Source organism: Streptomyces sp. NBC_01012, assembly GCF_045162755.1.
GTDB lineage: Bacteria > Actinomycetota > Actinomycetes > Streptomycetales > Streptomycetaceae > Streptomyces.
On the sequence record NZ_CP108688.1, the window covers coordinates 2,292,027 to 2,405,634 of the forward strand.

The window sequence follows — 113,608 nt, forward strand, 5'->3', positions numbered from 1 at the left end:
TAGCGGTTGCCCGCCCGCTGACCGAGGGCGTGCAGAAGGCCACGGGCCGTCCGCCTGCCCGCGGGCGCGCCGCCCGAGTGGAGCGGCGGGCCGACGACGAAGGCGATGTCCGGATCGCGGAAGTAGCCCGTCGTCCGCTCCAGGAAGCCCGGCCGGGGGATCCCGCCGGTGTCCACGCGGGCGACGAGGTCGTAGGCGTCACCGTGCTTGGCGAGCCAGGCGTTGTGGTTGCCGTGCCTCGTCCCGGCCTCGTGCGGGCCCTCGTCCCGGTTCCACTCGGGCACCCCGAGGCGGGTGAAGTGGTGCACGCCCAGCTCGGCGCAGAGCATCCTGGCCTCCGGGTCGTCTGCCTCGTCGAGCAGCCAGACGTCCAGCGGTCCGGGGTGCCGCACCCGTGCGGCACCTTCCAATGCGGCCCGCACCGCGGTGAGGGGTTCCGCGCCCGGCACGTACGTGAGCAGGAAGGCGAGTGCCGTGCCGGGCTCGGGCGTCACCGGCACCGGGTCCCTGGCCACGCACACGGCGTGGGCGACGGCGGCCACACCGACGAGCACGAACAGTTCGATCACGCCGACGGAGACCAGCGCCAGGGAGTCGGCGAGCACCAGCCAACGCCGGCCGTCACCGCGCACGGGCCAGTGGCTGGGCCACAGCACATGGAGCAGCAGCAGTCCGGCGACCGCGGGGGCGAGTGCCATCAGGAGGACCGCTCGTATTCGGTACCTCTCGGTGCGCCGGGGGCGGCGGAACCGCACCCGGTACCGCGTCGCCGGCGGCTTCGCGAGCGGACCCGCGAGACGGCTGCGGCTGTCGTGACCCTCCGACGGCATCACGCCTCCCATGGTCGGATATGCCGGTGTTCCCGCATGTCCCCACAGAAGGGGAGGCGGGACCACCTGTCGACCCGGCAGGTCCGACCGAGGGGCGTTCTTCGCCCGAACGGCAAGAGCCCCCGCGGGCGGGGGCTCTTCGGGCGGGGCTCTTCACGGGTGTGGGCGGTCAGCCCGCCAGGTGACGCTCCACCGTCTCGACCTTGGAGGTCAGACCGTCGGTGACGCCGGGCCTGATGTCGGCCTTCAGCACCAGGGAGACCCGGCCCGCGCGGGCCTCGACAGCGGCGACGGCGCGCTTCACGACGTCCATGACCTCGTCCCACTCCCCCTCGACGGAGGTGAACATCGCGTCGGTGCGGTTGGGCAGCCCGGACTCACGGACGACACGGACGGCGTCGGCGACGTACTCACCGACGTCCTCGCCGACGCCCAGGGGGCTGACGGAGAAGGCGACGATCATGCGCTGACCGTCCCCTCGGCGCGGGCACGGGCGGCGATGACGCCGTCGCTCTCGTACCTCTTGAGCAGCTTCTCGCCGTAGAGACCGCCGAAGGGCAGGACCGCCAGGAGGAAGAACAGCGCGACGCGCTTGAACGGCCACTTGGCCTTGGACCACACGTCCAGCAGGAACACCAGGTAGATCGTGAAGAGGATGCCGTGCAGCATGCCGAGCGGCATCATCAGGAAGTCGATGTCCGAGACCCGGCTGAGCACCGAGCCGAACAGGATCAGCGCCGGGAAGGACAGCGCCTCGGGAAGCGAGATGAGGCGCAGCCGGTGCAGGGCGGAAGCGGTCTTGATGTCCACGAGGGCACCTTCGGTGGGAGGGGGCGTAACGGCTTGTGAACGCGGGCACAAGCACTGCCATTGTGGCATCGCTCCGGGGTCCCCCGGGCAGGGGGTCGGGCCGCCGGGCCCTGTGCGCGGGACGCGTCTGCGGCTAACGTCGCACCGTGGCGATGTTCCGACTCCAAGGCAGCAAGATGCTCTCCGTCGACCTGACGGGTGACGCCGTCAAGGCGAAGAACGGCTCGATGGTCGCGTACGAGGGCCGGATGACGTTCAAGAAGATGACCGGCGGCGGTGAGGGTCTGCGCGGCATCGTGACCCGCCGGCTGGCCGGCGAACGGATGGTGATGATGGAGGTGAAGGGGCAGGGCACCTGCTATTTCGCCGACCGGGCGAGCGAGATCAACCTCGTCTCGCTGCACGGCGACAAGCTGTACGTCGAGGCGAGCAATCTGCTGGCCACCGACGCCGGGCTGCGCACCGGCACCACCTTCACGGGGCTCCGCGGCGGGGCGAGCGGCAACGGGCTGTTCACCACGACCGTCGAGGGCACCGGGCAGGCGGCGATCATGTCGGACGGCTCCGCCGTGGTGCTGCGCGTGTCTCCGCAGTACCCGTTGAACGTCGACCCCGGCGCCTACATCGCCCATCAGGGCAGACTCCAGCAGCACTTCCAGTCCGGGGTGAACTTCCGCACGTTCATGGGTGAGGGCGCGGGCGAGTCCTTCCAGATCCGCTTCGAGGGCGACGGCCTGGTCTATGTGCAGCCCAGCGAGCGGAACACCATCGGGGGCGATGTCTGATGCCGTTCCGCGAGATCAACTCCCGGATGGTCGAGGCGGTGGTGGAGCCCGGCCGGACGATGTACAGCCAGCGGGGCGCGATGCTCGCGTACCGCGGTGATGTCTCGTTCACCCCGAACATCCAGGGCGGACAGGGCGGCCTGGGGTCGATGATCGGCCGGCGGGTGACGAACGAGGCGACCCCGCTGATGACGGTCGAGGGGAACGGCACCGTGATGTTCGGCCACGGTGGCCATCACATCCAGGTGATCAATCTGTCCGGCGACACCCTCTACGTGGAGGCCGACCGGCTGCTGGCCTTCGACGGGACCCTCCAGCAGGGCACCATGTTCATGGGCTCGCAGGGCGGGGTGATGGGCATGGTGCGCGGCCAGGTGACCGGGCAGGGGCTGTTCACGACGACGCTCAAGGGGCACGGCGCGGTCGCCGTGATGGCGCACGGCGGGGTGATCGAGCTCCCGATCGCGCCGGGCCGGCCGGTGCACGTGGACCCGCAGGCCTACGTCGCCCACCACGGGGACGTGACCAACAAGCTCTCCACCGCGCTCGGCTGGCGCGAGATGGTGGGCCGCGGTTCGGGTGAGGCGTTCCAGCTGGAGCTCAGCGGCAACGGAGCGGTGTACGTCCAGGCGTCGGAGGAGAAGCTGTGAGCACACCGGTGATCTACGACCCGATGACGCTGCCGTCCGACGACAGCGTCGATTCGTACACCTTCTGCGTGGAGCTCAAGGGGAGCCAGTGGTTCCTGCAGAAGGGCAAGATGATCGCCTACTACGGGCAGATCGCGTTCAACGGCATCGGGCACGGCCACTTCGAGGGGCTGATCCGTTCGAGCTTCCACTCACCGCTGCACGCGAGCGACTGGGTGGTGGCCGAGGGCAGCGGCAAGATGCTGCTGGCCGACCGGGCCTTCGATGTGAACTCCTTCGACCTGGACGACGGCAATCTGACGATCCGCTCCGGCAATCTGCTGGCCTTCCAGCCGACGCTGGCGCTGAAGCAGTCGATCGTGCCGGGCTTCCTGACGCTGATCGGGACGGGGAAGTTCGTCGCCGCGTCCAACGGTCCCGTGGTCTTCATGGAGCCGCCGCTGCGGGTGGACCCACAGGCGCTGGTGGGGTGGGCCGACTGCCCGTCGCCGTGCCACCACTACGACCACGGCTACATGAGGGGCGTGCTCGGCGGGCTGCGCTCGCTGACCGGGATCGGCGGCACCTCCGGGGAGGAGCACCAGTTCGAGTTCGTCGGGGCGGGGACGGTGCTGCTCCAGTCGACCGAGACGCTGCTGCCCGACCAGGCCACGGGCGCGGTCCCGCACGAGGCGGGTGTGCCCGGCGGCGGTCAACACCGTCCGCCCCGGTAGCCGGGGACCTGCGGCGCCGCTCCGGGCTGTGAACGGTAGTCTGCGGAGTGTGACGTCCGGCAGGCGCGTGCGCGGGGTCACATCGGCAGAATTCGTCCGGCTTTCAACATCTTAGGTAGAATCCATACATGGAGACCGAGACGGCCACCCGCTGGCTTACCGATGCGGAGCAGTGCGCCTGGCGCACCCACCTGGACGTCAGCAGGCTGCTGACGCATCAGTTGGAGAAGGACCTTCAGCCGTTCGGCCTGACCATGAACGACTACGAGATCCTGGTCAACCTCTCGGAGTCGGAGGACCAGCGCATGCGGATGAGCGACCTGGCCGCCGCCACCCTGCAGTCCAAGAGCCGGCTCTCGCACCAGATCACCCGCATGGAGAACGCCGGCCTGGTCCGCCGCGAGAACTGCGAGTCCGACCGGCGCGGGCTGTTCGCGGTCCTCACCGACGTGGGCGGCGAGACGATGCGCAAGGTCGCTCCGCACCATGTCGAGTCGGTGCGCAGGCACTTCATGGATCTGCTCTCCCCCGAGGAGCTCGGACAGCTGCACGCGGCGCTCACCCCGATCGCGGAGCATCTGCGCGGCCGGCGCGGCAAGCCGTAGGGCCTGCGTGCTTCACCCTGCGGCCGCCGCTCCCGGCAGCCGCAGGGTGAACCGCGCGCCGCCGCCCGGCCCTTCGCCGACCGTGAGTGTGCCGCCGTGCCGGGAGGCCACATCACGGGCGATGGCCAGGCCGAGCCCGGCCCCGCCGTCGTCCCGGCTGCGGGCGTCGTCCAGGCGTACGAAGCGCTCGAAGATCCGGTCCTGTTCGGCCTCGGGCACGCCCGCCCCGTCGTCGGTGACCTCCACCAGTACGTCGCCGCGGTCGGCCCGCACCGAGACGGCGACCGAACACTCCGCGTGGCGCTGGGCGTTGTCCAGCAGATTGCCGACGACCCGGGCCAGCTGACCGCGCGAGCCCATGACGTCGAGCGCCCCGGTGTCCGCCACCGACACCTCGGGACCGATCCGGTCCGCCGCTCGCTTGGAGACCGCCTCCCGGACCAGCGCTCCCAGGTCGACCGCCGTACGCCCCGCCCGCTCTCCCGCGTCGAGCCGGGCGAGCAGCAGCAGGTCGGCGGCCAGCGCCTGCAACCGTACGGTGTCGGCGACCGCGCCCGGCACGTCCAGCAGCTCCGGGTGGGCGTCCCCCACCTCCAGCTGGATACGGAGCGAGGCGATGGGGCTGCGCAGCTCGTGCGAGGCGTCGGCGACGAAGCGCCGCTGCCGGTCGACGGAGGCCTCCAGGACGGTGAGGGTCTCGTTGGTCGTGCGGGCCAGCCACGCGATCTCGTCCCGTGAGTCGGGCTCGGGCACCCGCCGCCCCAGATCCTCGGACGCGGTGATCGCGGCCAGCTCCCGTCTGATGCCCTCGACCGGGCGCAGCGCGCGCCGGGTCACCAGCCAGGTGACCCCCGCGACGACGAACAGCAGGAAGGGCAGCCCGGTCAGCATGGTGGTGCGTACGGAGCCCACGGCCTCCTGTTCGGCGGCGAGCGGGGCGCCCGCATGGACGATCACCGGGAGGCCGGCCCGGGTGACTGCCTCGACGGCGGCGAAGCGGAAGTCGGCCGTATCGCCCTCGACGGTGGCGCTGCCGTTGCTGAAGTCGGGTTCGTCGGAGGAGACTTCGCCGCGGTCCGTGTCGTCGCCGTCACCGCCGTCACCGCCGTCACCGCCGTCGCCGCCGTGGCCGCCGCGGTCCGCGTCGTCGTCGGGGCTCCCGGCCGGCTCCGACCCCGAGGACCCCGGGGCGACGTCCGACGTGGCGGTCCCCGAAATGGCCTCAAGGCCCTCCGAGACGAACAGCACGTGCTCTTCCTCGTCGGTCACCTGGACCGGATGGACGTCCTCGTCGCTCAGGTCGAGATCCTCGTACGGCACATCCAGGGCGACCTGCCCGGCCACCTCGCGCGCCACGACCTCCGCCTCGAGACCGGCCCGGTCCGTCAGGTTGTCACGCAGCACCTGGAGCACGACGAGCCCGGCGGCCACCAGGGCCACGGTGACGACCAGGGCCGCGCCCAGGGCGGCTCGGGCCCGTACCGACCTCACGACGACTCCAGGCGGTAGCCGGCGCCGCGCACCGTGCTGATGGAGTCCGCGCCGAGTTTCCGGCGCAGGGCGCTGATGTAGACCTCGACGATGTTCGGGTCGCCGTCGTAGGCGAAGTCCCAGACGTGCTCCAGGATGTCGGCCTTGCTGACCACCTCACCCGCCCGCAGCGCGAGCTGTTCGAGTACGGCGAACTCCTTGTTCGTGAGGGTGACTTCGTCGTCCTCACGGTGGACCCGACGGGCGGCGGTCTCGACCCGCAGGGTGCCCACGGTGAGCACCGGCGACGGGGCGCTGCTGCCCCGGCGACGCAGTAACGCCCGCACCCGGGCGACGAGTACGACGTACGAGAACGGCTTGGTCAGATAGTCGTCGGCGCCGGTGTCGAGGCCCTCGGCCTCGTCGTACTCCCCGTCCTTGGCGGTCAGCATCAGGATCGGCACGTCGTGGCCCGCGGCGCGCAGCTCGGCACAGACCCGGTAGCCGTTCATGCCGGGCAGCATGATGTCCAGGACCACAAGATCGTGGACGCCCTCGCGGGCCCGGTACAGCCCTTCGAGGCCGTCGTGCACGACATCCACGGCGAAGCCCTCGGCGGTGAGTCCCCTGGCCAGGGACACCGCAAGACGCTTCTCGTCCTCCACGATCAACAGGCGCATGGGGACAGCCTCCCAAAGACAACCTGAAGACGACTTCAGTTGACTTCAGGCTGCGTTCAGCATCGGTGGGGCAGTGTGTACCCCATCGGACCGCAGATCCTCGGGGAGCTCCTCATGCAGCGCAACATCGCCGTCGTCGCCCTCACCGCAGCCGTACTCATCGGCGGCCTGGCCGGGTGCAACGACGGGAACGGCGGCGACAACGACAACGACAGCGGCCGCGGCGACTCGGCCCCCGTCCCGGTGACGAGCGACTCGGTGACCGTCGACGACGCCGTGGCCGCCGCGCTGAAGGCCGTCCCGGGCCGGGTGACCGAGGCGGAGCTGGAGAACGACGCGAACACGCTGGTCTGGAAGCTCGATGTGTACGGCTCCGACAAGGTCTGGCACGACGTGAAGATCGACGCGGACGACGCGAAGGTACTGTCCGACCGCGGCGACGCCAACAACCGCCGCCCGGTGCCCGGTTCGAGCTCCGTCTCGGTGATCGACGCGGTGGAGGCCGCACGCAAGGCCCAGCCCGGCACGGTGACGTCCGTGGACCTCGACGCCGACGAGAACACGCTGGTCTGGGACGTCGTCGTCAAGGGCAAGGACGGCGGCAACCACGAGCTGGACGTGGACGCCCAGACGGCCGAGGTGTCCGGGAACCACGGCGGCGGAGACGACAACTGACGGCTCCCGCACAGCGCGCGGGCATGCCCGGCGGCCCCGGGCGGCCCGCACGCCGCCCGGGAGCCGTCAGCTTCCGCCGGTGAGTCCCGCGACCAGCTCGTCCGCCGCCGCGTACGGGTCGAGACCCCCGGCCACGATCCGTTCCGCCAGCGCCTCCAGCCTGCGGTCGCCGTGCAGATCGGCGATCTTCTCGCGGAGCGCGGTGACGGCGATCGTCTCGACCTCGCGGGCCGCACGCGCCGTACGCCGCTGGGCCAGCACGCCGTGCTCCTCCATCCACGCCCGGTGCTTCTCCAGGGCCTCGACGACCTCGTCGAGGCCCTGCCCACGGGCGGCGACCGTCTTGACGATCGGTGGCCGCCAGTCGCCGGGCCCCCGGGACTCCCCGAGGCCCAGCATGTGGTTGAGCTCGCGCGCGGTGGCGTCGGCGCCGTCCCGGTCCGCCTTGTTCACCACGTACACATCGCCGATCTCCAGGATCCCGGCCTTCGCCGCCTGGATACCATCGCCCATGCCGGGGGCGAGGAGGACGACGGAGGTGTCGGCCTGGGAGGCGATCTCCACCTCCGACTGGCCGACCCCCACCGTCTCCACGAGGATCACGTCGCAGCCCGCCGCGTCCAGCACCCGGATCGCCTGGGGCGCCGACCAGGCGAGGCCGCCCAGGTGGCCTCGGGTGGCCATCGAGCGGATGTAGACGCCCGGGTCGGACGCGTGGTCCGACATCCGGACCCGGTCGCCGAGGAGCGCGCCCCCGGAGAACGGCGACGACGGGTCGACGGCCAGCACCCCGACACGCTTGCCGGCCTTGCGGTAGGCGGAGACCAGCGCCGAGGTCGAGGTGGACTTGCCGACACCCGGCGATCCGGTCAGGCCGACGACATAGGCGTGGCCGGCCAGCGGTGCCAGGGCGGCCATCACCTCACGCAACTGCGGCGAGGCGCCCTCCACCAGGGAGATGAGCCGGGCCACCGCACGCGGCCTGCCCTCACGCGCCTGCTCGACCAGGGTGGGGACGTCCACCTTCACGCTCGGCCTCCTCGCTCACTCGCTCGTACGACGTACTACTTGCCCGGTACGCGGATGATCAACGCATCGCCCTGACCACCGCCGCCGCACAGCGCCGCCGCCCCGGTGCCGCCGCCGCGCCGCTTCAGCTCCAGCGCCAGGTGCAGCACCACCCGGGCGCCCGACATCCCGATGGGGTGGCCGAGCGCGATGGCACCGCCGTTCACGTTCACCTTGTCGGAGGTGACGCCGAGGTCCTTCATCGACTGGACCGCGACGGCCGCGAAGGCCTCGTTGATCTCGATGAGGTCGAGGTCCTCCACGCCGATGCCCTCCTTCTTCAGGGCGTGCCGGATGGCGTTGGACGGCTGCGACTGGAGCGAGTTGTCCGGGCCCGCCACATTGCCGTGGGAGCCGATCTCGGCGATCCACTCCAGGCCGAGCTCCTCGGCCCTGGCCTTGCTCATGACGACGACGGCCGCGGCACCGTCGGAGATCTGCGAGGAGGTACCCGCGGTGATCGTGCCGTCCTTGGTGAAGGCGGGGCGCAGCTTGCCCAGGGACTCGGCGGTCGTCTCGGCACGGATGCCCTCGTCCTGGGAGAAGAGGACCGGGTCGCCCTTGCGCTGCGGGATCTCCACCGGGGTGATCTCGGCCTCGAAGATGCCGTTCTTCCGGGCGGCGGCGGCGCGCTGGTGGGACAGGGCCCCGATCTCGTCCTGCTCGGCGCGGGCCAGGCCCAGACGGGTGTTGTGCTTCTCGGTGGACTCACCCATCGGGATGTTCTCGTAGGCGTCGGTCAGGCCGTCGTGCGCCATGGAGTCGAGCAGCTCGATCGCGCCGTACTTGTATCCCTCGCGGGACTTCGGGAGCAGATGCGGGGCGTTGGTCATGGACTCCTGGCCGCCGGCCACCACGACGTCGAACTCGCCCGCGCGGATGAGCTGGTCGGCCAGCGCGATGGCGTCGAGTCCCGAGAGACAGACCTTGTTGACGGTGAGCGCGGGGACGTTCAGCGGGATGCCGGCCTTGACCGCGGCCTGGCGTGCCGGGATCTGCCCTGCCCCGGCCTGGAGCACCTGGCCCATGATCACGTACTCGACCTGGTCCCCGCCGATCCCGGCCCGGTCCAGCGCCGCCTTGATGGCGACACCTCCGAGGTCGGCTCCGGAGAAGCTCTTCAGCGAGCCGAGAAGACGGCCCATGGGCGTCCGCGCGCCCGCGACGATCACTGAGGTGGTTCCGGTCGTTCCTGGCATGAGGCGCAGCCCCTTGGATTGGAAGTGAACGAGGGTTTACTTGAATGTACTGAGCAGTACGTCCCCAGTCATCCGGCAGTCGGTGTGATCGCGCGCACGTTGCGTAACCATCCCGGGGGCGCTGCACTGGTTCCATGCTGACGCGAATCGACCACATCGGAATCGCCTGCTTCGACCTCGACAGGACGGTGGAGTTCTACCGCGCGACGTACGGCTTCGAGGTGCACCACACCGAGATCAACGAGGAGCAGGGTGTACGGGAAGCCATGCTGAAGATCAACGGCACCTCGGACGGCGGGGCTTCGTACCTCCAGCTGCTGGAGCCGACCCGGGAGGACTCCGCGGTCGGCAAGTGGCTGGAAAAGAACGGTGAGGGCGTGCACCACATCGCGTTCGGGACGGCGGACGTCGACGGGGACGCCGCGGACATCCGTGAAAAGGGCGTACGGGTGCTGTACGACGAGCCCAGGACCGGTTCGATGGGCTCCCGGATCACCTTCCTCCACCCCAAGGACTGCCACGGCGTGCTGACCGAACTGGTCACCTCGGCGACGGAGCACTGACCTGACGCATACCCGGCCCGGTAGAGTGGGCGGTTCCGGGCCGGGGCCGGGTCGGGGCCGTGCCGCGTCCCCACCTTTGATCTGTCACCATTCCCCGGGGGACCGCTCGCCGGCGGGCGGTCCTCGTATGGAGAATTGCGACCAGGTTTGGGGTCTCTCCGCTCGAACAGAGTGGAGAGCTTGGGTTGGGGTATCCCCCGCTCGAACAGAGTTGAGAGCTTGGGGAAGGATGGGACCGCGCAGTGCGGGGCTACGAGAGCCAGCAGAGCCACCGAGCTGACGACGACCATCTCTCGCGGTTCGAAGCCGAGATGGACCGGCTGACGACCGACCGGGAGAAGGCAGTCCAGCACGCCGAGGACCTCGGTTACCAGGTCGAGGTCTTGCGCGCCAAGCTGCACGAGGCACGGCGCAGTCTGGCCACCCGTCCCGCCCACGACAGCGCGGACATCGGCTACCAGGCCGAACAGATGCTGCGTAACGCCCAGGTCCAGGCCGACCAGCTGCGCACGGACGCCGAGCGCGAGCTGCGCGAGGCCAGGGCGCAGACGCAGCGGATCCTTCAGGAGCACGCGGAGCACCAGGCCAGGCTCCAGGCCGAGTTGCACACCGAGGCCGTGCAACGGCGCCAGCAGCTCGACCAGGAGCTGGCGGAGCGCCGTCAGACCGTCGAGTCCCACGTCAACGAGAACGTCGCCTGGGCCGAGCAGCTGCGGGCCAGGACCGAGTCCCAGGCGCGCCGGCTCCTGGACGAGTCACGCACCGAGGCGGAGCAGTCGCTGGCCGACGCGCGCGCCGAGGCCGCCCGGCTCGCCGACGAGACCCGCCGGCGCGTCAACTCCGAGGCCGAGTCGGCCCGTGCGGAGGCCGAGGCCGCGCTGCTGCGCGCCCGCAGGGACGCCGAGCGGCTGCTCGACGCCGCGTCCACGCAGGCCCAGGAGGCGACCAGCCACGCCGAGCAACTGCGCTCGGCGGCCACATCGGAGACCGAGGAGACCCGGCAGCGGACCGCGGAGCTGAACCGCACCGCCGAGCAGCGCGTGCAGGAGGCCGAGACCCGCCTGCGCGAGGCCCGTCTCGAGGCCGAGAAGGTACTCGCCGACGCGAAGGAGGCCGCGGTCAAGCGGCTGGCCGGCGCCGAGTCGCAGAACGAGCAGCGCACCCGTACGGCCAAGTCCGAGATCGCCCGTCTGGTCGGCGAGGCCACGAAGCAGGCCGAGACGCTCAAGGAAGAGGCCGAGCAGGCGCTCGTCGACGCCCGGGCCGAGGCCGAGCGTGTCGTCGCCGAGGCGGCCGAGAAGGCCCGCACCGTGGCCGCCGAGGACGCCGCGGCCCAGCTCGCGAAGGCGGCCAGGAGCGCCGAGGAGGTCCTGACCAAGGCGTCGGAGGACGCCAGGTCGACCACCAGGGCCGCCGGTGAGGAGGCCGACCGGATCCGCCGTGAGGCCGAGGCCGAGGCGGAGAAGCTGCGCGGCGAGGCCGCCGAGCAGGCCGACCAGCTCAAGGGCGCGGCCAAGGACGACACCAAGGAGTACCGGGCCAAGACCGTCGAGCTGCAGGAGGAGGCCCGCCGGCTCCGCGGCGAGGCCGAGCAGCTGCGCTCCGAGGCCGTGGCCGAGGGCGAGCGGATCCGCGGCGAGGCCCGCAGGGAGGCCGTCCAGCAGCTGGAGGAGGGCGCCCGCACCGCCGAGGAGCTGCTCACCGAGGCCAAGTCCGACGCCGAGGAGCTGCGGACCTCCGCCGCCGCCGAGAGTGAGCGCGTCAGGACGGAGGCGGCCGAGCGTGCCGCCACCCTGCGCAAGCAGGCCGAGGAGGCGCTGGAGCGCAGCCGTGCCGAGGCGGAGAAGCTGCGCGCCGACGCCGAGGAGCAGGCCGCGGCGCTGACCTCGGCAGCCGAGAAGGCGGCCGAGGAGCTGCGCGAGGAGAACGAGCGCGGGATAGAGGAGCGCAAGGCCGAGGCGGCCGACGAGCTGACCCGGCTGCACACCGAGGCGGAGACCCGGGTCACCGCGGCGGAGGAGGCGCTCGGCGAGGCGCGTACGGAGGCGGAGCGGATCCGCCGCGAGACGAGCGAGGAGTCCGAGCGGCTGCGCTCGGAGGCGGCCGAGCGGATCCGGGCGCTCCAGGAGCAGGCCACGACGGAGGCCGAGAGCCTGCGCACCGAGGCCGCGGCGGACGCCGCGCAGTCCCGCGCCGAGGGCGAGACCGTGGCCGTCAGGCTGCGCACCGAGGCCGCGGCCGAGGCGGAGCGGCTGAAGAACGAGGCGCAGGAGAGCGCCGACCGGGTCCGTTCGGAGGCGGCGGCAGCCGCGGAGCGGGTCGGCACCGAGGCGGCCGAGGCACTGGCCGCCGCCCAGGAGGAGGCCAACCGCCGGCGCCGTACCGCCGAGGAGACGCTCGGCTCGGCGCGCGCCGAGGCGGAGCAGGAGCGCGAGCGCGCCCGCGAGCAGAGCGAGGAGCTCCTCGCCTCGGCCCGCAAGCGGGTCGAGGGTGCCCAGGCCGAGGCCGAGCGGCTGGTCGAGGAGGCGGAGACACGGGCCGCCGAGCTGGTGTCGGCGGCCGAGCAGACCGCCCAGCAGGTGCGCGACTCCGTCTCCGGGCTCCAGGAGCAGGCCGAGGAGGAGATCACCGGCCTGCGGTCCGCCGCCGAGCACGCGGCGGAGCGGACGAGGACCGAGGCGCAGGAGGAGGCGGACCGGGTCAGGGCCGACGCCTACGCCGAGCGCGAGCGGGCCACCGAGGACGCCAACCGTGTCCGTCAGGTCGCGCACGAGGAGGCGGAGGCCGCCAAGACCCTGGCCGAGCGGACCGTGTCCGAGGCCATCACCGAGTCGGAGAAGCTGCGCTCGGACACCTCGGAGTACAGCCAGCGCGTCCGTACGGAGGCGTCGGACGCCCTCGCGTCGGCGGAGCAGGACGCCTCGCGTGCCCGTGGCGAGGCCCGTGAGGACGCCAACCGGATCCGTTCCGAGGCCGCCGCGCAGGCCGACCGGCTCATGGCCGAGGCGACCACCGAGAGCGAGCGGATCCGCGCCGAGGCCACCGAGCAGTCGGAGCGCTTCGTGTCGGAGGCGACCGACGAGGCGGAGCGGCTGCGCGCCGAGGCGGCACAGACCGTCGGCTCGGCCCAGGAGCACGCGGCCCGCACCCGCGAGGAGTCGGAGAAGGTACGCGCCGACGCGGAGGCCGCGGCCGAGCAGTTGCGCGCCGAGGCGCGCCAGGAGGCGGACCGGCTGCTCGACGAGGCGCGCGAGTCCGCGGCGAAACGCCGCGCCGACGCCGCCGAGCAGGCCGACCAGCTCATCAACAAGGCCCAGGAGGAGGCGCTGCGCGCCGCCACCGAGGCCGAGCAGCAGTCCGACAGCATGGTCGGCGCCGCGCGCAACGAGGCCGTCCGGATCACCTCGGAGGCCACGGTCGAGGGCAACTCCCTGGTGGAGCGGGCCCGTACGGACGCGGACGAGCTGCTCGTCGGCGCCCGCCGGGACGCCACCGCGACCCGGGAGCGTGCGGAGGAGCTCAGGGTGCGGATCGAGAGCGAGATCGAGGCGCTGCACGAGCGCGCCAGGAGCGAGACCTCCGAGCAGATGAAGACGGCGGGCGAGCGCGTCGACAAGCTGATGAAGGCGGCCACCGAGCAGCGGGCCGAGGCGGAGGCCAAGGCCAAGGAGCTGCTGGCGGAAGCGAATTCGGAGGCGAGCAAGGTCCGTATCGCCGCCGTGAAGCGCGCCGAGTCGCTCCTCAAGGAGGCCGAGACCAAGAAGGCCGAGCTGACCCGGGTGGCCGAGAAGCTGCGTGCCGATGCCGAGGCCGAGGCGGAGCAGATGGTCGACGAGGGCCGTCGGGAGCTGGATCTGCTGGTCCGCAGACGCGAGGACATCAATACGGAGATCTCCCGTGTCCAGGATGTTCTGGAGGCGTTGGAGTCCTTCGAGACCCCGGGCGGAGCGGGCAAGGCCGCCGGTGGGGGTGCGGGCAAGGCCGCCGGTGGCGGTGCGGGGGGCGTCAAGGCGGGCGCGTCAGCCGGTACCCGGTCGGGCGGCAAGGCGTCGGACGGATAGCCGTACACAGACCTCGCCATGAACATTCAAACCTCCGAGTCGCAAGCACTTCCGGGGGTCAGCCACTCAAAAGGGGTGTCATTCTCCATACCAAAGCGGCATCTTCACGCTGACACGCCGCTTCGGCCCCTAGGATTCCCTCTAACACCTCACCGGTCTCATTCGACAGGAACCCCATGAGCGACCCTTCCTCCCCCTTCGGCTTCGAGCTCGTGCGACGTGGATACGACCGCGGTCAGGTGGACGACCGCATTACCAAACTCGTCGCCGACCGTGACAGCGCCCTCGCCCGTATCACCTCTCTGGAAAAGCGCATCGAGGAACTCCACCTCGAAACGCAGAACGCCCAGGCCCAGGTCAACGACGCCGAGCCGTCGTACGCCGGCCTCGGCGCCCGCGTGGAGAAGATCCTCCGCCTCGCCGAGGAGGAGGCGAAGGACCTGCGTGAGGAGGCCCGCCGCGCGGCCGAGCAGCACCGTGAGCTGGCCGAGTCGGCCGCCCAGCAGGTGCGCAACGACGCGGAGACGTTCGCCGCCGAGCGCAAGGCGAAGGCCGAGGACGACGGTGTCCGTATCGTCGAGAAGGCCAAGGGCGAAGCGAGCGCGCTGCGCTCGGACGCCCAGAAGGACGCCCAGCAGAAGCGCGAGGAGGCGGACGCGCTCTTCGAGGAGACCCGGGCCAAGGCCGCCCAGGCCGCCACGGACTTCGAGACGAACCTCGCCAAGCGCCGTGAGCAGTCCGAGCGTGACCTCGCGTCCCGTCAGGCGAAGGCCGAGAAGCGTCTCGCCGAGATCGAGCACCGGGCGGAGCAGCTCCGCCTGGAGGCCGAGAAGCTGCGTACGGACGCCGAGCGCCGGGCCCGTCAGACGGTGGAGACGGCCCAGCGTCAGGCCGAGGACATCGTGGCGGACGCCAACGCCAAGGCCGACCGGATCCGCAGCGAGTCGGAGCGCGAGCTGGCGGCGCTCACCAACCGCCGCGACTCGATCAACGCCCAGCTGACCAACGTCCGCGAGATGCTGGCGACGCTGACGGGTGCCGCGGTCGCCGCCGCCGGTTCCCCGGCGGAGGAGGACTCCGCAGCCCCCGGCGTCCCCGCCCAGCAGACCCGCTGAGCCACGGTACGTACATCGTCCGTACCCCTTCGCGCGCCCGGTTCCGCCTTTGTGGTGGCGCCGGGCGCGCGAGCGTTCTAGCGTAAGCGCATGATCGAGCTCGACGGCCTCACCAAACGCTTCGGTAACAAGGTTGCCGTCGACCATTTGTCATGCCGGGTCAGGCCGGGCATGGTGACGGGTTTCCTCGGCCCGAACGGGGCGGGCAAGTCCACGACGATGCGGATGATGCTCGACCTCGACAACCCGACCAGCGGCTCGGTGCGGATCGACGGCCGCCACTACCGCGACCTCCAGGAGCCGCTCAAGCACATCGGGGCGCTGCTGGACGCCAAGTCCATGCACGGCGGGCGCAGCGCGTACAACAACCTCCTGTGTCTCGCCCAGAGCAACCGCATCCCGGCGAGCCGCGTCTCCCACGTCCTGGACACCGTCGGTCTGAGCGCGGTGGCGAAGCGGAAGTCCAAGGGCTTCTCGCTCGGCATGGGGCAGCGGCTGGGGATCGCGGCGGCGCTGCTCGGCGACCCCGAGATCCTGATGTTCGACGAACCGGTCAACGGTCTCGACCCGGAGGGCATCCACTGGATCAGGAATCTGATGAAGACCCTCGCCTCGGAGGGCCGGACGATCTTCGTCTCCTCGCACCTGATGAGCGAGATGGCCCTGACCGCCGATCATCTGATCGTCATCGGACAGGGCAGGCTGCTCGCCGACACCTCGATGGCCGACTTCATCCACGAGAACTCCCGCAGCTTCGTGCGGATGCGCTCCCCCGAGCAGGAGCGTCTGCGCGACCTGCTGCACGCGGAGGGCATCGTCGCGGTGGAGTCGGGTAACGGCACCCTGGAGATCGACGGCCAGGCCCCGGAGCGGCTCGGTGAGCTCGCCGGCCGGGACGGGATCGTGCTGCACGAGCTCAGTGCCCAGCGGGCCTCCCTGGAGGAGGCCTTCATGCAGATGACGGCGGGCTCCGTGGAGTACCACGCGCACTCCGACACCGGTGGCGCACCGCCACCACCGGTGGGACCGCACTGGGGCGACCAGTGGAACCAGCAACAGACCGGCGGCGGCGCGGCCGGCGACCGCACGAACGGGGTGTGACGGCGATGACATCGGTACCCGCGGTCCTGAATTCCGAATGGACCAAGATCCGTACGGTCTCGTCGACCACCTGGACGCTGATCTCGGCGTTCGTCGTCACCGTCGCCATGGGCGCGGCGCTGAGCGCGCTGCTGAAGAGCCAGTTCGACGATCTCTCCACCGCCGAGCGGGCCACCTTCGACCCGACGTACGTGAGCTTCTCCGGAATGATCCTCGGGCAGCTCGCGATGGTCGTCTTCGGTGTCCTGGTGGTGGGCACGGAGTACAGCTCCGGCATGATCAGGGCCTCGCTCTCGGCCGTGCCGAAGCGCGGGGCGTTCCTCTTCAGCAAGATCGCGGTGGCGGGGGTCCTGGCACTGGTGGTGGGCCTGGCCACCAGCTTCGTGACCTTCTTCCTCGGCCAGGCGCTCCTCGGCGACCACGGCACCGACATCGGCGCGGAGAACGTGCTGCGCGCGGTCTTCGGCGGCGGCCTCTACATGGGCCTGATCGCGGTCTTCTCCATGGGCGTCGCCACGATGCTGCGCAGCTCCATGCTGTCGCTCGGCATCCTGATGCCGTTCTTCTTCCTGGTCTCGCAGATCCTGACGGCGGTCCCGGGCGCCAAGAGCGTGGCACGCTACTTCCCCGACCAGGCCGGCTCCAAGATCATGCAGGTGGTCCCCGACGCGATGAACAGCGACCCGGGACCGTACGGGCCGTGGGCCGGGATGGGGATCATGGCACTGTGGGTGGTGGCATCCCTGCTCGGCGCCTACCTCGTGCTGAAGAAGCGGGACGCCTGAGAGGGCGGGAAGGCGCCGACGCTCCGTACGACGGCTTGGCCGGAACCATGCACGGCTGGTTATCCTCCTTACTCTTACGGGGGCGTGCGGCCGCGGCCCGGGCCCCGACAGGAATGACGTCGATGGGGCTGGAGAATGATCGAGGCAGTCGGCCTGACCAAGCGCTTCGGCGCGAGGACGGCCGTGCACAACCTTTCCTTCCAGGTGCGGCCCGGCGCCGTCACGGGATTCCTCGGTCCCAACGGATCGGGCAAGTCCACCACCATGCGTATGATGCTCGGCCTCGACCGGCCCACCTCCGGGCATGTCACGATCGGCGGTCATGCCTTCCGGAGCCTGCCCAACGCCCCGCGCCAGGTCGGGGCGCTGCTCGACGCCAAGGCCGTGCACGGCGGGCGCAGCGCCCGTAACCACCTGCTGTCCCTGGCCCAGCTGGCGGGCATCCCGGCGGCCCGGGTGGACGAGGTCCTCGGTGTCGTCGGGCTCCAGGACGTCGCCAAGAAGCGCTCCAGCGGCTACTCCCTGGGGATGGGGCAGCGGCTCGGGATCGCGGCGGCACTGCTCGGCGACCCTCAGGTGCTGCTCTTCGACGAGCCGGTCAACGGGCTCGACCCCGAGGGCATCCTCTGGGTGCGCAATCTGATGAAGCAGCTCGCGTCCGAGGGCCGCACTGTCTTCGTCTCCAGCCATCTGATGAGTGAGATGGCACTCACCGCCGACCATCTGATCGTGATCGGGCGTGGGCAGCTGCTCTCCGACATGAGCGTCAAGGAGTTCATCTCCGCGAACTCCGCCGACTTCGCACGGGTGCGGGTGCCCGCGGACCGGCCGGAGGACCGGGAGAAGCTGACGGCCTCACTGACGGAGGCGGGCGGCGGGGTCATGACGGAGCCCGGCGGCGCCCTGCGCGTCACGGGGCTGCCGCTCCCCCGCATCAGCGATCTGGCCCATGCCGCCGACGTACGGCTGTGGGAGCTCTCCCCGCACCAGGCTTCGCTGGAGGAGGCGTACATGCGGATGACGCAGAGCGCCGTGGACTACCGCTCGACGGCGGACGCCAAGGAAGGGCTCCAGCCGCCGCCACCGCCCTTCGAACTGCCAGGTGACGGGCAGTACGGTGAAGCGGCCGGGCCCCCTCCCCCGGTCCCGCAGCAGGGCTGGTACGCCCCGCCGCCCCCGGGGCACGGGCCGCGGGCCGGCGCGCCGGAAGCCGGGCAGGCGCCCGCGCCCACCACGGACCGCACCGAGCGCAGGAGCAGTGAGGACACCCGATGACGATGCCGCCGTCCCAGGCGCACCGGACTCCCCCGGAGCCTCGGCAGGACCAGGACGTCCTGCCCGGCCTGTACGCCTCGCCCATCCCCGTGCGCACCCCCGGCCTCGGTGACGCGATCGCCTCGGAGTGGACGAAGATCCGCTCCGTGCGCTCCACGATGTGGACGCTCGGTGTGATGATCGTGCTCCTGGTCGGCATCGGACTGCTGGTCGCGCTGGCCGTGGACGCGTCGGACGCGCCCCTGGAAGACACCCCGGTGCTCAGCATCGGCTTCTTCGGCGTGCTGCCCGCGACGATCTGCGTGATCACCCTCGGTGTGCTGACGATCTCGTCCGAGTACGGCACGGGAATGATCCGTACGACGCTGACCGCGTGCCCGAGCCGGTCACGGGTGCTGGCCGCGAAGTCGGTCGTCTTCTTCCTGCTCACCTTCACGATCACCACCGTGACCACCGGGATCGTCGGCGTCCTGCAGACGGCCATCCTGGACGGGGGCACACCCGAGACCGGGTACTGGGTGCGCTCCACGGTGGGCATCGGCCTCTACCTCGCGACGCTGGGGCTGCTGTCGCTGGCGCTCGGCACCCTCGTCCGGCACTCGGCGGGCGCCATCACGGTCATGATCGCGGTGGTGCTGCTGCCCCTCGTGCTGGCGATGTTCATGTCCACGCGATCGCTGGCCGGGGCGCAGCAGGCTCTGTTCGAGTACTCGATCCCCAACCAGATCGGCGCGCTGTACGGGGTGGCGATGACCACGTCGGGCCCGACCGGCTGGCAGCCGCTGTTCATCATCGCCGGTGTGACCGTGGTGGTCATGGCCGGCGCCCTGCTGTCGCTGGACCGGCGGGACGTCTGAGCCGTCGCGACGGCCTCGCGGCTCAGTAGCGTGGGGCGTTCCTGGACCGCTGCACCCGTGTGGTGCGGCGGTCCTTCGCGTTCCAGCAGGCCTTGTGCCAGTGCCTGCGGTCGTCGACCCCGCCGAACTCGGGCCAGGCGACGAGATGCGGAACCCCGGAGGGGATCTCCTGGTCGCAGCCGGGGCAGCGGTAGCGCTTGCCCGCCGCGCTCGCGCCGCTCACCGGGCGCACCGACCACTCCTCGCCCTGCCAGCTCTCGGTGGCCCCTCCCCCGCCGTACCGCTCCGCCGCCTCTCGTGCGTTGCCGGTAGGACTCTCGCCGCCTCGGGGGCGGTTGCGGCGCGGGGACACGGGACACCTCACGGGGCGGGCACGGGCAGACTGTTCCGACCAGCCTAGAGGCACCCGCGTACGGCCTGTGTCGGGAGTGACGGATGAGCACTTGCGTGGCGGGTGGGTTACCGGAAAATCGCAACAACTTCGCCGTGGACCGTGCCTTTGGCACGTGTCAGACGTTGTTGCCGGTGGAGGGAAAGCCGCGTCGGCCGTAAGGAGGCACAAGGCGATGCGCGTAGGAACGTTCGTTCTGGCAGCTCAGTTCCCGGGCCAGGGACAGGGTGAGGCCCTGCACCGGGCCGTCCGCTCCGCCGAGGTCGCGGAGGGGTCCGGGCTCGACTCCGTCTGGCTGGCGGAGCACCATTTCGTGCCGTACGGGGTGTGCCCGTCCGCCACGACGCTGGCCGCCCTGCTGCTCGGCCGCACCCGCAGGATCCGCGTCGGCACGGCGGTGAGCGTCCTGCCGAACCAGCACCCGGTGATGCTCGGTGAGCAGGCAGCCCTGCTGCATCTGACCAGCGGCGGGCGCTTCTCCCTCGGGGTGGGGCGCGGCGGTCCCTGGGTCGACCTGGAGGTGTTCGGCGGCGGGCTCGGGGCGTACGAGCGGGGCTTTCCCGAGGCTCTGGAGCTGCTGCTGGACTGGCTGGACAAGCCCCGGGTGGCGGGGTGCGGGGAGCGGTTCGGCTTCCGTGAGGTGGCCGTGGTGCCCCGCACCGACGAGCTCATCGGGGACGGTCCGAAGAGCCCCGAGGTGATCGTCGCCTGCACGTCGCCGAAAAGCGTGAAACTCGCCGGTGAAAAGGGTTTGCCGATGCTCCTCGGCATGCACTGCGGCGACGAGGAGAAGGCCGGCATGGTCGCTCTGTGGCGCTCGGCCGCCCGCGAGGCCGGTCAGCCGACGGAGATCGCCGAGCGGGTAGCACATGTGTCCGCAGGGGTGGCCCAGATCGCCGACGGGACGGCGGACGCCGTGGAGACACTGGTGAAGACGATGCCGGGGTGGCTGCGGCAGGGGCTCGACGCCCATGTGACGGTCGACGGCCGGCACCGGGTGATGCGCGACCCCGTCGCGTACACGGAGTTCCTCTGCGGCCTGCATCCGGTGGGCACGCCTCGCTTCGCCGCCGACCGGCTGGCGGCCACGGCGGAGCGCACGGGCATCACCCGCTTCGCCCTCATGGTCGAGGGGTCGGGCGATCTCGCGGCGACGGAGACGAATGTCGAGCGGCTGGGCAGGGAAGTGCTGCCGCTCCTGGAGTGACCGGTTCACCCTGGTGTTCCCTGGTGGGGGGAGCTGCCGCCCCGGGGCCAGTTGCACCTCCCGCGGCCCGAAGCGGCAGCAGAGACGTTCAGCAGTCCCGCAGTTCGGGCGACTGGTTGAGCAGTTGCCCCCTCACCGAGGTGAATCGGGCCAGCCGGTCGTCGACCGAGGCATCCAGCGGGAACACCGCGACGCGGTGGCAGTTCTGGAATGCCAGACGCACTCCGAAGTGCCGCTGCAGCGCGCCGCGTATCGCATCACTCGCGAGCGCACGCAGCAGCTGACCACGTGCCTGCTCGTCCGGCGGGGGCGTCTGGTTGTCGGCGAATTCTCCGCCGTCCACCTTCAACTGGGCCACCAGGGAGCTGATCATCTCCCATGCGTAGGGCAGGGAGGTCCGGACGCAGTCGACGAAGTCGGCTTCGTCGACCTCGCCTCGCTCGGCCTGTTCCAACAGCGCCGGTGAGACGTCGAGCGACATGGGTTCTCCTCTCGCGACCCCGACAGGTGGCCGGGGCCTTACGGGCAGGGCAGGATGGCGACGCTGCGTACACAGACGGCGACCTCCTGCTTCCACGGTAAGCGCGCAGTCCGGGCCGCACCAGGAGATTGGGACCACAACCGGCCAAAATCGAACGGTCGCAAAGAGGGGCAAGCCAGCTCGCCGTCCTGCGCGGGTCAACAGGACCGGGGGCGGGAATCGCGTGGACCACGGATCGTCGAGTAGCGTTGCCGACCATGCGTCTCGTCATCGCCCGTTGCTCCGTCGACTACGCGGGCCGGCTCACTGCCCACCTGCCCTCCGCCCCCCGTCTGATCCTGGTGAAGGCGGACGGCAGCGTCTCGATCCACGCCGACGACCGGGCGTACAAACCCCTCAACTGGATGTCCCCGCCGTGCACCCTGAAGGAGGGCGCCGACGACAGCGAGGGCGTCTGGACCGTGGTGAACAAAGCGGGCGAGAAACTGATCATCACCATGGAGGAGATCCTTCACGACTCCTCCCATGAGCTGGGTGTCGATCCCGGACTCATCAAGGACGGTGTGGAGGCGCACCTCCAGGAGCTGCTCGCCGACCGCATCGAGACGATGGGCGAGGGCTACACCCTGATCCGTCGCGAGTACCCGACCGCGATCGGCCCGGTCGACATCCTGTGCCGGGACGCGGACGGTGCGACGGTGGCCGTGGAGTTGAAGCGGCGGGGTGACATCGACGGTGTGGAGCAGCTGACCCGCTATCTGGAGCTGCTCAACCGTGACCCGCATCTGGCGCCGGTGCGGGGCGTGTTCGCGGCGCAGGAGATCAAGCCGCAGGCCCGAGTGCTGGCGACGGATCGTGGCATCGGGTGTCTGGTGCTCGACTACGACGCGATGCGCGGCATCGAGGACGACAAACTCCGGCTGTTCTGACCCGGGGCGCCGTTCCGCCCCGATCGCCGTACGGACCCGCTTTCCGGGACCGTACGGCGTTTTCGTCCGGGACAGCCCTCAGGCCACCGTCGGCGCTTCGGCGGGGCTCTCCGTCGCCGAAGCGCCGACGGTCTCCACCGGGCCGCTCGCCGAGTTGGAGGTGTCCGGCTCCGTGGTGGTCTCCGTCGGGTCGGGCGACGTGGTGGGCGTGTCGCTCGGGGTCTCGCTCGGCGAGTCGGACTCGGTGGGTCCGGTGGTGGGCGTCTTCGTCGGCTTCTTCGTCGGCGACGGGCTGTGCGTCGGCGGGTCGTCGCTGCTGGGGCCCTCGCTGGACGGCGTGTTCGTCCCCGGCTTCGTACCCGGGTCCGAGGTCTCGGGGGACGGGCTGTCGCTCGTGGACGGCGAACCGCTGGAGGACGCCGACGGCGTTCCCGAACGGTCGTCCTCGCTCGCACCGGTGGCCGGGTCGTCGGCCGGCTCGTCCGCGGGCAGGCCGTTGTCGTTGTCGTCCTCGTCCGCCGACTGTTCGGTCGTGACGTTCTGCCCGTCCGGGTCCTCGCTGCCCGAGGTGGCCCCCAGGGTCACCACGGTGCCGAGGACGGCCGCGAGCAGCGCGCCCGCGCCCACCGCGACGAGATTGCGTCTGGCGCCCCTGAGCACCCCCAGGCGCCCCTCGGACGCGGACGCGGGTGACGGGGACTGACGGGTGACCAGGGTCGCGGAGGCCTCGGTCCGGGGGAAGAGGGGCTTGGCCGCCGGGGTGCCGCCGGGCGGTGAGACCGCCGCGTCGTGCCGCAGGCCGGGCTCCTCGCCCGCCATGGCGCTGTGCACGGGTTCGCCGGAGAGGTCGGCGACCAGGGCGAGCGCCCGGCGTCCGGCCACCGCGCCCGGCTTGTCGGCGAGCGCCCCGCGCATGCCGATGGACGCCTCCAGTTCGGCCCTGGCCCGGTCCAGATGACCGGTGCACAGGGCGAGGACGCCCAACTCGTGGTGGAAGTACGCCTCTTCCGCCACCTCACCGGCGATCCGCGCGGCCTCCTGGCCGGCCCTGAGGGTCTTCTCCCAGGCGCCCCACTGCATCCCCGCCGCGAAGCCGGGAGCGGCGCTACGGGCCAGCAGGACGGCCACGCTGGCCTGTCCAGCGGTCTCGCCGGGGATGAGCCGGGTCATCGAGGCCAGAAGGGCGTCCGCCTCGGCGACCGCGCGCTCCGGGGTGACGGAGGGATGCCCCGCCCACCAGGCGTAGTGCTGGGCGGCGCTGCGGGCGTGCGCCTCCGCGCTCTCGTCGTATCCGCTCGCCTCCAGCTGGGCCAGCGCCCCGGCGGCCAGCCGGTAGCGGGAGCCCGCCGGGGAGAGCAGGCCGCTGAGGGCCAGCTCGCCCAGGGCGGCGTCGGCGTGGGTGTCCCCCACGAGCGCCGGCAGATGCGCCTGGTGCGGCACCTCGCCGCCGAGCGCGACGGCGAAGCGCAGGGTCTCACGGGCGGACTCGCTGAGCCGGGAGGCGAGCAGGGCTGCGGGCGCCGCGCCCTCGCCGAGGCTGGGCAGCGGGGTGCCGGCGGGCTCGGCCGGGCCGAAGGGGGCGTCGGCGGGATCGTCCTCGTTGCCGTCGAACTCCTCCTGGCCGGCGCGCAGGTCGTCGCGCTGGCGCAGCAGGGCGCCCGCCTGGACGAAGCGCAGCGGCAGCCCTTCGGACTCGAACCAGAGGTCTCCGGCCCAGTTCGCCTCCTCGTCGGTGAGCGTGCGCTCCACGACGTGTTCCATCAGCTCGATGGAGGCGCCCCGGCCGAGACCGGTGAGGAAGACCTCTTCGAGGTTGGCCTCGGCACCCGGCGCGGACACCTCGGGGGTCACGGCCAGCAGGAACGCGCACTCGGGGGTGGCGTCGAGCAGCTCCTGGAGCGCGGCGCCGCCGAGTTCCAGGTCGTCGACGACGACGACCGCGCCGATGCCCCGGACGAGCGCGAGGAGCCCTTCACGGTCGGGGCGGTGCAGCGGGGCGCTGCAGACGGCCTCGAAGAGTCCGTACAGCAGCTCGGTCGCGGTCCGCTTGTAGCCCGAGAGCCGTACGACTCCGTCCGGGGCGAGGGTGGCGCAGTCGGCTGCGACGGCGTCCAGAAGAGCCGTACGGCCGGAGCCCCCCGGCCCGGTGAGGCACACCGAGCGCCCCCGGGCCAGCAGCCGCACCAGCCGCTCGCGCTCCTCGCCGCGCTCCAGCAGGGGCATCTGCGGCGCGGGGGGACCCGGAGGGACGGGCGGCGCGGCGGCACGCTCGCGCTCCACGCGCTGGGCGGCGGTGCGCCGTACGGGCGCGGCGGGCCGCTCCCCCGGCCGGCAGGGCTCGATCTCGCTGCCGTCGACCGGATTGACGGTGAGCAGGAAGTCGCCCGATATCAGCTGCACCGTGCGTGCCTGCGGCGTCTGATGCCCGAGGTCGGGCATCAGCGGGTCACGCGACTGCCGCCGCCTTCCGGCGTCCTCGCCGGGACGGCCGGTGCCATGGCCGTAGTCTTCCGGTCCCCGATTGGTCGGGTCCATCGTCACAGTCCCCCAGACGCGCAGTGCGCTGTTGCCCCCTCCGGCCGCGCACGCCGCGCTGTCGCTCCCGGTCCGGTGTCCGCCAGTGGGTCCAGTCGTCGATCGGCAGACGGCCGAACCCTAAACCTTCGCACAGTATCTACGACTCGGCGGGGGGCCGTGCGGCCCTCGACATCACATTCTCGTGAGGATCGGGGAGGGCGCTCAGACGCGTGGCAGGGAGTCCGCGGCGATTCCGCCCTCGATGGCCAGGATCCTGTGCAGTCTCGTCGCCACCAGCAGGCGCTGCATCTGCGGCGGTACGCCGCGCAGCACGAGCCGCCGGCCCGCCCGGCCGGCTCTTCGGTGCGCGCCCATGATGACGCCGAGTCCCGTGGCGTCCCACGAGTCGAGTTCGGTCAGGTTCAGCACGAGGTCGCCGGCTCCGTCGTCGACGGCCGAGTGCAGAACCGTACGGGCGTCCGCCGCGCTTCGGACGTCGAGGCGGCCCCCGACGACCAGCTCGGCGTGGTCGCCCCTGATGTGCATATGCGCTCCCCGGATGTACTCCGCAGCAAGGTCTGTCTGTCCGTGTTTCTCTTTCTGTCCCTGCCACAACTGACTGCCGCAGCGACAGGGAAGTTGCCGTCTGTAAGCGAACCGATACCGAATTCACCCCGAGGGGTGAAGCAGGTCCGGCGGTACCCGCTGGATCCGCGCGCCGGACGGCGTCGGATCCCGGGGCCCCGGCCTCGACCGACGGCACATCGGACAGCCGGGGACCCGGAAATGATCAGTAGGTGTAGAAGCCCTGCCCGCTCTTGCGCCCGATGTCACCTGCGTCGACCATCCGGCGCATCAGTTCAGGAGCGGCGAACTTCTCGTCCTGGGACTCGGTGTAGATGTTGCCCGTCGCGTGCAGGAGGATGTCCACCCCGGTCATGTCGGCCGTGGCGAGCGGGCCCATAGCGTGTCCGAAGCCCAGCTTGCACGCGGTGTCGATGTCCTCGGCCGAGGCGACACCCGACTCGTAGAGCTTGGCCGCCTCGACGACCAGGGCCGAGATCAGACGGGTGGTGACGAAGCCCGCGACGTCGCGGTTGACGACGATACAGGTCTTGCCCACCGACTCGGCGAACTCCCGTGCGGTGGCCAGCGTTTCGTCGCTGGTCTTGTAACCGCGCACCAGCTCGACCAGTTGCATCATCGGCACCGGCGAGAAGAAGTGCACCCCGACGACCCGCTCCGGGTGCTCCGTCACGGCCGCGATCTTGGTGATCGGGATGGCGGAGGTGTTGGAGGCGAGGACGGCGTCCGGGCGTACGAGCTTGTCGAGGGTCCGGAAGATCTCGTGCTTGATGTCGAGCTTCTCGAAGACCGCCTCGACGACGACGTCCGCGTCGGCCACGGCGTCGAGGTCGGTGGTCGTGGTGATCCGGGCGAGCGCGGCTTCGGCGTCGGCCGCCTCCAGCTTGCCCTTGGCGACGAACTTGCCGTAGCTGGCCTCGATACCACCGCGTCCACGGGCCAGGGCCTCGTCGGTGACGTCACGCAGCACGACGTCCCAGCCCGCCTGGGCGGAGACCTGCGCGATACCGGACCCCATGAGTCCGGCGCCGATGACGGCGAGCTTCCTGGCCACGTTCGCACCCCAATGCTTCTCGGTTGTTCGCATGCTCTCCGGCGGAGGTTAGTACCCGTGAGGGCCGTTACGGCCCTGAAGAGATGCGCGTCACGTCTCACATGACGGACATCACATCGCCCGGCGTCACGCGGCGGCGCGTCGGGCGTAGTTGAGGACCTTCCCGCCGAGGAGGTCCTCCATGTCGTCGAGCAGGACGAGCGCGTCGCGCGAGACCTCGTCCGTCCCGCGGCCGGCGACCATCTCGCCGCCGACGTACGCCATGAGCGTGCTGTGCACCCAGGAGAGCTGACCGGCCACCAGCACCGGAGCCCAGTCGTCCGGACCCGCCCCCGCCTCCTCGCGCAAGGTCGCCTCCAGACGGAGCTGGGCCTCCTGCCCGATGTGCCAGAGACGGGCCTTGAGGGTGTCGGCTCCTTCGATGACCCGCATGAAGCTCGCGTACCCGGCGATGAGTCCGACGGTCGGCGAGACACCCTCCACCTGGATCCGCAGTTCACGCAGGACGGCGTCGGCGGCGGACTCCCCCGCGTCGCGGCCCCGTACGTAACGCGAGAGCCGGTCGATGACGCCACTGCTGCGGTCCAGGAAGAGGTCCTCCTTGGCCGGGAAGTAGTTGTACACCGTGTTCACCGAAACATCGGCGGCCTCGGCGATCTCGGCGATCGTGACCGCGTCGAAGCCCCGCTCCACGAAGAGCCCGGTGGCCACGTCCGACAGATGCTGCCGCGTCCGGCGCTTCTTCCGCTCCCTCAGTCCCTCTGCCATGCGCCCATCGTACGACTCCGCTGGTGTCGCTGAATTTTTGGAGGGATTGCAATTTTTAAGTCGCTCTGTTTTTGTGGTCACCATGCCAATCATCAGTACGTCCGGGCTCGCCCGGACCTTCATGACCAAGGCCGGACCGGTCCACGCGGTGCGCTCGGTCGATCTGGCCGTCATGCCCGGCGAGATCGTCGGACTCCTCGGACCGAACGGCGCGGGCAAGACCACCACCCTGCGGATGCTGACCACGCTGCTCGTCCCCACCGGCGGCGCGGCCACCGTCGCAGGACACGACCTGACCGCCGACCCGGCGGGGGTCCGCGAGAAGTGCGGTTACGTCGCCCAGTCCGGCGGGGTGGACCCGCACATCACCGTGCGGGAGGAGCTGGTCACCCAGGGGCGGCTGTACCGGCTGAGCAAGGCGGACGCCGTCGCGCGGGCCGCCGAACTGGCCTCGCACCTGGGCCTGGGCGACCTGCTCGACCGCAGGACGGCCGCTCTCTCCGGCGGCCAGCGCCGCCGGCTCGACATCGCGATGGGCCTGACGCACCGCCCCGCCGTGCTCTTCCTCGACGAGCCGACCACCGGGCTCGACCCGGGCAGCAGGGAGGACCTGTGGGACCTGGTCCGGGGGCTGCGGGACGACTTCGGCACCACGGTCGTGCTCACCACCCACTACCTCGACGAGGCCGACTCCCTGGCGGACCGGCTGGTCATCATCGACGGCGGCCTGGTCGTCGCCGAAGGCACGCCCGCCGCGCTGAAGACCGGGCACGCCGGCTCGCCCGACGCCTCGCTCCACGAGACCTTCCTCGCGATCACCGGGCGGACCCCGGCCGCCGCCGAGGCCGCACCCGCCACCGTTTAGGACGTCCCATGCTTCTCCACGACACCTCGCTGGTCTTCGGCCGGTATGTCCGCCAGACCCTGCGCTCCCGGTTCCAGATCTTCTTCGGGATCCTGATGCCGCTGCTCTATCTGCTCTTCTTCGGCCCGCTCCTCACCAGCCTCCCGCTCGGCTCCTCCGGTGACTCCTGGCAGGTCCTGGTGCCCGGACTGCTGCTGCAACTCGCCTTGTTCGGTGCCTCGTTCGCGGGTTTCTCGATCATCATCGAGAAGGGCACCGGGGTGGTCGAGCGGATGCGCGTCACCCCCGTCAGCCGGCTGGCGCTCCTGCTGGGCCGGGTGCTGCGGGACGCCCTGCTCTTCATGTTCCAGGCCGTGCTCCTGGTGCTCACGGCGCTGGTCATGGGGCTGCGGGCGCCCCTGCCCGGGGTGCTCATCGGCTTCGCGTTCGTCGGCCTGCTGACGGTCTCGCTGGCCTCCCTGTCGTACGCCCTGGCCATGAAGGTGCGTACGCCGCAGGAGTTCGGGCCGGTGATCAACTCGCTGACCATGCCGGCCATGCTGCTCTCCGGCCTGATGCTGCCGATGACGCTCGGCCCCGCGTGGCTGGACGTCCTGTCGCACTTCACACCGTTCCGCTACCTGGTGGACGCGGTGCGGGACGCGTACGTCGGCTCGTACGCCACGGCGCACATGCTGTACGGGGTGCTGATGGCGCTCGCGTTCGCCCTTCTGGCCGTGACGGCCGGCACGCGTGTCTTCCGGAGCGCCGGAGCCTAACTACTGTGGCCGCATGGTCAATCTGACGCGCATCTACACCCGTACCGGCGACAAGGGCACCACCGCCCTCGGCGACATGAGCCGGACCGCCAAGACCGATCTGCGGATCTCGGCCTACGCCGACGCCAACGAGGCCAACGCCGTCATCGGCACGGCCGTCGCGCTGGGGAATCTCTCCGAGGACGTCGTGAAGGTCCTCGTCCGGGTCCAGAACGACCTCTTCGACGTGGGCGCGGACCTGTCCACGCCGGTGGCGGAGAATCCGCAGTACCCGCCGCTGCGGGTGGAGCAGTCCTACATCGACAAGCTGGAGGCGGACTGCGACACCTTCCTGGAGGAGCTGGAGAAGCTCCGCAGCTTCATCCTCCCCGGCGGTACCCCGGGGGCGGCGCTGCTGCACCAGGCCTGCACGGTGGTGCGCCGCGCCGAGCGGTCCACCTGGGCGGCGCTCGAGGTGCACGGCGAGGTGATGAACGAGCTGACCGCGACCTATCTCAACCGCCTCTCCGACCTCCTGTTCATCCTGGCCAGGACGGCGAACAAGGAGGTCGGGGACGTGCTGTGGGTGCCGGGCGGCGAACGCTGAGTCAGCGTCCCGCGCCGACCCCGCTCCTGGGCTCCCGCTTGGGGAACACCGTGTAGCCCACGCCGATGACCAGGTTGATCCCGATCACCCACAGCATCTTCTGCTGCCACATCCGCAGCGAGCCGGTGTCCCCGTCACCGCCGACGTACCAGATCGCCGCCTGGAGCAGGGCCATGGCGGTCACGGCCGCCACGGTCCAGCGGGCCGCGACACGCCACTCGTGGGCGGCCCGCGCCATCCCGTACTTCGGGGGCTTCTCCGGCGGCGGGCCGCCCGCGAAGCGGTGGGCGACCCTGGCGTCGACCCACTTGATGGTGGAGTGGCCGAGCCCCACGGTGAAGCCGATGTAGACGGCGGCCAGTCCGTGCTTCCAGTCGGGTTCGGCGCCGTTCTTCAGGTCGATGGCCGTCACCACCAGGAGCACGACCTCCAGCAGCGGTTCGCAGAGCAGGACGGCGACAGCAGGTCCCGGCTTCTTCGCGAGGTACCGCAGGGCGAGCCCGACGGCCAGCAGGACCCAGAATCCGACCTCGCAGAGCACGATCAGTGTGACGATCACGGCACTTTTCCCTTTCCGGTCCCTTCCAGGCTCCCCGCCGGGCGCCGCCGGATCGTCGTCAGCAGTGACGAAACGTGACTGCATACTTCGATGTACCGGCGCCTCACCCGGCATGAGGACGTGAGGCCGGCGGGCGCCGTGTTGGATGGATCCGTGTTCACCTCACTGCGACCGCACCGCCACGACGTACTGATCGCGGTGGTCGGGCTGGCCGGCGGACTGGCGCTCTGGGGCGCCGGGCTGCACACCCAGAACGGCCGGGCGTTCGGCGCCCACTGGGTCGCTCTCCTGCCCCTCGCGGTCACGGCGGGCCTGGAGCTGCTGCGCCGGAACCGGCCGCAGACCGCGGTGGCCCTCGGGACGCTCATGCTGGTCGCCGACCAGTTCACGACGGGCAGCCTGGCGACCGTCCTGATGTACACCGACCTGATGTACGCGGCCGTCGTCTACGGGACCCCGGCCGCCGCCCGGCGGATCCCGGTGTCCACGTTCCTGGTCACCGTCGCCGCGACCCTCGGGACACTCGCCTGGTTCCGCAGACCCGAGGCGCTGTTGTTCGGTGTGGTGACCGGGCTGGTCTCCTTCGTGCCCGCCCTCACCGGGGTCAGCGTCCGCAACCACCGCGTGGCCGCGGACGCGGCCCGGCTGCGCGCCGACCAGACCGCGCTGCTGGCCGAGATGGACCGGGTGCAGGCGGTGACCGCCGAGCGCTCCCGGATGGCCCGCGAGCTGCACGACATGGTCGCCAACCATCTCTCCGCCATCGCCATCCACTCCACCGCCGCGCTCTCCATCGACGACCCGAACACATCCAGGGACGCCCTCGGGGTGATCCGGCAGAACAGTGTCGACGGGCTGGCCGAGATGCGGCGGCTGATCGGGCTGCTGAGGGAAGGCGGCGCGGCGGAGCCGCCGAGCGCGGCCCCGACCCTCGCCTCCCTGGACGCCCTCGTCGGGCAGGCCGGAGCGAACTCCGCGTCCAGCGGGCTCACGGTCACCCTCCAGGACAGCCGCGAGGAGTCCGGGCCGCCGCTGCCCGCACCGGTGGAGCTGGCGGCGTACCGCATCGTCCAGGAGGCGCTGACGAACGCGCTGAAGCACGCGGCGCCCGGCCGGGTGACGGTCCGTGTCGGACGGTCGGACGAGGTGCTGACGGTGGAGGTGAGCAGTGCGTTCGGCGACCGTCCCGGACCGCGCGCGCCCGGTTCGGGCGCCGGTCTGGTGGGGATGCGGGAACGGGTGGCGCTGTTGGGCGGGTCCATCGAGGCGGGTCCTGAACCCCGGGGCGACGGCGCGAAGATCTGGCTGGTGCGGGCTCAACTGCCCGTCGAGGAAGGGACATGGCGGACATGACGATCCGGGTACTGGTCGCGGAGGACCAGTCGGCGGTACGCGCGGGACTCGTGCTGATCCTGGGAAGTGCGCCGGACATCGAGGTCGTCGGCGAGGCGCCCGACGGTGAGGCCGCCGTACACCTGGCCCGTGAACTGCGTCCGGATCTGGTGCTGATGGATGTGCAGATGCCCCGGCTCGACGGGGTGTCCGCGACCCGGCAGGTGGTGGCGGAGCGGCTGGCGGACGTGCTGGTGCTGACCACCTTCGACCTGGACGAGTACGTCTTCGGCGCGCTGCGCGCCGGGGCGTCGGGCTTCCTGCTGAAGAACACCGACGCGGCGGATCTGCTCGACGCCGTACGCACGGTGGCGCGCGGCGAGGGCCTGATCGCCCCGGCTGTCACGCGGCGGCTGATCGAGGAGTTCGCGGGGGCCACCGCCCCGCGCAGGGCGGGCGGGCCGGGTCCCGAGGCGCTGGACACGCTGACGCGCAGGGAGCGGGAGGTGCTGGGCTGTCTCGGTGAGGGGCTGTCGAACGCGGAGATCGCCGTCCGGCTCCGAATGGCGGAGGCGACGGTGAAGACGCACGTCAGCAGGGTGCTGGGGAAGCTGGATCTGCGCAGCAGGGTCCAAGCGGCGGTGCTCGCACGGGAGTTGCGGCTCTGATCTCCGGAACGGGTCTTTGGTCCAGACCTCTTGACGATTGGTACAGACCTTCCTAATCTCACCGGACACACTGCGGTGAGTACGCGTCAGAACACAGCGGGCTCAGGGCGACGCAGGGTTTGACGGATCATCCCGATTGCCGGACCTCACCCGAGGAGCACCGTTGAGCACTGACACCCCCGTACGCCTCACCCGGCTCAGACGGAGACACGGAACAACAGCCAGCAGATCCAGACTCCTCGCGGGCCTCACCGCGCTGCTGCTTCCCCTGGCCGCGATGGTGGGCCTGGCCTCCCCCGCCGAGGCGGCGACCTCGGCGACCGCCACCTATGTCCAGAAGTCCGACTGGGGCACCGGCTTCGAGGGCGGCTGGACGGTCACGAACACCGGCACCACCGCACTCTCCTCCTGGACCGTCGAGTGGGACTTCCCCTCCGGCACCGCGGTCGGCTCCGCCTGGGACGCCGACGTCACGGGATCCGGAAACCACTGGACCGCCAAGAACCTCGGCTGGAACGGTACGGTCGCCCCGGGAGCCAGCGTCAGCTTCGGCTTCAACGGCACCGGCACCGGCTCCCCCACCGGATGCACGCTGAACGGTGCCTCCTGTGACGGCGGCGGCAGCGTCCCCGGCGACAACCCGCCATCGGCGCCCGGCACCCCCACCGCGAGCGACATCACCGACACCTCGGCGAAGCTCAGCTGGAGCGCCGCCACCGACGACAACGGCGTCAAGAACTACGACGTCCTGCGGGACGGCGCCAAGGTCGCCACGGTCACCACCACGACGTACAGCGACACCGGCCTCGCCAAGGGCACCGACTACTCGTACACCGTGCGGGCCCGTGACACCGCCGACCAGACCGGCCCGGTCAGCGCCCCGGTGGCCGTCCGCACCACCGGCACCACCGACCCGGGCCCCGGGCCCGGCACCGGCGACAAGGTCAACCTCGGCTACTTCACCGAGTGGGGCGTCTACGACCGCAACTACCACGTCAAGAACCTCGTGACCTCCGGCTCCGCCGAGAAGATCACCCACATCAACTACGCGTTCGGCAACGTCCAGGGCGGCAAGTGCACCATCGGTGACGCCTACGCCGACTACGACAAGGCCTACACCGCCGACCAGGCGGTCGACGGTGTCGCCGACACCTGGGACCAGCCGCTGCGCGGCAACTTCAACCAGCTGCGCAAACTCAAGGCGCAGTACCCGCACATCAAGGTCCTCTGGTCCTTCGGCGGCTGGACCTGGTCCGGCGGATTCGGTGAGGCCGCACAGAACCCCGCCGCCTTCGCCCAGTCCTGCTACGACCTGGTCGAGGACCCCCGCTGGGCCGATGTCTTCGACGGCATCGACATCGACTGGGAGTACCCCAACGCCTGTGGTCTCACCTGCGACACCAGCGGAGCCGACGCGCTGAAGAACCTCTCCTCGGCGCTGCGCACGAAATTCGGCTCGGACAACCTGGTCACCGCCGCGATCACCGCGGACGGCTCGGAGGGCGGCAAGATCGACGCCGCCGACTACGCCGGTGCCTCGGCGCACCTGGACTGGTACAACGTGATGACGTACGACTTCTTCGGCGCCTGGGACGCCCAGGGTCCGACGGCTCCGCACTCCCCGCTGAACGCGTACGACGGCATCCCGCTGGACGGCTTCAACTCGGCTGCGGCCATCGCCAAGCTGAAGGCCAAGGGCGTCCCCGCATCGAAGCTGCTGCTCGGCATCGGCTTCTACGGGCGCGGCTGGACCGGCGTCACCCAGGCGGAACCCGGCGGCACGGCGACCGGGGCTGCCCCGGGGACGTACGAGGCGGGCATCGAGGACTACAAGGTCCTGAAGAACAGCTGCCCGGCCACCGGCACGGTCGCCGGCACCGCCTACGCCCACTGCGGCACCAACTGGTGGAGCTACGACACCCCGGCGACGATCACCTCGAAGATGGCCTGGGCGAACAGCCAGGACCTCGGCGGGGCGTTCTTCTGGGAGTTCAGCGGAGACACCGCGAACGGTGAGCTCGTGAGCGCGATGGACAGCGGCCTCAACTAGCGGCGACGAGGCAGCCGCAACCCCGAAAGCGCCGGGGAGACAGGTCCGCCCCCTGTCTCCCCGGCTTTCGCATGCTCTCCTACATCAGGCGAGGTTCACCCTCCCCCGGACTCCGTCCGGGGGGACCCCCAACCAGCAAGCGCCTTTTCTAAGCCACATTGGCTCTCCCCCAGACTTCGTCCGGGGGACCCCCAACCAGCGAGCGCCTTTTCTAAGCCACATTGACTCGCTGGCCGGGCGGTGCCGCCTCCAGCCAGGCGAGGAAGCCGGTCAGGGCGTCCTCGCTCATCGCCAGCTCCAGGCGCGTCCCCCGGTGGAGACAGCCGAGCACGACGGAATCGGACAGGAGCGCCAGCTCCTCCTCACCCTCGGGCAGCCGGCGCGCGACCACCTCGATGGCGGAGCGCTCAAGACCGCGGCGCGGGCGGGGCGAGTAGGAGAAGACCCGGAACCAGTCGACGCGGTCACCGCTGTACCGCGCGACCCCGTACACCCAGCCCTTGCCGGACGGGTCGGGCTCATCCGACACATCCCAGCGCAGGCTGCAGTCGAAGGTTCCGCCGGACCGCTGGATCAGCCGCCTGCGGAGGCCGAAGACGAACAGACCCACCGCGACCAGTACGACGACCAGACCGCCAACCCACAGAGCGAGGACCATCTCCACCGACCTCCTCGCATCGTCGATTAACGGATACCGAACCCAGCCGAACCAAACCGCACCTGCATCGCCTCAGCCGCGACACGGTCTGGATTGCTCCAGCTCGGGCCGCGGCTGAGTAAAAAACTCCTCGTGGGGACGCTCAGTGCGCCGCCACCGCACGCAGTCGCACGTCGGCACGCCTCTCGGCGCCCGCGTCCGTGTCCGACTTCGCACGCTCCAGCGCACGCTCGGCGCGCTGGACATCGATCTCGTCAGCAAGCTCAGCGATCTCCGCCAGCAGCGAGAGCTTGTTGTCCGCGAACGAGATGAAACCGCCGTGCACAGCGGCGACCACGGTCGCGCCGTCGCTCGTACGGATCGTCACGGGGCCCGATTCCAGCACACCCAGGAGCGGCTGGTGACCGGGCATGACGCCGATGTCGCCGGACGTGGTACGTGCGACAACGAGGGTGGCCTCGCCGGACCAGACACTGCGGTCCGCGGCGACCAGCTCGACATGCAGCTCAGCAGCCAAGGGTGGCTCCTCGGGTCACCACCCGGCGGTCGTGCCGGGTGTCGGTTCAATTCTACGGGGCGTGGTGAGGGGGGCGGGACACACCCACCCCCCTCGGTGAGCCGGAGGCTCAGGAGACGCCGAGCTCCTTGGCGTTGGCCTTCAGGTCCTCGATGCCACCGCACATGAAGAACGCCTGCTCGGGGAAGTGGTCGTACTCCCCGTCACAGATCGCGTTGAACGCGGCGATCGACTCGTCGAGCGGCACGTCCGAACCGTCCAGGCCGGTGAACTGCTTGGCGGCGTGGGTGTTCTGCGACAGGAAGCGCTCGACGCGACGGGCACGGTGGACGACGAGCTTGTCCTCCTCGCCCAGCTCGTCGATACCGAGGATCGCGATGATGTCCTGGAGGTCCTTGTACTTCTGAAGGATCCCCTTGACACGGCTGGCCGTGTCGTAGTGGGCCTGCGCGATGTAGCGCGGGTCCAGGATGCGGGACGTGGAGTCCAGCGGGTCCACGGCCGGGTAGATGCCCTTCTCGGAGATCGGACGGGAGAGAACCGTCGTCGCGTCGAGGTGGGCGAACGTGGTGGCCGGGGCCGGGTCGGTCAGGTCGTCCGCGGGGACGTAGATCGCCTGCATCGAGGTGATCGAGTGACCACGCGTCGAGGTGATGCGCTCCTGGAGCACACCCATCTCGTCGGCCAGGGTCGGCTGGTAACCCACCGCGGACGGCATGCGGCCGAGCAGCGTGGAGACCTCGGAACCGGCCTGCGTGAAGCGGAAGATGTTGTCGATGAAGAGCAGCACGTCCTGCTTCTGCACATCGCGGAAGTACTCCGCCATGGTCAGGGCGGACAGCGCGACCCGCAGACGGGTGCCCGGCGGCTCGTCCATCTGGCCGAAGACCAGCGCGGTCTTCTCCAGGACGCCCGAGTCGGTCATCTCGTCGATGAGGTCGTTGCCCTCACGGGTGCGCTCGCCGACACCGGCGAACACCGACACACCGTCGTGCAGCTTCGCCACACGCATGATCATTTCCTGGATGAGGACCGTCTTGCCGACGCCCGCACCACCGAACAGACCGATCTTGCCGCCCTTGACGTACGGGGTCAGCAGGTCGACGACCTTCAGGCCGGTCTCGAACATCTCGGTCTTGGACTCGAGCTGGTCGAAGGCCGGGGCCTTGCGGTGGATCGGCCAGCGCTCGGTGATCTGCGCCTCGGCCTCCGGCTCGTTCAGGATCTGGCCGAGGGTGTTGAACACCTTGCCCTTGGTGACGTCACCGACGGGCACCGTGATGCCCGTGCCGGTGTCGGTCACCGCGGCCTGGCGGACCACACCGTCGGTGGGCTGCATCGAGATCGCGCGGACCACGCCGTCACCCAGGTGCTGGGCGACCTCGAGGGTCAGCGTCTTACGAGCGCCGGCCTCGGCCGGGTCGTCGACCTCGACGTGCAGGGCGTTGTAGATCTCCGGCATCGCGTCGACGGGGAACTCCACGTCGACGACCGGGCCGATGACCCGGGCGACGCGGCCCGTGGCAGCGGCCGTCTCAACTGTCGTCGTCATTACTTGTCACTCCCCGCGGACGCGTCGGCCAGCGCACCTGCACCGCCGACGATCTCGCTGATTTCCTGGGTGATTTCGGCCTGTCGGGCCGCGTTGGCAAGCCGGGAGAGGCTCTTGATCAGATCCCCGGCGTTGTCGGTCGCCGACTTCATCGCACGGCGTCGGGCGGCGTGCTCGGAAGCGGCGGCCTGCAGCAGTGCGTTGTAGATACGGCTCTCGACGTAGCGCGGCAGAAGGGCGTCGAGGACGTCCTCGGCCGACGGCTCGAAGTCGAACAGCGGAAGGATCTCGTCCTTCGCTGTGCTCTCTTCCTGGACCTTGTCGAGCGACAGCGGCAGCATCCGGCCGTCGACCGCGTTCTGCGTCATCATCGACACGAACTCGGTGAAGACGATGTGCAGCTCGTCGACGCCGCCCTCGGCCGTGTCCTTCTGGATGGACGCGATCAGGGGCTCGGCGATCTTCTTGGCATCCGAGTACTCGGGGCTGTCGGTGAAGCCCGTCCACGATTCCGAGACCTTGCGCTCCCGGAAGCCGTAGTACGCGACGCCCTTGCGGCCGACGATGTACGTGTCGACCTCCTTGCCCTCCGCCGCCAGCTGCTCCCGCAGCCGCTCCGCCGCCTTGATGGCGTTGGAGGAGTAGCCGCCGGCCAGACCGCGGTCGCTCGTGAGGAGCAGGACCGCCGCCCGGGCCGGGGACTCGACCTCGGTGGTGAGCGGGTGGTTGGTGTTCGAGCCGGTCGCGACCGCGGTCACCGCACGGGTGAGCTCGGTCGCGTACGGCATCGACGCCGTCACCTTGCGCTGCGCCTTGACGATGCGCGAGGCGGCGATCATCTCCATCGCCTTGGTGATCTTCTTGGTCGCGGTGACGGCTTGGATGCGGCGCTTGTAAACGCGAAGCTGAGCGCCCATCGATCAGCCCTCGCCCAGGAGCTTGCCGTCCGAGGTCTCGAACTGCTGCTTGAAGGCGGCGATCGCGTCGGCGATCGACTGCAGCGTGTCGTCGGACATCTTGCCGCCCTCGGCGATGCTGGTCAGGAGGTCCTTGCGCTCACGGCGCAGGAACTCCAGCAGCTCGGTCTCGAAGCGGCGGATGTCTCCGACCGGGACGTCGTCCATCTTGCCCGTGGTGCCGGCCCAGACGGAGACGACCTGCTCCTCCATCGGGAACGGCGCGTACTGCGGCTGCTTCAGCAGCTCGACCATGCGCTTACCGCGCTCGAGCGACGCCTTGGATGCCGCGTCCAGGTCGGAACCGAAGGCGGCGAACGCCTCCAGCTCACGGAACTGGGCGAGGTCCACACGCAGTCGGCCGGAGACCTGCTTCATGGCCTTGTGCTGGGCGGAGCCACCGACTCGGGAGACCGAGATACCGACGTTGAGCGCCGGACGCTGACCCGCGTTGAACAGGTCGGACTCCAGGAAGCACTGGCCGTCGGTGATGGAGATGACGTTGGTCGGAATGAACGCCGACACGTCGTTCGCCTTGGTCTCGACGATCGGGAGACCCGTCATCGAACCGGCGCCCAGGTCGTCGGAGAGCTTGGCGCAGCGCTCCAGCAGACGCGAGTGCAGGTAGAAGACGTCGCCCGGGTAGGCCTCACGGCCCGGCGGACGGCGCAGCAGAAGCGACACGGCGCGGTAGGCGTCGGCCTGCTTCGAGAGGTCGTCGAAGATGATGAGGACGTGCTTGCCGTCGTACATCCAGTGCTGGCCGATGGCCGAACCGGTGTACGGCGCCAGGTACTTGAAGCCGGCCGGGTCGGACGCCGGGGCGGCGACGATGGTCGTGTACTCGAGCGCGCCGGCCTCTTCGAGGGCACCGCGCACGGAGGCGATGGTGGAGCCCTTCTGACCGACGGCGACGTAGATGCAGCGCACCTGCTTGTTCACGTCGCCCGAGCGCCAGTTGTCACGCTGGTTGATGATCGTGTCGACGGCCAGCGCGGTCTTACCCGTCTGACGGTCGCCGATGATCAGCTGACGCTGGCCCCGGCCGATCGGCACCATGGCGTCGACGGCCTTGTAGCCGGTCTGCATCGGCTCGTGCACCGACTTACGGACCATGACGCCAGGGGCCTGCAGCTCAAGGGCGCGACGGCCTTCGGTCGCGATCTCGCCGAGACCGTCGATCGGGTTGCCGAGCGGGTCGACGACGCGGCCGAGGTAGCCCTCGCCGACGCCGACCGAGAGCACCTCACCGGTGCGCTGCACCGGCTGGCCCTCCTCGATTCCGCTGAACTCGCCGAGGACGATCGCACCGATCTCGCGCTCCTCGAGGTTGAGGGCGAGACCGAGGGTTCCGTCCTCGAACTTCAGCAGCTCGTTCGCCATGGCGGAGGGCAGGCCCTCCACCTTCGCGATGCCGTCGCCGGCAACGCTGACCGTTCCGACCTCCTCGCGCGAGGCCGCGTCCGGCTGGTACGACTGGACAAAGTTATCCAGTGCGTCCCGGATCTCCTCCGGCCGGATCGTAAGCTCCGCCATCTGGGGTTCCCTGCTCTCCTTGTTGGGCCCGAAGTTTCTCAAAGGGGTCTGGGGGCGACCCCCAGGAATCTTCTGCAATTTCTGCACGGCCCAACCGGGCCGCAATTCTTGCTCGTTCAGTTGGTGCTGTGCGGGCGCTGCGCGCTGTCAGCCGGCCATCCTGCGGGTGACCTCGTCGAGGCGCTCCGCGATCGTGCCGTTGATGACCTCGTCACCGACGCGCACCGAGATCCCGCCGAGGACCTCGGGGTCCACGTCCAGGTTCAGGTGCATCTGCCGGCCGTAGATCTTCGCCAGAGCGGCGCCGAGGCGCTGCTTCTGCCGATCCGACAGCGGCACCGCCGAGGTGACGACGGCGACCATGCGGTCCCGGCGCTCCGCGGCGAGCCTGGACAGGGAGTCGAGTCCCGCTTCCAGGCTACGTCCTCGGGGCTGCGTCACGAGGCGCGAGACCACGCGCTCGGTGACGGGCTGGGCCTTTCCGCCGAGCAGGCTGCGGAGCAGCGCGCCCTTGGCGGTGGCCGTGGCCTTCCGGTCGGTCAGTGCGGAGCGCAGGGCGACGTCGGAGCCGATGATCCGGCCGAACCGGAACAGCTCGTCCTCGACGTCGTCGAGCGCACCGGCGCGCTGAGCCGCGGTGAGGTCCGCGGTGTTCGCCAGTTCCTCGACCGAGTCCACCAGGTCACGCGACTGCGACCAGCGGGAACGGACCATGCCGGAGACCAGGTCGACGACTTCGCCGCCCACCTGCCCGCTCAGCAGTCGTCCGGCCAGCTCGGCCTTGGCCTCGGCGCCCTGCGACGGGTCGGTGAGGACCCGGCGCAGCGATACCTCGCGGTGGAGCAGCGCGGTGACGGCTGCCAGCTCCTCGGCGAGCTTCGCCGCGTCGACCGACGTGGAGTCGGTCAGTGCGTCGAGACGCTCGCGTGCGGCGGCCAGCGCCTCGCGGCTCGCTCCGTTCATCGGACGGCCTCGGCCTTCGCCTCGAGCTCGTCGAGGAACCGGTCGACGGTGCCGCTCTGCCGGGCGTGGTCCTCGAGGGACTCGCCGACGAGCTTGCCGGCCAGGGCGGTGGCGAGGGTGCCCACGTCCTGACGCAGCGCGGACGCCGCGGCCTTGCGGTCGGCCTCGATCTGGGTGTGGCCGGCGGCGATGATCTCCTCGCGCTGCCGCTGACCTTCCGCCCTCATCTCCTGGATGATGACGGCACCCTGCTCCTGCGCCTCCTGGCGCAGACGGGCGGCCTCGTGCCGGGCTTCGGCGAGCTGAGCCTTGTACTGCTCAAGAACGCTCTGGGCCTCGGTCTGGGCCGCGTCGGCCTTCTCGATCCCGCCCTCGATGGCCTCGCGGCGCTCTTCCAGAACCTTGTTGATGTTCGGGAGGAGCTTCTTGGCGAGGAAACCGAAGACGATGGCGAAGGCGATCAGGCCGATGATGATCTCGGGGACCGCCGGAATCAGCGGGTTCTGGATCTCTTCCTCGGCCGCCAGCTGTAGGGCGTTCACATCAATGCCTTTCGTCGCATAGGGCAGTCGGAAAGCCGCGACTTAGTCGACCGGGTAGACGAAGGGCATGACGAGACCGATCAGGGCGAGCGCCTCACAGAGCACGAAGCCGAGGATCTGGTTCGAGCGGATCAGACCGGCGGCCTCGGGCTGACGGGCCAGCGCCTGGGTGCCGTTACCGAAGATGATGCCGACGCCGACGCCGGGGCCGATCGCGGCGAGGCCGTAGCCGATGGAACCGAGGTTGCCCGTGATGTTGACGGCGGCGAGGGTCTCAAGAGCGGACATGCCGTTTCTTCCTTCTCTTTCAGAACCGGTGGGGGTTGGCCACCGGACGACTATCGGGGGTGGTACTGGGCTGGGTCAGTGCTCCTTGGCGAGCGCGCCCTGAATGTAGTTGCAGGCCAGAAGGACGAACACATAGGCCTGCAGCGCCTGGATGAAGAGCTCGAAGGCCGTCATCAGGATGGTCATCACGAACGAGACACCGGCGTATGCGATGCCGATGCCGCTGAGCAGGTACCAGCTGGCGATCGTGAAGATCAGGAGCAGCACGTGGCCGGCGAACATGTTGGCGAAGAGTCGCACGGCGTGGGTGAACGGCCGGATCAGCAGGTTCGACATGATCTCGATGAGCATGACGAAGGGAAGAGCCGGGCCGATCGACGGGTCGTAGCCGGAGATGTTCTTCCAGCCGCCGACGAAACCGTGCCGCTTGAAGGTCAGGCTGACCCAGAGGATGTACACGATCGCGGCCAGCGCCACCGGGAATCCGATGACCGAGACCACCGGGAACTGGGCGAGCGGGATGATCGCCCAGAGGTTCATGATCCAGATGAAGAAGAACAGCGAGACCATGAGGGGCACGTACTTCTTGCCCTCACGCTTGCCGAGCGTCTCGTACACCACACCGGTGCGGATGAAGTCGTAACCCATCTCCGCGACCATCTGGAGCTTTCCGGGCACCAGCTTCGGCTTGTTGAAAGCGGCCCAGAAGAAGCCGACGACGACAACGGTGCTCAGGACCGCCAGCAGCATCGGCTTGTTGATCTCGACGCCGCCGACGGTGAACATCGGCTCGAAAACAAAGGAGTGCAGGCCAGGAGCCGGGAAGCCACATCCACTGAAGATGTGGCAGTCGGTCTCGAAGGCGAGCACCGTTGTCGGGTCAGCACTCACCGCGGGCTCCTTCAGCGTGGCGCATAGGTACGGCAACCTCGTTGTGTCGGCGCGGCAAGCAGCCGCTGGTCGGCACTGGACTGGTGTTACGGATGGGGGGCGGCTCAGGCATGACGCCTCGCGATGAAACAGGCGCCGATCTTGGTGCCCGCGTCCGCAGTGCCGCAGTTGGAACCGGACGATAGCAGGGTCTCGAACGCACGCTTATCCCGGCCCTACCCCTCACGTCGAAGACCCCATGTTCTCGGGGGTCTTGGCTGCGGACGAGTCCGGTTCGACGTAAAGAATCTTGGTCTTCATGTGCACCCGGATCTGCGCCGCGACCCAGGTCAGGGTGGCGACCATGACCGCGGCGGCGAAGGCACGGGGGTTGAACAGCGTCGTGTTCTTGAACGCGGCGACGAAGACGAAGAGCAGCAGCAGTTCGGTCGTGTACAGCAGCAGTCCCATCGACTGGAACAGGTGCGGCAACGACCTTGCCGTGCGCTGCAGGACGCCGAGCCCGAGCCCCATGAAGAGGATGACCACCAGCGTCCCGGCCGCAGCGCCGATCGCCCCCTTGCCGCCCGCGACCGCGGCACTGACGGCGACGGTGATCACACCGACGGCAGCGGTGGGCACGGCGGTGTGGAGGAGAGTCCGGGCGTCGTTGGACGGCATGGCGGTTACTCCGCGTTGCAGGGGGTGGGCAGTGATCGTCAGGGACGAGCGTAGGCCCGGTCCGAGTCGATGCTGCGGGCCAAAAGACCGTGCTACTCAGGTCCTTCGGCCTCCTCACCGGGCTTCGTGAACGGTATCACAAACTATTTGATGAGGTCTTTACTCGAAAGTGTGCCAGCTGTCACACCAGAGGGTTACCTCGCTCGTGTGTGCAGAACATCACGACGCATTGTCTGGTATGGGGATGTCTGTGCCCTCGGGTCAACGCGGTGAATCGGCACGGTCCCGGTCCGTGAAGCGCGAACGGGGGCCGATCGCGGTCGCTCCGTTGACGCCGGAGACACCCACGGACACCGGGGGGCAGTCGGAGCCCGACGAGGCCGTCCGGGAGCCCTCGGGCCCCTGTTGACCGTGCGGGGAGCCTTCGGCGCCCCCCTCGTCGTCCGTGTCGCCGGCGGATTCCCCCTGCGCACGGCGCCGGTAGCGAGGCGGCACGAAGCCCTCGGCCCAGCGCGGGGCGCGCGGGGTGAAGCGCGGCATGAGCAGCAGGACGAGGCCCACGGCGCTCAGTCCCACGATCACCAGCACGATCCAGAGCGACGCGGAGTGGACGGAGTAGCCGACGGCGCCGAAGGCGATCAGCGCCGACCAGAAGTACATGATCAGGACGGACCTGCTGTGCGAGTGCCCGATCTCCAGCAGCCGGTGGTGCAGATGGCCGCGGTCGGCGGCGAACGGCGACTTCCCGTTCCAGGTGCGCCTGACGATCGCGAGGACCAGGTCGGCGGCGGGAATGGCGATGATCGTCAGCGGCAGCAGCAGCGGGATGAAGACCGGCAGCATCGCGTGGGTCGCCTGCCGCTCGCTGCCCTCGAAGAGCTTCATCGCGTCCGGGTCGACCTGGCCGGTGACGGAGATGGCGCCGGCGGCCAGCACCAGCCCGATCAGCATCGATCCGGAGTCGCCCATGAAGATCCGGGCGGGGTGCATGTTGTGCGGCAGGAAGCCGAGGCACATGCCCATCAGGATCGCGGCGAAGAGCGTCGCGGGGGCGGCGGCCTCGATGCCGTACCCGTACCAGAGGCGGTAGGTGTACAGGAAGAACGCCGCGGCGGCGATGCACACCATGCCGGAGGCGAGGCCGTCGAGGCCGTCGACGAAGTTGACCGCGTTGATGGTGATCACGACCAGCGCGACCGTGAGCAGGGTGCCCTGCCACTGGGTGAGCGCGACCGTGCCGACACCGGGGATGGGCAGCCACAGGATCGTCAGACCCTGGATGACCATGACGGCCGCGGCGATCATCTGCCCGCCGAGCTTGATCAGCGCGTCGATCTCGAACTTGTCGTCCAGGACGCCGATCAGCCAGATCAGCGCGGCGCCGGACAGCAGCGCCCTGGGCTCGTTGGAGAGTTCGAAGACACCGTTCAGATTGAACAGGTGGTCCGCGACGATCAGCCCCGCGCACAGCCCGCCGAACATGGCGATGCCACCGAGCCGCGGTGTCGGTTCCCGGTGTACGTCACGCGCACGGATCGCGGGCATCGCCCCGACCGCGATGGCGAACTTCCGCACCGGTCCGGTCAGCAGATAGGTAACCGCTGCCGTGACACAGAGCGTCAGCAGGTAATCACGCACGGGCTGCCCCACAGAATTCGCCGACCATCTCAGCCCCACACCCTAGTCTCATGAGCAAGGACACCGAGCCACGGGTGACGGTTCCACGCTCCCCTGCCGGCCCGGACGGCTCCGGGCCGGTCCCCGCCTCAGTGCGGGGCGCGTACCCCGGTCAGGGCCGTCATGACGGGATCGAGCGCCTGGCTGATCTCGTCGCCGATGGAGCGGAAGAACGTGATCGGGGCGCCGTACGGGTCGTAGACCTCGTCCGCGTCCGCCGTGGGGGCCAGCAGCCAGCCGCGCAGGGCCGCCGCGGCACGCACCAGCGCGCGGGCCCGCTCGACGACGCCCTCCTCGCGGGCGTCGGGCAGCGTCGCGGGGTCTATGGCCCGCACCAGCCGGGTGAACTCCTTGAGCGTGAAGGTCCGCAGGCCCGCCGAGTGGCCCATGGAGATCACCTGGGCACGGTGGTCGCGGGTGGCGGTGAGCACCAGATCGGCACGGATCACGTGCTCGTCGAGCAGCTCACGGCCGACGAAGCCGGTGGCGTCGGCGCCGAAGTCGGCGAGGACGACCTCGGCGTTCGCCTCCATGGGTGCGCCCTCGTGTCCCCAGGTGCCCGCGCTCTCCACGATGAGCCCGCCGCTGAGCGGATCCCCGAGGCGGTCCACGAGGGCGTGGCGGGTCAGCCGCTCGGTGATGGGCGAGCGGCAGACATTGCCGGTGCTGACGTGGAGGATGCGGAAAGTGTCGTACTGCCCCGCTATGCCACGCCCCTCAGGGGCGGTCAATTGGCCACCTCGAGGTCGGGTACCACCTTGCGGAGTTCCTCGACCGAGAGTGCGCCTGCCCGCAGCAGTACGGGGGTCTTGCCGGTGACGTCGACGATCGACGACGGGACGATCCCGGGGGTCGGGCCGCCGTCGAGGTAGACGGAGACACTGTCGCCGAGCATCTCCTGGGCGGCGTCACAGGTCTCCGGCGAGGGGTGTCCGGTGAGATTGGCACTGGAGACTCCCATCGGGCCGACCTCCGTGAGGAGCTCGATGGCGACCGGGTGCAGGGGCATCCGGACGGCGACGGTGCCACGGGTGTCGCCGAGGTCCCACTGGAGGGACGGCTGGTGCTTGGCGACGAGGGTGAGGGCGCCGGGCCAGAACGCGTCGACGAGCTCCCAGGCCTGCTCGGAGAAGTCTGTGACCAGGCCGTGCAGGGTGTTCGGGGAGCCGATCAGGACCGGGGTCGGCATGTTGCGTCCACGGCCCTTGGCGTCGAGCAGATCGGCGATGCCCTCCGAGCTGAAGGCGTCCGCACCGATCCCGTACACGGTGTCGGTGGGCAGCACGACCAGTTCGCCGCGGCGGACGGCGGACGCGGCTTCACGCAGGCCGGTCGTACGGTCGGTCGCGTCGTTGCAGTCGTATCGCCGTGCCATCAGCCGGCCTCCTCGGACATGTACGGGTGGGACGGATAGGGGTCGTGCGGTTGCGACGCACCGTCGGTCACGGCATGGCCTTACGGGCCGTGGCGAACCGGGGGCGCTTGTTCAGGTCGGGGTGGTCGGCCGCGTCCGCCCAGCCCCGTTCCTCGGTGAAGATCCAGGGCACCTGGCCGCCCTGGGTGTCGGCGTGCTCGATGACGACGAGCCCGCCGGGGCGGAGCAGCCGGTGCGCGGTGCGTTCGATGCCGCGGATGGTGTCGAGTCCGTCCTCGCCGGAGAACAGCGCCATCTGCGGGTCGTGGTCGCGGGCCTCGGGCGCCACGTACTCCCACTCGGTGAGCGGGATGTAGGGCGGGTTGGAGATGACGAGGTCGACCTGTCCGTCGAGCTCGGGAAGGGCGCTCAGCGCGTCGCCGCGGTGGACGGTGACCCTGGACCCCTCGGCGTTCTTCCGCGTCCACCTCAGGGCGTCCTCGGACAGCTCCACGGCGTGCACACGCGAACGCGGCACCTCCTGCGCCATGGCGAGCGCGATGGCGCCCGATCCGGTGCAGAGGTCGACGATCAGCGGTTCGACGACGTCCATCGCGCGGACCGCGTCTATCGCCCAGCCGACGACCGACTCGGTCTCCGGGCGCGGGACGAAGACACCGGGGCCGACCTGGAGTTCCAGATAACGGAAGAAGGTGCGCCCGGTGATGTGCTGGAGCGGCTCACGGGCCTCGCGCCGGGCGATCGTCTCCCAGTAGCGCGCGTCGAAGTCGGCGTCCGGCACGTTGTGCAGCTCGCCCCGCTTGACACCGTGCACGAACGCGGCGAGTTCCTCGGCGTCGAATCGCGGTGAGGGGACACCGGCGTCGGCCAGCCGCTGGGTGGCCTGGGCCACCTCGGCGAGCAGCAGGTTCATCGCGGTTCTCCGTACGGGTTCACGAGCGGGGCGGGGCTGTGGGGCTTGACGGCTTATGCGGCGGCGAGCTTGGCGGCGGAGTCCGCGTCCACGCAGGCCTGGATGACGGAGTCGAGGTCCCCGTCGAGCACCTGGTCCAAGTTGTACGCCTTGAAGCCGACGCGGTGGTCCGAGATCCGGTTTTCCGGGAAGTTGTACGTCCGGATCTTCTCGGAACGGTCCACGGTGCGCACCTGGCTGCGGCGTACGTCGGAGGCTTCCTGCTCGGCCGCCTCCTGGGCCGCGGCCAGCAGCCGGGACCGCAGGATGCGCATGGCCTGCTCCTTGTTCTGGAGCTGGCTCTTCTCGTTCTGGCAGGAAGCGACGACACCGGTCGGCAGGTGGGTGATCCGCACGGCGGAGTCCGTGGTGTTGACGGACTGGCCGCCGGGGCCCGACGAGCGATAGACGTCGATACGCAGGTCGTTGGCGTGGATCTCGACGTCGACCTCCTCCGCCTCGGGCGTGACGAGGACACCGGCGGCCGAGGTGTGGATACGGCCCTGCGACTCGGTGGAGGGCACGCGCTGCACCCGGTGCACCCCACCCTCGTACTTCATCCGGGCCCAGACGCCCTGGCCCGGCTCGGTGGCGCCGTTGCCGCCCTTGGTCTTCACGGCGACCTGGACGTCCTTGAAGCCGCCGAGCTCGGACTCGGTGGAGTCGATGATCTCGGTCTTCCAGCCGACGCGCTCGGCGTAGCGCAGATACATCCGCAGCAGATCGCCGGCGAAGAGGGCCGACTCGTCGCCGCCCGCGCCCGCCTTGATCTCCAGGAGCACGTCCTTGTCGTCGCTGGGGTCACGCGGGACGAGGAGAAGGCGGAGCTTCTCCGTGATGTCCTCACGCTGCTTCTCCAGGACCTTGACCTCGGCGGCGAAGTCCGGGTCGTCGGCGGCGAATTCGCGGGCGGTCTCGATGTCGTCGCCGGTCTGCTTCCAGGACCGGTAGGCGGAGACGATCGGGGTCAGCTCCGCGTAGCGCTTGTTGAGCTTCCGCGCGTTGGCCTGGTCGGCGTGGACCGACGGGTCGGCGAGCTTGTTCTCGAGATCGGCGTGCTCGCCGATCAGTTCCTCGACCGCCTCGAACATCTTCGGGCTCCTGCTTCCTGCGTCATACGTCTGCGGGCCTGCTGGACGGTGTGCGCCGGTGTCGCGCCCCGAGGGGGCGTCGGGGCCGCACAGCCGGAAAAACGCCGGCCCCGACGCCCCGTTGGAGGGCGTCGGGAACCGGCGCAGTGGCTCGCTACTTGCTGGCGGAGCCGGCAGCCTTGCCGAAGCGGGCCTCGAAGCGCGCCACACGGCCGCCGGTGTCGAGGATCTTCTGCTTGCCCGTGTAGAACGGGTGGCACTCGGAGCAGACGTCGGCGCGGATGGCGCCGCCTTCCAGAGTGGTCCGGGTGGTGAACGAGGCACCGCAGGTGCAGCTGACCTGGGTCTCGAAGTACTCGGGGTGAATGTCGCGCTTCAAGGTGTCTCCTAGATTCGGGAGGGCACCGGGTCGTTCGCGCGGATTGCGCGTCCGTGAACCGGGGCCGACGTACCAGTCTGCCAGGACCGGCCGTATCTCCCAAAACGAGAACCCGGCCGGGTGTATTCCCGCGCGAAAGGGGAACGGTCCGCGAGCGGGGAGTCACGGAATGTGCCGTTACCGCACGGTCCTGCCCGCCCCGGTCACCGCACGACCTTGCCCGCCCCGCCCTTGTCGCCGGCCGACTGCGCGGTGGCGGACGCCGGGATGGCCTTGTCGTGCTCCAGCGCCGTCCACACCTGCTGGTCGGCCTTCTCCTGGGGCAGCACGCGGTTCGGGTCGTCGGGGTCGTACTCCACGGGCAGGGTCACCATGTCGACGTTCTTCGAGCCGAGGCCCTTGAGCCCGTTCGCGAAGCCGGTGAGCTTCTTGACGGAGGCCAGCTCGGAGTCGGTGGTGACGGCCTTGGTCGCGGTGTCGGCGAGCCCGAAGAGGGTCTTCGGGTTCGAGAACACCCCGACGCTCTTCGTCTGGTCCATCAGCGCCTTGACGAACGCCTGCTGGAGCTGGATACGGCCGAGGTCACTGCCGTCGCCGACGCTGTGGCGCGTGCGGACCAGGCCGAGCGACTGCTCACCGGTGAGGGTGTGCGTGCCGGGCTTCAGCGTGAGGTGGCTGTCCGGGTCGTCGATCGCCTGCGAGGTGGTGAGCTCGACACCGCCGAGCTCGTCGATGAGCTTCTTGAAGCCGGTGAAGTCGACCTCGACGTAGTGGTCCATGCGGATCCCGGACATGGCCTCTACGGTCTTCACCGCGCAGGCCGGCCCGCCGACGGCGTACGCCGAGTTGAACATCGCCTCCTGCTCGGCGCCGACCTGTCCGCCACCGGTGCCGCTCGCGCAGGCCGGGCGGTCGACGAGGGTGTCCCGCGGGATCGAGACCACGCTCGCCGCCTTGTGGCCCTCGTCGACGTGGACGACCATCGCGGTGTCCGCGCGCGCCGAGCCCTCGTCGGCGCCGTACCGGGAGTTGGCGCCGGAGCGTGAGTCCGATCCCAGCACCAGGATGTCCTGCGACCCGTTGTCCACGTCGTCGGGGCGGTCGGTGCCCAGAGCGGCGTCGATGTCCACGCCCTTCAGGTTCCCGTTGAGCGTGAAGTAGGCGTAACCGAGCCCGGATCCCCCGATGACCACCAGGGCGGCGGCGCAGCACAGGGCGATCTTCTTCACCCGGCGGCCGCGTGACGGTTTCCTCCGGCGGCTGCCGGAGCCCCGTATTCGGCCTGTGCTCCTGCTCTGCTCGCTCATACGGCTCCCTCTTTCGCTGCTCGCTGTCACCCCCTGCCGTGGTGCACGGGCGCGATCCGGCGTCACTCGGTAGGACGACCGGAGCAGCGAGAAGCGTTGCACAGCGACCTGAGGCCCCCGTCCGGCGACGGGAGCCTCAGGAGGGGCGGTCGAACGGGCCGGGAATCCGGTGCTCACCAGGCAATTCGGCCGGTCGTACGGGATCCGCGCCGGCCCGTTACCGGCCACGCCCGTGTGGCAAAGGTCTCCGATGCGCCCGTCGCGGTCCTTATGAGGGCCATACGCGGAGATCCGCCCCGTCACGCGTGTGACGGGGCGGATCTCTGCGGCCGGGAAGGGCGGTCAGTCGTTGCCGTTGCCCGGCGTCGTCTTCTGGATCTGGAGCAGGAACTCCGCGTTGGACTGGGTCTTCTTCATCCGGTCGAGCAGCAGCTCGATCGCCTGCTGCTGGTCGAGCGCGTGGAGCACCCGGCGCAGCTTCCAGACCACGGCCAACTCGTCGGTGCCGAGCAGGATCTCTTCCTTACGGGTGCTGGACGCGTCGACGTCCACCGCCGGGAAGATGCGCTTGTCCGAGAGCTTCCGGTCGAGCTTGAGCTCCATGTTGCCGGTGCCCTTGAACTCCTCGAAGATCACCTCGTCCATGCGCGAGCCGGTCTCGACGAGCGCGGTGGCCAGGATGGTCAGCGAGCCGCCGTCCTCGATGTTGCGCGCCGCGCCGAAGAAGCGCTTCGGCGGGTACAGCGCGGTCGAGTCGACACCACCGGACAGGATGCGGCCCGAGGCCGGTGCCGCCAGGTTGTAGGCGCGGCCCAGACGGGTGATCGAGTCCAGCAGGACCACCACGTCGTGGCCCAGCTCCACCAGGCGCTTCGCGCGCTCGATGGCGAGCTCGGCGACCGTGGTGTGGTCCTCGGCGGGACGGTCGAAGGTCGAGGAGATGACCTCGCCCTTCACCGACCGCTGCATGTCGGTGACCTCTTCCGGACGCTCGTCGACCAGGACGACCATCAGGTGGCACTCGGGGCTGTTGACCGTGATCGCGTTGGCGATGGCCTGGAGGATCATGGTCTTACCGGTCTTCGGCGGGGCCACGATCAGGCCTCGCTGGCCCTTGCCGATCGGTGCGACCAGGTCGATGATCCGGGTGGTCAGGACGTTGGAGTCGGTCTCCAGACGGAGCCGGTCCTGCGGGTAGAGCGGCGTCAGCTTCTGGAACTCGGGACGGCCGCGGCCGGTCTCGGGCGCCATGCCGTTGACGGAGTCGAGACGGACCAGCGCGTTGAACTTCTCGCGGCGCTCGCCGTCCTTGGGCTGGCGCACCGCACCGGTGACGTGGTCGCCCTTGCGCAGGCCGTTCTTGCGGACCTGGGCGAGCGAGACGTACACGTCGTTCGGTCCGGGCAGGTAGCCGGAGGTCCGGATGAACGCGTAGTTGTCGAGGATGTCGAGGATGCCGGCGACGGGGATCAGGACGTCGTCGTCGGCCACCTGGACGTCGGTCGCGAAGTCGTCGCGGCCCCGACGGCCACGGCGGTCGCGGTAACGGCCCCGGCGGCCGCGACGGCCGCCCTCGTCGTCGTAACCGTCGTCCTGCTGCTGGCCGCCGCCCTGGTTCTGGCCGCCGCCCTGCTGGCCCTGACGGCGTCCGCCGCCCTGCTGGCCCTGGTCGTCACCCTTGCCGCCGCCGCGCCGGTCACGCTGGCGGTCACGGCGGTCACCACGGTCACGCCGGCCGTCCTGACGGTCGCCGCGACGGCCCTCGGCCGTGTCGGCGGCGGACTCGGCCTTGGCCTCGCCCTTCGTCCCGTCGCGCTCGTCGCCGCGGTCCTGACGGCCCTCGTTACGGCCCTCGTGCCTGGGCTCGGACTTCGCCTTCGGCTCGGCGTCCGCCTTGGAGTCGCCCTTGGGCTCGCTCTTGGACTCGGACGTGGGCTGCTCCGCCTTGGTGTCGGGGCTGCCCGCCTGTGCGGTGGCCCTGCGACGGCGGCGCTCGTTCGTCGGCTGGTCGTCACTGGCCGGCTGACCGGGGATGTCGATCTGCTGCTGGTCGGCGGCCTTGTCGGTGGCCGGAGCGGCTGCGCTCTCGTCACCGGTGCGCGTCTTGGACGTGGCGCGGCGCTTCGGCTTGCTCCCGGCGTCCGTACCGGCGGATGCGGCGGCCTTGGGGGCGGGCGCGGAGGAACCTCCGGCCTGCGCCTCCTTGATGACCTCGATCAGCTGGCTCTTGCGCATCCGCGCAGTCCCCCTGATGCCGAGGCCGGACGCGACCTGCTGCAGCTCGGCCAGGACCATGCCCTCGAGGCCGGTGCCGGAGCGGCGGCGCCGTGAGGTGGTGCCAGAGGCAGCACCTTCGGCGGGCGCGGGGCTGTCGACGCTCTTGTCGGCAGTGGCGCCCATCAGATCGGTGGTGTCGCTCACGAAGGGTCCTTCCCTGGAGCGGACGTCGGCCTTCTGGCTCGGCGACCGGTTGTGCTGTCCGACTGCGGTCTGTTGATCGTGTCGATCGCGGACCTTGCCGGGGCGGTGGTCCGCCGGGTACGGCGGAGAGACGAATGTGCGGGGTTCCGGCGCGAGATCCCCCTGCTCGGCCCACTCCTGGACGAGCAAGAGGGTGTCGTGCCGGTTCCGGAGCGTGCTCGAAAGCTCAGGCAGGCTGCTCAGGCAGTCGGGGAGGCTCCCGGAAGAGTGGTGGTCCCGGAGGGGGACACGAAGCAACGCGCCACGAAGACGTCCATTGCTGACTTGAGGTTAACACTACCGGCTCCAACAAACATTCCCCCTCTCATGCACCGGCAATCACGTGGGACTACGCGGCAAGCGGCAGGACACTCGCACCCGTGGCGTCGAGAGTGAGCCGGTTCGCGGCCCAGCCCTCACCCGCCAGCCCGGCGACCTTGTCCGCCGAGCCTTCCTCCGTCAGCGCGAGCACGGTCGGCCCCGCCCCGGAGATGACAGCAGGGACGCCGTCGGCGCGCAGCCGGTTGACCAGCTCCACGCTCTGCGGCATCGCGGGACCCCGGTATTCCTGGTGGATCCGGTCCTCCGTGGCATCGAGCAGCAGGTCGGGGCGCCTGGTCAGGGCCTCGACGAGCAGCGCGGCACGGCCGGCGTTGGCCGCGGCGTCCACATGGGGGACGGTGCGCGGCAGAAGGCCACGGGCGGTTTCGGTGAGCACCGGGGTGGCCGGGACGAAGACCACCGGCACGACGGAGGCCGCGGGGTCCATCCGGATCGCCCTGGCGGCTCCGCCGTCCATCCAGGCGAGGGTGAATCCGCCGAGCAGACAGGCCGCGACGTTGTCGGGGTGACCCTCGATCTCGGTCGCCAACTCCAGGAGCGCGGCGTCGTCGAGACGGGCCTCGCCGCCCGTCGTCACGGCGCGTGCGGCGACGATCCCGGCGCAGATCGCGGCGGACGACGACCCGAGGCCGCGGCCGTGCGGAATGCGGTTGGCGCAGACGATCTCCAGGCCGCGCGGCTGCCCGCCGAGCAGGTCGAAGGCCGTGCGCAACGCGCGTACGAGCAGGTGGTTCTCGTCGCGGGGCAGCGTCTCGGCGCCCTCACCTGCGATGTCGATGTGCAGCCCGGAATCGGCGACCCGGACGACGACGTCGTCGTAGAGCCCCAGCGAGAGCCCGAGGGCGTCGAAACCCGGGCCCAGATTGGCGCTGGTTGCGGGGACGCGCACCCGGACGGCGGCGGCTCGGAACGCGGGACCGGCCATCGGTTGGACGACTCTTCCTGTACGGCGGCGGGGATGTGGTGCAGGGTACTTCGATGTGCGTGGGGTGCCGCTGCGCGGGGGGACGGGGGGCCCGGCAGTCACGACGGCTGCTGCACCGCGGCGGATGCGGCGGGGCGGGTCGAGTACAGCTTATCGAAGGAAGGTTCTGTGGCGACATAGGGCGCACAGGAGGCGCACGATGCGTGTCGCACACCTCCCATGCGCTCTCTGCCCCGAAAGGGCGGTTGAGCTGGGGCGGGAAGGCCCCGGGCCGGGGCGGTAAGGCCCCGGAGCCCGTCGTTCGGGTCAGGCCTGCGCGAGGCCCAGCTTCTCGGCGGCGGCTGCCGCGTCGACCGGGACGGTGACCGGCTGGGGGGCACCCGCCACGGCCCAGTCGGGGTCCTTGAGGCCGTTGCCCGTGACGGTGCAGACGATCTTCTGGCCGGGGTCGACCTTGCCCTCGTCCACCGCCTTGAGCAGGCCTGCCACCGATGCCGCCGATGCGGGCTCGACGAAAACGCCCTCCTGGGAGGCCAGCAGGCGGTAGGCGGACAGGATCTGACGGTCTGTCACATCATTGATGAAACCGCCCGACTCGTCCCGTGCGTCCAGGGCGAACTGCCAGGACGCCGGGTTGCCGATCCGGATCGCGGTTGCGATGGTCGCCGGGTCCTTGACGATCTCGCCACGCACGATCGGCGCGGAACCGGACGCCTGGAAGCCCCACATGCGCGGGGTGTGCGTGGAGACGCTGTCGACGGCGTACTCCTTGTAGCCCTTCCAGTAGGCCGTGATGTTGCCCGCGTTGCCCACCGGCAGGACATGGATGTCGGGGGCGTCGCCGAGCGCGTCGACGATCTCGAACGCGGCCGTCTTCTGGCCCTCGATCCGGACCGGGTTGACCGAATTGACCAGCGCCACCGGGTAGTTGTCAGAAAGGCTGCGGGCCAGGGTCAGGCAGTCGTCGAAGTTGCCGTCGACCTGGAGGATCTTCGCGCCGTGGACGAGCGCCTGACCCATCTTGCCGAGCGCGATCTTGCCCTGCGGCACGAGGACGGCGCAGACCATGCCGGCGCGCACGGCGTACGCGGCGGCGGAGGCGGAGGTGTTGCCCGTGGAGGCGCAGATGACGGCCTGCGCACCCTCCTCCTTGGCCCGGGTGATCGCCATGGTCATGCCGCGGTCCTTGAACGACCCGGTGGGGTTGGCGCCCTCGACCTTGAGGTGCACCTCGCAGCCCGTGCGCTCGGAGAGGACCTGCGCCGGAACGAGCGGCGTACCGCCCTCACGGAGCGTGACGACCGGCGTCGTGGCCGTGACCGGAAGGCGGTCCCGGTACTCCTCGATGATGCCGCGCCACTGGTGGGTGCCCTTGCTGGTCATGGGTCCTTACTCCCCTTCAACACGCATGATGCTGGCGACACCGCGCACGGTGTCCAGCTTGCGCAGCGCCTCGACGGTCCCGGAGAGGGCGGCGTCGGACGCGCGGTGGGTGACGACGACGAGCGAAGCCTCGCCGCCGGTTTCCTGACTGTCCGGCCGGCTCTGCTGTCGGACCGTGTCGATCGATACGCCCTGTTCGGCGAAGACCGTCGCGACCTGGGCGAGTACGCCAGGTTTGTCGGCCACGTCAAGACTGATGTGGTAGCGCGTGACGACCTCGCCCATGGGGCTGACCGGCAGACGCGTGTAGGCGGACTCACCGGGGCCCGTGGTGCCTCCGATGATGTTGCGGCACACGGCGACCAGGTCGCCGAGCACCGCGGACGCGGTGGGTGCGCCGCCGGCGCCGGGGCCGTAGAACATCAGCTGCCCGGCCGCCTCGGACTCGACGAACACCGCGTTGTACGCCTCGCGGACGGAGGCGAGCGGATGGCTGAGCGGGATCATCGCGGGGTGCACCCTGGCGGTGACGGACCGCCCGTCGGCGGCGCGCTCGCAGATGGCCAGGAGCTTGACCGTGCAGCCCATGCGCCGGGCGGAAGCGATGTCGGCGGCGGTGACCTCGGTGAGGCCCTCGCGGTACACCTCGCCGATCCTCACCCGGGTGTGGAAGGCGATCCCGGCGAGGATCGCGGCCTTCGCCGCGGCGTCGAAGCCCTCGACGTCGGCGGTCGGGTCGGCCTCGGCGTACCCGAGGGCGGTGGCCTCGTCGAGCGCCTCGGAGTATCCGGCTCCGCTGGTGGCCATCCGGTCGAGGATGAAGTTGGTCGTGCCGTTGACGATGCCGAGGACCCGGTTGACCTTGTCCCCCGCGAGGGACTCGCGCAGCGGCCGTACGAGCGGGATGGCGCCGGCCACGGCCGCCTCGTAGTAGAGGTCCCTGCCGTTCTTCTCCGCGGCGGCGTGCAGCGCGGATCCGTCCTCGGCGAGCAGCGCCTTGTTGGCCGACACGACGCCCGCGCCGTGCTCGAAGGCGGTCGTGATGAGCGTCCGGGCGGGCTCGATGCCACCGATGACCTCGATGACGACGTCGATGTCGCCCCGTTTGACCAGGGCGGTCGCATCGGTGGTGATCAGCGCGGGGTCGATGCCCTCCCGGACCTTGGAGGGCCGGCGGACGGCGACACCGGCGAGCTCGACCGGCGCGCCGATGCGCGCGGCGAGGTCGTCGGCGTGCGTCGTCATGATGCGCGCCACCTCTGAGCCGACCACTCCACAGCCCAGCAGCGCCACCTTCAGCGGACGCGTACGCATCATCCGACCTCGTTTCTCATACTTCTGATGTGTGGACCAGTCTCACTCACCGGACGGGGGTTTCCTGCCACCCGTCCGGATTTTGAGATGTGAATTTCATCAGCCGACATCGAGACGCAGGAGATCGTCCTCCGTCTCACGCCGGACGATGACCCGGGCCTGTCCGTCACGCACGGCGACGACGGGCGGGCGCAGGGCGTGGTTGTAGTTGCTCGCCATGGAGCGGCAGTACGCGCCGGTGGCGGGGACCGCGATCAGGTCGCCGGGGGCCAGGTCGGACGGCAGGAACGCGTCCTTGACCACGATGTCACCGCTCTCGCAGTGCTTGCCGACGACGCGTACGAGCATGGGCTCGGCCTCGGAGGTGCGGGAGACGAGCGCGACGCTGTACTCGGCGTCGTACAGGGCGGTGCGGATGTTGTCCGACATCCCGCCGTCGACGCTCACGTACGTCCGCAGGCCCTCCAGGGGCTTGATGGTGCCGACCTCGTACAGCGTGAACGCGGTGGGGCCGACGATCGCCCGGCCGGGCTCGACGGAGATGCGCGGGGTGCGCAGACCTGCCGACTCGCACTCGCGGGTCACGATGTCGCTGAGCGCCTTGGCGATCTCGTGCGGCTCGCTGGGGTCGTCCTCGGAGGTGTACGCGATCCCGAGGCCGCCGCCGAGGTCGATCTCGGGGAGCTCCACACCGTGCTCGTCGCGGATCTCGGCCAGCAGCTGCACGACACGCCGCGCGGAGACCTCGAAGCCGGCCATGTCGAAGATCTGCGAGCCGATGTGCGAGTGGATGCCGATGAGTTCGAGCCCGTCCAGGGTGAGCGCCCTGCGGACCGCCTCGGCGGCCTGTCCGTCCGCCAGCGCGATGCCGAACTTCTGGTCCTCGTGGGCGGTGGCGATGAACTCGTGGGTGTGGGCCTCGACGCCGACCGTGACACGGATCTGCACGCGCTGGCGTACGCCGCGCCGCTGAGCGATGTGCGAGACACGGACGATCTCCTGGAAGGAGTCGAGGACGATCCGCCCGACGCCCGCGTCGACGGCCCGCTCGATCTCGGCGACGGTCTTGTTGTTGCCGTGGAAGGCGATGTTCTCGGCGGGCATCCCCGCGTCCAGCGCGGTGGCCAGCTCACCGCCCGAGCACACGTCGAGGTTGAGCCCCTCCTCCCTGAGCCAGCGCACCACGGCGCGCGACAGGAAGGCCTTGCCTGCGTAGAAGACATCGGCGTCCGCCCCGAAGGCGTCCGACCAGGCGCGGCAGCGCGCCCGGAAGTCGGACTCGTCGATGAAGTACGCCGGGGTTCCGAACTCCTCGGCCAGCCGGGCGACTTCGATCCCGCCGACGGTGAGCGCACCGTCCGCGTCGCGGGCGACGGTACGGGACCAGACCTTGGGGTCCAGCTCGTTGAGGTCGGTGGCCGGGGCGGAGTAGTGACCCTCGGGGAGGACGTCGGCGTGGCGGGGCCCTGCGGGGTGTGCGGATCGGCTCATCGTTCTGCTCTGCTCTCTCAAGTCTCTCGTCAGAGGTGGGGGGGCGCGCTGATGCCGAGCACGAACAGGCCGCCGGCCAGCACCGTCCCGGCGGCTTCGGCAAGGGCCAGCCGTGAGCGGTGGGCGGCCGAGGGTTTCTCGTCGCCGACGGGGAGCGGCGAGGTCGTGGCGTGGAAGGCGAGGCAGGCGTCCGCCGCGGTCTCGAGGAACCGGGCGACGCGGTCGGGCGCGTGGTGGCGGGCGGCGGCGGCGAGCACACCGGGGTAGTCGGCGAGCGCCGCGTGCAGCGCGGGCGCGTCGACGTCGGCGCCCTCGTCGTACGCGGCGGTGAAGCCGAGCCGCTCGGCCTCGCGGGTGAGCGCGCGGGTGCGGGCGTAGGCGTAGCGGACCTGGAACAGGGCGTTGGCCTCCCCCTGTACGAGGAGGTCGTCCCCCAGGGGTGCGCGGTCGTGGGCCGCCGGCCGCTGCATCCCCCAGAGCGCGGCATCACGCCCGAGGCGGTCCAGCAGCGCCCCGGCGGTCACGCCGGCGGGCACGGGCCGGATCCCGGCGCTCTCCTCGTCCCCGTACCGCACGCCGACCCGCACCCGGAGCTCCTCCCAGCGGGGGTCGGGCTCCCCGGTGCAGCCGACCAGCACCTGACCGCCCTGGGTACGCAGGAGGCGCGCCGCGCCCTGGGCCACGACGGCGGCCCTGACCTCGCGGGGGTGGTGGAGGCGGTGGAGGCGCCCGGCGTCGGTGGCCACCCGCCCGTACCGCATCCCCAGCGCGCGGACCTCGCGGACGCGGGCGGCACGGGCGTCGGCACCGGTCGCGGCGTCGAGCGTGAAGTTCAGAAACCCGGGCCCGGTGATCTCGACCCGCCCGATCCCCGGCACCCCGGCGACCCGGTCCCGCAGCAGCGCGGCGACCTCGCGCGCCGGGAGCGCGGCGGGCCCTGCGAGCTGGAGCGCGACCGCGCAGGCGTAGTCGCCGCTGCCGCCCGGCCGGGTCCGCTCCACCCGCACGCGCGCGGGCACCGGCGCGCGCAAGGCGTCCTCGTCGACCGCGCGGCGCACAGCGTGCAGCACGGTCCTGGAGAGATCGGCGGGGGTCACGGCACAAGCGTATGGGAGGAAGGGGGGCACTTCGCCAACCGGTTTCGCCATACGGGCAGCGCCCGGCCCGACCACGCCGCCGACGGCCACGCGCTCGGCGTCAGCCGGTCGTACGTACGGCCGACGGTGCGCTCGGCGTCAGCCGGTCGCGCTCCGGTCCGGCCACTCCCGCACTCTCAGCCGGTCGCACTCTCAGCCGGTCGCACCCTCAGCCGGTCGCGCTCCCGGCCGTCCCCGCGCCGCGCCTGCCGTCGAGCGGGACGGGAGCCTCCCCTCGCCGCGCGAGCCGGCGCACCATGCGCACCAGCTCCCTCGGATCGAAGGGTTTCGCCAGGAACGCGTCGACCCCGGCGGCCACGCCCGAGTCCACCTCGTACGGCGTGCACGCGCTGATGACCGCGACGGGCAGACGCTCGGTCCTGGGATCGGCGCGCAGCCGGGCGGCGGTCTGTATCCCGTCGAGCCGGGGCATCACCACATCGAGGGTGACCACATCCGGGCGGACCTCGTGAACCAGGTCCAGGCACTCGACGCCGTCGGCCGCGGTCACGACCTCGAAGCCCTCCAGCTCGAGATTGACCCTGATCAGCTGCCGGATGACCTTGTTGTCGTCCACAACAAGCACGCGGCCGTACGCCCCTGACACTCTTCGAGAGTAGGTCGAGCGGAGGAGCTGCGTCCGGGTTTTGCCCACTTCCGTCCCCGGAGGAGTGGCGTACGTCGGCCCCGCGGCGGGCGCTACGACGCGGAAATACCTGTTCCCGGACACCCCGTCGGAGCTGGTAGGGTTTCACTCGTCGCCGCCAAGCGCAGCGATATCGCCCCCGTAGCTCAGGGGATAGAGCATCGGCCTCCGGAGCCGGGTGCGCAGGTTCGAATCCTGCCGGGGGCACTTCAGTTCGGACAGCGTGGTCACACCGCAGGCCGGACGAAGCGCCAAGCACAGAGGGTCGGAACCAGTTCTCACTGGTTCCGACCCTTTGTCGTTGCGCGCCACGAGAGCATTACTATCATCGATGTTAGTAACATCATTGTTCGTGTCCTGCGTCACTGGAGGCTGCGCATGGCGGATTTCGTGGGCCGGCAGGCCGAGCTGGCCACGCTCGAGCGTGAACTGGGCAAGGTCGCGGCCGGAGCAGGCGGCGAGCGTCCGGGCCGCTGCGTGATGCTGCGGGGGCGCCGACGCGTGGGCAAGTCCAGGCTGGTCGAGCGCTTCGCCGAGCGCTCCGGCGCACCTTTCCTCTTCTACGCCGCCACCGGGGCGTCCCCCGAGGCGGATCTCCAACGGCTGGCCCGGGACGCCGAGGCCTCGACCCTGCCGCTGGCCGGAGTTCTGTCCGGAGCCCGGCCGGCGAGCTGGGACGCCGCGTTCGATGTGCTGGCGGCCGCCCTGCCCCACGACCGGGTGAGCATCGTCGTCCTGGACGAGCTGCCCTATCTGATGGATACGGACGGCGCCTTCGAAGGGACGCTCCAGCGGGCCTGGGACCGGGTGCTGGAGACCAAGCCGGTACTCCTGGTCCTGATCGGCTCCGACCTGTCGATGATGGAGGCCCTGAACAGCTACGGCCGCCCGTTCCACCAGCGCGGACGCGAGATGGTCCTCGGACCGCTGAACCCGGCCGAGGTCGGCAGGATGCTCGACCTCGACGCCGCGTCCGCCTTCGACGCCGCCCTGGTCACCGGCGGTCTGCCGCTCATCTGCACGGAATGGACGCACGGAGCGGGTCTCTGGGACTTCCTTGCGGAGGCCCTCAGCGATCCGGTGTCCGCCCTGCTGGTCTCGGCGGAGCGCTCACTCGCCGCCGAGTTCCCCAAGGAGTTGCAGGCCCGTGCGGTGCTGTCCGCGATCGGCAGCGGCGAGCGGACGTTCTCCAACATCGCCCGTGCCGCCGGCGGGCTGTCCGGCGCCTCCCTGCAACGGTCGCTGACCGCCCTCACGGAGAAGCGCATCGTCGCCGCCGAACTGCCGCTGTCCACCCGGCCGTCGAAGGACCGGCGCTACCGCGTCGCGGACCCATACCTGCGCTTCTGGCTGAAACTGCTCGGCCCGGCCCTCCCTGAGATCGAACGGGGCCGCGGCGACCTGACGCTGACCCGCATCAAGGACAACTGGACCAGCTGGCGCGGCCGGGCCGTCGAGCCCCTGGTCCGGGAGGCCCTGGCCCGCCTCCTGCCGAACGCCGGCCTTCCGGCCGCCCCCGCGATCGGCGGCTACTGGACACGTACGAATGACGTGGAGATCGACCTCGTAGGCGCGGACCGGGCCCCGATCGCCAAGGAACTGCTGTTCGTCGGCTCGGTGAAGTGGCTGGAGAACTCCCCCTTCGACCGTCACGACCTGGCCGCGCTGCACCGCCACCGGGCCGCGTTGACACCGGAACCCGTGCCGGTGGTCGCGGTGTCGCGCAGCGGGACCGACTGCGGCGCGCTGGACGCGGCGTACGGACCGGCGGAGTTGCTGGAGGCCTGGCGCTGAGCCGGTCGATGACCAGGGATTACGCAGATTCAGGAGGCAACAGCCGAGGGCCGCGAACGCGTGCGTTCCACGAACGCACGCACCGCCACACGCATCAGCACACGCATCGGCGTGCTCACCGGCGCACTCACCGGCGTACTCGTCCGAACGAAAGCTCTCCGCCACCCCGTTTGTCTCCCTGATCACGGGGTAGTCGCAGCCCGAATCACCCTGTCCGGGCGCGGACGCCCTTCGGGCGGCCGGCGCGGATGGCACGGCAGCATGCCAGGACCCGGCTGCCAGGACACATGACCGCCCGGCCGGGGCGCCGCTACGGCAACACGCCGCGCGCATCCGCATGTCCCGTACCGCCGAGGGGCTGGGCGGCGCCATGTCTCTTCGCCGGGTCTCAGGTCGACGCGAAAGGTACACGTGACCAGGCTGACAGCAGAGCCCCAAGGCAAGTACAGGGCCTTCGGCGAGGGAGCCGGGCGACCGATGAGCATCAGGGGCCGCATCGCGGACTCCGGTGCGACGAAGGCGGAAAAGCCGTGATCAGACTCGAAATAGGTTCCGGCGTCAACAGTGCCGTCGATTTCCTGGAAGATCGACTCCCCTGGCTCTTCGACTCCCTGCACTCCGTCGGCCAAGGCTTGTACGACGCCGTGTACTTCGTCATGTCGGGCCCCGACGCCCTGGTGATGGGGGCGATCCTCGCGCTGATCGCCTGGTGGCTGCGGGGCCTGGTGGCAGCCGTCCTCGCGTCCGCCGGCTTCTTCCTGATCAACTCGATCGAGTTGTGGGAAAAGGCGATGCAGACGCTGTCGCTCCTCGTCGTGGCGGCCACGGTCACCATGGTGATCGCTGTACCGCTCGGCGTCTGGGCGGCCCGCAACAAGTCGGTGAGCTCGACCCTTCGGCCCGTTCTCGACTTCATGCAGACGATGCCGGCCTTCGTCTACCTGGTACCCGGCATCACCTTCTTCGGGGTGGGCGTGGTGCCGGGCATCGTCGCCACCATCATCTTCGCGATGCCGCCCGGCATCCGGATGACGGAGCTCGGTATCCGGCAGGTGGATGAGGAGGTCGTGGAGGCCGCGGACGCGTTCGGAGCCGCTCCACGTGCCATTCTGCTGCGCGTACAGCTGCCGCTGGCCCTGCCGACCATCATGGCCGGCGTCAACCAGATCATCATGCTCTCCCTGTCCATGGTGGTCATCGCGGGCATGGTCGGCGCCGACGGTCTGGGTACCGTCGTCTTCGAGGCCATCAGCTCGGTGGACATCGGCCTCGGCTTCGAGGCGGGTCTCGCGGTGGTCATCCTCGCCATGTATCTCGACCGTATGACCGGCGCGCTGAATCAGCGCATCTCACCTCTCGGCCGCCGTGCGCTGGCCAAGGCGGCCGCCCTCCGTGCGGGCAAGGTCCTGCAGTGGAGGCCCAACACGGCGTTCGCGGGGATAGGCGTGCTGGTTCTCGCACTGCTCGCCGGCGGTCTGCAGATCGCATCCGGCCCGGACGACGACGGCCGGGAGGTGGACGAGAAGGACCGGGGGAAGGAAGCAGGCGCGGCTCCCAGCATCGGCTACTTCCCGTGGGACGAGGACGTTGCTACCACCTACCTGTGGAAGAACGTTCTGGAGCGGCGCGGATACAAGCCCAGCATCCACCAGTACGACGTCGGGTCGATGTTCACCGCGATGGCCGGCGGCCAGGTCGACGTGGAGTTCGACGCCTGGCTTCCCAACGGCCAGAAGCAGTACTGGGACAAGTACAAGGACGATCTGGTCGACATCGGTCCGTGGTACGACGAAACCACGCTGGAAGTGACGGTGCCCAGCTATGTCAAGGGCATCAAGTCGATGGAGGACCTGAAGGGCAGGTCGAAGGAGTTCGGCGGCAGGATCATCGGCATCGAGCCCGGAACGGGCGAGATGAACCTGCTCAAGAACGAGGTGCTGCCCGGCTACGGGCTCGACAAGGAGTACAAGGTCACCGACGGCAGCTCCCCCAGCATGATCCTGGAGCTGCAGCGTTCGCTGCGGAAACGCGAACCGGTGGCGGTCGTCCTGTGGTCGCCGCACTGGGCCTACAGCAAGTACGAGTTGACCAAGCTCGATGACCCCAAGAAGTTGTGGGGCGAGGTGAACGAGATCCGCTCGCTCGGCCACAAGTCGTTCCCGGAGAAGTTCCCCGAGTTCCACGGCTGGCTCAAGGACTGGCACATGTCCGAGGAGCAGCTCGGGGACCTGGAGGCGGCCATCCAGGACGCGGGCACCGGCCATGAGGAGGCGGCCGTGGAGAAGTGGATCAACAAGAATCCGGGCGTGGTCGACAAGATGGCGCCGCTCTCCCCCTGATCCGGGACGTACGGTGGCGGGCGCCGTTCACGGCCCGCCACCGTCCGCTTCTCAGAAGGGGCGGTCCCCCGCGATGGCGACCCGCTCGGCGACCCTCGGGTGCGGGGCGTAGTCGTTCACGGCGTAGTGCTGGGTCGCCCGGTTGTCCCAGAAGGCCACGTCGCCCGGCTGCCAGCGGAACCGCACCTGGTACTCGGGGACGTGCGCCTGCTGGAAGAGGAAGCGCAGCAGACGGTCGCTCTCCGCCCGGTCGATCCCGACGATCCGGGTCGTGAATGAGGTGTTCACGAACAGCATCCGCCGCCCCGACTCCGGGTGCGTGCGCACCACCGGATGCTCGACCGGCGGGAACGCCTCCTGGTGGGGGGCGAGTTGCTCGGGCGTGTAGAAGCGTGCGAACCCTGGGATGAAGTCGTGGACGGCGCTCGCCCCGTCGATACGGTCCTTCACCTCCTGCGGCAGGTTGTCGTACGCGGCGGCCATGTCGGCCCACATGGTGTCGCCGCCCAGCGGTGGTACCTCGCGCAGTTGCAGGACGGCGCCGAGAGCGGGACGCTCGCGGAAGGTGACATCGGTGTGCCAGACGTTCTCGAACGTCTTCGGTGCCCCCTCCGCCTTGTCGAAGCGCACGACGTCCTCACTGTCCCCCGTGGCCAGCAGCGGGTTGACTTCGAGCTCGCCCCAGTGCCGTGCGAAATCGCGCTGGGCTGCGGAGGTGAGGTTCTGCCCCCGGAAGAAGAGCACCTTCCACTCCAGCAGGGCACGGTTCAGCTCTTCACGCAGGGCCGGCTCCAAGGGCCGGGCGAGGTCGAGGCCCTGGATCTCCGCGCCGATCGTACGGGCCTGGGGAACGACGTCGAAGAGGGTGTACGGGCGCGCGGTCGTACCGGCCGGCAGCCGTTCCAGGACGCGGTGCCCTTCGTACAGGCCGTCCTCCGGTATGCGCGCCTCGCGCAGGACGGGCCGGGTGACGGTGGGGCGTTGGGCGGTGGTGGCGGTGGTGGTCATACGGTTCCTCCTTGCAGGAGAGCGAGCCGCCGTGGGGCCCGGACAGGCGGGCCCGGGTGCCCGAAGGAACAGGCTGGGACCCGCGACAGCGGCCGAGGCCTCCGGCGGCGCGATGAGGTGGTGGGTCATTCACGCCCACGCCGCGCGCCTGCCGGGCAGACAGGCGCGCGACACGGTGGACCCATCGGTTGTGAGAGGCCGGAGAGAGACAACACCGGCTGGAAGGCAGCCGGGTTACTGACGTCCGGTCAGCGCGGGTGAACGCAGGCACACGCCGGCGGCGAGCCGATACGGCCGCGGCGGCGCAGACAGGTGGTGGACCGCGGAGCGCACTCGCCGCAAGGCCCCGTCATCCGCAGGGCGACGGTGGTCAGCGAGTACAGGGTCATGTCCCGCATTGTGTGCCGCCCCGCCGAGGCGGTCAAGCCCGCCCTCGGGTGCCGGCCGCCTACAAAGCCGTTGTCCAGAGGCGTATCGACGTCATCGAGACGTCCCGAGCCATCGGAATGATCGAGCGCCTGTTCGGGTGGATGGGCTGGGACCACCGGGAGTAGGCCCAGGCTCTGACGACGTACTTCACCAACGAGTCCGGGCTGTCCACAAAGGAGATGACACCGCTCCTCGCGGGTCTGCTGGAACTACAGCCCTGGCTCGACCAGTGGCACAGCGAGTTCGACCCGCTGTACGGCAGTACCCCCGCCGCGTTCTTCGCCGGTTACCGCGCCACCCAGCAGGGTGAGCACGGCCTGCCCGACGAGGATCTGCGCGCCTGGCGCCCCGCTCCTGCCACGCGTCGAGGGAGGCGCCCGGCAGGCGGCTGATGCCCCGGCCCTCAGGGTGCGACGTACAGGTCAGGCCCACATGGCCTACAGCGGTGGCCAGGGGGAGTGCGTCGAGGTCGCCCCCAACCCCCTCACCTCGTCCCCGTCCCCGTCCCCGTCCGCGACAGCAAGCGCCCTACCGGCCCCGTCCTCGCCTTCGGCCACGACGCCTGGCACACGTTCGTCAGCGAGCTGCTCTGACCTCGGGCATCCACGCAGTCACGCACAGGCGGTTCCGGGACCTTGCCGGGCCTGCCATCGGCATCACCCCCCACTACCGGCCAACACCGAAAATCCGGACGATTGCCCGGCAAGCTCGTTGTTAGGGTGATGCGTTGACATCGATCGGAGCCGGGGGACTCATGACGTTCGACGACGAGTGGGCACAGCTCAAGGCCGACGCACAGGACCGGCGGTCCACGCAGATGAGCCTCAATACAGCCGGACCCCAGTCGGGCAGTGCGGGGTCCGGGGCCAATGGCGACCTCGTCGTTCATCAGGACGACCTGGGCGCGGTCGGCAACGAGGCCTTCCGGATCCACGGTGAGCTGCAGAAGCGTGCCGACATCGCGGGTGCCGGGATCGACAAGGCCGGCGCGGGGACGACCGCCCGGGCCGCGGCCGAGTTGCAGGGACGGAACTTCAGCGCGGGTGGAGAGCTGTACACCACGCTCGAGGTCTGGACTTCGCAGGTGAAGACGGTCCTGCAGATGTGCGCCCATATCTCCAATCACCTGGACTACTCGAAGAAGGCCCACGCCGACGACGAGGTGCAGATCGCCGCCTCCCTCGTGGGAAGAGACGGTTCGCCCGTGCCGGTGTCGGAGCTGCTGAAGTACGTGAAGTGAGCGGGGCCGGAAATCATGGGGGCGTTCTCGTACACAGATCTCATCGAAGTAGATCTGGGCAAACTGGATGCGGCGGCCGATGACTGGACGTCGACAGCGGCCGGGCTGGAGAAGCTGGCCACCGAGGTCTACAGCGGTCTCCTGCAGTTGTCCGACGGGGCTGACTGGGCCGGTCTGAATGCCGCTGTCACGAAGGACTTCGTCCGCAAGACGGCCAAGGAGGTCGCGGATCTCCACCTGGAGGCACAGAGCATCGTGGCTGTCCTCAAGGATGCCCATGGCGAGCTGACACACGTCCAGAAGCGAGCCAGGGAGCTGACCGCGGAAGCCCGTAAGGGCGATCCCGCACGGGCCGCGGACCCTGATCCGGGGCTGCTGGTGACAGATGGCCCCAAGGGCACGGTGAAGGTCACGGAGGCGTTCTGTGGCGTCGACGGGACATCCCAGCGCACCAAGGACCTGATCCAGTGGTACGCCGACACGCTCACCGGGCTTGTGGCGCACGCGGCGGAAATCGACGCGGCCATCACCCGGGCCCTGAAGAGAAGCCACGGCGGCGACCCGCACAACGCGGGGCACGCCACCTACACCTCACTGGACGAGGACCAGCTGCCCCGTGCCATGAAACTGGCCTCGCTCGGTGACGACACGAACACGGCGCAGCGCGCAGAGCTACGGCGGCTCTGGACGTCACTGAGCCCGCAGGCCCGTGCGGAACTGTGGAGCGGGCACAAGGGCGACCTCCTCGCGGCGGGGCTGCTCGCTCCGACGGTCAAGCGAGTCGCTCCCGACCGGGGTTCCGGCCCTCATGGCGCCGAGGAGCCGGGAGCTGAGGAGCGCAGGACCCGGGAGAAGATGAACCTGATCGCCGAGGCCGCCGACTGGAAGGGCGACAACGACGCCGCCCGGCACATGGCGCATTACCTGGGGAACAGCGGAACGGACATGGAGCTACCCGTCGACAAGATGATGTCGGACGTTCCCGGCTTCCGCACTCATATCGAGAAGAGCATCAGGGAAGAGCAGGACATGTGGCGCGATCAGGCCCTCGCCGAGTTCAAGCGCAATGGAGGACAGCCAGTCGCGATGCCGGTGGAGACCAATAACCGTGACTTCAGTTTCAGCAAGGACGCCGACGAGAACTGGTTCTTCGCAGTCGGTTCCACCAGGTCGAATGTGACCGGAGTTGTCACCGTGGTCCCCGATGCGAGTGGCCGACCCCAGGTCGGCCTCGACTATCAGGCCAACGCCTGGGACCGCTACAACTGGGACGAGGACAAGGGAGTGACCATCGGCATCCCCGGGGGTGGCGACATGAACATTCCAGATGGCCGGATGGCCCGCCTCCACACCACGGGCATTGCCCAGGAGTTCGATATGGCGGGCAGTAGCTCCGTCAAGCACTACGATCTGGGCAGATCCGCCCCGACCCAGGACCCATTGCCTCAGCCGGACGAGCCCGGGCGCGAGGGCGACCGAACGGATCCAGGTCGTGAGCAGCAGGAAGCGCGATAGAGGACCGATGAACAGCTCCAGCAAGACCGCTGCCGGTGAGCCACCCGTACGCCGCCGTCGCATGCCTGTCGCAGTCATCGTCCTGTCAGTTCTTCTCGCCTGCGCCGCCGGCACGATCGGTGTGGTCTCCTGCGTCACGGAGAAGGTCTCCTCGGACTTGATGGACAAGGAGATGACCTGCTGCTGGGAAGACGAAGCTACGCCTGCCTGGATGGGCGACCAGATGGGTATTCGCATCCCGGACGCGGCATCGGACCGTCGGGCGGGTTACAAGGTCGGGGAGCGTTACGACACCGGCCTGCTGTCCTTCGTCCTCCCGGGCGACGAGGCGGAGACCTACACCAGCCGGCTCATCCGTAGCGGCACGAAGATGATCGAGAACCTCCATCCCGAGGAGAAGGACTACCGCCCTGCGGCTGCCTTCGGCCACCTCGGCCTGCCCGAGCCGGAGACGCTCGTCCACGGGCTCCGGGAGGTCAGCCTGTGCCCGGACGACCTCGCGACCCCGGAGGGCAAGTACCTCCAACGCTGCGTCGACCTCTTCGCCCACGAGTTCACACCCGGCAGCACGCGGATCTACGTCCGGGCGACCATCGAACCGTCCGTGACTCCCCCTCCTGCGAGCGAGGCTCCCTAGCCTGCCGCGGCGGGCGGCAGAGGCCGGGCACAGCCCCCTCCTTCGCGACGTCATCGGCATCAAGACGTCTATCTCCACCTCCGACTTCATCCTGAAGCTCGCCGAGGCGGTCACTGAGGTTCCCCCTGCGAGCTGGACAGCTTGATACTGGGACGGATGGTCCCGGAGGAAGCAGTCACAGGTAGTGAGCGCGAAGACCAACATGAGTAAGCGGTACACGGCCGAGTTCAAGCGGGACGCGGTTGCCTTGGCGTTGGAATCAGACGAAAGCCGGCGCTGGGAAACGCCTGTGTCTTCCCTCCATGGATCCCCGAGCCCTCAACGGGCTGAAGTTCAGCGCAGCTCTTCCTTCTCGACTGGCCGGGGCCACGCTCTCAGCACGGATGGCAGATGTGGAAGGAGCGAGCGCGGCGCTTGGTGAACGCGTGCGGTTCACCAGCCGAATCGTCTGAACAAGAGCTTCGGATTCCGATACGGCAAACTGCGGGAATCCTGAGCCACCCACTGGAGCACCCGTGCCCGGCCACGTCACCACCCCAGCCCGCACCTGCTGGGGACTTACGGACGCACGTTCCAGACATATCGAACCGCCTCCCGTCCGTAAGGCCCTTCTCCAGATGCAGGGGGGCGAGGGCGCCGGGTCGGTAGAGCCGTAGGAGAGCATGGCGGAGCCCGGGAGTCGTATCCAGCTCCCGGGCCCCTGGGGTTGCCACCCAATTGCGCTTGCCAGCGCCGTTTAAGAGTGCGGATCAGTCGTCATACCGTCGCGTTCTGCCTTTGAACTACCGCGCCACGGAGAGGCGCAGGCCGGATTCGAACCAGCATTCAACGGTGGTCATCCGTACTCGGTCGATCTGGCAATCGGCGGCGATACTGAAGCTGGAGCGAGAGTCTGAGATTGATCGCGGCTGCCTCTGCCATGTTGGGCCACCCCGGCAGGTGGTGCCGGGGGGAGGACTCGAACCTCCACCGTTACCGCGTCTTCAGGCTGAACGTCAGTTTCAGCTTGCGCTCATCACACGGGGCGGACCTCAATTCCGTCTCGTGCAGGGTGCGCAGCCCCCACGACATTGGCGCGGGGGCGTTCTTGGGATGTGCCGCCTTGCGCTCGTCCGACCCTAGCCGAACAGGTAGCCGAACACCGCGTCTCCGACCCGCTGGTCGGTGACCTCGGCGCCGTTGGCCTCCTCGCGGGCGAACTTCACCGCGTGCTGAAGCTTCTCGACGCGCTCCAGCAGCTCGTTCACCCGTCGCGCCGGAAGCGCACCGGAGAACTTCACCGTGGTCCAGTACCCGATGGGCACGTCCTCGTAGTAGACGTCGACCTGCGCCGGGTGCTTGTCGGTCGCCTCGGCCTTGACGTGGTTACGCGGGACCTTCTTCGTCCGGATGGTGCGGACCGGGTCCGTCTTCCACCAGTCCGTGGACGGGTCCAGCGACCAGGACTCGGACGCGTCCAGGACCGGGAGCTTCTTCACGAAGGTGTGGAGGTCGGTGAGCTGCTTCTCCAGGAAGAGCAGGTAGCTGACCGGGACTTCGCGGACGACCACGTGTCCGTCGACGGTGACGTCCGCGCGGGCCTCGCAGTTGGCCCAGTCCTTCGTCGCGGTCACGTCGAACAGCCGGGTCAGCGACGCGGACATCTCACGCAGCGCCTCCTCGGCCTTGATCTGCACCCGCGTGGACTCGGGCGGCAGCTGCTCGCCCTCTTCGTCCTTCGGCTGGTACGTCCGCGAGATGCCTGCCAGGAGTGCCGGCTTCTGCACCTTGTGGTGGGCCGCGGTGATGTCCTGGAGCGACTTGCTCTTGACACCCTTCTCCACGGCGATGATCTGGTTGAGCTTTGTCACTTCGCCCCCTTCGAGTGACAGAAACCTACCGCACAGGCATTCGGTCGGGCCTGTGGTTTTTCTGCCGTCAGCCGACCACGGTCCAGGTGTCCTTGCCGGCGAGGAGCATGTCCAGTTCGCCCTTGCCGTTCTGTTCGATGGCGGTGTCGAGTTGGTCGGCCATGAGGGTGTCGTAGACGGGGCGTTGGACGCTGCGCAGGATGCCGATGGGGGTGTGGGTGAGGGTGTTGGCATCGGCGAGGCGGGTGAGGGCGAAGGCGGTGGTGGGGCTGGGGTTGTGGGCGTCGTGGATGAGGATGTCGGACTGGTTGTCTTCGGTGACGGTGACGATGGAGAGGTCTCCGGTCAAGGTGTCGCGGGTGATGCCTTTGGTGTGGTCGGTGCCGAAACGGATGGGCTGGCCGTGTTCGAGGCGGATGACCGCTTCTTGGGCCTGGTCCTTGTCCTTGAGGGCTTCGAAGGCGCCGTCGTTGAAGATGTTGCAGTTCTGGTAGATCTCCACGAGTGCGGTGCCGGGGTGGTCGGCTGCGGCGCGCAGGACGCTGGTGAGGTGTTTGCGGTCGGAGTCGATGGTGCGGGCGACGAAGGTGGCTTCGGCTCCGAGGACGAGGGAGAGGGGGTTGAAGGGGGCGTCGAGTGAGCCCATGGGGGTGGATTTGGTGATTTTGCCGAGTTCGGAGGTGGGGCTGTACTGGCCTTTGGTGAGGCCGTAGATCCTGTTGTTGAAGAGGAGGATCTTGAGGTTGACGTTGCGGCGCAGGGCGTGGATGAGGTGGTTTCCGCCGATGGAGAGGGCGTCGCCGTCGCCGGTGACGACCCAGACGGACAGGTCGCGGCGGGAGGTGGCCAGGCCGGTGGCGATGGAGGGGGCGCGGCCGTGGATGGAGTGCATCCCGTAGGTGTTCATGTAGTAGGGGAAGCGGGAGGAGCAGCCGATGCCGGAGACGAAGGTGATGTTCTCCTTGGCGAGGCCGAGTTCGGGCATGAAGCCCTGGACGGCGGCCAGGACGGCGTAGTCGCCGCAGCCGGGGCACCAGCGCACCTCCTGGTCGGACTTGAAATCACGTGCGCTCAGGGGAGCTTCGCTCTTCGGCACGAGCGACAGGACCTCACTCGACATCGATGGTCTCCTTGAGGGCGGTGGCGAGTTGCTCGGCCTTGAAGGGCATGCCGTTGACCTGGTTGTAGCTTTGGGCGTCGACCAGATACTTGGCGCGGATGAGGGTGGCCAGCTGGCCGAGGTTCATCTCGGGGATGACGACCTTGTCGTAGCGCTTGAGTACCTCGCCCAGGTTGCCGGGGAAGGGGTTGAGGTGGCGCAGGTGGGCCTGGGCGATCGTCTCCCCGGCCGCGCGTAGTCGGCGGACGGCTGCGGTGATGGGGCCGTAGGTGGAGCCCCAGCCCAGGACCAGGGTGCGGGCGTTCGCCGGGTCGTCGACCTCCACGTCCGGGACCACAATGTTGTCGATCTTGGCCTGGCGGGTGCGGACCATGAAGTCGTGGTTGGCCGGGTCGTAGGAGATGTTCCCGGTGCCGTCCTGCTTCTCGATCCCGCCGATCCGGTGTTCCAGACCGGGTGTTCCGGGTACCGCCCAGGGGCGGGCCAGGGTCTGCGGGTCGCGTTTGTAGGGCCAGAACACCGCGGTGCCATCGGCGAGTTCGTGGTTGGGGCCGGTCGCGAACTGGGTCCGTAGGTCCGGGAGACTGTCGGTCTCCGGAATCCGCCACGGCTCCGAACCATTGGCCAGATACCCGTCGGAGAGCAGGAACACCGGGGTGCGGTACGTCAATGCGATGCGGGCGGCATCCAGGGCGGCGTCGAAGCAGTCGGCGGGGGTTTTCGGTGCCACGACCGGTACCGGCGCCTCACCGTTACGCCCGTACATGGCCTGGAGCAGGTCCGCCTGCTCCGTCTTCGTCGGCAGCCCCGTCGAGGGCCCGCCCCGCTGGATGTCGATGATCAGCAGCGGCAGCTCCAGGGACACCGCCAGGCCGATCGTTTCCGACTTCAGGGCCACCCCGGGCCCCGAGGTCGTGGTCACGCCGAGCGAGCCGCCGAACGCGGCCCCCAGAGCCGCGCCGATGCCCGCGATCTCGTCCTCCGCCTGGAACGTGCGCACACCGAAGTTCTTGTGCCTGCTCAGTTCGTGGAGGATGTCCGATGCGGGAGTGATCGGATACGAGCCCAGATACACCGGCAGGTCCGCCAGCCGGCCCGCCGCGATCAGCCCGTAGGACAAGGCGAGGTTTCCGGAGATGTTGCGGTAGGTGCCCGTCGGAAACGCCCGGGATGCCGGAGCGACCTCGTAGGAGACAGCGAAGTCTTCCGTGGTCTCGCCGAAATTCCAGCCCGCCCGGAACGCCGCCACGTTCGCCTCGGCGATATCGGGTTTCTTCGCGAACTTCGACCGCAGGAATGTTTCCGTGCCCTCGGTCGGACGGTTGTACATCCAGGACAGCAGACCGAGCGCGAACATGTTCTTCGAGCGTTCGGCTTCCTTACGGGAAAGCCCGAACTCCTTCAGCGCCTCGATCGTCAGCGTCGTCAGCGGCACCGGATGGACATTGAACGCCTCCAGCGACCCGTCGTCCAGCGGAGACTGGGTGTAGCCGACTTTCGCCATCGGGCGTTTCGTGAATTCGTCGGTGTTCACGATGATGTCCGCACCGCGTGGCACATCGGCGATATTCGCCTTCAGCGCGGCGGGATTCATCGCGACCAGCACATTCGGCGCGTCGCCCGGAGTCAGGATGTCATGGTCCGCGAAATGCAGCTGGAACGACGACACACCCGGCAACGTACCCGCAGGCGCCCGGATCTCGGCCGGGAAGTTCGGCAACGTCGACAGATCATTCCCGAACGACGCCGTCTCCGACGTGAACCGGTCACCCGTCAACTGCATACCATCACCCGAATCACCCGCAAAACGGATGATCACCCGATCCAGACGGCGGATCTCTTTCACTCCCGCTCCCCGATTCACTCCCGCTCCCCGGTCGATGGCACGAGTTGTCTTTGCAGCGCGCGTTCCGTGCTGGTCAGCGGGACATCGGCGCAGAGCCGTTCCGGGTGGCCGGCAGGGGGTTCCTTCAGGCGGGTCTCGGCCATCGGCAGCGGTGGCCCCATCATGGGGAGTCCCAGCCAGACCCAGCCCGCCGAGGTCAGCGAGAGGTAGATCTCGCGCAGGGCTCTCGTCACGTACTTCATGCGAGCTGTGCCTCCGCCTCTGCCTGGACACGGGGAGCGTCGGTGCCGGCGGTGGACGGCTCCTCCTCGCCCCAGGTCCACAGCCTGGCGACCGCGTTCAGGTCCAGGTCGTGGCCCCCGGTCCAGATGCGGGCCGCCGCGGTGAGCACGGACTGGCGGTCGGCCTCGGGAGTACCCGCGCGGGCCGGGAGGAGCGGGGTCACGGCGCCGGCGCCCAGGCGGATCGAGCGGTGCCTGCGGGCGAAGGCGGTGAGAGTCTGACGGGGGCCCGCCTCGATGAGCAGGACGTCGTCGGCGGCCAGCAGCTCGTCCAGGGCGTTGCGGAAGTAGACCGTGTCGGTGATCTGGCGGGCCCAGAAGCGCGGGCTGCGTGCCTCGTCGGGGCTCATCAGCGTTCCGGTGTAGCCGGAGTAGAGGGGGAGCCGGGGCGCCCGGAGCGGGATGTCGCGGTAGGCGACCTCCACCGCGTCGGATGCGGGGGCCATCGCCGGGGAGTGGAAGGGGCTGGTCGCGGGCACCGTGACGACGGTGTGCCTGTCGGCCTTGAGGCGGGCGGCGACCTCGGTGAGCGGGCCCTTCGAACCGGCCAGCATCACCTGCTGGTTGGCGTTGACGGCCGCGATGCCCACGTCCTCGGTCAGATACGGGAGCAGCTGTTCCTCGCTCGCCGCGACCGCGAGCATGCCGCCGGCCGGTATCTTCACGGCCTCCCGGACCCGGGCCTGCACCATCCGGGCCGCGTCGCGCAGGGATACGACTCCGGCGAACGTCGCGGCGACGAGCTCCCCCGCGCTGTGGCCGAGGAAGGCCGTGGGGCGGACACCCCAGCTGAGTACGAGACGGCCGAGCGCGTAGTCGATCGCGAACAGGAGCGGCTGGGCCCGGCGTACGTCGTCGATGTCGATGGACGCACGCGCGGGGTCGAGCCAGTCGGCGCGGATACGGGGACCTTCGCCGCCCATGTGGGAGAGGGCCGCGTCGACCGCCGCCGTGAAGACGGGTTCGGTGCGGTAGAGGCCGGCGGCCATCCCGGCGTGCTGGGAGCCCTGGCCGGGGAAGAGCAGGGCGATGGGCCGTGGGCGCGAGGCGTCGGCGGTGCGGGCCTTGTGCACGGCGCGGGAGGCGAGGGCGGAGACGGAGACGGCCGCGCCGCGCACCGGGCCGGGGGCGGTCCCGCACGGTACCGCGGTCGGCAGGGCGGGGAAGATCTCGCGGTGCACCCCGCTGAGCATGGGCAGGAGTTCGCCGCGTACCCGTTCCTCGTCCTCGGCGTTGCGGCCCGACCAGAGGATGAGGCGGTGGCGGTCCGGGTCGGTGCCGCGCGGGGCCTGGTGCAGCGGTCGCAGCGGCGGGGCCTTGTCCTCACCCGAGGAGTCGGGGAGGGAGGCGGCGAGGGGGCCGGTGGGGGGATCGATGAGCGGGTCGGTGAGCGGGCCGGTGAGCGGGTCGGTGATGTCGAGTACGCCGAGGACCGCGTCGCCCTCGGCCACCGCTTCGGCGGCGCGTTTGACCGCGTACACGGTGATGGTCTGGGGGTCGGGTTCACCGAAGCCCGCGACGAGGGCGAGGTCGGCTGTTCCCTCGTGGAGTTCACGGTGGGCCTGCCGCAGCGCCCGGCCGGGAGTGGAGGCGGTGCGGACGGTGAAGCCTTCGTGCTCGGGCCTGATGCCCGGTTCGAGTACGGCCGCGCCGAGGAGGACGACGGTACGGGCCGGCAGGTCCTCGGGAGGGCGGCCGAAGGCGCGCAGCACCGCCGAGACCCCGGCGGCCGAGGCCCGTGCGTGCTGCTGGGGCGCGGAGCCTGGGCTGACGATCAGCCGGCGGACCACCGCACTCCGGTTGGTGAGCGACATGGTTCCCTCCTCGGGATGAAGGTGGTTCCGTGCGGGGGTCCCTGACGGCCGCCCCGCCCCGGGGGACGGAAGACGGGGCGGCCGTGCGGGGCCGGCTCAGGCGGCGGGCGCCTGGCCGGAGTTGATGAGGGCGAGGAGGGCGCCCGGGGTCTCGGCGTCCACGACGGCGTCGTCGGGGATCTCGATGCCGTACTCGCGCTGTATCTGCCCGATGACCTGGAGCAGGGCGAGGGAGTCGTAGCCGAGCTCCATGAACGGGGTGTCGATGACGTCACCGTCGAGGTCGATGCCCTCCTCCTCGCCGGCGCTCTCGCGCAGCATGCGGGTCAGGTCGGCCAGGGTCACTGTGGCGGTCGTGGTGCTCATGGTCGGTGCCGTCCTCTCGGTTGGGCTGTGAGTGGTTGTTCGGTGTGTGCGGGTACGGATGGGTACCGGTGTGCGGCGGCTTTTCAGCCGTGACGGCGTACGACGAGTGCGGCGTTGAAGCCGCCGTGGCCGCGTGCGAGGACCAGGGCGTTGCGCAGCCCGGCCTCGCGTGCCTCGGTCACCAGGTCGATGGTGTGGTCAGCGGCGGCGGCGCCGACGTTGACGGTGGGCGGGATGACTCCGTCGCGCAGGGCGAGCAGTGCGGTCGCCGCGTCGAGGGCGGCGCCCCCGGCGAGCAGCCGTCCCGTCATGGTCTTGGGGGCGGTGACGGGGACCCCGTTCGCACCGAAGAGCCCGGTGATGGCCTGCGCCTCCGCCCGGTCGAGGTCGGGTACGCCGGCGGCGTCGGCAAAGACGACGTCGATGTCGGCCGCGGTGATCCCGGCGTCCTCGATGGCGTTCTCGGCGGCCCTGCGCAGGCCCGGCGGCCTGCCTGTGCCGGGGGCGGGGTCGAGGGTGGCCGCGTATCCGGCGATCTCGCCGTAGACCGTGGCCCCGCGGGCGCCGGCCGATTCGGCGTCCTCGACGAGGAGGATCGCGCCGCCCTCGCCCGGTACGTATCCGCCGGCGTCCTCGGAGAAGGGCAGATAGGCGCGGGCCGGGTCGTCGACGGTGCTCATCAGGCCGGAGGCGATCTGCGGGACCCAGCCCCAGGGGCAGATGGCCGCGTCGACGCCGCCGGAGATGACGGCGGGGAAGCCCTTGCGGATGTGGCGGCGTGCGTGGCCGAGGGCGTCGATGCCGCCGGCCTGTTCGGTGAGCAGCACACCGCTGGGTCCGCGGAGCTTGTGCCGGATGGAGATCTGACCGGTGTTGACGGCGTAGAACCAGGCGAACGACTGGTAGGCGCTGACGTACTCCTTGCCCTTGCTCCAGAGGTTCTGCAGTTCCCGCTGGCCGAACTCGACGGCTCCGCCCGAGGCCGCGGTCACCACGCCGATGCCGTACTGCGGCAGTTCGGCGGTGTCGATGCCCCCGTCGGCCAGCGCCCAGTCGGCGGCGGTCAGCGCGAGGCGCGTCATGTGGTCGGTCTGCGGCATCAGCCTGCTGGGGATGTGGTCCTCGGCGACGTAGTCGCCGACCTCCCCGGCGATCCGGGAGGGGTACTGGGCGGCGTCGAAGCGGGTGACGGGGCCGAGGCCGGACTCGCCGGCCAGGGTGGCCTTCCAGTAGCCCTCGGTTCCCAGGCCGTTGGGGGCGGTGATGCCCAGGCCGGTCACCACTGCGGTGGTCATACGGTGCTCCTCTCCGGGCGGGCCAGCACCATGGCGCTCTGGAATCCGCCGAAGCCGCTGCCCACGCTGAGGACCACGTCGGTCTTCTTCTCGCGGGCGGTCAGCGGGATGTAGTCGAGGTCGAGCTCCGGGTCGGGCTCGTGGAGGTTCGCGGTGGGCGGCAGCAGGCTGTGCTCCATCGCGAGGGCGCAGGCGGCGATCTCCAGGGAGCCGATGGCGCCGAGCGAGTGCCCGATCATCGACTTGATGGAGCTGATCGGGGTGCGGTACGCGTGCTCCCCGAGGCTGCGCTTGAAGGCACCGGTCTCGTGGCGGTCGTTCATCTTGGTGCCCGAGCCGTGTGCGTTGATGTAGTCGACGCTGTCGGGAGCGAGCCGGGACTCGGCGAGGGCCGCGTCGATGGCCTCGGCCATTTCGAGCCCCTCCGGCTTGAGTCCCGTCATGTGGAAGGCGTTGCAGCGGGAGGCGAAGCCCGCGATCTCGGCGTAGATGTGGGCGCCGCGCGCCCGTGCGCTCTCCAGCTCCTCCAGGACCAGGATCGCCGCGCCCTCGCCGAGCACGAGTCCGCTGCGGGTCAGGTCGAAGGGCCGGCAGGAGCTCTCCGGGGTGTCGTTGCGGGGTGTGGTGGCGTGGATGGCGTCGAAGCAGGCCGAGGTGATCGGCGAGATCGGGGCCTCGGTGGCACCGGCGATCATGATGTCGGTGGTGCCTTCGCGGATGAGTTCCACCGCGTGGCCGAGCGAGTCGAGGCCGGAGGTGCATCCGGTGGAGACGACCGCTGCCGGGCCCTCCGCGCCCGCCGCCAGGCCGACTTCGGCGGCGATGGAGCTGGGTACGAAGTGCCGGTACAGCTCGGGTACGGCGTACTCGTGGTCCACGTTCCACTTGCGGCCGCCGTCGCTGACGACCGCGTACTCGCGTTCCAGGCTGGTGGTGCAGCCGACCGCGCTGCCCACCGCGGTGCCGATGCGGCCCGGGTCGGCGGAGGAGAGGTCGAGGCCGCTGTCGGCGAGTGCTTCCCTGGTGGAGACCACCGCGAACTGGGAGGCCCGGTCGAGTCTGCGGATCTCCTGGTGGGAGAGTCCGGCGGCCCTGGGGTCGAAGTCGCACTCGGCGGCGACCTGCGAACGGAACGGTGAGGGGTCGTAGAAGGAGATTCTCCGGGTGGCGGTGCGGCCCGCCGTGAGGAGGTTCCAGTACTCCTTGACACCGACCCCACCGGGGGCCACGACGCCCAGGCCGGTGATGGCGACTCTGCGCATGGTCTACCTGGCCTTCGACGGGGCCTGGTGCGGCTCTGCGCACCTGCCGGTTGGCACTGTGGGGGTCACTGTCGATCCCTTCGTCCGTGCACTGCTGATCTGAGGCGGTGAATCGATGAGATGGTCGATCGATGAAGCGGTAATCGGCGGCCGGGGCGGTTCGGGGTTGGGAACCTCCCCGGCCGGCCGGACCGGTCGGCCGCTCGTTCGTGGCGGGCCGCCTTTCCCGGTGAAGCCATGGAACGTCCGTGCCCTAGACCGGGACTCGTGTGCGCGTGGATCTGTGGAATCACCCCGCTATGTGGGGATATTCCCGTGCTTACGGGAGGGCACTTCGGCATGCTTGGAGCGCAGCATGGCCAGGGAACGGATCAGGACGCGCCGGGTGTCCCCCGGGTCGATGACGTCGTCCACGAGGCCGCGTTCGGCCGCGTAGTAGGGGTGCATCAGCTCGGTCCTGTACTCGTCGATGCGCTGCGCCCGCAGCGCCTCCGGGTCGTCGGACGCGGCGATCTCCCGGCGGAAGATGACGTTGGCCGCGCCCTCCGCCCCCATCACGGCGATCTCGTTGGTCGGCCAGGCGAAGGCCAGGTCGGCGCCGATGGACCGGGAGTCCATGACGATGTACGCGCCTCCGTAGGCCTTGCGCAGCACGAGGGAGATGCGTGGCACGGTGGCGTTGCAGTACGCGTACAGGAGCTTGGCGCCGTGCCGGATGATGCCGTCGTGCTCCTGGTCGACACCGGGCAGGAAGCCGGGCACGTCGACGAGGGTGACCAGCGGGATGTTGAAGGAGTCGCACGTCGAGACGAAGCGGGCGGCCTTCTCGCTGGCATGGATGTCCAGCACCCCGGCCAGGGCCGCCGGCTGGTTGGCGACGATGCCCACCGGGTGGCCGTCGAGACGGGCGAGCGTGCACACGATGTTGGGCGCCCACGCCTCGTGGACCTCGAAGGTCTCCCCGTCGTCGACGAGCTCCTCGATCACCGCCCGGATGTCGTAGCTGCGCCCCGGGTCGGCGGGCACCAGGTCCGTGAGGGCGTCGGTGCGCCGGTCGGCGGGGTCGTCGGAGGCCACCGCGGGGGGCATCTCCCGGTTGTTGGACGGCAGGAGCGCGATGAGGAACCGTACGTCCTCCAGGCAGGTCGCCTCGTCGTCGTACGCGAAGTGGCTGACGCCGGAGACGCTCGCGTGCACATCGGCGCCGCCCAGGCCGTTGTGGGTGATCTTCTCGCCCGTCACCGCCTGTACGACGTCGGGTCCCGTGATGAACATCTGCGCGGAGTCCCGGACCATGAAGACGTAGTCGGTGAGCGCCGGCGAGTAAGCCGCTCCCCCGGCGCACGGGCCGAGCATCACACTGATCTGCGGGATGACCCCGGAGGCGGCGACGTTGCGGCGGAAGATCCCGCCGTAGCCCGCAAGCGCCGTGACGCCCTCCTGAATGCGGGCGCCCGCCCCGTCGTTGAGGCTCACCAGTGGTGCTCCGGCGGCCTCTGCGAGGTCCATCACCTTGTGCACCTTCGCGGCGTGCGCCTCGCCCAGGGCGCCGGCGAAGACACGGAAGTCGTGCGCGTAGGCGAACACCGTCCTGCCGTGGACAAGCCCCCAGCCGATCACGACCCCGTCGCCGTGCGGTTTGCGCGCTTCGAGGCCGAAGCCCGATGCCCGGTGCCGGCGCAGCGGCTCGATCTCGGTGAACGTGTCCTCGTCGAAGAGGAGTTCCAACCGTTCGTGGGCGGTGAGTTTGTTCTTCTCGTGCTGCCGCCGGGTCGCCGCGGGGTCCGGGCCCCGGCTCACTTCTTCCTTGAGCCGGCGCAGTTCGGCGGCGGAGCGCCGCAGGTCGGGCGCGGCCGGTGCGGTGGTGGCCGGTGCGGTGGCGGCGACCGGTGTGGCAGGTGCGGCCTGTGCGGCCGTCAGGTCGTCAAGGATCGTCATCGGCCGAACGTAGGAACGCCGGCTCGAGACGTGCTGGAGAGCTCCGGCGGGAACCTGGCGCCCAGGCCCCGGCCCCGAGCTCAGCCGGAGGCCGGGACGGGCAGGTCCAGTGCCGGGTCGGCGGAGAGAACGGCCTGGTGGAGGCGTTGCAGCCGGGCCGATGGCTCAAGTCCGAGCTCTTCGACCAGCGTCACACGCAGCCGCTGGTAGGCCTCCAGTGCCCGCCAGGCGCCGCCCGAGCGGTGCAGTGCGGTCATCAGCTGGGCGCAGAAGTTCTCGTGCATCGGGTGCCTGGCGACCAGGACCCGCAGTTCGGGCACGATCTCCGTGTGCCGGCCGATGATGAGGTCGGCGTCTATGCGCCGCTCCAGGGCGGCCATCCGGTCCTCCTCCATGCGGAGCACCTCCAGCTCCAGCACGGTGCCGACGCGTACGTCGACGAGTGCGGAGCCCTGCCACATCTTGAGGGCCCGGCCCAGCAGGTCGGAGGCCGCGTAGTGGTCGCCGGCCTCGTGCGCGGCCCGCCCGGATGCGGTGAGCTGGCCGAACTCATGGGCGTCCACCTGGCCGGGCTGCACCTGGAGCAGATAGCCGCCGTGCTGGGTGACCAGGACGTCCTTGGCCTGACGGGACGGGTCCCCGTCGAGCGCGGCCGCGATCTTGCGGCGGAGCTGGAGGATGTAGGTCTGCAGGGTGGTGGCCGCGCTGCGCGGGATGTCCTCACCCCAGATCTCCTCCATCAGCGTCGCCACGGGCACGACCCGGTCGGACTGCAGGGCCAGCAGGGCCAGGATCTGGCGGGGCTTGGCCGCGGTGGGCACGACGGACACCCCGTTCTCACGGGCTGTCAGTGGTCCCAGTACTTTGATCTCCATGAGTACGCCCTCCTTCTTGGTGCTCCCCCCGTCCGGCCCGATGCGGGCCGGCAGGAACGTGTGGAGTCTGGGCCGAGCCTGACACCTGCGATGTTCGAGTCCCAGTGAGGTGGTCACGAGGGCGCACATGAAAATGTCATGGCCCGGTGGTGAGCCTCGCACTGTGCTGTGCGGCGCGGCTGGACGCAGAATCCTGGCACTCGGAAAACGAGGGAACGACGGAAAACGCATTCGGTCTCGTATCACGGACTCTGAGGGGGAAACACCATGAACGTCACCCTGCGCACTTCCGCACACGAAGCCAAGGCCGGCACAGCCGCCCAGCCGCTCCCGTCCGATCACCGGCTCGCGCTGCTGACGGCGCGCGCCGGTCTGGAGCCCGAGCTGGCGCAGCGTTACACGAGCGACCCCGTCTCCGTGCTCGCGGAGTTCGGTCTGCCCGCGATGGAGCCGGTGTTCGGGGACGTCCACAAGAACACCACGCCCGGCTTCACGGGGCGGGACCTGGTCATCGACCACCTGGACCGGCCGGGCACCATCACGCTCTACGGGTGCGCCACCGGCATGACGCCCCTGCCCGGGGAAGAGGCCGGGGCGGCGCTTGCATGACCATGACCGGGGGGACGGGCACGGAGCTGCCCGTGGGGTTCAAGAGACATCTGCGGGTGGAGGCGATCGATGGGGACGCCGTCTACCTCCTCTCGGACCAGGGGACGACTGCCCTGCAGGGGCGTGAGGTTCAGGAGCTCGCGGCCCTGCTGGACGGCACACGTACCCTGACGGGTGTGCTGGCGGACGCGACGGCGGCGATGTCGCCCGCCACCGCGGCCCGCATGATCGCGGAGCTCGCCCGGGCCGGTCTGATCGGCTATCACGACCCGGCCGCCGACGCCTGCACGGAGGCGTACTGGGAGTACGCCGGCGTCGGCGGTCCCAGCGCCTCCGCGTCGTTCCGTACGACGCCGGTGGATGTCGTGGTCCTCGGCCGGGCGGACCCCGAGGCGGCCAGGGCGGAGTGCCTGGCCGCCGGGCTGCGGCTGGCCGGGGCGGACGACGAGGGACCCCCGGCTCTCTCGCTCGTCCTGTGCGACGACTATCTGGACCCCCGGCTCGCCGAGGTCGACGCCGGGCACCGGGAGTCGGGCCGGGCCTGGCTGCTCGCCAAGCCCAGCGGGGCGGAGACCTGGGTGGGCCCGGTGTTCGGGTCCCCGCAGGGTGCCTGCTGGGAGTGTCTGGCGCACCGGCTGCGCGGCCACCGGGCCTCCCGGGCACCGGTCCTGCACGCCCTCGGGCTCGCGGGCACGGTCCAGGTTCCCGAGGCGTCGTTCGCCACCGTGCGGGCCATCGGGCTGCACACGGCGGTGCTGGAGGCCGCGAAGTGGGCGGCCGGCATGCGTTACGAGGGCCAGCAGGCCGTCTGCACGCTGGACACCCGCACCCTGGACACCAGCCGGCATCCGGTGAGCCGCCGCCCGCAGTGCCCGGCGTGCGGGGATCCGGGGCTCGTCGCCGAGCGGGTACGCCGGCCGTTCGTGCCGAGGTCGAGTCCGAAGCTGCACACGGTGGGGGGCAACGACCGGGCGCTGAGCGCGGAAACGGTGCTGAAGCGCTACCGGCACCTGGCCGATCCGGTCACCGGCATCGTCTCGGGGCTCCGCCCGGCTCCCGGTTCTCCCGAGGGCCTCAACCGGTATGTCGCCGGGCGCAACATGGCTCTCGGCGACAGCCGTTCACTGGCCGGGCTGCGCGGCGGGCTGCGTGGCCAGAGCGGCGGCAAGGGGACGACGCCGCAGGAGGCCGAGGTCGGCGCCCTGTGCGAGGCGCTGGAACGTTACTGCGGCAGCCGGCAGGGCGATGAGCCCACGGTGCGCGGCACCCTGGCCGGGCTCGGGGACGCCGCGCTGCACCCCAATTCCTGTCAGCTGTTCGCCGACCGGCAGTTCCGTGAGCGGGCCGGCTGGAACGCCGCGCACTCCCGCTTCCAGCAGGTACCGCCGCCGTTCGATCCGAAGGCGCCGGCCGACTGGACGCCGGTCTGGTCGCTCACCTCGGGCGCCCAGCGGCTGCTGCCCACCTCCATGCTCTATTTCGGCCCGGGGCCGAAGGGCGTGCCGGCCGCCCCGTGGGCCGACTCCAACGGCAACGCGGCGGGCAGCAGTCCGGAGGACGCCGTCGTCCAGGGCTTCCTGGAGGTGGTCGAGCGGGACGCCGTCGCCCTGTGGTGGTACAACCGCACACGGCAGCCCGCCGTCGACCTCGACGCCTTCGACGAACCCTGGCTGGCCGGAACCCGGCAGGCGTACGCACGGCTGCACCGGGACATCTGGGTCCTCGATCTCACCGCCGATTTCGGCATCCCCGTGATGGCCGCGATGTCCCGGCGCACCGATGGGGCGGCCGAGGGGATCTCCTTCGGATTCGGGGCTCATTTCGATCCCCGGCTGGCGCTGCGCAGAGCGGTCACGGAGATGGCCCAGCTGCTGCCTCCGGAGGCGGGCTCCCCCGAACTTCTCACCGCGGACCGGGACCTGAGCTCCTGGTGGCACGGTGCGACGGTGGAAAATCAGCCATACCTCAGGGCAGATCCAGCCGAAACCCCACGCACCCCCGGCTGCTATTCCTTCACCGCCCGGGGAGACCTGCGCGAGGACGTCGAGTTGGCCGAAACCCTCGTACGTGAGCACGGCATGGATATGCTCGTGCTGGACCAGACCCGGCCCGACGTGGGACTTCCCGTAGCGAAGGTGATCATTCCGGGGATGCGGCACTTCTGGGCGCGTTTCGCACCGGGCCGTTTGTTCGACATACCTGTGAAACTTGGACGACTCGAGCACCCGGTCCCATACGAACAAATCAACCCTGTACCGCTGTTCGTCTGAATCCGGGCGGCCCTCCCCATCTGCTGGCTCACGGACAACGTGAAGACATAGCATGCGTCCGCCACTGTTGACCCATGGCAAGGAGGCGGCGATGCCGACACGGAACATTGTTCCGTTTTCACCCCGGTCCTATGCGCCTGCCCCCCGGCTGGCCCGCGCGATCATCGTGGTGGCGCTCTGCTGCTACGGCACCATGACGGTGCTCAACGTGGTGCGGACCCACCCCGGGACGACCGAACTCGTCGTCTGTGTCGGGCTGGTCCTGGCGGTGTTCGGCGTACAGCTGGCCGTCTCCTCACCGCAAGCCCGCCATTGGCCGACCGGCTGGAAAGTGCTCATCCTGAGCGTGCAGGCGGTGCTCACCTTCGCGCCGCTCGTCTGGTTCAGCACCAACTGGGGCAGCATGCAGGGACCGCTCGCCGCCTCGCTGCTGCTCACCTTGCCGGCGCGCTACGCCTGGCCGAGCTACGGGGTGCTGATCGCCTTCATCCCCGCCTACAACCTGCTGGCCGGGGCGACGATCGACCTGGTGCTGTACTTCACCATCTCCGGCATCCTGACCGGTCTCGTGATCTACGGCCTGACCCGCCTCACCGACCTGGTGCACGAGGTCCACTCCACCCGGGAGGAACTGGCCCGGATGGCCGTGACACAGGAACGGCTGCGGTTCGCCCGGGATCTGCACGATCTGCTCGGCTACAGCCTCTCCGCCATCACACTCAAGGGGGAACTGATCCAGCGTCTGATCAGCAGCCGTCCGGACAAGGCGCGCGAGGAGACCGCGTCGGTCCTGCGGGTCGCGCGCCAGGCACTGGCCGACGTACGGCTGGTGTCCAGCGGGTACCGCGACATGTCGCTGTCCGAGGAGGCCGAGTCGGCGGGGACCGTGCTCGCCGCCGCGGACGTCAGGGCGGATGTCACGGTGGAGTGCGGCCGGCTGCATCCGGTCGTCGACACCGTGCTCGCCACCGCACTACGCGAAGGGGTGACCAACATTCTGCGCCACAGCGGGGTCCAGAGCTGCAGCATCAAGGCTGAGCTGGACGAAGAAACGGTCCGTCTCGGCCTGACCAACGACCACCCGCACGTACAGGCCGACGCCTTCTCCGCGCGGTCCGGCGGCGGAAGCGGGCTGGACAACCTGCGGACGCGGTTCACCGCGATAGGCGGCGGTCTCACCGCGGGACTTCAGGGCGACGGCCGGTTCCATCTGGAGGTCTGGGCGCCGATCCGGCCCCAGAACCAGCAGGACGAGCTGCTCGTGCTCGGGCCCGTGCCCCCGGAGAGATCCGCTGTAGCCTGACTTCACACATCTGACCGGGGGTAATGATGTTGTCCGTGAGAATCCTCCTTGCCGAGGATGTCCACATGATCCGTGGCGCGCTGGTGGCACTGCTCCAGCTGGAGCCGGATCTTCATGTGGTGGCCGCCGTGGACCGCGGGGACACGATCGTGGAAACGGCGTTGATGTCCAAGCCGGACGTGGCGGTGATCGACATCGATCTGCCGGGCATCGACGGGTTGACCGCGGCAGCCGAGCTCCATGAGCAACTGCCCAGCTGCCGCACCCTGATCCTGACCAGCCTCGGACGTCCGGGTACCTTACGGCGCGCCCTGACCGCCCATGTGTCGGGCTTCCTGCTCAAGGACTCGCCGCCGGACCAGCTCGCCCTCGCCGTACGGTCGGTGGCCACCGGACGCCGGGTCGTGGACCCTCAGCTCGCGCTGACCGCCTGGGACTCCCCGGAGAACCCGCTGTCCCCCAGGGAGCTGGAGGTGTTACGCCTCGCCGCCCGCGGCGCCGACGCCGCCGAGATCGCCGGCTGTCTGTACCTGTCCAAGGGCACCGTCCGTAACTACCTGACGGCCATCGTCGGCAAGCTCAGCGCGCGCAACCGCATCGACGCGATCCGGATCGCCGAGGAAGCCGGCTGGCTCCCCTGACGGCGCCCGAGGAGGTCCCCCGACCGCACCGGGTGCGCCGAGGAGCGTGTCGAGCATGCCGTCGTCCAGGGTGGTGCCGACCGACAGATCGGCCAGCTCCCCGAACCCGGTGTCGCAGACCGCGACGCTCACGACGTAGCCCTCGCCCGCCCGGAACGTGCCGAACTGCCACTCCGAGCCGGGGGCGGGCGAGCCGTCCGGACGGACGAGGCGCGGTCCGTCGTCACCGCCCCCTTCACCGTCGAGCGCGAAGCCGAATTCGGTGAAGCGGAAGCGCAGTCCCTGGCCCAGCGCCTTGCTGTACGCCTCCTTGAGCGTCCACAGCCGCACCATGGTGTCGTTGCGCGCACCGTCCCCGCCGGCGTCGAGCAGCTCCTTCTCGTACGGGGTGCACGCCTGGCGTTCGGAGCCGGTGTGCGCGAGCCGGCGGTCGGCGCGCTCCACATCGACGCCGATGCGTCCCCTGCGGGTGATGCCGACGACCATCATCTCCTCGGTGTGACTGAGGCTGACGTCGATCTGGTCGCAGCCGCGCACATAGGGCCGCCCGCCCGGCTGGTAGGCCAGATCCACCAGGTCGGGCCCGGTGCGCAGGACCGCGGCCGCGGCGTGCCGCAGGAACAGCCGGGAGGCGACGAACCTCTCGCGCATCCGGGGCATGGAGAGGGTCTCGTAGCGGCGCCAGTCGCGTCCCAGCTGCCGGCGCAGCTCGGCCTCGGTGCCGCCGCGCGGTTGCCAGGCCGGCATCGTCGCGTGCATCACGACGCTGCCGGTGCGGTCCAGTTCGCCGTGGATGGCGCCCCAGGGGCCGCCGGGGCCTTCGGCGGGCAGCGGGCGCCCGACCCGCGCCCCCACCTCAGGCTCCGGAGAGGGCAGCCGCCAGCGGCCCCGCGTCGAGGGCGGAGATCACCCCTGCCAGATCGACGGCATCGCTCGCGGGCCCCTGGCACACGGGCAGGCAGACGGGACCGCGTGGTCCCCCGCCCATCCGCCGCAGATACGGCGTGAGGACGGCCTGGGGCCCGATCTCGACGACATGGGTGGGCGCCTGCTGTGCGAGCAGGCTGCGTGCGGCGTCGGCGAAGCGGACGGGTGCGGTGATCTGTTCGGTCCAGTACGGGGCGTAGAGCGGCTCGGTGGCCAGCCGTCCGTACACCGTCGAGTAGAACGGCACCCGGGCGGCGCCGCCCGGCATCCGTCGGACGATCGCCTCGAACTTGGGCACCACGGGCGCCATCAGCGGGGAGTGGAAGGCGTGCGACACGGCCAGATGACGGCAGCGGATGCCGCGCTCGGCGAGCCGGGCCTCGATGCGCTCCAGGGCGGCACGGTCGCCCGACAGCACGATCGCCTTCGCGGCGTTGATGGCGCTGATGCCCACGGCGGGTTCGGCGGCGACGAGTTCGGCGGCCTCGTACGGGGTGACGCAGACAGCCATCATGCCGCCGCCCGGCGGCAGGTACTGCATGAAGGCGCCGCGCATCGACACGAGCTTCGCGGCGTCGGCCAGGGTGAGCGCCCCGGCGACGGTGGCGGCCGCGAACTCCCCGATGCCGTGGCCCAGTACGGCCACCGGGCGCACCCCCGCCTCCTCCAGGGTCCTGGCCAGGGCGTACTCGACGGCGAACAGAGCGGGCTGGGTCAGCGCGGTGCGGTGGACGGCGGGGTCGTCGGCGAGGATCAGCTTCACGACGGACTGCTTGGTCCACGGCATGATCGCTGCGTCGGCCTCGTCGAGGAAGGCGCGGTAGCCGGTGGAGTTCAGATAGAGCCCGGAGGTCATCCCAGGGTGCTGGGAGCCCTGGCCGGTGAAGACGAACGCGGCGCGGATCCGGCTCTCGCCCTGGGCCACGTCCCGCATCGCGAGGAGGCCGGCGAGCTGCCGCACGGTGGGGTAGGCCCAGATGTCGTCGGGCTCGACGATCGGGCCGAACTCCTCCTCGATGTCGCCGTAGAGGCTGAGGGCGGCGACCGAGTCGAGTCCTTCCTCGGCCAGCGAGACGGTCTCCTCGACCGGGCGGCCGATGTAGTGCGCGATCCGTTCGCTGAGCCACTCGCGGTGGGCCACGGCGAAGTCGTCCTGGGCGCGGGGCGGTTGGTCCTGCATGAGTCTGCTCCCTGTCGGGCTCTGGGGCGGGGGGCGCCCGGGGGCGGTCGGGGGTTCGGGGGATGGCCGCGGGGCCTTCAGGCGAGCGGTGAGCCGTAGAGGTCGTAGCTGCGGCGGTTGTGCAGCCTGGCCATGACCTCGTCGAGCACGAGGCGCTCGCAGTCGGCCGGGCGGTCGGGCAGCGGCAGCCCGAGCCGTCTGACCAGCCGGTACAGCACCGCGGTGGCCCAGGCGGGGGCGGCCAGGAAGGAGTCGACTCGGTCGGCGGGCGCGTTCCGCTGTTCGCGCCACACGCCGAGCGTGGCCGCCCCGGCGAGCACCAGGGTGTAGCGGTCGGCGAGGCCGAAGCTGTACGGGCTGGAGAGGGCCTCCCGGTCGCCCTGCGGCACCTTCTCGAACGCCTTCTTCAGATCGACGAGCTCCCCCGTGAGCGCGCGCGCCAGGAAGCGCAGGGTGGGGCCGCCCTCCCGCTCCTGGCCGGGGCCGCCCGCCGCTTCGAGCAGATCCGTGCAGGCGACCAGGGTCGCCGCGAGCGGGTCGCCGTCACCGAGCAGGACGGGCTGGGACAGGTCGAGCGCGGGCAGCGCCTCGTGCGGCCGGAAGAGTCCCGGGGGCGGCTCGGGATCCGCGAACCAGGCGTGCCGTGCGAAGTAGGGCAGCTGGGGCAGGATGCTGACCTGCCGCCCGGCGCTGCCCGCGTGGCCCAGCGAGGTGACCGGCAGGTCGCGGCGCTGCTTCTGGAACATTCCGTACGCACCGTCCTGAGCGAACGTTTCCTCACCCAGCACCGAGGACATCTCGTCCATGCTCTCGGCCACCAGCTTGGGCGCCAGATAGGCGGCGGCCGCCGCGTAGGCGCTCATCTGCCGGGGCAGCAGGTGCAGCGCCCTGGTCGCGACCAGGGCCAGGCAGTCGATGACCAGCAGGTCGAGGAAGCCGCCGGTGAGCACATCGCGCACATGCCGCACTTCCAGGGAGGAACGGCCGTCGTCCCTGGGCCGGTCGGCGAAGCGCACGACGGTGCGCAGCGCGGTGTCGGCGCCGGCCAGCACGATGGAGGGGATCAGTCCGCGGATGAGGAGCGAGGAGCGCAGCGACAGTTCGTAGCCGTCGCCGATCGCGCCGAGCACGGCGCTGTCGGGCACCGGGCACTCGGTGATCCGCAGGCCGCCGAACTCCGCGCTGCGCATGCCCGTGGTGGTGGTGCGGGCGAGGTCCTCGACCCGCTCGGCGGGCAGCTCGTCGCGGTCGAGGAGCAGCACGGTGTGGCTGCGTCCGCGTGCGGTGCCCTCCGTGCGGGCGAAGACGACGAGTCCGGTGGCGCGCGAGGCGTTGGCGATGGCGGACTTGCTGCCGTCGAGCACCAGGCCGCCGGGGACGACGCGCGCGGTGAACTCGTCGCGCACGAAGTCGTTCCCGTGGGCCACCTCGTGGCGGGCGACGGCGACGCGCCGGCCGCCGAGGAGCAGCCGGGCGGCGTACGTGCGCTGTTCCGGGTCGCCCGCCGTCCATACGGGTGTGGTGGCGAAGAAGCAGTTGAGCCCGTAGCCGAAGCCGAGGGACGCGTCCCGGCGGAAGACGGGGCGCAGGACCCGGCCGAGTACGTCCATCCGCTCCAGCCGGCCGCCCACGTCGGCGGGCACGAACTCGGCGTTGAGGTCGAAGGTGTCCAGGACCTGTTCGGCGTCGGGCAGCATCTCGCCCTTCGCGTCGGCGGCGAGCAGGGCGGCGGTGCCGAGCGGGTTCGCGGGGTCGTCGAGCGGACCGAACGCCGTCTCCAGGGTGTCGATCCGCTCCTCCGCCGTGGTCATCGCTGCCTCCCCGTCGCGAGCAGCAGCTCGACCTCCGGCTCGATCCTCTGGTGCAGCGGGGTGAGCTCACCTCGCAGGAACAGCCGGCGCATGGCCGCCCGCTCCACCTTGCCGCTCGTCGTCCGGCGTACGGTGCCGGGCCGTACGAGCAGCACTCCCGCGGTACGGATCTCGTACTCCTCGCTCAGGCGTTGCTGGACGGCCGTCGCGAGGGCCGCCAGGTCGATGTCGTACCTGCTGCGGGCACGCAGCTCCTGGACGATGACGACGCGTTCGCGCGCGCCGGGCACCGCGAAGGCGGTGGCGGCCCCGAAGAGGCCGCTGACCTGCTGCGCCGTGCGCTCCAGGTCCTGCGGGTAGAGGTTGCGTCCGGCGATGACGATCATGTCCTTGAGCCGGCCGGTGATGTACAGCAGACCGTCGTCGAGGGCGCCGAGGTCACCGGTGCGGAGGTAGCCGCCCCCACCGCCCTCGATACGGCAGTCGAAGGCCGCCGCGGTCTCGGCGGGGCGGGCCCAGTAGCCGGGCCCCACGCTCTCGCCGCGGACCCAGATCTCCCCGATCCGGCGGTCGGGCAGCTCACGGCGGGTCTCCGGATCGACGATGCGCAGCTCGGCGGATGCGGCGGGACCGCAGTGCACGAGGGTGCGGCCCGGACCGTCCGGGTCGCTGAGCCGGCCGGCCTCCAGCGCTGCCACGTCGAAGGTGCGGGTGGCGGCGGGCGGTGCGGTGCGGGTGCCGGACACCAGGAGGGTCGCCTCGGCGAGGCCGTAGCAGGGCGCGAGGGAGCCGGGCCGCAGCCCGGCCGGGGCGAAGCGCTCGGCGAACGCCGTGAGGGTGGCCGGGTCGATGGGCTCGCCGCCGTTGACCGCGACCTCCCAGCGGGACAGGTCGAGGGCGGCGAGCTGCGAGTCGTTGACCCTGCGCACGCACAGCTCGTACGCGAAGTCCGGGCCGCCACTGGCCGTCAGCCCGTACCGCGAGATGGCCTCCAGCCAGTTCGCGGGACGCTTGACGAACGCGGCCGGCGACATCAGTACGGCGGTTCCGCCGAGCCACAGGGCGTGCAGCAGCTGGCCGACGAGTCCCATGTCGTGGTGGAGCGGCAGCCAGCCGCCCATCCGGATGCCGGGCCGGGTCCCGAGTGCCTCCTGGACGGCCCGCTGGTTGGCGAGCAGGCCCCGGTGGGTGACGGTCACACCGCGCGGGTCGCGGGTGGAGCCCGAGGTGTACTGGAGGTAGGCGACCGTGTCCGGTTCGGGCACGAAGGGCTGCCACGGCTCGGGGTCACCGGCCGCCGGAGCTGCGGCTGCGGGCCCGTCGGACAGGAGACAGACGACGCCGCCGTGTCCGGTGCGGGCGAGCAGCTGGGAGACCTCGGCCGCCTCGTCGGTGGAGGTGAGCACGCAGACGGCGGCCGCCTCCTTGACGATGCCGGCGATGCGGTCGTCGTGGTGGCCGCGGCCACCGGGCGGCGCGACGGGCACGGCGACGGCTCCCGCGTACAGACAGGCGAGGAAGCCGATGACGAACCGTTCGCGTGAGGGGTCCGCGATCAGCACCCGGTCCCCCGGTTCCACATGACGGCGCAGGACCGCAGCCAGGGCGCGGGCCGAGCGGTCGAGTTCCGCGTACGCGATGGTCCGCGGGCTCAGACCGCCGTCGCGCTCGGTGAGAAGGATCAGCGCCTCCCGGTCCGGCGTCTCGGCGGCCTGGGCCTGCAAGTGTTCCGTAAAAGTCCGGTGCCCTCTCACGCCTCCCCCTCCCGTGTCGCGGCGCAGTCCCCGGGGACGGGCCACGGCTGGCTCTGCTGTGGGCAAGGCAGGGGTGCGCCCTTGAGGGGACCCCTGCCTCGCCCGTGGATGTACGGCGGATTCCGCTTCACGGTGCGGTCCAGGTGACCGGGTGCCGGTAGCCGCCACGTTTGACGGTCCATCCGGCGTAGGCCGCCCGGGTCTTCTCGTCCGGTTCGCCCGAGCGGCGGACCAGGGCGAGCAGTACGGCGGTCACAGCTGCGAGCTCGGCCTCGTCGGGCCGGCCGCGGAGCACGGTGATGCGCATCGGATTCGCCATGCCGACAGCCTGCTCCCACCTGCTCGAAGCGGGCTCGCGCCCGGGACGCGCCGGAGCCGAGGACCTGGTGGCCCTCGGCTCCGGCGTGGGTGGAGCGGCTGCGGCGCGGGGGTGTCAGCCCAGGACGCGTTCGTAGGCGATGTGCCGGGTGCGTTCCACCTCGACGTCGGCGAGCTCGCGCATCTGCCGGGTCAGCGCCCGGTGTCCGCTGTCGGCCAGGGCGCGTTCGCAGGCGTCGGCGTCCCGCCACCACCGGATGCCGGTGTACACGTCGGGGCGCAGGGTGGAGCGAAGCAGATCGCTGCCCCCGAAGCCGCCGAGCCGCCCGAAGTGCTCGTCCGTCTCGGCGAAGCGCTGTTCGAAGCGCGCCGGGTCGCGATGGATACGGGCCCGGGTCAGGACCACGTTCTCCGCACCGACCACGGCGCTCTCGTTCAGTTCCCGCGCCACGCTGACCGCCTGGTCCACCTCGGTGTCGGCCATCGGGCCGAGCTGTGTGACGTGGGCCTGGAAGGTGGCGTCGTGGACGGTGTTCAGGAAGCCCCGCATGGTCCGCCAGTGTCCGAAGTGCACGAAGACCTCGGGACGCTCGACGAGCTGGACGGTCACCAGGAAGTCGAAGTCCTCGCGTCTGCGCAGGTACTGGGAGTGATCCCGGAACTCGCGCTCGAACTTCCCGGTGTCGCCCTTCACCTCGAATCGGTTGACCACGGTGACGGGTGTGTCCTGACTACGACTGTGCACGCGCTTCCTCCGCGAACTGCTTGGCATGACGCAAAGTGGTGGAGCTGTTGGTACCGAGGGACCTGCGCACCAGCGCGCGTGCCTCGGCGAGGGTGGCTTCGGGCCCGAGCGCGGTGCGTACGCCCGCGGGGTCCAGGGTCACGGTGTGCCACGAGGTGGCCCTGACCGTGCCGTCACCGAGTGACTCGATCACCCAGCGGCCGGTGTGGCCGGCCATGGCGACGGGCACCCGGAGCTGCTTGTAGACGATGACGTCACGGTCCTCGAAGCAGACCCGGACCGAGGTGGTGTTGTGCGTGGAGCCGTCCGGGCTGCGGGTGTCCATGTCCATGTGCTGGATGCCCGGCTCGTCCTCGGTGAGGTCGAGCCGTGCCACGTGCGGCAGCCGCTCGGGCCACAGATCGGCGCGGTCCAGGAAGGCGAACACGTCACCGGCCGCCCCGAACACGGTCTCGGAGTCGCTGAAGGTGAAGTGGAGTTCCTCGCGGGCGTCACCCAGCTCGGCGGTGTTCTTGAGTGCGAGGAGCTCGGAGCGGCTGTTGGTGTCGACGGCGCTCTCGATCAGCTCCTCCGCGGCCGGGTCCCCGTCGACGGCCCGGTAGTCGTGCAGGAGGGTGACCCGGCTGGAGCCGTCCTCCAGCTCCTGGACGCGCCACTCGCCTCCCATCGAGGCGACGGGTGCGGCCGTGACGACCTGCCGGAAGGAGATGGTGCGGGCGGCCGGGTCCAGGACACGGCGCGAGGTCCAGGTGCGGACCTTGTCACCGGCGACGGCCCAGATGCGCAGGAGCTGCTCGCCGCCTCCGGCGGGAGCCTCCTCCAGCACCTCGACGTGCACGGTCGGGCCGAACACCTGGGGCCACTCGGCGACATCGGCCACCAGCGCGTAGACGACGTCGGGTGACGCTCCCACGGTGACGGCGTGCTCCGTGACATGGAGTGCTTCGGTTTCGGACGTAGCGGTCGGCGCCACGGCAGACCTTCCCTTCGACAGTCCGCAGCAAGGCGGATCACAAGGCTGACATGAAGTGGTGGAGCGGGACTGGAGAACCGGTGGACCCGGCTACGCCTCGCGCCAGTCGGGGCGTTCGAGGATGTCCACGACGGCGCAGCCCCAGCTGTATCCGGCGCCGACGCTGATCAGGACGCACCGGTCGCCCGGCGCCGCCCGGCCCGAGACCATCAGATGGTCGAGGCCCGCGAACTGGTCGCCCGCGCCGAGGTGTCCGACCGTGCGGCTGAAGTCCCAGGTGGTGCGGGCGGGATCGATGCCGAACGGCTTGTAGTAGATGGAGTTCAGGCGGCGTTGCCCGAAGTGCGGCAGCACCACCCAGTCGGCGTCCGCGAGTTCACTGCCGGCGTCGGCCAGCGCCTGCTTGATGGCCGTCTGCTGGCCGCTGTGCGCCCGGGTGACGGCGTACGAGATTCCGGTGCGGCCCACGAAGGACCGCTTCGCGGCCTCGAAGTCCACGGGCATGCGGTGTCCGAACGGCGCCGTGGTGAACGGGTCGTCGCCGCGGTGCAGCGGTTCCAGCTCGGGGTCCGCGTGCGTCGCGAGCGAGACGAGCCGGGCGAAGCCGCCGCGCCGGGAGAGCACGAGCGAGGTCGCGCCGTCCGCGTACGGGGTGCCGGGGTCGGTGTTCCAGCGGTCGATGCCGGGGGCGCAGAACCGGTCGGCGGTGGTGAGCAGCGCTTCACCGTGGCCGTGTCCCGCGGTGAGGTAGGCGGAGGCCAGATCGAGTGCGGCCAGGCCGCCGTTGGACATCTGCCGGATCTCGATGGCCTGGCAGGAGTTGCCGAGGGCCTCGCGCTGGATGTAGGAGGCGACGGGCCACAGGTCCTGGCCCTGGTGGTAGGTGTCGGCGTGCAGCAGCAGATCGACATCGCCGCCGTGGATGCCGGCCCGCCGAAGGGCGGTCCGTGCGGCGGTCGCGGCCATCTCGGCAGCCGACTCGTGGGGCGAGTACGCCACCGACTCCATGCCGGCGCCCGCGGCCACCCGGGGCGGGCACGCCCCGGACGTGACCGCTTCGGCCACCGGGATGCGGGAGGGAAGCCGTGTGGAGGTCCCCCGTATGTAGACGTCTTCCAGACGCACTGTCACTCCAAGGAAAGTGAGGTCAGCCCGTTGCGGCCGCGGCCATCGGCGGGGTGTCGTGGACCCGTCCCGGCGGTCCGTCGAGCAGGACGTAGTGGACGGCGTCCAGGAGCGCCTGCCAGCTGGCCGCGGTCGAGTTGCCGTCCACGCCGACGGTGCCCCAGCGGCGCTCGCCGTCCCGGTAGGAGACGAGCACCCGGGCGGCGGCGCCGCTGCCCGTCTCCCCGCTGAGCACCCGCACCCGGTAGTCCACCAGTTCGAGGCGGGCCAGGGCCGGGAAGCAGGGGTCGAGGGCCGTGTGCAGCGCGGTGTCCAGCGCGTTGACGGGGCCGTTGCCCTGGCCGGTCGCGGTGACGGGGCGACCGCCGACCAGGAGCCGTACGGTGGCCTCCGTGCGGACCTCGCCGCCCCGCACCCCGAACACCCCGACGGACCAGGACTCGACCTCGAAGGGGCGGGGCACGGGGTCGTCGGCCAGCTCCTCGCGCAGCAGCAGCTCGAAGGAGGCGTCAGCGGACTCGAAGCTGTAACCGCTGTTCTCCAGCTCCTTCACCCGCGTCGCGGCGCGGGCCACCTCGTCGGAGCCCGCCGCCAGGTCGTAGCCCAGTTCGCGCGCCTTGAGCTCGATCGAGGAGCGCCCGCCCATGTCGGAGACGAGGGTGCGCATGCTGTTGCCGACCAGCTCAGGGGTGGTGTGCTGGTAGAGGTCGGGGTCGACCCGCAGGGCGGAGGCGTGCAGTCCCGCCTTGTGCGTGAAGGCCGAGCCGCCGATGTACGGAGCGGCCACGTCGCCGCCCACCTGGGTGAGCTCGGCGACGGCACGGCCGGTCACGGCCAGCCCGCGCAGCTTCTCCAGCGGGATGACCTCGCGGCCCCGCTTGAGCACGAGGTTCGCGGTGACGGTGAACAGGTCGGCGTTGCCGCACCGTTCTCCGTAGCCGTGTGCGGTGCCCTGCGCCTGGACCGCTCCGGCGTCCACCGCCGCCATGGTGTTGGCGACGGCGCAGCCGGTGTCGTTGTGGCAGTGGATGCCCAGCTGCACCCCGGTCAGGGCGAGTGTCTCGGCGACGACGGACCGCACCTCGTCCGGCAGTGAGCCGCCGTTGGTGTCGCAGAGTACGACGGTCTCGGCGCCTGCCTCCGCCGCGGCGCGGACCACGGCCAGCGCGTACTCGCGGTTGAGCTGGTAGCCGTCGAAGTAGTGTTCGGCGTCGACGAACACCCGCCGGCCGGCGTGCACCAGGTGGCGCACCGTCCCGCTGATCATGGAGAGGTTCTCGGCGAGCGTGGTGCGCAGGGCATTGCGCACATGACCCGTGTGGCTCTTGGCGACCAGGGTCACCACCGGGGTCTCCGCCTCCAGCAGGGCGCGCACCTGAGGGTCCAGGGGCGCGGGTACGCCGGGCCTGCGGGTGGCGCCGAACGCGGCGAGCACCGCGTTCTTCAGGCCGAGTTCGGTGCGGGCACGGCGGAAGAACTCGGTGTCCTTCGGCACGGCCCCCGGCCAGCCTCCCTCGATGAAGCCCACGCCGAGGTCGTCGAGCCTTCGTGCGACGGCGAGCTTGTCCTCGACCGTGAGCACCATGCCTTCCTGCTGAGTGCCGTCGCGCAGGGTCGTGTCGTAGAGCTGGAAGCTCTGCTCGGCCATCGCCCCTCCCTTGTCCTGTGTGCGCCGGCGCCTGCCGGCCGCTGTCCGGATACTTCCCTCACGGTCGGACGACGGGCCGGAGAAAGGCTCGAGCGGTGATGGACCGTGCGCGTACGACGATGCGACGGGAGCGGGGGTGTTTTTCCGCCTCCACGAGGGAGCCCGCTCGGAGGAAACAGCCATGGTGCGCCTCTCAGGTCTCGGGACCGGGAGAGCCCTCGGGGCTCTCAGGTGACCCGAGGGCCTCGGACCATCGGACCGCCGGCGACGCGAGACGGCGCTCCGTCAGGTCCTGGGCCCCTCCCGGACCGGCACGAACAGGGCTGCCACCAGTCCGGCGACGGCGAACAGGGCCGCCCAGGTGAGCGCCAGTACGTAGCCGGAGGCGAGGGCGTCGGTGGTGTCCGCCCCCGCGGCGACGCGGGCGTCGACGCGGGCCGCGGACAGGGCGGCCAGGGTCACCAGGCCGGCCGCGCTCCCGAGTTGGCGGGTGGTGTTGAGGAGCCCGGAGGCCAGCCCGGCCTGCTCGGCGGGGAGTCCGGCGGTGGCGGCGTTCGTCGTGGCGTTGAGCACGGCGCCCATGCCGAAGCCGAGCAGCACGGCGGGGCCCAGTACGTCCACGGTGAACGTGGCGCCGACGTCCAGCCGGGCGAGCCAGAACAGTGCGGCGGCGGACAGTCCGAGGCCGCCGAGCAGGATCGGGCGCGGCCCGGTGCGGGGGACGACGGAGGCGATGCCCCAGCCGCCGAGCGCCATGCCCAGGGACAGGGGGAGATAGCTCAGGCCGGTGACCAACGGGCTGTAGCCGAGCACCTGTTGGAGCAGCAGCGTGAAGAAGTAGAAGGTGCTGAACAGCGCGGCGATGCCGAAGAAGGCGACGAGGTTGGCGGCGGCCACGGAGCGGTTACGGAAGACGCCGAGCGGCACCAAGGGGTGCCGGGCGAACCGTGCCTGGATCACCAGGAAGAAGCCGAGCAGCGCGGCACCGGCGAGCACCGGTACGAGCACGCGTGCGGAACCCCAGCCGTGCACGTGCGACTCCGAGACCCCGTACACGGTACTCATCAGCCCGAGTGTGACCGTGACGGCACCGGGCAGGTCGAGGCGGCGGTGGGCGCGGCCCTCGCCCTGCGGCCGGGTCTCCGGCACCACCCAGCGGACGGCGACGAGCAGGGCGATCCCGATGGGGACGTTGACCAGGAAGATCCACCGCCAGGAGAACCACTCGGTGATCACCCCGCCGACCAGCACACCGATCGCCCCGGCCGTCCCGGAGACGGCGCTCCACCATCCGTAGGCCCGTGCCCGTGCGCCCGGTTCGGTGAAGGTCGTGCCGAGCACGGTGAGCGTGGCGGGCGCCATCACCGCGGCCCCGAGCCCCTGGAAGGCGCGGGCCAGGATCAGCGTCCCCGGGGCTTCGGCCATTCCCCCGACCGCGCTGGCGAGTGTGAACAGGGCGACTCCGCAGAGGAAGATCCTGCGCTGGCCGAACAGGTCCGCGAGCCGTCCGCCCAGCAGCAGGAAGCCGCAGACCACCACGGTGTAGGCGTTGTTGACGAGCTGGAGGTTGTGCCGGTCGAAGTCCAGGTCCCCGGCGATGACGGGCAGCGCCACGTTCACCACCGAGGCGTCGAGCACGTTCATGAACTGGCCCAGACAGCAGGCGACGAGCACCAGCCCGGTCCTGGGGGCGGGCCTGCCGGGCGGGGCGGGCGTCTGTCGCAGACGATCGGTCACAGTCATGCGGGCACGCTGGGCCCTCGCGATCGACCGCCGCCGGACCGCGTGTCGACGCGCGGTGGAGTGCCGGTCCACCGCGCATGGCAGCGGGGCCGCGCGGTCGAGATGCCCTCCACCGGGACTGCAGGGAGGTGCCCCAGAGTCCGGTGCCGTACTCCCGCCCGGCCGGCCGACATTCCACGAGGAGAGCTCGCCATGGCCAAGATCACCTATAAGCATCCGAACGGTACCGTCACCGTCGTCGACGTCGAGGCTCCCAACACGGTCATGCGTGGTGCGAAGCTCAACAACGTCGACGGCATCGAGGCCCAGTGCGGCGGCTCCGCCCAGTGCGGCACGTGCCATGTGTACATCGACGAGGCGAACACGCTGCCACTGCCCGAGATGGACCCCGTCGAGGACGACGTGCTGTACGGCACCGCCAGCGAGCGCACCGAGTTCAGCCGGCTGAGCTGCCAGTTGCCCGTCGGTGACGAGATCGACGGGCTGCTGGTGCACCTGCCCGAGGCGCAGAGCTGATGGCCGCGCACGCGGTCGTCGTGGTCGGCGCGGGCCAGGCGGGGTTCGAGACGGCCCGCGCCCTGCGTGGCCGCGGCTTCCGGGACCTGATCACGCTCGTCGGCGACGAACGGCCCGGGCCCGCCCATCGGCCTCCGTTGTCGAAGGGTTATCTGGCGGGCACGGTGCCGGCCGAGGACATCGCGCTGCGGCCCCCGTCGTTCTACGCCGACCAGGACATCGAGCTGCTGGCCGGTGACCGGGTGGCCTGCGTCGACCGCGAACGGCGCACCGTCCTTCTGGAGTCCGGGCTGCGGCTGCCGTACGACAACCTGGTCCTGGCGACGGGGTCCCGGCCCCGCACCCTGCCCGTGCCCGGCTCCTCGCTGACCGGGGTGCTGTCGCTGCGGAGCCTGGCCGACGCCGATGACCTGCGGCTGCGGCTCGGCGGGCCGCCCCTCAGCCTCGTCGTGGTCGGTGCCGGTTTCATCGGCCTGGAGGTGGCGGCGACAGCCCGCGGCCTCGGCCACGACGTGACGGTGGTGGAGGCGCAGCCCCGGGCCCTGGCCCGCGCGCTCACCCCCACGGTGTCGGACCGGCTCGTCGCCGAGCACCGCGAGCGAGGCGTACGCGTCCTGCTCGGCCGCGAGGTGACCACGCTCATCGGCGACGGCGAGGGCCGGGTCGCGGTCATGGAGCTGGGCGGCGGCGAGCGGATCGCCGCGGACCTCGTCGTGGTCGGCGTCGGCGTCCTGCCGAACACCGAACTGGCCCTCGCCGCCGACCTGCTGGTCGGTGACGGCATCGTCGTGGACGAGCAGCTGCGCACCAGTGACCCGGACATCTTCGCCCTCGGTGACTGCGCGCGCTTCCCCAGTCCGCACGCGGGCCGCCATCTCCGGGTGGAGTCCGTCCAGAACGCCTGCGACCAGGCCAAGTGCGTGGCCGCGGCGATCTGCGGCGAGCCCTACGCGTACACCGCCGTGCCGTGGTTCTGGTCCGAGCAGTACGCGCTGCGGCTACAGATCGCGGGTCTGACGACGGGCCACGACGAGACGGTCACCCTCGGCGACCGCGCCGAGGGGAAGTTCTCCGTCCTCTGCTTCCGCGACGGCCGTCTGATCGGCGTCGAGTCGATGAACCGGCCCGCCGATCACGGCATCGCCCGGCGGCTGCTCACGGCCGGCACCGATCTGTCTCCCGAGACCGTCCGGCAGCCGGACTTCGACCTCAGGAGACTCCCCCGCACCCCGACCGCCGCACCGTCGAGCACCACCCGGGAAAGGCTGTCCGTCCACGCCTGAGACCGGAACGTGGGGGGCGCCCGGGATGTCCCGGACGCCCCCTCCCGCCGTCGTACGCCGGCCGGAACCGCTGTCACGCGTGCCCCTCGCCGAGACCGCCCGCGGCGGCCGCGCTCACCAGGAGCGCGGCCGCCATGTGCTCGGGATACCCGGGCGCTCGGTCGCCCGGTCGCTCGGTCGTGAACGGCCGCCGGTCGTGGCTCAGGCCCCGGCGCCGTTGGCGACGGCCTGGGCGAAGCGCTCCAGCGTCTCCCCCGGGCTCGGACCGTCCAGGGCCTTGAAGATCCGCTCGGCCCCCGGGCCGTGCTGGTCCAGCTTGACGTGGGCGAGCGACACCTTGGTGTGGCCCGCGTCGACGGCCTCGAAGTCCACCTCGATCCGGCTCGCGCCCTCGTCCGTGGGGATGGACTGCCAGTTGGGGTCGATCCGCCAGGTCATGGCGACACGGCGGCCCGGCTCCCACTCGAGGACCCGGCCCCAGGCGATCTCGGTTCCTTCGACGTCCCACTCGTAGTAGCGCCCGCCCACGCCTCCTTCGAAGGCCAGTCCCGCACGCTCCTTGCGCACCAGGATGTGGCTCGGCGGCCACCAGTCCGCGGGGCGCTCGGTGAAGATCTTGAAGCACTGATCGGGCGTCGCCGCCACGGTCACCGACTTCCTGACGTCGGGCAGGATCTGCGTCTGCTCGGGCACGGGGGCCTCCTCGCTCCAGCCGGGTGTCCGCCCGGTCGCCACATCGAATGGCGTTCACGCTGCCCCCTCGCGCTAGGCCCGGTGTCGAGTCCGCCTTGAGGGGCGTGGCTCCACCCCGAGTCGACCGGCGCGCGAGAAACCCGCAAGGACACGGGCCCACCGTCGAGCCTCCGGACAGGACCGGCACGAGCGATGGGGAGAGCACGATGACAGACGCGGTACGACGAGTGGCCTTCGTGACCGGTGCGACCAGCGGGATCGGCCTGGCCGTGACCGAGCTGCTCGCCCGGCAGGGGGTCGCGGTGTTCGGTGTGGCGCGCAGCGCCGAGAGCGTGCGCACCGTGGTCAAGCAGCTCCGCGAGGAGGGCCTCGAAGTGGCCGGCACGGTGTGCGACGTGACGTCCCCGGAACAGATCCGGGAGGCCGTACGGGCCGCGGTCGCCGAGTACGGGCGGATCGACATCCTGGTCAACAACGCGGGCCGGGGCGGCGGCGGTGTGACGGCCGAGATCGAGGACGCCCTCTGGGACGACGTCATCGAGACCAATCTGAACGGCACCTTCCGGGTCACCCGTGAGGTCCTCAAGGCCGGCCTGATGCGGGACGGCGACTGGGGCCGGATCATCAACATCGCGTCCACCGGCGGGAAGCAGGGCGTCGAACTCGCCGCGCCCTACTCGGCCTCCAAGCACGGGGTGATCGGCTTCACCAAGGCCGTGGGCAAGGAGCTCGCCCCGACCGGGATCACCGTGAACGCCGTCTGCCCCGGCTATGTCGAGACGCCGATGGCGCAGCGCGTCCGCCAGGGCTACGCGGGCCACTACGGCGTGAGCGAGCAGGCGATCCAGGAAAAGTTCAACGCGAAGATCCCGCTGGGCCGTTACTCCACCCCCGAAGAGGTGGCCGGCCTGGTCGGTTACCTGGCATCGGACACCGCCGCGTCGATCACCGCCCAGGCGCTGAACGTCTGCGGCGGCCTCGGCAACTACTGAATCGGAGTTACTGACATGCCTGCTGTGACCGCCGGCGCACTGCTGGCCGCACCCGACGCCGCAACCTTCCGTACCGCGATGGGCAGATTCCCCACGGGCGTCACCCTGCTCACGCAGGGAAGCGGCGACGACACCATCGTGATGACGCTCAACAGCCTGACCTCGGTGTCGCTCGACCCGATGCTGATCCTGGTGTCCGTGAAGGCCGACGGCCGGATGCGGCCGCGGATCTCGCGCGCCGGGAGCTTCGCGGTGAACATCCTGAGCGAGGCGCAGCGCGACCTGGCACAGCACTTCTGCCGCCCCGACCGCTCGGAGGGCAGGGCGGCGATGCTGCGGCTGGCCGCCGAGGAGGGTCTCACGGGAAACGCCGTGCTGCCCGACGCCGAGACGTATGTCGAGTGCGTCCTGGACGCGGAGTACGCCGCGGGGGACCACACGCTCCTCATCGGCAGGGTGGTCGCCCTGTCCGGCGGGCTGTCCGCCCCCGACCCGCTCCTCTTCCACCGGGGCAGCTTCGGCCGGCTGAGCTCCGCCACCGAGGAGGACGGCAAGTGACGACGGCCCAGGCCCCCCGGGTGGCGCCGCCGGGATCGCTGGTCCCGGTCGCCGACGACGTGTACGCCTTCGTCCAGCCGGAGGGCGGCTGGTGCCTCAACAACGCGGGCCTCGTCGCCGGCGGTGGCCGCTCCGTCCTGGTGGACACGGCGGCGACGGAGTCCCGTACCCGGCGACTGAAGGAGGAGGTCGCCCGGATCGTGCCCGAAGGACCCGACTACGTCGTCAACACGCACTTCCACGGCGACCACACCTTCGGCAACGGCCAGTTCGCACCGCACGCGGTGATCGTGGCCCACGCGGGGACCCGGTCCGACACCGAGGAGGCGGGCCTCGGGCTGCGCCAGCTGTGGCCGGACGTGGAGTGGGGCGAGACCCCGCTGACACTCCCCACGCTCACCTTCAGGGACGAGCTCACCCTGCACGGCGACGGGCCGCGCACCGAGCTCCTCCATGTGGGGCCCGCGCACACGGCGAACGACGTCGTGGCCTGGGTGCCGGAGCGTCGGGTCCTGTTCACCGGTGACGTCGTCTGGTCGGGTGTGACCCCGTACATCCTGATGGGGTCGGTCACCGGTTCACTGCGGGCCCTGGAGCGACTGCGCGCGCTGCGGCCCGCGGTGGTGGTCGCCGGGCACGGCCCGGTCGGCGGCCCGGAGCTGATCGACGCGACGGAGGCGTATCTCCGGCTGCTCCAGGGGCTGGCCGAGGACGGTCTGCGGCGCGGTGCGAGCCCGCTGCGGGCCGCGCGTGAGGCGGACATCGGCGCGTTCGCCGGGCTCCTGGACTCCGAACGGCTGGTGGGCAACCTGCATCGCGCGTACGCGGAGCTCGAAGGCCTCGCCCCGGGCGACCGCATCGATGTGGCGGCGTCCTTCAAGGAGATGGTCGCCTTCCACGGGGGGCCGCCGGCCTGCCACGCCTGACCGCGCGCCTGGATTTTCGCGCAACCCGCGCAACCGAAGGAGGAGTCGTCAATGGAGACGATGCTGCTGGACCGTGTCACGGTGGAACTGCCACCCCCACCCCTGGACGAGGCACCCGGCTGGGTCCCCCTGCTGCTGGCCGGGGATCTCGACGACGACGGGAGCGAGCCGCACATCTGCCGTGGCATCGACTGACGGCATGCCGGACCGGCATCCGGCGCATGGATGAGGGGCCCTTCGCGAAGGGCCCCTCATCCATGCGCCGGATGCGGTGTTCAGGAGGCGGCCGGAGCGACCGGGCTGTCACGGTGGATGACACGGGACCGGGTCAGCAGCCGGCCGTCGCGGCGGACCAGTACGTCGTCGACGGTGAAGGTCGGCTGGAAGGCGACCTTCCCCTCCCGGTCGGTCTGGGTGACCAGCGTGTAGTACGAGACCCGCAGCGTGTCCTCGTCCGCCGGGTCGGACTCGATGAGCAGATGGCCGAACCAGTGGCGCACGGCGATGTCCTGGTAGCGGGGCAGGTTGGCGCGCATCCCGGCGATCATCTCCGCCTGGCCGCTCTGCCGCTGGCCGCCCGCGTGCACCACCTCGCCGTCCTCCGTGAACGTGGCGGCGAAGCCCTCGATGTCGAGGGCGTCGACCCGTCGCATCTGCTGCGCGTAGAAGGTCTGCACCTCGGCATACAGGTCACCGGTGACCTGCGGGCGGAGGGTCCCGACGGGCTGAGACATGGCAACTCCCTTCGCGACGGCCGCCCCCATGGCTGCCGCCGTCCCCACCAGGCTGCCGGGCGCGGCTGCAGTGCCACTGGAGACGCGCTCGCTCCCTGCTCCAGGGCGGCGCGTGGCGTCAGCCGAGCAGCCGGACCGGCTGCCCGTCGAGGTAGGCCCTGATGTCCTCGACCGCGTCCCCGTAGTACGCCGCGTAGTTGGCCCCCGACACATAGCCCAGGTGAGGTGTGGCCAACAGGCGCGGCGCGCTCCGCATCGGATGGTCGGTCGGAAGCGGCTCGACGTCGAACACATCGACGCCCGCCCCCGCGATGGCACCCCGGTGCAGCACATCGAGCAGCGCGTCCTGGTCGACGATCGCGGCCCGCGAGGTGTTGACCAGATAGCTGCCGGGCCGCATGAGACCGAGTTCCTCGGCGCCGAGCAGTCCACGGGTGCGGTCGCTGAGCGCCAGGTGGACGGTGACGAAGTCGCTGGTCTCCAGGAGCTCCTCCTTGGACGCGGCGAGGCGCGCACCGGCCTCGTCGGCCCGCTCCCGGGTCAGATTCTGGCTCCAGGCCACCACGTCCATGCCGAAGGCGCGGGCCACCGTGGCGACCCTGCCGCCGATCTTCCCGAGCCCGAGGATGCCGAGCCGGCGTCCGTGCAGATCGGCCCCGACGGTGGACTGCCAGCGGCCGCCGTCCCGGACGGAGTTGCTCTCGGTGACGATGCCACGGGCCAGTCCGAGCAGCAGCGCCCAGGTCAGCTCGACGGGCGGCGTCACCGTGCTCGCGGTGCCGCAGACGGTGACGCCGTGGCGCTCGGCGGCGGCGTAGTCGATGGAGGTGTTGCGCATGCCGGAGGCGACGAGCAGCCGGAGCCGTGGCAGCCGCTCGATCAGCGTCGCGGGAAACGGCACCCGCTCCCTGAGGGTGACGACGATGTCGAACTCGGCCAGGCGCGCGACGAGTTCGTCCTCGGTCGCACAGTGCTCCGCGAAGCTGACCACGTCGACGGCGTCGGAGACGGGCGACCAGTCGGCGGCGGTGGAGGCCACTGACTGGTAGTCGTCGAGCACGGCACAGCGGAGTTTCACGGTGTCTTCCCCTTCGACGGCACGGTACGCGCACGACGTCGGTGCGGCGGTGGTGCGGCGGCGGTGCTGCCGCGGCACTTGCGGCAGCACCGGGAAATCTACCGGCCGTGTCCCGGGGTCACGCGTCCAGCCAGGCCTCCCCGTTGCGCGCGACGTCGTAGACGCGCTCCACCTGGGTGAGGGTGAACACGCCTGTCAGCGGAGCGAGGGCGGACACCTGGCGCTCCCGGCAGACCCGGACACCGGCCGGGGTGGCGACCACCTCCAGCTCGGTGACACCGGTGAACACCAGCACGGTCTGCACGGGCACGTCGAAGGCGCAGTACGCCTCCAGCGCCGCCCTGGCCCGCCGGGCCTCCGGCCTGCCGTCGAGCGCGTACGGCTGCGGTTCGCCGTCGTCGATGCGCAGCGTGTCGTCGGCGACCCGTGCCGAGGTACCGGTGCGGTACTCGGTGCTCACCACGAACACCCCGCCCGGCCCGATGAGCAGATGCCCGATCTCCGTGGCGTCCGGCAGGGGCACGGAGTGCAGGACCCGCCAGCCGTGCCGGGTCAGCCGCTTGAGCTCGGCCCCGACCCGCCGCTCACCCGAGAGGGCGCCGCGCCGCGGGTCCGCGTCCTTGTGCCGGCGCAGCGCCCCGGTGGCCGCCCGTACGAGCGCCCCGGTCCCGCCCTCGCCGAGCTGCTCCCGGAGCGCGGCTCCCGGCCGCCGCGACGCGAGGTCGCTCGCGGCGGTCAGCGCGGGCAGCACGGCGGGCCGCCGCCGCGGTCCGGTCCCGGCCGCCGGAGGCTCGGGCGGGACCGGGGCGGGGGCGGGAGCATCAGCCGGGGCCGGGGCCCCGGCCTCGACCGGATCCGGTCCGATCGCCTTCGTCCCCGCCTCCGTCTCGGCCTCCGCTTCCGGTACGGGCGCCCGCTGCGGCGCGGCCACCACCGGTCCGGGCGCAGGCGCCGCCTCCCGTACGGGCTCGGGATCGCGCTCCGGCACCGGCTGCCGTAAGGCCGTCTCCCTCTGCCCCGCACCCCGCTTCCGCATCCCCCGCATCGGCGGGATCCGCGGGACCGGCGGCGGCGCCGCATGGGCGGGGTGTCCGGCCGGGGCCTCCGCGTCGACGAGGGCCGGCAGGTCGGGGACCTGGCGTGCGAGTGCGTCGGTCACCGCGTCGCGGTAGCGCGGGTGCAGGACCGTGATCGTGCCGCTGCCCCTGTCCGCCCATCCGATCGCGGTGCCGTCCGGCAGATTCACATAGAGCCGGTCGTGCCCGAAGAGCTGCCATGACGTGACCTTGAGATCCTGCATCGTGCCCCCTCTGTTCGCACCCCCGGCCATCCTTGCTCTCCCAGCCTGTACGGCGGTCCGGCTCCCGCACAGGGCGCAGAGCGGGCGCGCGGGGTCGGGAGCCCGGCGTTCCGGAGCGGTCCGGACCCTGTGTGCCCCGGGCTGCTCCGGCATCGCGGGCCGCTCCGGCTTCCCGGTCAGGCCGGCAGGAGTCCCGGCGCCGGATACGCCTCCATCATGGTCCGCACTTCTTCCCTGACCTTGGAAACGGTCGATTCATCACCTGTACGAGCGGCATCGACCACAAGACCGATCCACTGTGCGACCGTCCCCATCTCGGCGGCCCCGATGCCCCTCGAAGTCAGGGCGGGGGTGCCGATACGGATCCCGGACGGGTCGAAGGGCTTACGGGGGTCGTAGGGGACGGTGTTGTGGTTGACGACGATCCCGGCCCGGTCGAGGGCCTTCGCCGCGATCTTCCCGGAGACACCCTTGCTCGTGAGGTCGGCCAGCAGCAGATGGTTGTCCGTACCGCCGGAGACGAGGTCGAAGCCACGTGCCGCCAGCTCATCGCCCAGCGCACGGGCGTTGGCGACGACCTGGTGGGCGTACGCGGCGAAGTCGGGCTCCGCCGCCTCCTTGAGCGCCACCGCGATGGCGGCGGTGGTCTGGTTGTGCGGGCCGCCCTGGAGACCGGGGAACACGGCGCGGTCGATGGTCTTGGCGTGCTCGGCCGTGGTCAGCAGCATCGCGCCACGCGGTCCGCGCAGGGTCTTGTGGGTGGTGGTGGACACCACGTCGGCGTGGGGGGCGGGCGAGGGGTGCGCGCCGCCGGCGATCAGTCCCGCGATATGGGCGACATCGGCCACCAGCACCGCGCCGACCTCACGCGCGATCTCGGCGAACCCCTCGAAGTCGATCGTCCGGGGCACGGCGGTGCCGCCGCAGAAGATCAGCTTGGGCCGCTCGGCCCGTGCCAGGTCGCGCACCTCGTCGAGGTCGACGCGCCCGGTGTCGCGCCGCACTCCGTATCGCAGGCCCCGGAACCATGTGCCGGTGGCCGAGACACCCCAGCCGTGGGTGAGGTGTCCGCCCATCGGCAGCGCCATCCCGAGGACGCTGTCTCCGGGCTCCAGGAACGCCAGATAGACGGCGAGGTTGGCCGGGGACCCGGAGTAGGGCTGGACATTGGCGTGGTCCATCCGGAACAGCGCCTTGGCCCGCTCGACGGCGAGGGTCTCCACCTGGTCGATGACCTGCTGGCCCTCGTAGTAGCGCTTGCCGGGGTAGCCCTCGGAGTACTTGTTCTGCAGGACGGTGCCCGATGCCTCGAGCACGGCGGCGGAGACGTAGTTCTCACTGGGGATCAGGCGCAGGGTGTCCGCCTGGAGCCGCTCCTCGGCGTCCACCAGGGCGGCGAGCTCCGGATCGGCCGCCGCGAGGGCGGGGCGGTTCGGAGCGGTACGGGTCGGAGCGGGACGGCCTGCATCGATCGGCTGTACGGCCACGGGTTTCCTCCCGGGTCGGTCGCACGCGGGCGACATGGACCCGGAATGCCCAGGCGGACGGCCCTCCGGCGATGACGCCCCGGGCGCGCCCGGGGAGTGCCGCTCCCTCGTGGTCGTTTCCACGGAGCACCCCGTGCGGGGTACGCGCCAGTCGCGGCAGTCCGCACCCTACTGCGGGGCGGCCGGTTGCGACACCGGGCACGCCCGGGGGCGCGCGGCACACATCAGGCCGAGGTGCGCTTCCGTGTGCCCCCGGAGCTCTTCTTCGCCCCGGTCTTCTTCGCCGCGGGCTTTTTCGCAGCGGTCTTCTTCGCCGCGGGCTTCTTGGTTTCGGCCTTCTCGGGCGCGGCCCTTTTGGCCGCCGTCCTCTTCGCGGGAGCCGATTGCGCGGCCTTCCCGGCGGGGGCCTTCTTCGCGGCGGTCTTCTCGGTGGGCGCCTTCTTCTGCGCGGCCTTGTCCGGTGCGGCCTTGTCCTGTGCCGCCTTCTTCGCCGATGCCCCGGCCTTCTTCTTCCCGATGGGGTGGACGTCGGCGACCTCTCCCCCGTGCCCGCCGTGGGACTCCTTCGCCGCCCGCACGCTGCTCTCCAGCGCCGCCATCAGGTCGATCACCTTGCCCTCGGGCTCCTCGGCCTCCTCCTCCGCCACCGGTTCGCCGGCCGCCTTCGCCGCGACCAGTTCCTCGACCGCCTCGCGGTAGTCGTCGTGGAGCGCGTCCATGTCGGCGTCGCCGAGTGTGTTCATCAGCGCGTCCGCCAGGTCCAGCTCCGCGTCGCGGACCTTGACCCCGGCTTCGGGGGCGACGCCCTCGGGGGCCCGGATCTCGTCCGGCCACAGCAGGCCGTGCATCGCGATCACGTCGTCGGCCACCCGCAGCATGCCGAGCCGCTCCCGCCCCCGCAGCGCGTACTTCGCGACGGCGACCTTTCCGCTGCGTCTGAGCGCCTCACGCAGCAGGGCGTACGGCTTGGCGGCCGGCACGCCGTTGGCCGAGAGGTAGTACGCCGAATCCAGCTGAAGGGGGTCGATCGCGGAGGCCGGCACGAACCCCTCGATCTCGATCGTCTTGGCGGTGGGGAGCGGCAGCGAGGCCAGGTCCTCGTCGGTCACGGGGATCACCGTGCCGTCGGCGTCCTCGTACGCCTTGACCGTCTCGGAGGCGGGCACCTCCTCCTCGTCCAGCTCGCAGACCTTGCGGTAGCGGATCCGGCCACCGTCCTCGGTGTGGATCTGCCGGAAGGAGATCGAGTGGTTCTCGGTGGCGTTCATGAGCTTGACCGGAATGCTGACCAGTCCGAACGAGATCGAGCCGTTCCAGATGGACCTCACCGTTCACCCCTTACGCCCGCCACAGCCGCAATGATGCGATTTCGTGTGATTCTTATCGTATGACGCCGATCACAGAGGTGGAGGGGCGGCGCCTGGCGCTCAGCAATCTCGACAAGGTGCTGTATCCGGCCACCGGTACGACCAAGGGCGAGGTGCTGCACTACTACGCGGCCACGGCGGCGGGCGTGATGCTGCCGCATCTGCGCGACCGCCCGCTGTCCTTCCTGCGGTACCCGGACGGCCCGGAGGGGCTGCGCTTCTTCACCAAGAATCCGCCGCCCGGTACACCCGACTGGGTGCGCACGGCCCCGGTCCCCCGCAGCGACGATCCCGACGCCCGGCAGGTGCTCGTCCAGGACCTCCCGTCGCTGATGTGGGCGGCGAATCTGGTGGTGGAGTTCCACACCCACCAGTGGCGGCAGGACTCCCCGGCCGTGGCCGACCGGATGGTGTTCGACCTGGACCCGGGGCCGCCCGCGAGCGTCGTGGACTGCTGTGCGGTCGCCCTGTGGCTGCGGGAGCGGCTGGCGGCCGACGGGCTGTCCTCGTACGGCAAGACCTCGGGATCCAAGGGGCTGCATCTCCTCGTCCCCCTGGAGCCCACCCCGTCCGATGAGGTGACGGCCTATGCGAAGGGGCTGGCCGTCCAGGCCCAGGAGGCGCTGCCCGAGCTGGCCGTCCACCGGATGACGCGCTCGCTGCGCCCCGGGAAGGTGTTCGTGGATTTCAGCCAGAACGCCGCCGCGAAGACCACCGCGGCCCCGTACACCCTGCGGGCGAAGAGCGGTCCGGCCGTCTCCGCACCCGTCACCTGGGACGAGGTCGAGGCGTGCGCAACACCGGACGACCTTCGCTTCCTCGCCGGTGACATGGCCGCACGGCTCGAGCGGCACGGAGATCTGCTCGCCCCGCTGACCGATCCCGGACAGGCGCGCCCCCTGCCCGGGGCCTGAGCCGGGCGGAGAATACAGGGCCCGCACAGCCCGGTCACAGCCATCGCGTCCACGGCGAGGAAAGGCCGCATGTGGCGGGTGGATTGTCGTGGCCGTGGTGCACACTCTGCGCAGACACTGCTTCGCGGGCACGGTTGTGGCCGCGCGGAGACGAGCCCGACCCACCCTCATGCGCCGGTCGGGCCGAAACACGGGGAGGGTGTGGCGTGTTCACGGGGATCGACGAGGTCGACTGGGCCTCGATGGAGCATGCCTACGGCCCGGCCGGCGATGTGCCGGGGCTTCTGTACGGACTCGCGTCCGCCGATCCGGCGGAGCGGGAGAGCGCGCTCGACGGGATGTACGGCGCGGTGCACCACCAGGGCGATGTGTACGCGTGCACGCTCGCCTGCATACCGTTCCTCTTCGAGCTGGCCGTGGATCCTGGGATACGCGACCGGGGCGGCATCGTCGAGCTGCTCACCAGCATCGGCGGCATCGATCTGGACGAGGACGACGAGAGCGAGCTGGACGAGGACGAGATCGAGGGCGTGGCGAACTACGCGATGGCCGCGGCCGCCGTGTCCGCCGGTTCCGCGGTCTTCTTCGAGCTGGTCGCCGACGAGGACCCGGGCGTACGGCTCGCCGCGCCGCTGGCCCTGGCCAGCCTGCACGGCAGGCCGGGCAGGGTGCTCGCACTGCTGCGGGAGCGGCTGCCGGTGGAGGCCGACGACGAGGTGCGGCTCGCACTGGTCGAGGCGGCGGGCCGGATCGCCCTCCGCCACCGGCCGCTGGCGGACCGGGCGGCCGACTGGCTGAGCAGGCTGGCCGCCGAGGCGTATCCGCCGGGCCTGCGGCTGGCGGCCCTCGCGCAGCTGGCCCGCTGCGCCCCGGACGCGCTGCCCGGTGATGTCGTACGGGTGGTGTCGGGCCTGCTGCGGGAGCTGCGCTCCCGGACCGGCAGGCCGGAGCCGCCCGCCGCGCACGCGCCCGGTGGTGACGGTGCGGGGACGGGTCGGGCCGCGTCGCCGGCGCCGGTGGGCAGGCTGCGGGAGCTGGCGGCCGACGAGTCCGCCGGCCGCGGCACCCCGTGGGCCGCCGACCTGCTGCGGACGCTGCACGCCGGCCTCGACGACCGGGTGGAGGAGCGTACGGCGCTGCTGGCCGACCAGCTGTGCAGCCCCGACCCCTGGCAGCGCATCGACGCCGTGCGGCTGAGCGGCGGCCTGATGCGGTCCTGGCGCGGTTCCTACGAGGGCCTGGTGCGGCTGGTCGGCGCACAGCTCGCCGATCCTGAGCCCCGGCTCGCCGAGGCCGCGGCGCAGGTGCTGGAGGAGCTGTTCGACCTGGCGGCCCCGGCGGCCGACGCGCTGGCCTGGCGGGTGGAGTCGGACCCCGGGTCGTGGGTCAAGGAGTGGCCGAGCGGGCCGCCGGGCCTGGGCTCGGCGGTGAAGGCGCTGACCAGGCTGGGCGATCCCAGGGCGCTGCCCGCGCTGGCGGCGGCCCTGGAGCGCCCCGAGGTGCCGCACGACGTGGGGTTCGCGATCCGCTGCCTCGGTGACGCGGCGGCCCCGCTCGCGGGGACGCTCCGGCGCAGGCTCGGCGAGGTCGGCCTGGACGAGGGCGCGTTCGACCGGGCGAGCCCGCTGCTCGCCGGGCTGACGGCGCTGCGCGCGGGTGAGGCCGCTCCCGAGGTGCTGCGGGTGCTGCGGGGGGCGCCCGAGTACCGGGGCGAGTGGCTGCGTACGGCCGCCCTGCGGGCGCTGGGGTCGTTCGGGCCTGCCGCCCACTGTGCCGTTCCCGAGCTGCGGCGGCTGATCCTGCGGCCGGGGACGGCGGAGGCCACGGAGGCGGCCCAGGCCCTGTGGGCGGTCACGGGCGACGCGGCCACGGTGCTGCCGGTGCTCGCCGAGGGGATGCGGACCGAGCAGGTGAACGACTGCCGGACGGCGGTGAGCGCGCTGGGCGGTCTCGGGAGCCGGGCCGCGGCGGTGACGCCGAGGCTGCGGGCCCTGCTGGCGCACGACGAGCTCTGGCTCCGGGTCGACGCCGCGATCGCCCTCTGGGAGATCTCGGGGCGCACGGGCGAGGCCGTGCCCGTGCTGCTGACCGCATGGGAGAAGAACCGTCATGTCAGAGTCCGGGTCGCGGAATGTCTGGCGCGGATGGGCCCGGCTGGTGCAGGGTCGGACGCGGCACAGGTACTGCGTGCCGAACTCCTCTCCGTACGCCGCCACAACGCGGTGGACGGCGCGTACGGCGGTCACGACACTCATGCGGACGAGAAGCTGCTGGCGCTCTGCCGGCGGGCGCTTCCGGGAGACACGGGAAAAGGAACCACAGCATGATTATTTTCGGCACGCGCGGCTACCTCTACCAACTGGCGGTCCTGACCATGGTGTGCGGCTGGTGCGGCAATCCGGCCGCGCACACCCTGCGTAAGCGGGTCACCAAGTTCACCCTGTTCTTCGTGCCGCTGTTCCCGTTCTCCACGAAGTACGCGACGCAGTGCACCTTCTGCGGCGGGGAGCGGCAGATACCGAAGGAGCACGCCGACCAGCTGCTCGCGCAGGCCCAGGGCGGGCAGGACGGCAACCCGTACGGCGCCGCGCAGCAGCGGCAGCACGGTTGAGGGCGTGGCAGAGTCCCGGGCGGACGGTGCCACGAAGCTGACATAAGGGAAATAGGACCCGCCTCTTGCTACGTTGCGGGGCATGACCGCAACGACGGCGGAGGCACGCCCGCCCGAGCTACGCCTGCCCAAGCGGCGCGGGGTCGAGCTCTCGCTCCTCATCGGGGCCGTGCTGATCTCCGTCTACGGCTACGCCGCCGTCGGACTCGCCCGGAACGACGCCGTCCCCCCCGACGTCGCGGGTTACGGCGCCGGGCTCGGGCTCCTCGCCCTGCTCGCCCATCTCGCGGTCCGCTTCCGCGCGCCGTTCGCCGATCCGCTGCTGCTGCCCATCGCCGTCCTGCTCAACGGTCTTGGGCTGGTCCTGATCTACCGGCTCGACCTGGAGACCCCGAACGACCGGGCGGCGACCACACAGCTGATCTGGTCCACGCTCGGGGTCGCCTTCTTCATCGCGGTGGTGGTCTTCCTGCGTGATCACCGGGTGCTCCAGCGCTACGCCTATCTGTCGGTCGCCGCTGCCCTCGTCCTGATGATCGTGCCGATCTTCTTCCCCGCGGTGAACGGGGCCAAGATCTGGATCAGACTCGGCGGATTCTCCTTCCAGCCAGGGGAGTTCGCCAAGATCCTGCTCGCCGTGTTCTTCGCCGCCTACCTCGCGGCGAACCGCAACGCACTCGCGTACACCGGGCGCAGGATCTGGAAGCTCCAGTTCCCCACCGGCCGGGTACTGGGCCCCATCGTCGCGATCTGGCTGCTCAGCGTCTGCGTCCTCGTCCTCGAACGGGACCTGGGCACCTCGCTGCTGTTCTTCGGCCTCTTCGTGATCCTGCTCTACGTCGCCACCGGCAGGACGGGGTGGATCGCCGTCGGTCTGCTCCTCGCCGCGGCAGGCGCCTTCGTGGTCGGCTCGTTCGAACCCCATGTGCACAGCAGGGTGGAGGACTGGCTCGATCCGTACGCCACGATCAACGCGGGCAAGGGGCCGAGCCAGCTCGCCCAGTCGCTCTTCGCGTTCGCGACGGGCGGCATGCTCGGCACCGGTCTCGGGCTCGGCCACTCGATCCTCATCGGCTTCGCCGCCAAGTCCGACTTCATCCTGGCCACCGCGGGCGAGGAGCTCGGGCTGGCCGGACTCACCGCGGTCTTCCTGCTGTACGCGCTGCTGGTGGCCCGTGGTTTCCGTGCGGGTCTGGCCCTGCGCGACCCCTTCGGGCGGCTCCTGTCGGTCGGCCTGGCCTCGATCCTGGCGCTCCAGGTGTTCGTGATCGCGGGCGGGGTGATGGGGCTGATCCCGCTGACGGGGATGGCGATGCCCTTCCTCGCCCAGGGCGGGTCGTCCGTGGTCACCAACTGGATCATCGTGGCGCTGCTCATCAGGGTCAGCGACGTGGCCCGTACCCCCGACCCCGATACGGGCACCGCACCGGCCGAGGAGCGCCCGTGACCCGCCAGATCCG

The 113,608-nt window shown here is 70.6% G+C and carries 105 protein-coding genes, 1 tRNA gene, 2 pseudogenes and 1 riboswitch (2 of these 109 only partly in view); of the genes and pseudogenes, 43 read left to right on the plus strand and 65 right to left on the minus strand.

The window, feature by feature from the left end; genetic code table 11:
• The 3 genes from OG623_RS09910 to OG623_RS09920 all read right to left on the minus strand — a co-directional run.
• Positions 1-830, minus strand: partial view of a glycosyl transferase gene (locus OG623_RS09910; RefSeq protein WP_406145886.1) — the 5' portion only. 580 nt of this gene lie to the left of the window's left edge; 830 of the gene's 1,410 nt are visible here — the first part of the coding sequence; it begins with the start codon at positions 828-830; the stop codon falls past the left edge of the window.
• A 169-nt stretch (positions 831-999) separates the two neighbouring features.
• Complete coding sequence (locus OG623_RS09915; protein ID WP_031091528.1) at positions 1,000-1,293, minus strand: MTH1187 family thiamine-binding protein; 294 nt, start codon at positions 1,291-1,293, stop codon at positions 1,000-1,002.
• Entirely contained in the window at positions 1,290-1,640 is a 351-nt protein-coding gene (locus OG623_RS09920) for a DUF3817 domain-containing protein (RefSeq protein WP_406145887.1), read from the minus strand. The genes OG623_RS09915 and OG623_RS09920 overlap by 4 nt, the downstream gene beginning before the upstream one ends.
• 152 nt (positions 1,641-1,792) lie before the next feature.
• Here OG623_RS09920 and OG623_RS09925 point away from each other — a divergent pair, with 152 nt between their 5' ends.
• From OG623_RS09925 to OG623_RS09940, 4 genes are all read left to right on the plus strand, one after another.
• Complete coding sequence (locus OG623_RS09925) at positions 1,793-2,425, plus strand: AIM24 family protein (RefSeq protein ID WP_406151757.1); 633 nt, start codon at positions 1,793-1,795, stop codon at positions 2,423-2,425.
• On the plus strand, positions 2,425-3,075 hold the full coding sequence (locus OG623_RS09930; RefSeq protein ID WP_362895038.1) for an AIM24 family protein: 651 nt from the start codon (positions 2,425-2,427) through the stop codon (positions 3,073-3,075). The genes OG623_RS09925 and OG623_RS09930 overlap by 1 nt, the downstream gene beginning before the upstream one ends.
• A gap of 23 nt (positions 3,076-3,098) precedes the next feature.
• On the plus strand, positions 3,099-3,788 hold the full coding sequence (locus OG623_RS09935; RefSeq protein ID WP_406151758.1) for an AIM24 family protein: 690 nt from the start codon (positions 3,099-3,101) through the stop codon (positions 3,786-3,788).
• A gap of 128 nt (positions 3,789-3,916) precedes the next feature.
• Positions 3,917-4,393 (plus strand): MarR family winged helix-turn-helix transcriptional regulator, encoded by a 477-nt coding sequence (locus tag OG623_RS09940; RefSeq protein WP_406145888.1) that lies wholly within the window; start codon positions 3,917-3,919, stop codon positions 4,391-4,393.
• A gap of 12 nt (positions 4,394-4,405) precedes the next feature.
• Here OG623_RS09940 and OG623_RS09945 read toward each other — a convergent pair whose 3' ends face one another.
• Together OG623_RS09945 and OG623_RS09950 are read right to left on the minus strand one after the other, a co-directional pair.
• On the minus strand, positions 4,406-5,884 hold the full coding sequence (locus OG623_RS09945; RefSeq protein ID WP_406145889.1) for an ATP-binding protein: 1,479 nt from the start codon (positions 5,882-5,884) through the stop codon (positions 4,406-4,408).
• Entirely contained in the window at positions 5,881-6,543 is a 663-nt protein-coding gene (locus tag OG623_RS09950) for a response regulator transcription factor (RefSeq protein WP_406145890.1), read from the minus strand. The genes OG623_RS09945 and OG623_RS09950 overlap by 4 nt, the downstream gene beginning before the upstream one ends.
• A 114-nt stretch (positions 6,544-6,657) precedes the next feature.
• Between OG623_RS09950 and OG623_RS09955 the strand changes: the two genes are divergently transcribed.
• Positions 6,658-7,218, plus strand: coding sequence for a PepSY domain-containing protein (locus OG623_RS09955; RefSeq protein ID WP_406145891.1), 561 nt, complete (start codon positions 6,658-6,660; stop codon positions 7,216-7,218).
• Between the two features lie 66 nt (positions 7,219-7,284).
• Here the strand turns inward: OG623_RS09955 and meaB are convergent, their stop codons facing one another.
• The gene (gene meaB, locus OG623_RS09960) at positions 7,285-8,247 is read right to left on the minus strand and encodes a methylmalonyl Co-A mutase-associated GTPase MeaB (protein WP_406145892.1); all 963 of its coding nucleotides are present in this window, start codon (positions 8,245-8,247) and stop codon (positions 7,285-7,287) included.
• 35 nt (positions 8,248-8,282) lie between these two features.
• Complete coding sequence (locus OG623_RS09965; RefSeq protein ID WP_406145893.1) at positions 8,283-9,485, minus strand: acetyl-CoA C-acetyltransferase; 1,203 nt, start codon at positions 9,483-9,485, stop codon at positions 8,283-8,285.
• A 134-nt stretch (positions 9,486-9,619) separates the two neighbouring features.
• Here OG623_RS09965 and mce point away from each other — a divergent pair, with 134 nt between their 5' ends.
• The 7 genes from mce to OG623_RS10000 all read left to right on the plus strand — a co-directional run bounded on the left by mce (position 9,620) and on the right by OG623_RS10000 (position 19,242).
• Complete coding sequence (gene mce / locus OG623_RS09970; RefSeq protein WP_406145894.1) at positions 9,620-10,048, plus strand: methylmalonyl-CoA epimerase; 429 nt, start codon at positions 9,620-9,622, stop codon at positions 10,046-10,048.
• 242 nt (positions 10,049-10,290) lie between these two features.
• Entirely contained in the window at positions 10,291-14,109 is a 3,819-nt protein-coding gene (scy, locus tag OG623_RS09975; RefSeq protein ID WP_406145895.1) for a polarized growth protein Scy, read from the plus strand.
• Between the two features lie 176 nt (positions 14,110-14,285).
• The gene (locus OG623_RS09980; protein ID WP_406145896.1) at positions 14,286-15,224 is read left to right on the plus strand and encodes a cellulose-binding protein; all 939 of its coding nucleotides are present in this window, start codon (positions 14,286-14,288) and stop codon (positions 15,222-15,224) included.
• 90 nt (positions 15,225-15,314) lie between these two features.
• The gene (locus OG623_RS09985; protein WP_406145897.1) at positions 15,315-16,325 is read left to right on the plus strand and encodes an ATP-binding cassette domain-containing protein; all 1,011 of its coding nucleotides are present in this window, start codon (positions 15,315-15,317) and stop codon (positions 16,323-16,325) included.
• 5 nt (positions 16,326-16,330) lie between these two features.
• A complete protein-coding gene (locus tag OG623_RS09990; protein WP_406145898.1) occupies positions 16,331-17,110 on the plus strand; it encodes an ABC transporter permease subunit in 780 nt (259 codons plus the stop codon).
• 135 nt (positions 17,111-17,245) lie between these two features.
• Positions 17,246-18,385: an ABC transporter ATP-binding protein gene (locus OG623_RS09995; protein WP_406145899.1), complete on the plus strand. Its 1,140-nt coding sequence runs from the start codon at positions 17,246-17,248 to the stop codon at positions 18,383-18,385.
• Positions 18,382-19,242, plus strand: a complete 861-nt coding sequence (locus tag OG623_RS10000; RefSeq protein WP_406145900.1) for an ABC transporter permease — start codon at positions 18,382-18,384, stop codon at positions 19,240-19,242. The genes OG623_RS09995 and OG623_RS10000 overlap by 4 nt, the downstream gene beginning before the upstream one ends.
• 22 nt (positions 19,243-19,264) lie before the next feature.
• Here OG623_RS10000 and OG623_RS10005 read toward each other — a convergent pair whose 3' ends face one another.
• Positions 19,265-19,594 (minus strand): ATP/GTP-binding protein, encoded by a 330-nt coding sequence (locus tag OG623_RS10005; protein ID WP_406145901.1) that lies wholly within the window; start codon positions 19,592-19,594, stop codon positions 19,265-19,267.
• 214 nt (positions 19,595-19,808) lie between these two features.
• On the opposite strand from OG623_RS10005, the gene OG623_RS10010 reads away from it, so the two are divergent.
• Positions 19,809-20,840 (plus strand): LLM class flavin-dependent oxidoreductase, encoded by a 1,032-nt coding sequence (locus OG623_RS10010; RefSeq protein ID WP_406145902.1) that lies wholly within the window; start codon positions 19,809-19,811, stop codon positions 20,838-20,840.
• Between the two features lie 88 nt (positions 20,841-20,928).
• Here the strand turns inward: OG623_RS10010 and OG623_RS10015 are convergent, their stop codons facing one another.
• Positions 20,929-21,321, minus strand: coding sequence for an SCO5389 family protein (locus tag OG623_RS10015; RefSeq protein ID WP_073745285.1), 393 nt, complete (start codon positions 21,319-21,321; stop codon positions 20,929-20,931).
• 257 nt (positions 21,322-21,578) lie between these two features.
• Here OG623_RS10015 and nucS point away from each other — a divergent pair, with 257 nt between their 5' ends.
• Positions 21,579-22,250: an endonuclease NucS gene (nucS, locus tag OG623_RS10020; RefSeq protein WP_362895057.1), complete on the plus strand. Its 672-nt coding sequence runs from the start codon at positions 21,579-21,581 to the stop codon at positions 22,248-22,250.
• Positions 22,251-22,328: 78 nt separating this feature from the next.
• On the opposite strand, the gene OG623_RS10025 is transcribed toward nucS, so the two are convergent.
• From OG623_RS10025 to OG623_RS10040, 4 genes are all read right to left on the minus strand, one after another.
• Positions 22,329-24,785, minus strand: coding sequence for an ATP-binding protein (locus OG623_RS10025; RefSeq protein ID WP_406145903.1), 2,457 nt, complete (start codon positions 24,783-24,785; stop codon positions 22,329-22,331).
• 204 nt (positions 24,786-24,989) lie between these two features.
• Positions 24,990-25,313: an STAS domain-containing protein gene (locus tag OG623_RS10030; RefSeq protein ID WP_073745281.1), complete on the minus strand. Its 324-nt coding sequence runs from the start codon at positions 25,311-25,313 to the stop codon at positions 24,990-24,992.
• A gap of 244 nt (positions 25,314-25,557) precedes the next feature.
• Positions 25,558-26,406 carry a 3-hydroxyacyl-CoA dehydrogenase family protein gene (locus OG623_RS10035; protein WP_406145904.1) on the minus strand — a complete coding sequence of 283 codons (849 nt, stop codon included), beginning with the start codon at positions 26,404-26,406 and terminating at the stop codon, positions 25,558-25,560.
• A gap of 126 nt (positions 26,407-26,532) precedes the next feature.
• Positions 26,533-27,174, minus strand: coding sequence for a TetR/AcrR family transcriptional regulator (locus OG623_RS10040; RefSeq protein WP_406145905.1), 642 nt, complete (start codon positions 27,172-27,174; stop codon positions 26,533-26,535).
• A gap of 82 nt (positions 27,175-27,256) precedes the next feature.
• On the opposite strand from OG623_RS10040, the gene OG623_RS10045 reads away from it, so the two are divergent.
• Genes OG623_RS10045 through OG623_RS10055 form a run of 3 tightly spaced genes read left to right on the plus strand, consistent with a single transcriptional unit; the run spans position 27,257 to position 29,383 of the window.
• Positions 27,257-28,039 (plus strand): ABC transporter ATP-binding protein, encoded by a 783-nt coding sequence (locus OG623_RS10045; RefSeq protein ID WP_406145906.1) that lies wholly within the window; start codon positions 27,257-27,259, stop codon positions 28,037-28,039.
• A gap of 8 nt (positions 28,040-28,047) precedes the next feature.
• Complete coding sequence (locus OG623_RS10050) at positions 28,048-28,797, plus strand: ABC transporter permease (RefSeq protein WP_406145907.1); 750 nt, start codon at positions 28,048-28,050, stop codon at positions 28,795-28,797.
• A gap of 13 nt (positions 28,798-28,810) precedes the next feature.
• Positions 28,811-29,383 carry a cob(I)yrinic acid a,c-diamide adenosyltransferase gene (locus OG623_RS10055; RefSeq protein WP_406145908.1) on the plus strand — a complete coding sequence of 191 codons (573 nt, stop codon included), beginning with the start codon at positions 28,811-28,813 and terminating at the stop codon, positions 29,381-29,383.
• Position 29,384: 1 nt separating this feature from the next.
• On the opposite strand, the gene OG623_RS10060 is transcribed toward OG623_RS10055, so the two are convergent.
• Positions 29,385-29,942: a hypothetical protein gene (locus OG623_RS10060; protein ID WP_406145909.1), complete on the minus strand. Its 558-nt coding sequence runs from the start codon at positions 29,940-29,942 to the stop codon at positions 29,385-29,387.
• A 153-nt stretch (positions 29,943-30,095) separates the two neighbouring features.
• On the opposite strand from OG623_RS10060, the gene OG623_RS10065 reads away from it, so the two are divergent.
• The 3 genes from OG623_RS10065 (at position 30,096) to OG623_RS10075 (ending at position 33,992) form a co-directional block, all read left to right on the plus strand.
• The gene (locus OG623_RS10065) at positions 30,096-31,295 is read left to right on the plus strand and encodes a sensor histidine kinase (RefSeq protein ID WP_406145910.1); all 1,200 of its coding nucleotides are present in this window, start codon (positions 30,096-30,098) and stop codon (positions 31,293-31,295) included.
• Positions 31,292-31,942, plus strand: a complete 651-nt coding sequence (locus OG623_RS10070; RefSeq protein WP_406151760.1) for a response regulator — start codon at positions 31,292-31,294, stop codon at positions 31,940-31,942. Before OG623_RS10065 ends, OG623_RS10070 begins: the two co-directional genes overlap by 4 nt.
• A 163-nt stretch (positions 31,943-32,105) precedes the next feature.
• A complete protein-coding gene (locus OG623_RS10075) occupies positions 32,106-33,992 on the plus strand; it encodes a glycosyl hydrolase family 18 protein (protein WP_406145911.1) in 1,887 nt (628 codons plus the stop codon).
• A gap of 211 nt (positions 33,993-34,203) precedes the next feature.
• Here the strand turns inward: OG623_RS10075 and OG623_RS10080 are convergent, their stop codons facing one another.
• The 24 genes from OG623_RS10080 to OG623_RS10195 form a co-directional block, all read right to left on the minus strand.
• Complete coding sequence (locus OG623_RS10080) at positions 34,204-34,650, minus strand: DUF2550 domain-containing protein (protein WP_406145912.1); 447 nt, start codon at positions 34,648-34,650, stop codon at positions 34,204-34,206.
• Positions 34,651-34,792: 142 nt separating this feature from the next.
• Entirely contained in the window at positions 34,793-35,167 is a 375-nt protein-coding gene (locus OG623_RS10085; RefSeq protein WP_359472776.1) for a F0F1 ATP synthase subunit epsilon, read from the minus strand.
• A gap of 109 nt (positions 35,168-35,276) precedes the next feature.
• Positions 35,277-36,719 (minus strand): F0F1 ATP synthase subunit beta, encoded by a 1,443-nt coding sequence (gene atpD, locus OG623_RS10090; RefSeq protein ID WP_406145913.1) that lies wholly within the window; start codon positions 36,717-36,719, stop codon positions 35,277-35,279.
• Positions 36,719-37,636, minus strand: coding sequence for a F0F1 ATP synthase subunit gamma (locus OG623_RS10095; protein ID WP_406145914.1), 918 nt, complete (start codon positions 37,634-37,636; stop codon positions 36,719-36,721). The genes atpD and OG623_RS10095 overlap by 1 nt, the downstream gene beginning before the upstream one ends.
• Positions 37,637-37,639: 3 nt before the next feature.
• Positions 37,640-39,211: a F0F1 ATP synthase subunit alpha gene (atpA, locus tag OG623_RS10100; protein WP_406145915.1), complete on the minus strand. Its 1,572-nt coding sequence runs from the start codon at positions 39,209-39,211 to the stop codon at positions 37,640-37,642.
• Positions 39,212-39,358: 147 nt separating this feature from the next.
• A complete protein-coding gene (locus OG623_RS10105; RefSeq protein ID WP_406145916.1) occupies positions 39,359-40,174 on the minus strand; it encodes a F0F1 ATP synthase subunit delta in 816 nt (271 codons plus the stop codon).
• A complete protein-coding gene (locus OG623_RS10110) occupies positions 40,171-40,716 on the minus strand; it encodes a F0F1 ATP synthase subunit B (RefSeq protein ID WP_406145917.1) in 546 nt (181 codons plus the stop codon). Before OG623_RS10110 ends, OG623_RS10105 begins: the two co-directional genes overlap by 4 nt.
• Positions 40,717-40,758: 42 nt before the next feature.
• Complete coding sequence (gene atpE / locus OG623_RS10115; protein WP_014048348.1) at positions 40,759-41,004, minus strand: ATP synthase F0 subunit C; 246 nt, start codon at positions 41,002-41,004, stop codon at positions 40,759-40,761.
• Positions 41,005-41,079: 75 nt separating this feature from the next.
• A complete protein-coding gene (gene atpB / locus OG623_RS10120; RefSeq protein WP_406145918.1) occupies positions 41,080-41,895 on the minus strand; it encodes a F0F1 ATP synthase subunit A in 816 nt (271 codons plus the stop codon).
• Between the two features lie 222 nt (positions 41,896-42,117).
• A complete protein-coding gene (locus OG623_RS10125) occupies positions 42,118-42,555 on the minus strand; it encodes a hypothetical protein (protein WP_406145919.1) in 438 nt (145 codons plus the stop codon).
• 261 nt (positions 42,556-42,816) lie between these two features.
• Positions 42,817-44,205, minus strand: coding sequence for an MraY family glycosyltransferase (locus tag OG623_RS10130; protein ID WP_406145920.1), 1,389 nt, complete (start codon positions 44,203-44,205; stop codon positions 42,817-42,819).
• A gap of 116 nt (positions 44,206-44,321) precedes the next feature.
• The gene (locus OG623_RS10135; RefSeq protein WP_406145921.1) at positions 44,322-44,963 is read right to left on the minus strand and encodes a protein-tyrosine-phosphatase; all 642 of its coding nucleotides are present in this window, start codon (positions 44,961-44,963) and stop codon (positions 44,322-44,324) included.
• Entirely contained in the window at positions 44,960-45,607 is a 648-nt protein-coding gene (locus tag OG623_RS10140) for an L-threonylcarbamoyladenylate synthase (RefSeq protein ID WP_406145922.1), read from the minus strand. The genes OG623_RS10135 and OG623_RS10140 overlap by 4 nt, the downstream gene beginning before the upstream one ends.
• Positions 45,608-45,674: 67 nt before the next feature.
• Positions 45,675-46,520: a peptide chain release factor N(5)-glutamine methyltransferase gene (gene prmC, locus OG623_RS10145; RefSeq protein ID WP_406145923.1), complete on the minus strand. Its 846-nt coding sequence runs from the start codon at positions 46,518-46,520 to the stop codon at positions 45,675-45,677.
• Between the two features lie 53 nt (positions 46,521-46,573).
• Entirely contained in the window at positions 46,574-47,650 is a 1,077-nt protein-coding gene (gene prfA, locus OG623_RS10150; protein WP_406145924.1) for a peptide chain release factor 1, read from the minus strand.
• Between the two features lie 154 nt (positions 47,651-47,804).
• Positions 47,805-48,029, minus strand: coding sequence for a 50S ribosomal protein L31 (gene rpmE, locus OG623_RS10155; RefSeq protein WP_406145925.1), 225 nt, complete (start codon positions 48,027-48,029; stop codon positions 47,805-47,807).
• Between the two features lie 203 nt (positions 48,030-48,232).
• The gene (locus tag OG623_RS10160; protein ID WP_406145926.1) at positions 48,233-49,336 is read right to left on the minus strand and encodes an LCP family protein; all 1,104 of its coding nucleotides are present in this window, start codon (positions 49,334-49,336) and stop codon (positions 48,233-48,235) included.
• Between the two features lie 342 nt (positions 49,337-49,678).
• A complete protein-coding gene (rho, locus tag OG623_RS10165; protein WP_406145927.1) occupies positions 49,679-51,757 on the minus strand; it encodes a transcription termination factor Rho in 2,079 nt (692 codons plus the stop codon).
• A gap of 388 nt (positions 51,758-52,145) precedes the next feature.
• A complete protein-coding gene (gene thrB, locus OG623_RS10170) occupies positions 52,146-53,063 on the minus strand; it encodes a homoserine kinase (protein WP_406145928.1) in 918 nt (305 codons plus the stop codon).
• A 306-nt stretch (positions 53,064-53,369) separates the two neighbouring features.
• Positions 53,370-54,446, minus strand: a complete 1,077-nt coding sequence (gene thrC / locus OG623_RS10175) for a threonine synthase (RefSeq protein WP_406145929.1) — start codon at positions 54,444-54,446, stop codon at positions 53,370-53,372.
• A 6-nt stretch (positions 54,447-54,452) separates the two neighbouring features.
• Positions 54,453-55,763, minus strand: a complete 1,311-nt coding sequence (locus OG623_RS10180) for a homoserine dehydrogenase (RefSeq protein ID WP_406145930.1) — start codon at positions 55,761-55,763, stop codon at positions 54,453-54,455.
• Between the two features lie 96 nt (positions 55,764-55,859).
• The gene (gene lysA, locus OG623_RS10185; protein WP_406145931.1) at positions 55,860-57,251 is read right to left on the minus strand and encodes a diaminopimelate decarboxylase; all 1,392 of its coding nucleotides are present in this window, start codon (positions 57,249-57,251) and stop codon (positions 55,860-55,862) included.
• 29 nt (positions 57,252-57,280) lie between these two features.
• Positions 57,281-58,348 carry an ArgS-related anticodon-binding protein NrtL gene (gene nrtL, locus OG623_RS10190; protein WP_406145932.1) on the minus strand — a complete coding sequence of 356 codons (1,068 nt, stop codon included), beginning with the start codon at positions 58,346-58,348 and terminating at the stop codon, positions 57,281-57,283.
• Between the two features lie 208 nt (positions 58,349-58,556).
• On the minus strand, positions 58,557-59,042 hold the full coding sequence (locus OG623_RS10195; RefSeq protein ID WP_406145933.1) for a PleD family two-component system response regulator: 486 nt from the start codon (positions 59,040-59,042) through the stop codon (positions 58,557-58,559).
• Between the two features lie 126 nt (positions 59,043-59,168).
• Between OG623_RS10195 and OG623_RS10200 the strand changes: the two genes are divergently transcribed.
• The 3 genes and pseudogenes from OG623_RS10200 to OG623_RS10210 form a co-directional block, all read left to right on the plus strand.
• Positions 59,169-59,240, plus strand: a tRNA-Arg gene (locus tag OG623_RS10200).
• A gap of 171 nt (positions 59,241-59,411) precedes the next feature.
• Complete coding sequence (locus OG623_RS10205) at positions 59,412-60,827, plus strand: ATP-binding protein (protein WP_406145934.1); 1,416 nt, start codon at positions 59,412-59,414, stop codon at positions 60,825-60,827.
• Between the two features lie 530 nt (positions 60,828-61,357).
• Positions 61,358-63,154: pseudogene (locus OG623_RS10210) on the plus strand (ABC transporter permease/substrate binding protein); the annotation flags it as partial.
• Positions 63,155-63,217: 63 nt separating this feature from the next.
• On the opposite strand, the gene OG623_RS10215 reads toward OG623_RS10210, so the two are convergent.
• On the minus strand, positions 63,218-64,174 hold the full coding sequence (locus tag OG623_RS10215) for a TauD/TfdA dioxygenase family protein (RefSeq protein WP_406145935.1): 957 nt from the start codon (positions 64,172-64,174) through the stop codon (positions 63,218-63,220).
• Positions 64,175-64,737: 563 nt separating this feature from the next.
• Here OG623_RS10215 and OG623_RS10220 point away from each other — a divergent pair.
• The 5 genes from OG623_RS10220 to OG623_RS10240 all read left to right on the plus strand — a co-directional run bounded on the left by OG623_RS10220 (position 64,738) and on the right by OG623_RS10240 (position 67,995).
• Positions 64,738-64,995: a DUF7008 domain-containing protein gene (locus tag OG623_RS10220; protein WP_406151762.1), complete on the plus strand. Its 258-nt coding sequence runs from the start codon at positions 64,738-64,740 to the stop codon at positions 64,993-64,995.
• A gap of 66 nt (positions 64,996-65,061) precedes the next feature.
• Positions 65,062-65,196, plus strand: a complete 135-nt coding sequence (locus OG623_RS10225) for a DUF397 domain-containing protein (protein ID WP_406145936.1) — start codon at positions 65,062-65,064, stop codon at positions 65,194-65,196.
• A 161-nt stretch (positions 65,197-65,357) separates the two neighbouring features.
• A complete protein-coding gene (locus tag OG623_RS10230) occupies positions 65,358-65,843 on the plus strand; it encodes a hypothetical protein (protein ID WP_406151764.1) in 486 nt (161 codons plus the stop codon).
• Between the two features lie 15 nt (positions 65,844-65,858).
• Positions 65,859-67,358, plus strand: a complete 1,500-nt coding sequence (locus OG623_RS10235) for a hypothetical protein (RefSeq protein WP_406145937.1) — start codon at positions 65,859-65,861, stop codon at positions 67,356-67,358.
• A gap of 7 nt (positions 67,359-67,365) precedes the next feature.
• Complete coding sequence (locus OG623_RS10240; protein WP_406145938.1) at positions 67,366-67,995, plus strand: hypothetical protein; 630 nt, start codon at positions 67,366-67,368, stop codon at positions 67,993-67,995.
• 1,118 nt (positions 67,996-69,113) lie between these two features.
• Here OG623_RS10240 and OG623_RS10245 read toward each other — a convergent pair.
• From OG623_RS10245 to OG623_RS10290, 10 genes are all read right to left on the minus strand, one after another.
• Positions 69,114-69,845: a hypothetical protein gene (locus OG623_RS10245; RefSeq protein ID WP_406145939.1), complete on the minus strand. Its 732-nt coding sequence runs from the start codon at positions 69,843-69,845 to the stop codon at positions 69,114-69,116.
• 67 nt (positions 69,846-69,912) lie between these two features.
• Entirely contained in the window at positions 69,913-70,965 is a 1,053-nt protein-coding gene (locus OG623_RS10250; RefSeq protein ID WP_406145940.1) for a 2-oxoacid:ferredoxin oxidoreductase subunit beta, read from the minus strand.
• Positions 70,955-72,847 carry a 2-oxoacid:acceptor oxidoreductase subunit alpha gene (locus OG623_RS10255; RefSeq protein ID WP_406151766.1) on the minus strand — a complete coding sequence of 631 codons (1,893 nt, stop codon included), beginning with the start codon at positions 72,845-72,847 and terminating at the stop codon, positions 70,955-70,957. The genes OG623_RS10250 and OG623_RS10255 overlap by 11 nt, the downstream gene beginning before the upstream one ends.
• Positions 72,826-73,053, minus strand: a complete 228-nt coding sequence (locus OG623_RS10260; RefSeq protein ID WP_406151767.1) for a DUF6059 family protein — start codon at positions 73,051-73,053, stop codon at positions 72,826-72,828. Before OG623_RS10260 ends, OG623_RS10255 begins: the two co-directional genes overlap by 22 nt.
• Positions 73,050-74,906 (minus strand): acyltransferase domain-containing protein, encoded by a 1,857-nt coding sequence (locus OG623_RS10265; RefSeq protein WP_406145941.1) that lies wholly within the window; start codon positions 74,904-74,906, stop codon positions 73,050-73,052. The genes OG623_RS10260 and OG623_RS10265 overlap by 4 nt, the downstream gene beginning before the upstream one ends.
• A 96-nt stretch (positions 74,907-75,002) precedes the next feature.
• Positions 75,003-75,272, minus strand: a complete 270-nt coding sequence (locus OG623_RS10270; RefSeq protein ID WP_329207366.1) for an acyl carrier protein — start codon at positions 75,270-75,272, stop codon at positions 75,003-75,005.
• 83 nt (positions 75,273-75,355) lie between these two features.
• The gene (locus OG623_RS10275) at positions 75,356-76,567 is read right to left on the minus strand and encodes a ketosynthase chain-length factor (RefSeq protein WP_406145942.1); all 1,212 of its coding nucleotides are present in this window, start codon (positions 76,565-76,567) and stop codon (positions 75,356-75,358) included.
• A complete protein-coding gene (locus tag OG623_RS10280) occupies positions 76,564-77,829 on the minus strand; it encodes a beta-ketoacyl-[acyl-carrier-protein] synthase family protein (protein ID WP_406145943.1) in 1,266 nt (421 codons plus the stop codon). The genes OG623_RS10275 and OG623_RS10280 overlap by 4 nt, the downstream gene beginning before the upstream one ends.
• Positions 77,830-78,126: 297 nt before the next feature.
• Positions 78,127-79,767, minus strand: a complete 1,641-nt coding sequence (locus OG623_RS10285; protein WP_406145944.1) for an acyl-CoA carboxylase subunit beta — start codon at positions 79,765-79,767, stop codon at positions 78,127-78,129.
• 80 nt (positions 79,768-79,847) lie between these two features.
• Positions 79,848-80,642, minus strand: a complete 795-nt coding sequence (locus tag OG623_RS10290) for a BTAD domain-containing putative transcriptional regulator (RefSeq protein ID WP_406145945.1) — start codon at positions 80,640-80,642, stop codon at positions 79,848-79,850.
• A gap of 267 nt (positions 80,643-80,909) precedes the next feature.
• Here OG623_RS10290 and OG623_RS10295 point away from each other — a divergent pair, with 267 nt between their 5' ends.
• The 4 genes from OG623_RS10295 (at position 80,910) to OG623_RS10310 (ending at position 85,465) form a co-directional block, all read left to right on the plus strand.
• The gene (locus OG623_RS10295; protein ID WP_406145946.1) at positions 80,910-81,251 is read left to right on the plus strand and encodes a hypothetical protein; all 342 of its coding nucleotides are present in this window, start codon (positions 80,910-80,912) and stop codon (positions 81,249-81,251) included.
• Complete coding sequence (locus OG623_RS10300) at positions 81,248-83,521, plus strand: TOMM precursor leader peptide-binding protein (RefSeq protein WP_406145947.1); 2,274 nt, start codon at positions 81,248-81,250, stop codon at positions 83,519-83,521. Before OG623_RS10295 ends, OG623_RS10300 begins: the two co-directional genes overlap by 4 nt.
• A gap of 91 nt (positions 83,522-83,612) precedes the next feature.
• The gene (locus tag OG623_RS10305) at positions 83,613-84,824 is read left to right on the plus strand and encodes a sensor histidine kinase (protein ID WP_406145948.1); all 1,212 of its coding nucleotides are present in this window, start codon (positions 83,613-83,615) and stop codon (positions 84,822-84,824) included.
• A 26-nt stretch (positions 84,825-84,850) separates the two neighbouring features.
• On the plus strand, positions 84,851-85,465 hold the full coding sequence (locus OG623_RS10310; RefSeq protein WP_406151769.1) for a DNA-binding response regulator: 615 nt from the start codon (positions 84,851-84,853) through the stop codon (positions 85,463-85,465).
• A 135-nt stretch (positions 85,466-85,600) separates the two neighbouring features.
• Here the strand turns inward: OG623_RS10310 and OG623_RS10315 are convergent.
• From OG623_RS10315 to OG623_RS10360, 10 genes and pseudogenes are all read right to left on the minus strand, one after another.
• A pseudogene (locus OG623_RS10315) lies at positions 85,601-86,224 on the minus strand (4'-phosphopantetheinyl transferase family protein); the annotation flags it as partial.
• Positions 86,225-86,321: 97 nt separating this feature from the next.
• Positions 86,322-87,572, minus strand: coding sequence for an acyltransferase domain-containing protein (locus OG623_RS10320; protein WP_406145949.1), 1,251 nt, complete (start codon positions 87,570-87,572; stop codon positions 86,322-86,324).
• Between the two features lie 77 nt (positions 87,573-87,649).
• Positions 87,650-89,383: an acyl-CoA dehydrogenase gene (locus tag OG623_RS10325; protein WP_406145950.1), complete on the minus strand. Its 1,734-nt coding sequence runs from the start codon at positions 89,381-89,383 to the stop codon at positions 87,650-87,652.
• A complete protein-coding gene (locus tag OG623_RS10330) occupies positions 89,380-91,107 on the minus strand; it encodes a fatty acyl-AMP ligase (protein WP_406145951.1) in 1,728 nt (575 codons plus the stop codon). Before OG623_RS10330 ends, OG623_RS10325 begins: the two co-directional genes overlap by 4 nt.
• Positions 91,108-91,264: 157 nt before the next feature.
• Positions 91,265-91,456, minus strand: a complete 192-nt coding sequence (locus tag OG623_RS10335) for an acyl-CoA carboxylase subunit epsilon (RefSeq protein ID WP_406145952.1) — start codon at positions 91,454-91,456, stop codon at positions 91,265-91,267.
• Between the two features lie 114 nt (positions 91,457-91,570).
• Positions 91,571-92,200 carry an antibiotic biosynthesis monooxygenase family protein gene (locus tag OG623_RS10340; protein WP_406145953.1) on the minus strand — a complete coding sequence of 210 codons (630 nt, stop codon included), beginning with the start codon at positions 92,198-92,200 and terminating at the stop codon, positions 91,571-91,573.
• A complete protein-coding gene (locus OG623_RS10345) occupies positions 92,187-93,173 on the minus strand; it encodes an aromatase/cyclase (RefSeq protein WP_406145954.1) in 987 nt (328 codons plus the stop codon). Before OG623_RS10345 ends, OG623_RS10340 begins: the two co-directional genes overlap by 14 nt.
• Positions 93,174-93,263: 90 nt before the next feature.
• Positions 93,264-94,298, minus strand: a complete 1,035-nt coding sequence (locus tag OG623_RS10350; RefSeq protein ID WP_406151771.1) for a ketoacyl-ACP synthase III family protein — start codon at positions 94,296-94,298, stop codon at positions 93,264-93,266.
• 22 nt (positions 94,299-94,320) lie between these two features.
• Positions 94,321-95,946, minus strand: coding sequence for a citramalate synthase (cimA, locus tag OG623_RS10355; RefSeq protein WP_406145955.1), 1,626 nt, complete (start codon positions 95,944-95,946; stop codon positions 94,321-94,323).
• 285 nt (positions 95,947-96,231) lie between these two features.
• Positions 96,232-97,689, minus strand: a complete 1,458-nt coding sequence (locus OG623_RS10360; protein ID WP_406145956.1) for a DHA2 family efflux MFS transporter permease subunit — start codon at positions 97,687-97,689, stop codon at positions 96,232-96,234.
• A gap of 192 nt (positions 97,690-97,881) precedes the next feature.
• Between OG623_RS10360 and OG623_RS10365 the strand changes: the two genes are divergently transcribed.
• Positions 97,882-98,205: a 2Fe-2S iron-sulfur cluster-binding protein gene (locus OG623_RS10365; RefSeq protein WP_406145957.1), complete on the plus strand. Its 324-nt coding sequence runs from the start codon at positions 97,882-97,884 to the stop codon at positions 98,203-98,205.
• Positions 98,205-99,488 carry an NAD(P)/FAD-dependent oxidoreductase gene (locus OG623_RS10370; protein WP_406145958.1) on the plus strand — a complete coding sequence of 428 codons (1,284 nt, stop codon included), beginning with the start codon at positions 98,205-98,207 and terminating at the stop codon, positions 99,486-99,488. Before OG623_RS10365 ends, OG623_RS10370 begins: the two co-directional genes overlap by 1 nt.
• Before the next feature lie 201 nt (positions 99,489-99,689).
• On the opposite strand, the gene OG623_RS10375 is transcribed toward OG623_RS10370, so the two are convergent.
• Positions 99,690-100,181, minus strand: a complete 492-nt coding sequence (locus OG623_RS10375; protein ID WP_406145959.1) for an SRPBCC domain-containing protein — start codon at positions 100,179-100,181, stop codon at positions 99,690-99,692.
• A gap of 206 nt (positions 100,182-100,387) precedes the next feature.
• Between OG623_RS10375 and OG623_RS10380 the strand changes: the two genes are divergently transcribed.
• From OG623_RS10380 to OG623_RS10395, 4 genes are read left to right on the plus strand one after another with little or no spacing between them, the layout of a single operon-like run.
• Complete coding sequence (locus OG623_RS10380) at positions 100,388-101,173, plus strand: SDR family NAD(P)-dependent oxidoreductase (RefSeq protein ID WP_406145960.1); 786 nt, start codon at positions 100,388-100,390, stop codon at positions 101,171-101,173.
• A 15-nt stretch (positions 101,174-101,188) separates the two neighbouring features.
• Positions 101,189-101,731, plus strand: coding sequence for a flavin reductase family protein (locus OG623_RS10385; RefSeq protein WP_406145961.1), 543 nt, complete (start codon positions 101,189-101,191; stop codon positions 101,729-101,731).
• A complete protein-coding gene (locus OG623_RS10390) occupies positions 101,728-102,657 on the plus strand; it encodes an MBL fold metallo-hydrolase (protein WP_406145962.1) in 930 nt (309 codons plus the stop codon). Before OG623_RS10385 ends, OG623_RS10390 begins: the two co-directional genes overlap by 4 nt.
• A gap of 51 nt (positions 102,658-102,708) precedes the next feature.
• Complete coding sequence (locus tag OG623_RS10395; RefSeq protein ID WP_406145963.1) at positions 102,709-102,852, plus strand: hypothetical protein; 144 nt, start codon at positions 102,709-102,711, stop codon at positions 102,850-102,852.
• Positions 102,853-102,932: 80 nt separating this feature from the next.
• On the opposite strand, the gene OG623_RS10400 is transcribed toward OG623_RS10395, so the two are convergent.
• The 5 genes from OG623_RS10400 to OG623_RS10420 all read right to left on the minus strand — a co-directional run bounded on the left by OG623_RS10400 (position 102,933) and on the right by OG623_RS10420 (position 108,584).
• A complete protein-coding gene (locus OG623_RS10400; protein ID WP_406145964.1) occupies positions 102,933-103,391 on the minus strand; it encodes a nuclear transport factor 2 family protein in 459 nt (152 codons plus the stop codon).
• Positions 103,392-103,509: 118 nt separating this feature from the next.
• On the minus strand, positions 103,510-104,469 hold the full coding sequence (locus tag OG623_RS10405; RefSeq protein WP_406145965.1) for a D-2-hydroxyacid dehydrogenase family protein: 960 nt from the start codon (positions 104,467-104,469) through the stop codon (positions 103,510-103,512).
• Between the two features lie 118 nt (positions 104,470-104,587).
• Positions 104,588-105,769: an NERD domain-containing protein gene (locus OG623_RS10410; RefSeq protein WP_406145966.1), complete on the minus strand. Its 1,182-nt coding sequence runs from the start codon at positions 105,767-105,769 to the stop codon at positions 104,588-104,590.
• A gap of 176 nt (positions 105,770-105,945) precedes the next feature.
• Entirely contained in the window at positions 105,946-107,256 is a 1,311-nt protein-coding gene (gene glyA, locus OG623_RS10415; RefSeq protein ID WP_406145967.1) for a serine hydroxymethyltransferase, read from the minus strand.
• A 40-nt stretch (positions 107,257-107,296) separates the two neighbouring features.
• A riboswitch (ZMP/ZTP riboswitch) is annotated at positions 107,297-107,421 on the minus strand.
• A gap of 59 nt (positions 107,422-107,480) precedes the next feature.
• On the minus strand, positions 107,481-108,584 hold the full coding sequence (locus OG623_RS10420; protein ID WP_406145968.1) for a Ku protein: 1,104 nt from the start codon (positions 108,582-108,584) through the stop codon (positions 107,481-107,483).
• 59 nt (positions 108,585-108,643) lie between these two features.
• On the opposite strand from OG623_RS10420, the gene ligD reads away from it, so the two are divergent.
• The 5 genes from ligD to OG623_RS10445 form a co-directional block, all read left to right on the plus strand.
• Entirely contained in the window at positions 108,644-109,537 is an 894-nt protein-coding gene (ligD, locus tag OG623_RS10425) for a non-homologous end-joining DNA ligase (protein WP_406145969.1), read from the plus strand.
• A 206-nt stretch (positions 109,538-109,743) separates the two neighbouring features.
• Positions 109,744-111,864 carry a PBS lyase gene (locus OG623_RS10430; RefSeq protein ID WP_406145970.1) on the plus strand — a complete coding sequence of 707 codons (2,121 nt, stop codon included), beginning with the start codon at positions 109,744-109,746 and terminating at the stop codon, positions 111,862-111,864.
• Positions 111,861-112,148, plus strand: a complete 288-nt coding sequence (locus OG623_RS10435) for a zinc-ribbon domain-containing protein (RefSeq protein ID WP_362892210.1) — start codon at positions 111,861-111,863, stop codon at positions 112,146-112,148. Before OG623_RS10430 ends, OG623_RS10435 begins: the two co-directional genes overlap by 4 nt.
• Positions 112,149-112,230: 82 nt before the next feature.
• Positions 112,231-113,595 (plus strand): FtsW/RodA/SpoVE family cell cycle protein, encoded by a 1,365-nt coding sequence (locus OG623_RS10440; RefSeq protein WP_406145971.1) that lies wholly within the window; start codon positions 112,231-112,233, stop codon positions 113,593-113,595.
• On the plus strand, positions 113,592-113,608 hold the start of the coding sequence (locus OG623_RS10445; RefSeq protein WP_406145972.1) for a peptidoglycan D,D-transpeptidase FtsI family protein. Its footprint extends 1,447 nt past the window's final position; 17 of the gene's 1,464 nt are visible here — the first part of the coding sequence; the start codon lies at positions 113,592-113,594; its stop codon lies off the right edge, out of view. The genes OG623_RS10440 and OG623_RS10445 overlap by 4 nt, the downstream gene beginning before the upstream one ends.

Coding starts and splice junctions, on each gene's coding strand:
- OG623_RS10140 (WP_406145922.1), bottom strand. CDS start 45,607: ATGGCACGGCGATACGACTGCAACGACGCGACCGACCGTACGACCGGC.
- OG623_RS10400 (WP_406145964.1), bottom strand. CDS start 103,391: ATGTCTCAGCCCGTCGGGACCCTCCGCCCGCAGGTCACCGGTGACCTG.
- OG623_RS10295 (WP_406145946.1), top strand. CDS start 80,910: ATGAACGTCACCCTGCGCACTTCCGCACACGAAGCCAAGGCCGGCACA.
- prmC (WP_406145923.1), bottom strand. CDS start 46,520: ATGAACCTGCTGCTCGCCGAGGTGGCCCAGGCCACCCAGCGGCTGGCC.
- OG623_RS10270 (WP_329207366.1), bottom strand. CDS start 75,272: ATGAGCACCACGACCGCCACAGTGACCCTGGCCGACCTGACCCGCATG.
- OG623_RS10440 (WP_406145971.1), top strand. CDS start 112,231: ATGACCGCAACGACGGCGGAGGCACGCCCGCCCGAGCTACGCCTGCCC.
- OG623_RS10320 (WP_406145949.1), bottom strand. CDS start 87,572: ATGCAGGACCAACCGCCCCGCGCCCAGGACGACTTCGCCGTGGCCCAC.
- OG623_RS09980 (WP_406145896.1), top strand. CDS start 14,286: ATGAGCGACCCTTCCTCCCCCTTCGGCTTCGAGCTCGTGCGACGTGGA.
- OG623_RS10080 (WP_406145912.1), bottom strand. CDS start 34,650: ATGGTCCTCGCTCTGTGGGTTGGCGGTCTGGTCGTCGTACTGGTCGCG.
- OG623_RS09995 (WP_406145899.1), top strand. CDS start 17,246: ATGATCGAGGCAGTCGGCCTGACCAAGCGCTTCGGCGCGAGGACGGCC.
- OG623_RS09955 (WP_406145891.1), top strand. CDS start 6,658: ATGCAGCGCAACATCGCCGTCGTCGCCCTCACCGCAGCCGTACTCATC.
- OG623_RS10015 (WP_073745285.1), bottom strand. CDS start 21,321: ATGTCGCTCGACGTCTCACCGGCGCTGTTGGAACAGGCCGAGCGAGGC.
- OG623_RS10300 (WP_406145947.1), top strand. CDS start 81,248: ATGACCATGACCGGGGGGACGGGCACGGAGCTGCCCGTGGGGTTCAAG.
- OG623_RS10370 (WP_406145958.1), top strand. CDS start 98,205: ATGGCCGCGCACGCGGTCGTCGTGGTCGGCGCGGGCCAGGCGGGGTTC.
- thrB (WP_406145928.1), bottom strand. CDS start 53,063: ATGGCCGGTCCCGCGTTCCGAGCCGCCGCCGTCCGGGTGCGCGTCCCC.
- OG623_RS09915 (WP_031091528.1), bottom strand. CDS start 1,293: ATGATCGTCGCCTTCTCCGTCAGCCCCCTGGGCGTCGGCGAGGACGTC.
- OG623_RS10380 (WP_406145960.1), top strand. CDS start 100,388: ATGACAGACGCGGTACGACGAGTGGCCTTCGTGACCGGTGCGACCAGC.
- OG623_RS10265 (WP_406145941.1), bottom strand. CDS start 74,906: ATGTCGCTCACCAACCGGAGTGCGGTGGTCCGCCGGCTGATCGTCAGC.
- OG623_RS10235 (WP_406145937.1), top strand. CDS start 65,859: ATGGGGGCGTTCTCGTACACAGATCTCATCGAAGTAGATCTGGGCAAA.
- OG623_RS10040 (WP_406145905.1), bottom strand. CDS start 27,174: ATGGCAGAGGGACTGAGGGAGCGGAAGAAGCGCCGGACGCGGCAGCAT.
- OG623_RS10215 (WP_406145935.1), bottom strand. CDS start 64,174: ATGACCACCACCGCCACCACCGCCCAACGCCCCACCGTCACCCGGCCC.
- OG623_RS10435 (WP_362892210.1), top strand. CDS start 111,861: ATGATTATTTTCGGCACGCGCGGCTACCTCTACCAACTGGCGGTCCTG.
- OG623_RS09930 (WP_362895038.1), top strand. CDS start 2,425: ATGCCGTTCCGCGAGATCAACTCCCGGATGGTCGAGGCGGTGGTGGAG.
- atpA (WP_406145915.1), bottom strand. CDS start 39,211: ATGGCGGAGCTTACGATCCGGCCGGAGGAGATCCGGGACGCACTGGAT.
- OG623_RS10240 (WP_406145938.1), top strand. CDS start 67,366: ATGAACAGCTCCAGCAAGACCGCTGCCGGTGAGCCACCCGTACGCCGC.
- OG623_RS10260 (WP_406151767.1), bottom strand. CDS start 73,053: ATGAAGTACGTGACGAGAGCCCTGCGCGAGATCTACCTCTCGCTGACC.
- mce (WP_406145894.1), top strand. CDS start 9,620: ATGCTGACGCGAATCGACCACATCGGAATCGCCTGCTTCGACCTCGAC.
- OG623_RS10010 (WP_406145902.1), top strand. CDS start 19,809: ATGCGCGTAGGAACGTTCGTTCTGGCAGCTCAGTTCCCGGGCCAGGGA.
- OG623_RS10095 (WP_406145914.1), bottom strand. CDS start 37,636: ATGGGCGCTCAGCTTCGCGTTTACAAGCGCCGCATCCAAGCCGTCACC.
- OG623_RS09985 (WP_406145897.1), top strand. CDS start 15,315: ATGATCGAGCTCGACGGCCTCACCAAACGCTTCGGTAACAAGGTTGCC.
- OG623_RS09935 (WP_406151758.1), top strand. CDS start 3,099: ATGACGCTGCCGTCCGACGACAGCGTCGATTCGTACACCTTCTGCGTG.
- OG623_RS10055 (WP_406145908.1), top strand. CDS start 28,811: ATGGTCAATCTGACGCGCATCTACACCCGTACCGGCGACAAGGGCACC.
- OG623_RS10285 (WP_406145944.1), bottom strand. CDS start 79,767: ATGACGATCCTTGACGACCTGACGGCCGCACAGGCCGCACCTGCCACA.
- OG623_RS10250 (WP_406145940.1), bottom strand. CDS start 70,965: ATGTCGAGTGAGGTCCTGTCGCTCGTGCCGAAGAGCGAAGCTCCCCTG.
- lysA (WP_406145931.1), bottom strand. CDS start 57,251: ATGAGCCGATCCGCACACCCCGCAGGGCCCCGCCACGCCGACGTCCTC.
- ligD (WP_406145969.1), top strand. CDS start 108,644: ATGACGCCGATCACAGAGGTGGAGGGGCGGCGCCTGGCGCTCAGCAAT.
- prfA (WP_406145924.1), bottom strand. CDS start 47,650: ATGTTCGAGGCGGTCGAGGAACTGATCGGCGAGCACGCCGATCTCGAG.
- OG623_RS10410 (WP_406145966.1), bottom strand. CDS start 105,769: ATGCAGGATCTCAAGGTCACGTCATGGCAGCTCTTCGGGCACGACCGG.
- OG623_RS10290 (WP_406145945.1), bottom strand. CDS start 80,642: ATGGAGATCAAAGTACTGGGACCACTGACAGCCCGTGAGAACGGGGTG.
- OG623_RS10105 (WP_406145916.1), bottom strand. CDS start 40,174: ATGAACGGAGCGAGCCGCGAGGCGCTGGCCGCCGCACGCGAGCGTCTC.
- OG623_RS10160 (WP_406145926.1), bottom strand. CDS start 49,336: ATGAGCGAGCAGAGCAGGAGCACAGGCCGAATACGGGGCTCCGGCAGC.
- OG623_RS10365 (WP_406145957.1), top strand. CDS start 97,882: ATGGCCAAGATCACCTATAAGCATCCGAACGGTACCGTCACCGTCGTC.
- OG623_RS10230 (WP_406151764.1), top strand. CDS start 65,358: ATGACGTTCGACGACGAGTGGGCACAGCTCAAGGCCGACGCACAGGAC.
- OG623_RS10050 (WP_406145907.1), top strand. CDS start 28,048: ATGCTTCTCCACGACACCTCGCTGGTCTTCGGCCGGTATGTCCGCCAG.
- OG623_RS10030 (WP_073745281.1), bottom strand. CDS start 25,313: ATGCACATCAGGGGCGACCACGCCGAGCTGGTCGTCGGGGGCCGCCTC.
- atpE (WP_014048348.1), bottom strand. CDS start 41,004: ATGTCCGCTCTTGAGACCCTCGCCGCCGTCAACATCACGGGCAACCTC.
- OG623_RS10025 (WP_406145903.1), bottom strand. CDS start 24,785: ATGGACCCGACCAATCGGGGACCGGAAGACTACGGCCATGGCACCGGC.
- OG623_RS10045 (WP_406145906.1), top strand. CDS start 27,257: ATGCCAATCATCAGTACGTCCGGGCTCGCCCGGACCTTCATGACCAAG.
- nucS (WP_362895057.1), top strand. CDS start 21,579: ATGCGTCTCGTCATCGCCCGTTGCTCCGTCGACTACGCGGGCCGGCTC.
- OG623_RS10310 (WP_406151769.1), top strand. CDS start 84,851: ATGTTGTCCGTGAGAATCCTCCTTGCCGAGGATGTCCACATGATCCGT.
- OG623_RS10325 (WP_406145950.1), bottom strand. CDS start 89,383: ATGACCACGGCGGAGGAGCGGATCGACACCCTGGAGACGGCGTTCGGT.
- OG623_RS10335 (WP_406145952.1), bottom strand. CDS start 91,456: ATGGCGAATCCGATGCGCATCACCGTGCTCCGCGGCCGGCCCGACGAG.
- cimA (WP_406145955.1), bottom strand. CDS start 95,946: ATGGCCGAGCAGAGCTTCCAGCTCTACGACACGACCCTGCGCGACGGC.
- OG623_RS09990 (WP_406145898.1), top strand. CDS start 16,331: ATGACATCGGTACCCGCGGTCCTGAATTCCGAATGGACCAAGATCCGT.
- OG623_RS09965 (WP_406145893.1), bottom strand. CDS start 9,485: ATGCCAGGAACGACCGGAACCACCTCAGTGATCGTCGCGGGCGCGCGG.
- OG623_RS10000 (WP_406145900.1), top strand. CDS start 18,382: ATGACGATGCCGCCGTCCCAGGCGCACCGGACTCCCCCGGAGCCTCGG.
- OG623_RS09950 (WP_406145890.1), bottom strand. CDS start 6,543: ATGCGCCTGTTGATCGTGGAGGACGAGAAGCGTCTTGCGGTGTCCCTG.
- OG623_RS10070 (WP_406151760.1), top strand. CDS start 31,292: ATGACGATCCGGGTACTGGTCGCGGAGGACCAGTCGGCGGTACGCGCG.
- thrC (WP_406145929.1), bottom strand. CDS start 54,446: ATGACCAGCAAGGGCACCCACCAGTGGCGCGGCATCATCGAGGAGTAC.
- OG623_RS10280 (WP_406145943.1), bottom strand. CDS start 77,829: ATGCGCAGAGTCGCCATCACCGGCCTGGGCGTCGTGGCCCCCGGTGGG.
- OG623_RS10385 (WP_406145961.1), top strand. CDS start 101,189: ATGCCTGCTGTGACCGCCGGCGCACTGCTGGCCGCACCCGACGCCGCA.
- OG623_RS10360 (WP_406145956.1), bottom strand. CDS start 97,689: ATGACTGTGACCGATCGTCTGCGACAGACGCCCGCCCCGCCCGGCAGG.
- OG623_RS10275 (WP_406145942.1), bottom strand. CDS start 76,567: ATGACCACCGCAGTGGTGACCGGCCTGGGCATCACCGCCCCCAACGGC.
- OG623_RS10205 (WP_406145934.1), top strand. CDS start 59,412: ATGGCGGATTTCGTGGGCCGGCAGGCCGAGCTGGCCACGCTCGAGCGT.
- OG623_RS09940 (WP_406145888.1), top strand. CDS start 3,917: ATGGAGACCGAGACGGCCACCCGCTGGCTTACCGATGCGGAGCAGTGC.
- OG623_RS09925 (WP_406151757.1), top strand. CDS start 1,793: ATGTTCCGACTCCAAGGCAGCAAGATGCTCTCCGTCGACCTGACGGGT.
- OG623_RS10305 (WP_406145948.1), top strand. CDS start 83,613: ATGCCGACACGGAACATTGTTCCGTTTTCACCCCGGTCCTATGCGCCT.
- OG623_RS10180 (WP_406145930.1), bottom strand. CDS start 55,763: ATGATGCGTACGCGTCCGCTGAAGGTGGCGCTGCTGGGCTGTGGAGTG.
- atpD (WP_406145913.1), bottom strand. CDS start 36,719: ATGACGACGACAGTTGAGACGGCCGCTGCCACGGGCCGCGTCGCCCGG.
- OG623_RS10125 (WP_406145919.1), bottom strand. CDS start 42,555: ATGCCGTCCAACGACGCCCGGACTCTCCTCCACACCGCCGTGCCCACC.
- OG623_RS10395 (WP_406145963.1), top strand. CDS start 102,709: ATGGAGACGATGCTGCTGGACCGTGTCACGGTGGAACTGCCACCCCCA.